The following is a 115343-nucleotide window of genomic DNA, read 5'->3' as shown; positions in this document are numbered from 1 at the left end:
TCCGTACGGAATCCCCGCCTTGTCAAGCGTCCGCATGGAGTGATCGGCGTTTTTCCACTGTTTCATCACCATTGAATCATCGACAATATCACCGGTATGAAAGACATATTTAATATTGTGCTTTTCCTTATTTTCTTTGATCCACTCCGTCATTTTGTCAAAAATGTGCGGGTGCCCTTGTGCGTAATACTGTGTATCCGACATCCAGACAAACGTGTAATTGCCTTTCGCCGGTATTTGATCCTGCACGATGACATTCATTTTTGAGTTCTTCACCACATCCGCTGCGGAAACGGCGGCTTTTAATGTAAACGGCTTTTTATCTTTGGCAAGGACGCTGTCCGCCTCCTGCCAGCGGCTTGTCCGGTAATTCCAAATATACATGGTTACCTTTCGGCCGGGCAGAGAGCTTCCTTTCCAGACCGCCTCGGCCAGATCCGTTTCGTCGATAGACGGGTCAACGGAGACTTCGAACCGGTGATAAGGAAAACGCTCCATACTTTCCGCCGAAACGGTTTTTCCGTCATTTGCCGAGATACGGTTCATTTCCGGCAGGGTAAACGGCATTTCATTTTCTTTTATGCCCTTCGGCGGTTCCGTTAATGAGGCGTGTTTATACACTTTCACGCTGCCCGGATTCCGCGCGGTATAACGGAAGCCGCGATAAAATGATACATTCATGTCATCCTTCGTCGGGTCTTTTACCCGGACGGACAGCTTTGCTTTGCGGGCGCCGATTTTTTGACCGGCAAGCTCCGGCTGGTTCGGCTCCTCCCGTTTGATATGGAAGGTGCGGACGGACGTTGTTTCATTTCCGGCAAGGTCTGCCGCAATGATAGTAAGGGTGTGCTTTCCGGGCTTGAGATCGGCTGATGACGTGTGATGCGGGAGCGTAATGCTTTCTCCGTCCAAAAACGCTTTCACCTCTTCCACTTTGCTCCATTTATCACGGATGTCCGCATTCAGCTCAACATTACCTTTCAGCGCCGCTCCTTCTTTAATACCCGGGACAATCTTCGGCCCCGAATTGTCCACCCTCACAGATTGGCTCAGCTGCTCCTCACCGTCACTGACAAAAATATGGTGATAGCCTTCCGAAAGCTTCGCCGTGTTCCACAGCAGCAGCCGTGACGTAAACAAATGATCCGGCAGGCTGAATGAGAAGGTCTTCTGCTGATTCGCCCGCTTGCCGTCACCGATAAACAGCTGCTCGGACGGGTCCGTCTTCCCGTCTTTGATCACCGTTCCGTCCGAAAGCACCAGACGGGCATGTTTCACGACAAAATCATCCCGATTCTCTCCCGTGTCATACGGAGAAACCTTTGAGCCCGAACGGATGGATACTTTCTGTGTTTTGCCCCCTTTTAGCAGCAGACGTTCCGGAAGCAGAACCGAGTGCGTTCTGTAGCGGTGAGACGGATCGTCAAAAATGTGCAGCACCTCGTTTTCCATCATGACGGTGTTTTGAAAATAAAGATTCGTTTTCCGGGCATCGAAGGCGAAATAGACCTCTTTTTCCAGCGCCGGCCGGGTCTCCTGCCGCTTGCCGTCAATCCACAGCTTGATCTCATCGGCGCTGACGTCGGAAGTCGCTTTGAGCAGATAGGTGCCGGATATCGTATCTTCCGGTTCAACATTCATTCTGAGTCCGTGTGATTTGCTCGTCTGTTCAATGTCAATCATCTTGACGGGCGTTTTTGCTTCATTTTCTCCATCACTGGCTGCGATATAATACTCAAGCTGATCCTGGCCGAGCAGTTCCGGGGAATAAAGAATGTGATGGTATAAGCTGTCGTTGCGGTCTTTTTCGGCCAGAATTCGTTTGAATGGTTTTTTCTCATTGGTCCGGTAATAAAACGCGGCTGTTTTGACAAGGTTTTTGTCTTTTATGTCAGCCTTTAATTCAATGCTTTCAGCGGGCCGGACGGGCTTTCTGTCTGTAAGGTCTTCGATGACCGGTTTTTCCTTGTCCGGTTTGATCACCCTTTTCTGCTGCGGAATCTGCGCCTGAAAAACGGAGCCCGGTGACGGCTTATGCTCGCTCGTGGAGATCTTCAGCAATTCTCCCGTTCCGTTCAGCGGATATTTGTACAGCAAAGAAGTCAGCCGGCGGAAAGCGTGTTTCCGGTATTGCGCTGAGGCGATATCCTTGCCGGTATTTGCCGACAGCACGACCGTACGCGGGCGGCCGTTGGACATTCCGTCTGTCCCTTCGATGACGGAGAGATGTTCTCCTTCCTTCAGACGTGTCCCGTAATAGCGGTTGAAATCATCTATCGTCAGTTCTGATGCGGCGCGTCTCAGCCAAAACACGTAAGTCCCGCCTGACGGAATGACGGTATCTTCTTTCGGCCTCCATATCATATCTGATTCCGGCCCTTCCTTCGGATAGCGGTAGCGGATATGATAGTCTTTAAAATGAATGGGCCTGTCCGTCGTGTTATACACCTCGATAAATTCATAGGCATCAGCGCCGTCTTCATTTTTCGTATCAACCGCAAGCTCCGTAATCATCAGCTCGGGAATATGATTCAAATCGGCTTGATAGCCGTCCAGCTTCAGCCGCTTTTTCTCCGATTCCGCCCGCTGTCTGCCGTTGGTGAAAACGAGGTAATATTCCAATTCTCCATTCCAGATATCCCGTTTTGAAACCTGGGCCGTAAAAAGCCGGATTGCGCCTGGCGCGGGCTCCATCGGCACCATCTTAAACCCCAGCTCATTGCTTTGTTTATAAAAAAGAAACGCCGAAAACGCTTGATAGTCAGCATTCCGTACATGAGCCTGTATGAACAGGTTTCTTTTCATTTCCGCCTTTACTTCGATTTGGGGAGGATTCTCCAGAAGCGGTATGTAATGAGGCGGCTGTCCGAATTCCTGCTGATTCACGGGGATCGCCGATTCTTTGCGCGCCGCATCCGCAGAAGGACTCACACAAAGCAAACCAATCAGAAAAAAGAGCGTCATCACAAGTTTCATCTCATTACCTCCCTATGCATTATGTTGCGTCAGGAGGCTGCCGCTTATGTAAACCGCACATAAAAAAGCTGCCCTCTCGGGACAGCTTGTTTTTTATCCTTTTCTAAGCGGCTCCAATATGCCTTTTTGGATCAGCAAGTGGAAAACGGACAGCACGACGGATGCCCAAATGGCGGTGCCGAACCCGTCAATCTGAAAGCTGTCTCCCATCAAGGCTGCGGTCATCATTAACGTAATAGCGTTGATGACAAACAGAAAGAGGCCGAGGGTCACAACCGTGACAGGCAATGTCAATATGACGATGATCGGTTTGATCAGCACATTTAACACAGAAAGAATCACACTGGCGATGACAGCCGCTCCGATACTGCTGATATGGACGGAATCAAAATATCCCGCGATAACGATTAATAATAAAGCATTTACTAAAATGCTGACTGCCCATTTGATCATTTATTTCAAATCTCCTTCTAAAGGTACAACAAAACACCAGATAATATATACAATCGGCACGATTCCGCTCGTGACAAGCGCTAATACAACGGTGATAATGCGCAAAAGCGACGCATCCATATTGATGTACTCCGCCAAACCGCCGACGACGCCGGCGATTTTACGGTTTTTTTCTGAACGGTAAAGTCTTTTCATCCAATCACCTCTGAGTATGCTTGAGCTTAATGGCTCCTGTTAACGATTCTGAGAAAATCGAGAGATGCTGATCATGGCCTTGATTTGATGCCAGCATCAGTTCTTTTTGAATGGTATCATTCTTTTCCTTTAAAATTTCCGCATCAATCAGCTCATGGCTGAGAGAGCCGAGATTGCTTTTGAGCTCCGCTTTCACCGCCGAATCATCAGGCAGGGCTATCTCCACGTTTCCGGTCGTCGTTTTCGTGTAGATGGAGCGGCAGTGCGGCGCTGTCACGGTAAGCATGATATTGCCGTTAAAGCTTTGAACGTCAATGGATTCACTCGATCCGCGCAAATCAATCAAGCCGTTGATCGTTTCCGCTTCAATCGCGCCGCATTGATGTCCGGCCAGCTTGATTTGTCCGTTAGCCGTTTCCGCCGACGCTTTCTCAGCCGTCAAATGAGAGAATGACAGAACGCCGTTTGTTGTTTTCGCCGAGAATTCTTTTACATGTAAATGTTCCCCTCTGATCGGTCCGTTAAACAGCTTCACTCTTATCTTATCGTACTCTTTCTGGGGAACATAAAGCGTAACATTGGTTTTCATCGTTTTCTTTTCCGTGCGGACAAAAAACTTATTGCCCTTCACTTCACACTCAATATGCTGAAGAAATGCGGTGCGCGCCGCCTCCTGACTGTCCGCCCGGTACACTTTCGCCTGGCACTCCGCTCTGATATCTTCATCCGCCCACGGCACGATATTGACGCTGCCGTTTGCAATCTGCATATCAATGGCCGAGAATTCACTGTCTTTAAATTGAAAAATATGCTGCACTTCGTGTGCGTGGCCGAAATTCAGATCAAGATCCGCTTCCTTCACTTTTTTGACGGCAGAATCAATCCAGTCGAACAGCTTCGCCCCGAGCGACGGCTTTTGGCTTCCTTTTGCACCGCTTTCGAAATCTTCCGCAGGTTCCTGAACCTCCGCAGATAACGCGGTGATCTGATCTTCTTTTTCTTTATATTCATGATCCAGTTTTTCAATGAGCGTCAGTGCTTCCTGCGCCGTCAGCATGCCGTCTTCCACAAGCTTTAAAATCCGTTCTTTCTCCTGTTTCATACAAAACTCCTCCCCCGACTTTTCTTACACCTGGCGTAACACCTTAATTCCCTGCACGATATTCCAAATGACCATTCCGATGAGGATCAGAAAATAAACAGCTGCTCCTGTTATCATAACAAAAACGGGCACCATACTCTCCCCCTGGGCCGTAATCAATCCGCCGACAACACCGGCGGTCACAATCAGCAAGCCCGCAAACGGAATGATATGGGAAATCAGAGCACGCATGGCATGCCGCTTCGTCTCTTTTTCATCGACGACAAAGTAAGCCACAATCGGAAGAATGAGCGGCGCGAGAAACACGCTGAAATAACAGATTGATGCGATAATCGCTTGATTTCGGTTCAATAAAAACACTCCCTGTGCCGTGATATAAAAAACCATTCCTTATACATACGTATGACGAATGAGCGGGTTTCATTTTCATGCTAAGGACATGCTTCGTTATACGTAATTTTTGGTTTCAGAGATTTCACTATAGAATCTTTTCCCCGAACCGATTACAATATGTAACAAAGCCTGACCGTATGCAAGGAGGACATACAAATGGAGAAAGATCCCGAAAACGCCCAAGTAACGGAAGAGAGTCTTCGAAATTTAATTCGCGAACAGAAAAGAATGAACAGCGAAATGCTGGCTGAATTAGAACAGATCAAAGCAGCCCCTCTTCCCATTTCCCATGATATCCAATATATAAAAGTGCTGCTGGACAGCAGCAGCACCCATATTCTGCAGGACTTAATGCATTTAAGCAGACAGCTTCCCCAACAGAAAAAAAGCCTGTAACAACAACAGCCCAAAACCGATGAGTTTTGGGCTGTTGTTATTGATCTATTACGTGGCTGCCGTTTCTTTTTCGGCCAGCAATGTTTTCATCCGTTTTTTATCGCGTTCCATTACCGGTTTCAGATAGCGGCCCGTATATGATTCTTTCACTTCCACAACTTCTTCAGGCGTTCCGGAGGCTACGATCGTGCCGCCGCCCGCACCGCCTTCAGGTCCCAGATCGACGATGTAGTCCGCCGTTTTAATGATATCGAGATTGTGTTCAATGACCAAAACGGTATCACCGTTATCGACGAGTCTTTGAAGCACAACCAAAAGCCTTGCGATATCATCAACGTGGAGGCCTGTTGTCGGTTCGTCCAGAATATACAGCGTCCGGCCGGTGGAACGCTTATGCAGCTCGGAAGCGAGCTTGACGCGCTGCGCTTCTCCGCCTGACAGCGTCGTCGCCGGCTGGCCGAGCGTCACATACCCAAGTCCGACATCAGCAAGCGTTTGAAGCTTGCGTTTGATTTTCGGGATATTTTCAAAGAAAGACAGAGCATCTTCCACCGTCATATCCAGAACGTCGGAAATGCTTTTTCCTTTGTATGTGACCTCAAGCGTCTCCCGGTTGTAACGTTTGCCGTGGCACACTTCACACGGAACGTACACGTCAGGAAGGAAGTGCATCTCAATTTTGATGATGCCGTCGCCGCGGCAGGCCTCACAGCGCCCGCCTTTTACATTAAAACTGAACCGGCCTTTTTTATAGCCGCGCACCTTTGCTTCATTTGTCTGCGCGAATACATCGCGGATATCATCAAACACACCCGTGTAAGTTGCCGGATTTGATCTCGGTGTCCGGCCGATCGGCGCCTGGTCGATGTCGATCACCTTATCAAGATGGTCAAGGCCTTTGATTTCTTTATGGCTTCCCGGTTTCGCTTTGGCTTTATGAAGCTTTTGCGCAAGCGCCTTATGCAGAATTTCATTCACAAGCGTGCTTTTTCCCGAACCGGACACACCTGTCACCGCCGTAAAAGTGCCGAGCGGGAATTTGGCGTTCGCTTTTTTCAGGTTGTTTTCTGAAGCGCCTTTGATTTCAATGAACCGGCCGTCAGGCTTTCTTCTCTCCGGAGGCATCGGGATGAATTGAGCCCCTGACAAATAACGTCCGGTCAGAGAATCCGCATCATTCATCACTTCTTCAGGCGTCCCCGCCGATATGACGCGGCCGCCGTGAATGCCGGCGCCCGGACCGATATCTATCAAATAATCGGCAGCCATCATCGTATCTTCATCATGCTCCACGACAATCAGTGTGTTGCCGAGATCCCTCATGTTTTTCAGCGCGCTGATCAGACGGTCATTGTCACGCTGGTGAAGGCCGATGGACGGCTCATCAAGAATGTACAGGACGCCTGACAAACGGGAGCCGATCTGCGTCGCAAGCCTGATACGCTGGGCTTCTCCGCCTGACAGCGTTCCCGCCGCCCTGCTCAGCGTCAGGTAATCAAGACCGACTTTATCTAAAAAGCTGAGACGCTCCACAATCTCTCTTAAAATTAAATCGGCAATCTGCATATCTTTCTCAGACAGCGTCAGGTTTTTGAAAAATTCCAGCGCATCGCCGACGGAAAGCTCGGTAATGGTGCCGATGTGGCGCCCGTTGACCAAAACGGCAAGCGCTTCTTTCTTCAGCCGGTAGCCTTTGCACGTCGGGCACGGCTTCTGTGACATGTACTGCTCCATCTGTTCACGGATATAATCGGAGCTTGTCTCTTTATACCGTCTCTCAATATTGCGCAGCACACCTTCAAATTCAATTTCATTTTCGCGCACTTGTCCGAAATCATTCTCGTATTTAAAGTAGATCCGTTCATTGCCGCTGCCGTACAGCACTTTATCAAGCTGATGCTTCGGCAGGTCTTTGACCGGAGTCTCCATATCAATGCCGTAATGGCGGCAGACCGCCTGAAGCAGCTGCGGATAATATTGTGAACTGATCGGCGTCCACGGCGCGATGGCGTGTTCCTTTAATGACAGTTCAGGATTGGGAATGACAAGCTCAGGGTCCACTTCCAGCTTCAAACCGAGACCGTCACAAGTCGGGCAGGCACCGAACGGGCTGTTAAACGAAAACAGCCGGGGTTCAAGCTCCCCGATAGAAAAACCGCACAGCGGACAGGCGTGATGCTCGCTGAACATCAGCTCTTCCTGACCGATGACATCTATCATGACACGGCCTTCCCCTAAGCGGAGCGCGGTTTCCAGTGAGTCGGAAAGCCGGGCGGCAACCCCTTCCTTGACGACAATCCGGTCAATGACCACTTCAATGGAATGCTTTTTGTTTTTTTCAAGTTCAATATCGTCGGAAAGCTCGGCCATTTCTCCGTCAATCCGCACCCTTACGTAACCTTGCTTTCTGATTTGGTCAAGCACTTTGACATGGGCGCCTTTTCTGCCTGAGATGATCGGCGCAAGCACTTGAAGCTTCGTCCGCTCCGGATATTCAAGAATCCGGTCAACCATCTGTTCGATCGTTTGCGACGTAATTTCAATGCCGTGCTCCGGGCAGTGCGGCTTCCCGACTCTCGCGTATAAGAGCCGGAGATAATCATAAATCTCCGTTACTGTTCCGACGGTTGACCGCGGATTGCGGCTCGTCGTTTTCTGATCAATGCTGATCGCCGGAGAAAGCCCTTCGATCGCATCAACGTCCGGCTTATCCATCTGCCCTAAAAATTGGCGCGCATAGGCAGAAAGCGATTCAACATACCGCCTCTGTCCTTCCGCGTAAATGGTGTCAAAGGCAAGGGATGATTTTCCCGATCCGGACAGCCCCGTCACGACGACGAGCTGATCCCGGGGAATCGTTACATCAATGTTTTTTAAATTGTGCGCCCTTGCGCCTTTCACCTCGATCCGGTCAATTGCCATGTGTTCATCATCCTTCCGCTTTAAGCTCTAACAGTAAATCACGAAGCTCTGCCGCCCGCTCGAAATCAAGCGCTCTGGCCGCTTCTTTCATTTCGTGCTCCATTTGCTCAACGACTTTCTGGCGTTCTTTCTTCGTCATCTTCGCCAGTTTAGGCGCGGCTTTTGTTTTATATTCTTCTTTATCCTCAGCGGCCTGCGTCGCGCGGATCACATCGCGGATTTCCTTATTGATCGTTTGCGGCGTAATGCCGTGAATCTCGTTAAAGCGCTCCTGCTGTTCCCGGCGGCGCTTCGTTTCATTAATCGCGATCTCCATCGAATTCGTGATTTTATCGGCATACATGATGACGCGGCCTTCCGCGTTTCGTGCCGCCCGTCCGATCGTCTGAATCAGCGAACGTTCAGAACGGAGGAAGCCTTCTTTATCCGCATCGAGAATGGCGACAAGTGACACTTCCGGAATATCAAGCCCTTCCCTCAGCAGGTTGATGCCGATTAACACATCATGTTTTCCGAGGCGGAGGTCACGGATGATTTCAATCCGTTCAAGCGTCTTAATCTCGGAATGCAGATAATTGACCTTGATGCCGATTTCCTTGAGATAATCGGTCAGATCCTCTGACATTTTTTTCGTTAAAGTCGTCACGAGAACGCGTTCATTCCGTTCAATCCTCGCCTGAATCTCGCCGATCAAATCATCAATCTGTCCTTCGATCGGACGGACGTCAATGAGGGGATCGAGGAGTCCCGTCGGTCTGATGATCTGCTCGATCATTTCCGGCGTATGCTCAATTTCATACGGTCCCGGAGTCGCCGACACGTACACGATATTGTGCATATGCTTTTCAAATTCCTCGAATCGGAGCGGACGGTTGTCAAGCGCTGACGGCAGGCGGAACCCGTGATCGACAAGCACCTGTTTTCTCGCCTGGTCACCGTTGAACATGCCGCGCACCTGCGGAATCGTCACATGTGATTCATCAACGACAATCATAAAATCGTCCGGAAAATAATCAAGCAGCGTATACGGCGTAGAGCCCGGCGGACGGAGCGTCAAATGTCTTGAATAGTTCTCGATCCCTGAGCAAAAACCCATTTCCCGCATCATTTCAAGATCATACCTCGTCCGCTGCTCAAGCCGCTGCGCTTCAAGGAGCTTGCCGTTTTCGTGCATCACTTTCAAGCGCTCCTCAAGCTCCTGTTCAATATTCAGAATCGCTTTTTCCATCTTTTCCGCCCGGGTGACGAAGTGGGAAGCCGGGAAAATCGCGACATGGTCACGGTCGCCGAGTATTTCTCCGGTCAAAGCGTCGACCTCCCTGATCCGCTCAATTTCGTCTCCGAAAAATTCCACTCTGATACAATGTTCGTCACGGGAAGCCGGAAAGATTTCCACAACGTCTCCGCGCACGCGGAACGTCCCGCGCTGAAAGTCGATATCATTGCGGGCATACTGGATATCCACAAGCTTTCTCAGCAGCTCGTTCCGCTCAATCTCCATTTCCGGTCTGAGCGACACGACCATTTCCCGGTATTCTTCAGGCGAACCGAGGCCGTATATGCATGACACACTCGCGATAATGATGACATCTCTCCGTTCAAACAGAGAGGATGTCGCGGAGTGTCTCAGTTTATCAATTTCATCATTAATGCTTGCGTCTTTCTCTATAAAAGTATCCGTTTGAGGCACGTACGCCTCCGGCTGATAGTAATCGTAATAGCTGACAAAATACTCGACAGCGTTGTTCGGGAAAAACTCCTTAAACTCGCTGTACAGCTGTCCGGCAAGGGTTTTGTTATGGGCAATGACCAGTGTCGGTTTATTCACTTCTTTAATCAGATTGGACACGGTAAAGGTTTTGCCCGTCCCTGTCGCACCCAGGAGAGTCTGGTGTTTTCTGCCTTCCTGTATGCCTTTGACAAGCTTCTCAATCGCTTGCGGCTGATCTCCCTGGGGCTGATATTTCGAGACTAACTCAAAACGATCTTTCACAAAAAAGCCTCCGTTTCTTTACGAAATCTTCCTATTGATATAGTAACACAATGACGGGCAAAATCACTAAAAATACGAACTAAAGTTCGATGGTTTATTTTTACCAAGTCAATTTTTGTATAAAAAACCTGCTTTTATGGCGTAAAAGCAGGCATTCTATTTCATATTCACCATGTCAGGCATTGTCTTTCTTTTTGTCTGCTTCTTTTTTGGCCATGTACAGCCCTCCGGCCACCAGCGATACGACATCCAATCCAACGATAAAATACGTTTCGGTGTAACCCTTTAAATAGGATGCGAAAAGCAGTGCGGCTGTGAGAGCGATCGCCACATAGTGGTTAAACGTGACGCGCGTAAAAAGGACGACCAGCATAAAAGGGAAACATAATGCAAAAACGGCTTTTGTAATCACAAAAACCCTCCTCGGGAATTCTTCATCTCATCTGATTATAGTAAAAAATGAAGAATCGGACAATCGTTCCCCTGCTATCACAATACCCTTTTTCGGCAGTCTTCAATCATCTGTCAAAGAAAATGTGAATATAAATCCATTGAACCATTAACCAGATGAATCGAATTACCTTTCTTCAGCCGAAAGGATGAGAAGGTTTAGGTCTTTGTATCTTTGACAGTTTCTTCCTCCCTCTTTACAATGTAATGATAGTGTTTACTATCATTTTCTTGGATGAAGAAAAAAAGGGGGTCATACCGCATGTATTCAGTGCGATTTCAAAAAGCGGAAGAATCGAGCCGCTCTGCAGGAGCAAAAGGAATGAACCTGATTAAACTGACGAAAAACGGGCTGCCCGTTCCCGGCGGTTTTATCATTCAGACGAATGCCCTGACACGTTTTATGGAAGACAACGGGCTTCAAGCAGATCAGGAACAGCTGGAGCGCGCCATTATGAACGGCACGTTTTCAAAAGAGCTTCGGGAGGAACTGACCGCATCGTTTTATGAATTGAGAGAATCATACGCCTCTGTCGCCGTACGTTCCTCCTCCGCGTCCGAAGATCTTGAAGGCTCTTCTTTCGCGGGACAGTACGAAACCTATTTAAATATCAAAACTGAAGAAGAGTTTCTCGGAAAAGTGAAAGAGTGCTGGGCTTCCTTCTTCTCGGCGCGGGTCAGCGGTTATAAAGAGAAAATGAACAATGACACCGCAGAACCGTTAATGGGCGTTGTCGTGCAAGGTCTGATCAATTCCGAGGTTTCAGGGGTCATTTTCAGCCGCAACCCCGTCACACATGATGACGGAGAACTGATGATCAGCGCGAGCTACGGCCTCGGAGAAGCAATCGTCTCCGGCAGCGTGACGCCCGACACATTTATCGTCAATAAAGACACATTTCAGGTTGAAAAAGAAATCGGCTTAAAAGAAATGTATATCGTCTCTAAAGACGAAGGCGTGACGGAAAAAGAGACGTCCGCTGACATGAGAAACCGCTTCTGCCTTGATGACGAGAGCGTCAAAGAGCTTGCCATGCTGACAATAAAGACGGAGGAACTGTACGGTTATCCCGTGGATCTCGAATTCGGATTTGCCGAAAATAGGCTCTATCTGCTTCAGGCCAGACCGATTACAACGATCGCGCAGGATCAGAAAGCGGCAGACGAAGAACGGGAATTTATCATGACGCCCCGGGATCAGAAAGATTTTTGGCTCAATATGGAGTCCAATATAGAAGGTCCCGTCAGCCCGTTATTCGCTTCACTCATTGTGCCGGCTTTGGAATACGGCCTCAAAGAGAGCACGAAGACCTTCCCTGTGATGGGCATCGAGATTGAGCGTGTCAAATTTCATCAGGGTCATGTTTTTTCCAGACAGCATAAGACGGACGACAAGCTGCCCGCAGAACAGTTAGAAGCGCTTTTCCCCGTCTTGGCTGACCGCATGTACGATATTATTCAGGAAACCTTTCTGCCTTTTTATCAAAAGCTGGACAAACTGGCGCATACAGACCATACGCCGGAGACTGCCATTGATGCGTTCCGAAACCTGCAAGACTTCTATTTAAAAGGATACGCAGAACATTTCAATATTGTCTTTCCGCAGGTTGCGTTAAACATGATACTGGAATCTATGTACGGACAGGTTGAGAAAGAAAACACCTCCCTTCTGTATGAAATGCTGGCCGGCGTCATGAATAAGTCATTGGAGACCGACAGACAGCTCTGGCTGCTTTCCGGACAAGTAAAAGACAGCCCTGAGCTGCGGCGCGTCTTTACGGTTTCTCATGCCGATGAGCTGCATCAGACGCTTCTGCAATCAAATGAGGGAAAACGCTTTCTCGAACAAGTCGGCGAATTTTTACAGGAATACGGCTGGAGATCCGTGAAAAGTCATGATCTCATTGAAGAAACTTGGGCGGAAAACCCTTATTTCGCTTTGGCCAACATTCAGAACTATGTCCGGAACGGATACGATTTTGACAGTGAGTTTCATAAAACGATAGAAAAACGAAAACAGCTCTACGCCGACTTTATGGATAGAATTGAAGATGACGGCTTCCGGGAGACGTTTGACCGCTATTATCAGTGGACATTGTCTTCATCCGTCATCAAAGATGATCACCATTTTTATATTGATGCGATGCTGGACGCCAAAGCGCGCCTTTGCCTTCTGAAAATCGGCGAGCTGCTTCAAAAACAAGGCGTAATCGATGATCGGGAGGATATGTGGTACTTATACAGCGATGAAGTCGAGAAAGCGCTGGCGTCGCCGGTTCCGATGCAGGAAAAAGCCGCTGAACGAAAACGGCTCTTCCAGCAATATCAATTGCTTGAAGCCCCCGCTTATCTCGGGACTCCGACTTCGGAACAGCTGAAAACGGCTGAACAGATTACCGGCTCCATCACAGAAGATGAAAAAAACACTGAACATCAAATTTACGGACTTGCAGCGTCAAGCGGAATCGCAAGCGGACCGGTGAAAGTCATTCGTGACGCAAGTGAATTTTCCCGTTTTTCAACAGGAGACGTGCTTGTCTGCAAAATGACGACACCGCTTTGGACCAGTCTGTTCCAGGATGCAAAGGCCGTCATTACGGACACGGGCGGCATCCTGTCACATGCGGCGATCATCGCGAGAGAATACGGGCTCCCGGCCGTTCTCGGCACACGTGCCGCGACTGACAGGCTGAACGACGGAGATATCGTCACGGTAGACGGGACAAACGGCAAGATTACGATTGTCAAACGCGCTTCATGCTAGGTTTCCCTCTTTATTGACGGGCAGGGCGGGTGTATACTTGTCCTGCCAGTATTTACGCGAGGTGAAACATGTTGAGAACGACGAACAAGAGAATTATTGACGCCGCGATGAATCTGATCATCCAAAAAGGATACCGCGCAGCGACAACAAAGGAAATCGCAGAAAAAGCAAAAGTAAGCGAAGCAACGATTTTCCGTAATTTTAAAAACAAACAAGGATTAATGAAAGCCATGATTGAACAGCAGGCGCCGGTTCCGGAAAGCATGATCACCAAGGCGGAAGGCGATCTGTATGAGGATCTTCTTCATTTCGCCGCGACCCTTCTGCAGCAATTGGAACAAAAAAAAGAAGTGTTCCGCATCTGCCTGCGCGAACCGGAACTATTCGAAGACGTCCTGCAGGATATTGTCGTATATCCGCAATCCGTGAAAAAGCATTTAATCGTTTACTTTAAGGAGCTGACAAAGAAAAATATGATAAGCCCCGGCAGCGAAGAAGCTAATGCAGACGTCTTTATGACGATGATTTTCGGTTATTTTATACACCGGCTGCAGCTGGGGAAAAGAGTCATTACTCTCTCTGAGGAAACGATGCTGAAACACAGCACTGAGATTTTCATGAAAGGCATTACCGGCCGGTCATTTTCCGGCTCCAAGGAGGATGAAGGATGGGTTCAAAGAAAGAATGGGCGCTGATCGTTTCGCTTTTGCTGGGAGCCATACTCGTTCCCATCAATTCTACGATGATCGCAGTCGCCCTTTCGTCCATTTCCCGCTCATTCAGCGAATCAATTGCCAGCATCACATGGGTAGTGACCGTGTATTTAATCGTGATGGCCGTGACACAGCCCATTGCCGGCAAACTCGGTGATATGTACGGAAACAAAAAAATGTATTTATGGGGCGTCGGCCTTTTTCTCATCGCATCATTGGGGTGCGCCCTCTCGCCAAGTCTTTTCTTATTGATTTTCTTCCGGGCGCTTCAGGCTGCCGGCGGCGCTTTGCTTACGCCAAACAGCATCGCCATCATCCGCCATGTCGTGTCTGAAAAACGGCTTCCGAAAGTATTCGGCTTTTTCGGCCTCGGTGCCGGGCTGGGCGCGGCTCTCGGTCCGTTTATCGGCTCTCTTTTAATTGAGAGCTTCAGCTGGCATTCGATCTTTTGGGTCAACATTCCGTTTCTTGCGATCGCACTCGTGACGGCATTAGTGATGTTTCCTAAATATAAAGAAGAAACGTCTGACGCTCCGCTTGATATCATCGGGTCCGTTTTGCTTGCCGGAAGCATTGTATCTATTATTCTTCTGACGAAAAATGAAAGCTCTTTGGGCTATTGGGTGTACGCGCTGCTCATTCTCGTATTGGTTCCGCTATTTTTCAGACGGGAGCTGCGCACGAAACATCCGATTATTGATTTTGACCTATTTAAAAACACGACCTTTACGAGCGCCAATCTGTCGGTTCTGTTAAGTAATTTAATGATGTACGCCGTGTTATTGATTATGCCGCTCTTTATGACAGGCCACTTCAGCATGAACACGTCGCACAGCGGCATGGCGCTGTCAGTCTTTTCTGTTTTCATGTCCGCCAGCAACTGGGGCGGAGCTCAGCTGCATCAGAAATGGGGCGCGCGAAGAATGATTTTTCTGTCCTTCGGGCTGATGGCCGCAGCCAATCTCTTATTTCTGCTTTTGGTTTATTCCCATTCCGTTCCGTTTCTTATGGCATCGCTTATTGTAGGAGGCATCGCGTCAGGTGCGGGGCTGACGAGCATGCAGGTATCTTCTCTTGCGACGGTAGAACCGGGCATGTCCGGCATCGCATCCGGGATTTTCTCCACCTTCCGTTATTTCGGAAGCATTATTTCTTCAGCACTGATCGGTTTAATCTCCGGGTTTCATATTCTGTTTATCATATTGATCGGAGTTTCTGTGATCGGCTTGTTCGTATCGCTTGGAATTAAGTCCGGGGAAACCGTTCAGACGAAAAAAAGCCATTCGGCATAACGAAAAAGGTTCCGTAAGCATCAGCTTTCCGGAACCTTTTCTAGTTTTCCTTCTTCATTTTCTCTCTCAAAGTGTCACCGCACTCCCCCGATGCATAGAGTATCGCAATGCGGTTTTGCTCTATGAGACCCAATAGTAGGGAATTCCGATAATAGCAACATATCATCATCAAATTCAAAACCATATGTTTTTTCGATCGCTACAATAATTTTAATAAAAGTAATAGATTCTAAAATATCTGTTACTTCACTTTCAAATGTATTTTTTTGTTTTAACAATACTTTCAATTTGTCTTAATAATTGTTCTTCCATTACTATATCCTCCGTGCACCGTTGGCACTACGTTTGCGTCCTCATTGATCTATTCAATCGAGAGATCATTGGCCGTAGTGCAGGTTCACATAAGGACGCTGCTCTGGTTTCACGCGCCTTTGCTACGGTAGAAGGCGACCTGAGCCAAATCAAGTGGTTTCATACGGATCGTGGTAGTGAGTTTAAAAACCAGAAGATGGACGAGCTTCTGGAAACCTTTGAGATCGGTACTCGTTAAGCGCGAAGGGGTGTCCTTATGACAACGCTGTGGCGGAGGCTACGTACAAGGTCATGAAAACGGAGTTTATCCATCAGATGGAGTTCCAGAACCTTGATCACCTGCAGTTGGAATTATACGACTACGTCAACTGGTTTAACAAGCATCGAATTCATGGATCTCTGGGATACATGACGCCTGTTCAGTATCGCCAAGCAACCCTTAAAAAAGCTGTCTAATTTAATGTTGACAATCCATTCCTTCCCGGTAACCTTCGCCACAGATTACAGGCTGAAATAGCGGCGTGAAACCGTCCACTCATCTGTTGTTCCATCAGGATTGCTCCTAATAGGCGAATGGCAGACTCACGGCTTCTTCACGCTCACCCGTTTCCCGAATGCCAATGGCTACAACCCATGCCATGCCGTATACTCTGCCACCTTCCCGTACTTTGGGAAACGTAGCGTCAAACCAAACATCGGGTACCACCCTCCAAAGGGCGATTTTTGAATGCCAATACGGTCTCATCTAGCTCCTTGCAGATCCGGGAGACCTTGCTTTTGCTAATCCCTTTCATCCCCAGTGCCTCGGCCAAATCATCCACTTTGCGTGTGCTAACGCCATGCTCATACGCTTCCTGGACCACAGCCAACAATCCCTCTCTTGCTCGTTTACGGGGTTCCAACAAGGATGAGAAGTAACTGCCTTTACGAAGCTTAGGAATTTTCAAATCCAGTGTCCCCACCCGTGTATCCCACCGGCGTTCGCGGTATGCATTACGCTGATTCACACGTTCTGTATTCCGCTCATAGCGTTCTGCCCCAATGTCTTGGACTACTTCCGCCTTCATCTGGGGTTGCACCAGCACTTGCATTGCTTCTCTTAAAAAATCGACATTGCCTTCATTTCCGCTCTTGCGTAACAGCTCCAAAAGTGAGATTCTATCTATAGAAGCCACGGTTTTGATCCTCCTTCTAAAGTTGAGTCGCGTCACTTTAGTAGAATCATACCGTGGCTTCCCTTGTCAAAAGGCACAGTTCTTTTTTAGACCACTACTTGAGACTTTAACGTTTCTCTCATTTGAATTAATTCAAAATAGAATTAATGGGGGAGATTACCCCCGTATTTCCAGGCGATCCAGGTGGGTGGCCTGGAAAATATTTTGAGTCTCTGTATCTTTAACAATAGTATTTACAATATCATTAGGATACCGATTCAAAAAAAAATGTTCTCCTTTAAACTTATGAAATTTCACGTTTCCTTCAACAACTTCACTCCATTTATGCATTTCATTGATATGAGTCGAAAAATCGCTATCCGCATAAAAAACGCTTACTCCACAACTTATTTTTTCTGCTTTGAGCTGAAACTTATAATTGTCCAAAATTATAAAATCTGCTCGCAAAATCGGAAGAAACATATCCATAATCTCTTTTGTATAAAACTCCTCTGGTATTCCCCCATATTGTTCCACCTTTGTCAAGAAAGTTTCATTAGTCATATTTTCAATGTCTTCTCTCTTTTCAAAAATATGTGGAGCATCTCGCCCAGAAAAAAACAGATGCCTTGGTTCCTTAGTTCCCATTTGCTTAAGTTTATAATATACTCATAAGTCAATAAGGCTCCCATGCTGTGTCCAAATATAACATATTCATCGTCATATTCTAATTGTTCACTTATTCTTTTGGCGATATCTTCACTTGCTTCACCAACAGACTGGTAACAAGACTCTGTGAATCGAGTTCCTCTTCCAGCCAATTCACATATACACAATTCATATCTATCCGGCAGTAGTTTTTTCCATTCATAATATGCATTTACCGACGCTCCAGCATATGGAATAGGAAATACTTTTATTTTATTTATTTCACTCACTCCTATGTTCAACTTGAGCCCACTATCATTACTATATAAACCTATAAGTATTCAAGATACATTTAATTGTACTTCTCTATCTCGCTGCTCTGCCAGCAACAAATTCACCATATCACTATAGCTATTCAAACCGTCTGTCTGATTATTTGCCTTCAGATATACATCATTTACATTTCTTGAAATACTTGAAATAACACCCTCATACTTATCCCGGTACTGCTCATTTTGTTCTATATCATGCTGCACCGCCTTGGACAGACTGGACATTATATCAGACGCCTGATCTGGATCCACTTTCTTTAGCTCAGATATAGAATAAACAAATGCTAGAAAAAAACCACTGTAAAGTATCATTGGATCATCCTGCTGCTTACATGCCAGATATGCTATAAAATTTGCCTCATCCTCATGCATGAAACCACTCTGATGTGCCAATTCATGTGCCATAGTAGCAGGCACCAAGAAAACGGGCACATTAACATTGATATTGGATTCATAAGTAAAAGGGACAAAGATGCCATTTATCCCTGCATGCGACATTAGCTTTGACATCACAACTGGTTTTGGTGTTGAGTATAAAGAATGCTCCAAAATAGGATATTCCTTTGATAACATTTGCATCGAGAACACTGCGTGTTGTGCATAATAATCAAAAACCTCTGGTACTTGAGCCAAAAGATCAGTGTCCGCTAACTTTTCCCTTGCCAATTCCATTTCAACGGCAAGCGACTTACTCAATTTGACCAGTTCCTCCTTGCTGTAGTTCTCTTCTTTATATTCGGTATAAGACAAAAAAGAATATCTGTAATAGTTTATTCCACCCAAAATAGTATAACAAAAATATATCACGCTACAGATCGTAACGATTCCTAGAGCACCACGATAAACTACCATCCTACGTACACCTTTACTCATGATAACCTTGCGCACATAATAAACGATATAAAATAGAAAAAGTAACACAACCAACACGACGAGCCATTCACTAACAGAAAACTTGACCCAAGAAGGTACAAATCCTACTATTTTTGACAATAACGGATATACAGACCTACTGTATTTTTCCGCCCAATCCTGATGGTTCTGCGCGTATTTTGTCAGTATGTAAGCTATAACTCCAAGTGAAATCAACGGTAATCTCTTAAGTAAAAGCTTTTTTATAATGTACTCCCCCTATCCAACATAACCATTATAATCAGTTATTCTTAATATATATCCCGCTAAAGATTCATCTTCTAAAGGTTTTGGAGTTAGCAATAACCTTTCCAATAAGCCATACCTCTCCTTCATTTATTTTTTTATTATTTCAAAATAAAACAGCTAAGAAAATATAATTTTCTTAGCTGTTTTACTTTCTAACTGATTTTGAAATCTAGTTTAGGAGTTCTTGAAACTATTCCGAATAATTATGAAAAATCACATTATAATGCTGTCATTTCTTCGTGCTCGTGTTCATCCTGCACGAATAAAATACCTAATTCATGATGTTCGCCTTCATAGGACGCGCGCTGATCAAAACGGATCTCACCGTTCAGGCCGATGATCTCCATTTTTACAAATGCGCGGTTTTTTTGAAGTGCTTCATAAAAATCCGATACATGTTTCACGGGGATGCCGTTTACTTTCGTAATAATCTCACCGATCTTCAGCTCAAGATCGTCCGCGGGTGTATTCGGAATGATGCCGAGCACCATTAAGCCCTGATCCCGCTTAGAGAAATAAAACGGAGCCGCGTTATCGTTCAGCCGCTGTCTTAATGATAAAAACAGGCGTCCGAGCACCGCAATACAAGCGGCAGCTCCGGCAAGCGGAGTCCACCAAAGGGCAGCTGCCCCGAATGCGGTCACGATAACCCCGAGAATCATGACGCGTTTCGCCGTTATCCTTATGCTGACTTCCGGAAGTGACCCCTGCACACGCTGTCCGAAGCCGGCGATATAAGGAATCCAGATCAAATGGAAAGAGCCGCCCGGTACGGTAAAGACAGGCCACCAAGAAAGGTGTGACTCAAGCCCGCTGCCCGGCACCAATAAGAAAAGCGGAAGCAGCCATGCGCGATTCGCCAATTGTCGGCCGATGGGCAGGCCTCTGCTGCTGACGACAAGCGCCGGAGATGTTTTCAGATGCGCTGAACGGCAGGCAGCCGCTCCCTCCGTGATAATCAAAAGGCCCATAAACACGGCCGCCGATGCCCAATTCACGCCGAATGCCTGCGGAAACCGATCCGCAAACGGCACTGTGTGGGTATACTGAAGGATAAACGCAATGAACATGCCGGCGCTGACAATATAAGCTGAGGACAGCCAATTCATACGGAACGTCAGCGAAGCCAAAGCCGTCACGGCCGCGATTATGCCGAGAAGACCGAATGGAATCGAAATTCCCAGTCCAAAAAATAATATGGAGAGAAGAATACCCGGTATAAGTCCTTTTATGTATGTAAAGATAAGCTCGTCATACATATCCGCGATCTTTGTATGAAACGTATGGCGTTCACGTTTGATCCGCAAATATCCGCATGCGAGACTTATGATGATAAAAAACCAGAACATCGGGTGCAAAAAAAACAGACCGATACTTTTCAGAAGTTCAATTCCCCATTGAACAGACACTGCTTTCACCGCCTCAAGCCAAACATTTTAATTCTATTCTACCAAATAATCATTGGCTTGAATATCTCAAACGTCTATCTCTCTTCCGTCATCCACAGCGTTACATTTGAGAGAGAGAAATCTTTCAGATAGTGGTCAACCTCCACCTCGATCACGCCGCTGATCAGAAGCATGGACCGCTTAATATCCGTCAGATTGATTCCTAAACGTTTATGGTTTTTCATTAAGTAAGTGAAATAATGCTTCGCACACTCTTCATTGATTTCGTGAACGCATTCAACATTTGTGTAATTGACCAGGTATCTGCTGAACAGCATAAGAAGACTTAGTGCTTTTGTTGATGAAAATGTGACGTCTTTTGTTCTGTCTTTTAGTTGTTCCACTAATTCATAATATTTTTTTTCACGCACAATACTTGCCCTCTTCAATTGTGAACCCCCATTTTTTTATCCAGATAAGCACGGGTGATTACAGCTGCCGTGCTGAAGCGCCGCAAACACTTCTGCTTTCGATACTGAAATGCAGCTGCCAAACTAAAACTGTTCTCTATTAGAACCTTCTTTTATTGTAAGAACTAAAACTGACTGAGGCAACTTTCAAAAGTTTCATTTTGAATACATATTAAATCGGCATAAAGTCTCTCTTCTCTATAAATATCGGGTAATGTTTGTCCTTTATAAATGTTTAAATGTGAAAATTTTTTTAATATCTTGTCAAAACCGTCATAATTATATGTCTTTTGGTTCACTTTTTATGAATGACAAAGGAAACAGGAGACGCAAAAAACGCCTCCTTTTCATTTATTTTACAAATAATGATTTTAACGCCATTTGCAGCTGCAAATCATTTTTTTCGTCAGATTTCTTTTCATTCATCAGCTGATTCATTTTTTCCGCTGTCTTTTTATCAATGACCGCTGTTTTATCAAGCTTGTACCGGTCTTGAAACGCCAGAACGGCTTTTTTCATTGTTTTGCTGAAATAGCCGTCCGCTCTGCCCGGGTCGAAGCCTAGGCCTTTCAGCAGGATTTGGGCGTGCTTGACATCCGCGCTGTTCATATCAGGCTGAAGCGGCTGTTTCAGCTGAAGCGGTCCCGCCGCAAAATAATCCGGCTGGCTCACAGCGATTGTCGGAGCAATGCCTTTTTTGTGAATCCAATTGCCCTTCGGTGTCAGCCATTTGTAAAGCGTCAATTTAATGTTGCTCCCGTCTCCCATAGGCACGGCCTGCTGAACCGTTCCTTTACCGAAAGAAGTGTCGCCGACAACGTCATAATGTCCCGCTTCTTTTAACGCGCCCGCAAGAATTTCTGAAGCGGAGGCGCTTCCTTTATCTGTTATAACATTGACGGGATACGGCTTCTTATGTTTTAAGGTTGAGAAATATTGTTTTTTATCGCCGTTACGCTCCGCAATTTGGATATACGGCATGTCTTTTGTGATGAAATGCTTTAAAATTTGTTCGACGCTTTGAAGGTAGCCGCCGGGATTCCCCCTTACATCAAGGACGAGACCGTCAATCCCTTGTTTTTCAAGCTTTTTCAGCGCCGCGGCGAAGTCCTCGGCGGTATGCTCGGAAAATGTCGATATGCCGATGTAGCCGACATGATGACCGCCTGATTCTTTGCGGGAAGCAAATACGGTTTCAAGCGGGATTTCCGCTCTTTTAATCCGGAATGACAGCTGTTTTTCAGTACCCGGACGCTGTATTTTAATAGAAACCTTCGATCCTTTTTTTCCTCTGATTTTCAGCACGGCTTCGTTTAAATCTTTCCCGTTCATTGACACGCCGTTTATACTGATGATTTCATCATTCGGCTTGAGGCCCGCTTTTTCTGCCGGAGATTGCTTAAACGGTGATACGATAATGATTTTATTGTCTTTCATACCGACTTCAGCTCCGATCCCTTCGAAAGAAGAATCAAGAGAATCGGAAAATTGCTTAGCGGTCTGCTTGTCCATATAAACGGAATAAGGGTCGTTTAATGTAGACAGCATCCCCTGAATCGCTCCTTCAAGAAGCTTTTCTTTATCTACATTTTCCACGTATTCGTTCGAGATCAGCTCATATGCTTTTTCGATTTTTTCCATTGCCCGGGTTCTTTCTGCGTCTGATGAATTCGGCTGTGCCGCCCCGGCAATATGGGCTCCGCCGCACATCATGCTTAGGGCCGCTATCACTGCGATCATTTTCTGCTTCATCGTTTACCTCCTCTTAGTCCTTTTACGAAAACCTGGAGATAGTATGTGTAAATTGCAAAGAATTCATGTAACGGCAACAAAAAAATGAAAATGCGAGATTGTTTCATATATATGGGTAACGTATAATATTTTGTATGCAATTCATTAAATATACAGGAGAATGCGATATGAAAATAAAATTATCGATTTTATCCGCGGCGGTTCTGGCCGCAGGCATTACCGCCTTTGTCTGGCCAAAAACAGAGGCCAATGAGAAAGCGCAGACGGACGCCTTGTATGTTTCTCCCGCAGGCAGCGACCAAAATGAAGGAACGAAAGAAAAGCCGTTCCGCACATTAAAACATGCGGCTGAAAAGGCAGAGGCCGGGACAACCGTATTGATTCGGGAAGGGACATATGATGAAACGTTTGAAGTAAAGCACAGCGGCACGGCCGAAAAGCCGATTACATTTCGGAACTATCAGAATGAGCATGTCTCAATCAGCGGCAAATCTGCGCCAAAAAGCGATTCTGAAACTCCGTTAATCCAAATCCGCAATAAACAGTACATTACCATTCACGGCGTTACGCTTGAGAATCTCTCCGTATCATCAGAAGATGCGACGGCCATGGGGATCTGCGTCACCGGATCAAGCAGTCATATCAACATTGACGGCAACCATATCCGGAACATTAAAACCACGGCTGATGAAGGAAATGCACACGGCATCGCATTTTACGGCACAGGTGCCATGAAGGATGTCAGCATTACAAATAATACGGTTGAAAAACTGACGCTCGGCGCAAGCGAAGCGGTCGTGCTGAACGGGAATGTCGACGGATTTAAGATTGCCGGCAATACCATCCGGGACAATAACAATATCGGGATTGACGTGATCGGATACGAAGGAACGTCCAAGCAAAACGACTATGCGCGAAACGGCGTCATTGAAAACAATACGGTGAGCCATAACTCTTCTTACGGAAATCCCGCTTACGGAGATGAATATTCAGCGGGCGGTATTTACGTTGACGGCGCAGAACATGTGGACATTAAGAAAAACACCGTTTACAACAATGACCTTGGGATTGAAGCCACCTCTGAGCATAAAGGGAAATACGCACGAGATATCCGGATTACGGATAACAAGGTGTACGGCAATGCATACACCGGTATTTCAATCGGAGGCTATGACACGAAACGCGGCGGCACCATCAATTCGGTGATCGCTCACAACATCATGTACCGAAATGACACGAAGGACCTTGACGGCGGCCAGCTGCTCCTGCAGTACGGCACAAAAGGGAACACGATCGAAAAAAACATCATGACGGCAAGCGATTCACGGATTTTTATCGCAAATGATTTTACGAAAAACGAAGAAAATACCGTTAATCATAACGTCTATCACAAAGAAGCGGGAAAAGACGGCATCTGGAATTGGAAGAACAGAGAATATGATTCATTCACAGCGTACCGAAAAGGAACGGCAAACGATTCGGATTCCATTTATGCGGACCCGATGTACCGTGACGAATCGTCTTATGACTTTACATTAAAGCCCGGATCACCGGCCCTGCCCGTCATTCAGTAACGAAACCATTAAAAAAAGCCAGTCTGTATCAGACTGGCTTTTTTTTATACACGAAGGAATTTCCGGATGGAAGTCAGACTTCCCCATACTCCGATCACCGCGCCGATCAGAATGAGCACAAGTGATACTTGAAACACAAACGGACTGTACGGCAGAAGTGAAACAAATGATCCCTGAACTTTCGGGGCCACCCAAGCGACCATCGACTGGTACGTACTCAGTACGAGAGCGATCGGTATGACAGAACCGAATACCCCCAGCAGCAGCCCTTCCAGGAAGAACGGCCAGCGGATAAACCAGTTTGTCGCGCCGACAAGCTTCATGATTTCAATCTCTTTTCTTCTGGCGAAAATCGTGATTTTAATCGTATTCGAAATTAAGAACATCGCCGTGAACAGAAGGCCGATGATTAACGCAACCCCGATGTTGCGTGACACCCCGACGATCTTAAACAGACGGCTGACTTCTTCTTTCCCGTATGTCACTTTATACACATGATCAAGCTTCTCAATTTTTTTCGCAACTTTCGGCGTATCATGCGGATCTGTCGTTTTGACGATAAACGCGTTGTTCAGCGGGTTTTCCTGATCTTGCATTTTCATGGCCTTTCCGCTGTCGCCGAAGCTTTTGACCAATTGATCAAGCTCTTTATCTTTAGATGAAAACTCTACGCTTTGGATTCCTGAAATGTCTTTTATCTCATTCTGCAGCGTATCCTGCGTTTTCTTATTTGACGTCAGATCGATTAATACTTTAATTTCCACTTCTTTTTCAGCATTTTTAGCCATGTTGTTTAAATTCAGCATAATGACTAAAAACACGCCGACCAAAATCAATGTAACGGTAACGGCACTGATGGATGCAAATGTCATCCACGTGTTTCTTCCGAGAGATTTAAAACTCTCACGCAAATGGCGCCCGAGAATTTTAATCATAAGAACCATACTCCCCTCTTGACTCATCACGCACAATAATTCCGTCTTCGATCGCGATGACCCGTTTCTTCATGGTGTTTACTATTTCTTTATTGTGTGTCGCCATCACGACGGTCGTTCCGCGGTTATTAATCTCTTCCAGCGTCTTCATCACTTCCCATGATGTTACCGGATCAAGGTTGCCCGTCGGTTCGTCAGCTATCACGACGTCAGGATTGTTGACGATGGATCTTGCGATGGAAACACGCTGCTGTTCTCCTCCGGAAAGCTGGTCGGGAAACTGCCGCGCTTTATGCTTCAGCTGCACAAGATCGAGCACTTCGAGCACGCGTTTTTTAATGACCGACTGCTGCTCTCCGATAACCTCAAGCGCAAACGCTACGTTTTCAAATACCGTCAATTTCGGAAGGAGTTTGAAATCCTGGAAAACAACACCTATTTTACGCCGCACGAAAGGAATCTCTTTTTCTTTCACAGCCGCGAGATCTTTATGATTAATCAATATTTGCCCTTTTGTCGGTTTTTCTTCTCTGTAAATCATTTTAATAAAAGTAGATTTACCGGCTCCGCTCGGTCCTACGACATATACAAATTCCCCGGGATGAATCATGACTGACAGCCCGTTAATCGCTTTTACACCGTTCGGATAGGATTTATATACTTCTTTCATCTCTATCATGAAATCACCTAATCTTTTATTTATGTCTTGCAGCCATAGAGTTCGCAAACATACAGCGGTTTATGGCCGATTCGTCAGGAAACAGATGAAAAATCTGAAAGTTCCTTTTCCTCAGTACACTTCATTATACGTCAAATTTAGACATATTACTATTACAGTTTCTTTTCATTCCCAGACCGAGAAAAAACCTTGCCCCTATAACAGGCAAGGTTTTTCTGTTATTTTTTCTGTGACAGCCATTTTGCGATCTTCGCGGCTTCCTCATCATTTACAAGATGGCTCGGCATATTGCCGCGTCCGTTTTTAATGATGCTTTCAATTTTAGCTTCATCATACTTCCCGCCGACTTCCTGTAAATTCGGACCTCCGCCGCCTTCTAGGTCTTTACCGTGACAGCCGATACAGCTTTGCTGATAAAGTTCTTCACCCGCTGACGCAGATGCTTTTGATCCGCCTGAGCTGTCAGAGCTTTCTTTTTTCGATTCATTGGATCCGCCGCATGCCGCCAGCAGGACGGACATGGTCAGAACCAGCGCCAGCAGCGCCCATTTTGATTTCATATGTAAGATGCACCCCTTCGCTATTATAACCTCGTTTACGCGCGTTTGAAACCCTCGCCGAGCACCTCGCTTGCGTCTGCGACAATGACAAAGGCTGACTCATCAATTTGTTTGACGATTTGTTTCAGTTTTGTGAATTCGGTCTGACCGACGACACACATTAAGATCGGCCGGTCATGTTCCGTATACCCGCCGACTGCGGAAATCTTCGTCACACCCCTGTCGATTTCTTTAAACACAGCTGATCTGACGGCTTCTTCATGCTGCGTAATGATTAAAGCCATTTTGGAGCGGTTGAACCCGACCTGCACGACATCAATCGTTTTGCTTGAAATAAATACCCCGAGCATCGCATACAGTCCCTGCTCCACTCCGAAAACGAGCATCGCGCTCAGCACAATTAATCCATCCATGATGGCAAGGCACGTTCCCAGCGACAGCCCCGTGTATTTGTGAATGATCTGCGCCGCCAGAGCCGTTCCCCCCGTGGAGCCTTTGCCGAGATACACGATGCCGATTCCCGTTCCGATCCCGACGCCTCCGAAAATCGCCGCCAGCAGTTCATGGGTCGTCGCGGCAGGCAAATCTCTTGTTAAAAAGACGGCAAGCGGCAGAACGATGGAACCGACCAGTGTCTTCATTCCGAACTTCCCGCCGAGAATGATCACTCCGGCGATAAACAAAGGGATGTTAATAATCCACTGCACATAAGCCGGTTCAAAACCAAACGTTTCTAAAATGGTGCTGATCCCGCTTACTCCCCCCGCTGCTATACGGTTCGGCAGCAAAAATACGTTAAACACGACCCCCGTAATCGCCGCGCCGATCATGATATATATGTAATCTTTGATCAGACGGAGCGGCTTATTGTGATTCACATCCATGCAAAATCCTCCGTTCTCCGATTTTCTCTCGATAGCATTTTAAGTCTTCCCGGCTTAGAAGTAAATAACAGCCAAATACCGTATTAATTTGCTAAAGCGCTGTTGTGAAAAATGGAAAAAGAGAACGGATAAAAAAACACACCTTGCCAAAGGCAGGTGTGTTCCCGGATTACGACAGTTTAGAACGTAAATAGGCGTCAATGAAGATATCGATATCTCCGTCCATAACCGCCTGCACGTTCCCCATTTCCGTATTGGTGCGGTGGTCTTTCACCATGGAGTACGGATGGAAGACGTACGAGCGGATTTGGCTGCCCCAGCCGATTTCTTTCTGTTCGCCGCGGATTTCGTCAAGCTCCGCCTGCTGTTCTTCAATTCTGCGCTGATACAGCTTCGCTTTGAGCATTTTCATCGCCCGGTCGCGGTTTTTGATTTGGGAGCGTTCCGTCTGGCATGTGACGACTACATTTGTCGGCAGGTGGGTGATCCGAACGGCTGAATCAGTCGTATTGACGTGCTGTCCGCCGGCACCGCTCGCCCGGTACGTATCAACTTTAATATCTTCGGTACGAATATCAATGTCGATTTCTTCATTGAATTCAGGCATGACTTCACATGACACGAATGACGTGTGACGGCGGCCTGATGAATCAAATGGAGAAATCCGCACGAGGCGGTGTACGCCTTTTTCCGCTTTTAAATAGCCGTATGCATTGTGGCCTTTAATAAGCAGTGTGACTGACTTAATTCCTGCTTCATCTCCCGGGAGATAATCAAGCGTTTCAACTTTGAAGCCGCGTCTTTCCGCCCAGCGGGTATACATTCTGAGCAGCATGGAACCCCAATCCTGGGATTCCGTACCGCCGGCGCCCGGGTGAAGTTCTAAAATCGCGTTATTTTTGTCATATGGTTCACTGAGCAGCAGCTGAAGCTCAAATTCATTCAATTCCTTCGTTAATGACTTCAGCTCTTTTTCAAGCTCTTGCTGAAGGTCCTGGTCAGGTTCTTCTTTTAAAAGATCATGTGTCATTTGCAGCTCTTCGTGAGACTCGCTCAGCTGATGATAGGAGTTCACGTATTCCTTCAGACCGTTCGCTTCGTTGATGACGGTTTGGGCCTTCTGCTGGTCATTCCAGAATTCCGGTTCCGCCATCTTTTCATCTAATTCTGCAATGCGGGCTTCCTTTGATTCGAGGTCAAAGAGACCCCCTGAAGTCCGCTAAACGAGAAGCCATATTTTCGAGCTCTGCCCTGATTTCTGATAATTCCATTCCATTCACCTCATTAAAAGATCCGGGGCGCCATAAGACGCAGACCCGGTCATGTTCGCTTCATACAGTCGAGACTATTCTGTCCGGCCGCAGCAATTTTTATATTTTTTTCCGCTTCCGCAATGGCAAGGCGCGTTGCGTCCGATATCCACAACTTTGCGGACCGGCGCTTTTTTCGCTTGTTTGGCCTCATCGCCGTCCTGCGGCTGATGAGCCGTCGTTTGGCCCTGAACAACTTCTTCGCGTTCCAGATTGCTTTCAATCTCGGCCTTCATGACGAATTTCGCAACTTCGTCCTCAATGGACTCAATCATGTGCTCAAACATTGCGAAGCCTTCCATTTGATATTCACGCAGCGGATTTGTCTGCGCATAAGCGCGAAGGTGAATCCCTTGACGCAGCTGATCCATCGCATCAATATGATCCATCCATTTTGAATCAACGGCACGCAATACGATGACTTTTTCAAATTCACGCATCTGCTCTGTACCGAAATTCTCTTCTTTTTCATTATATTTTGTCATGATGCGGTCCATGATCATCTCATGCATTTCATCCGGTTCTTTTCCGAAGATATCGCTCTTTTCAAGCGCGCCTTCATCAAGATACGTTGAATTCACCAGCTCCACGAGGCCGTCAAGATTCCATTCTTCCGGAAGCTCCTCTTTCGGCGTATAAGCTGCAATCGCACGCTCCAGAGAAGACTTGATCATGCCTTCCACAATGTCGCGCAGGTTTTCAGAGTCAATGACTTCAAAACGCTGCTTGTAAATGACTTCGCGCTGCTGACGGAGCACGTCGTCATATTGAAGAAGCTGTTTACGTGAATCGAAGTTGTTTCCTTCGACACGTTTTTGAGATGATTCCACGGCGCGTGACACCATTTTGCTCTGAATCGGCGTGGAGTCATCCATACCGAACCGGTCAAGCATCGCCATCGTCCGTTCAGCTCCGAAACGGCGCATCAATTCATCTTCCATTGAAAGATAAAATTGTGTGATGCCCGGGTCTCCCTGACGTCCTGAACGTCCGCGGAGCTGATTGTCAATCCGGCGGGATTCGTGGCGTTCCGTACCGACGACCGCAAGACCGCCAAGCTCTTTTACGCCTTCGCCGAGTTTAATGTCGGTTCCGCGTCCCGCCATGTTGGTCGCAATCGTGACAGCGCCTTTTTGTCCCGCTTCTTCAATAATCTGAGCTTCACGCTCATGGTTTTTGGCATTCAGTACCTGGTGCGGAATCCCTTTATTCTTCAGAAGTTTAGAAATCAATTCAGACGTTTCAACGGCAACCGTACCGACAAGAACCGGCTGTCCGGTCATGTAGCGCTGGGCGACATCCTCCGCCACCGCCTTGAATTTCCCTTCCATTGAGCGGTAGATCAAGTCCGGACGGTCGTCACGGATGACCGGCTGGTTGGTCGGGATGGATACAACCTGCATGTTATAAATATTGCGGAATTCTTCCTCTTCCGTTTTTGCGGTACCGGTCATACCGGCCAGCTTCTCGTACATACGGAAATAGTTTTGGAACGTAATCGTCGCCAATGTCATGCTTTCATTTTGAATCTCCAGGCCCTCTTTCGCCTCAATCGCCTGGTGAAGACCTTCGCTGTAGCGGCGTCCTTTCATCAGACGGCCGGTGAAGGAATCAACGATGACGACCTGGCCGTCCTCAACAACATAATCCACGTCTTTCTGCATCGCCGCATGGGCTTTTAAAGCCTGGTTGATATGGTGGTTCAAGGCCACGTTTTTGACGTCAAACAGGTTGTCGATGCCGAACGTTTTTTCAGCCTTCGTCATTCCTTCTTCCGTCAGCTGAACGCCTTTCGTTTTGACGTCATACGTATAATCCTGATCTTTCTTGAGCGTGCGGACAAACGCATTTGCCTGCACGTACAGTTTTGTGGACTTCTGAGCTTGTCCGGAAATAATCAATGGCGTTCTCGCTTCATCGACTAAAATTGAATCGACTTCATCAATAACGGCAAAATGAAGCGGGCGCTGCACCATTTGTTCTTTATAGAGCACCATGTTGTCACGCAAATAATCAAAGCCGAGTTCATTGTTCGTTGAATACGTGATATCGGCTGCGTAAGCTTCGCGTTTTTCGTCTTTTGACATTGAATTCAGGTTCAGGCCGACTGTAAGCCCGAGAAACGCAAAGATTTCTCCCATTTGCTGGGCATCACGGCTTGCCAGATATTCGTTGACCGTTACGACGTGAACGCCTTTTCCCGTCAAGGCATTTAAATACACGGGAAGCGTAGACGTCAGCGTTTTCCCTTCCCCTGTTTTCATTTCGGAAATGTTCCCCTCATGAAGGGCGATGCCCCCCATCAGCTGCACTTTAAACGGGAACATGCCGGTTACGCGGCGGGAAGCTTCACGAACGACGGCAAACGCTTCGACAAGAAGGTCATCCGTCGTTTCTCCTTTTTCAAGCCGCTCTTTAAATTCTGCCGTTTTATTTTTAAGCGCCTCGTCAGAAAGATTTTCATAATCTCCTCTTACGGCATCAATGTCATTTGCTATTTTTTCGTATTTGTTCAGCGCACGTTTGGTCGGATCAAACATTTTATTTAAAATCCCAAGCATCTATAACGCTCCTCTATGTTCACATGCAGATTTTGCATGGAATAAATGATAATTTTCTGTCCATGTATACCTCTCATTATCATAACATACCTTTTGCTATTTCCAAAGAATTTGCAGATAAAGATAGAGAAAAACCTTCCGCGCGTTCACGGAAGGCTGGGTGGGTTTATTCAGTCGGTTCAATTAATCCGTATTTGCCGTCATTTCTGCGGTAAACGACATTTGTGAGATTCGTCTCCGCGTTGGTGAATACGAAGAAATTATGTCCGAGCATATTCATTTGGAGAATCGCTTCTTCATTATCCATCGGTTTTAAATTAAAACGCTTTTGACGGACAATTTCCGGGCTGTCATCTTCAATTTCGTCCTGAACCGCTACGCCCGTATCAGCAGCGCTGCCGTTCTCGAAATAATGTTTCGGAAGACCCTGCTCGCGGAATTTTCGGTTGACTTTTGTTTTATGCTTTCGGATTTGACGTTCCAGCTTGTTTGTTGCGAGATCAATTGCATTGTACATATCCTCGTTATGCACTTCAGAACGAAGCGCCAGATCAGTCATCGGAATGGTGACTTCAACTTTGGATTCCTTATCGTTATAGAATTTTAAGTTGACGTTCACATCGGCATTGACGCTCTGCTCGAAATATCGTTCCAGCTTGCCGATTTTTCTCTCCACATGATCCTTTAACGCAGGTGTAACCTCAATGTTTTCTCCTCTGATATTGTAGTTCATCAAAGAACGCCTCCCTTTATCTAAGGATATGTAACTATTTCTCTTTTACCCCTTCTGATCCCTGCTGAAACGTTAAAATAATGTGTAAATTCGGTGAACGATGACGAATGGTGTCGGTTTTATCCGGCAGCTTCCGGCAGGATTATAAGTATATGCAAAGGACGCAGGCAAAAGACCTGCCGCTTGCAGCAGGTCTAGTGAAGAACATACGGTTTGATACAGTCGTGCGTCTGCTCCATCCATAGCTTATAATGCGGCAGAAATATGGTTTTTAAAAACTCCTGAAAAGGGGCGGACGGGAAATCATAATCATTTAACATGCTGAAATCCTGAAAGATCTCGTCAAATGAGCGGATCGCCGTCTCCACGCATCGGCACTCAATGATAGACAGCAGAAGCGCATGAGAGGAATCGAGATGAAAAAAAGCCTGAATCAAATCGTTGTAAATCCGCTCGCCCTCCGTCTTAAAAAAATCATCCTGTGTGTCCAACAGGTAGCAAAGCCCCTCATCAATCGTAAAAAGAAGCTGGTAATAGGCTGACACCAAATGGTAATCGTTCAAACTTCTCAAAACACTCACCTATTTGCGTTTGTCGTAATAACGGCCGTCACTTGTCGTTTGCTGATACGGATTGAAATACGTATTATGGTAGATTCGTTTTTTCTTAAGCGTTTTTATTTCATTTCGGATACCATCCTGAATCCGTTTCACTTCGCCGGTAATCAGACGGTCCATCGCGGCCACCTGCCGAAGCAGCGTTTTTTCTTCTTCGGAAAAAGGCGGCTTTATGCCCGCAAGCATCTCCTCCCTTTTCTCCGTAAATGCCGTAACGCTGCTGATAAGACCGTCGCTTTCCGGGGCGTCCTTCAGTGCGGCGTACATGTTCTTCGTTTCGTTATACAAAGAAAAGACATTTCTGTTCATCAGGCAAGGCCGCCCGCGCCATGGCTGTTTTTCCGTTCACTCTGCATGGCCTGCTTCCACGTGTCGCGAAATTCAGTAACGAGCTTTTCCGCTTCATCTAAAAACTCTCCGTTATTCTGCACGTTCGCGTCGATCAGCCGGCGGCGGATGTAATCATAAATGGATGACATCTGCTCGGAAATCTCAATCTCCCGGTTTAACGTGATGCTGAGCTCTTGAATGATGTTTTGCGCCTTTACAATATTTTCATTTTTGGCTTCAAGGTTGTTTTGCTTCATCGCCTGCCTGGCCAGCTTAATGAATCGCAGGCAGCCGTTATAAAGCATAAGGGTCAGCTCTTCCGGAGCGGCTGTAAAGACGGATGTCTGCTGGTAAGCAGCAAAAGGATTATTTATTGCCATTTTTATAAAACCTCCAAGGTTATGATGTTGAAGATCCTAACATTGACGTGAGATATGAAGATTGGCTGTTCAATTTCTCCAATGCCGTATCCAGTGCGCTGAACTTTTTATAATATCTCGTCTCGATGTCATCCAGCTTCGTTTTCATATTGGAAATATTTGTTTCTATTTCATCCAAGCTTTTTCCAATGGCAAAGCTGGTTGATACCGAGCTTTCCGTACCCGCCTGTTTTGAAATTTGAATCTGCATTTTGTTTAATGTGTCTTTTAATCTCCGGGCAATCCCCTGTTCCTCCGGGTTTTTGGTTTTCGCTGTATCAGGGCTGTCTGCATTAAACAGTTTAGCCACGAGAGCAGGATTCTCGGTAATTTTCTGTTTCAGTTTCGCTTCGTCTTTAATGACAAGCTTTCCTTGATCCGTATAACTATCAGACGTCTCAATTCCGAAATCGGCAAGCTGATATTTTTTCCCGTCAATCGTAACCGTTGAGTACAGATCAAGCCGCATCTCCGCCAAACCGTTCTGCAGCGTGCTGTCGCTCCGTAATAAACCGCTTTTGGCCTTTGCTTCCCACTGCTCAATCTGCTTATCGGTCATCGCTTCTCTTTGTTCATCGGTTAGCGGCTTATAATCACGGTATTTTGATTCTGTCACCTTCTCATTTGCGCTTTTAATTAACGTATTGTATTTATCAACGAAATCTTTAATGTTGTTAAAAATGCCGTCCGTATCAGTCGTGCTGTTAATCGTAACCGTTTTGTTGCTGTCCGTCACGCTGTTCAGCGTGTATTTGATGCCGTTGATCGTAAAGTTATTTGACGTTTTTGTCATTTCAAGCCCGTTGAACGTAAACTTCGCGTTTTTCCCTTCGGCATTGGCCGTCAGTTCATTTGTTGCATCATCAACGGCAAAACCGAGCTGATCTTTCAGAAAGCTTTTGGTCGCGTCATCACCTGCTGAAAGGGTAAACCCTTCCCCCGTTTTATTGGAAGTGAACGCAATCGTGTCCACATAATCCGAGCCGTTAGAGATTTTCTCTTTTAAAGCCGTCACTCCGAGACCCGAGCTGTTCAGTTTAGAAATGACATCGTCAATCGTATCGGTTGCGGCGATCGTGACGTTTACCTCAGTCGGCTTCGTTTCCCCCGGATTTGTGACATTGAATTTCAATGTTTGGCTTTGACCCGAAGTGAAATTGATGGCCCCTGAGGATTTATAAGTCGTCGGCGTAGCCAGCTGCTGTACAGACATGCTCGTTGAAATATTCTGTTCGGCACTGACGGCCACCGCGCTGACACTGGAATCCGAACTTGTTACTGTTTTTTTATTCCAGTTTGTGGACATCAGCATATTATTAAATGTAGTAGAATACATGTCGGCAATCTGGGTATTCATTTCCCGATAAGCATCGCGCTTCCATTCAAGCGTCTGCTTTTGCTGGTTTAATTTATTAAGCGGCTGCTTTTCGGCATCCATCATTTTTTTCACCAGAGAATCTACATCAAGACCGGAATTAAGGCCTGTGATTCTTGTGACCATATGTACCCTCTCCTTTTCGGCGTTTAGTCGTAGACGGCTCTATGACAACAGTGAGTTTCCGACTGTTTATCATATCACAGCTCCATAAATGTATGATCTTATTCTTATATCGGTCATATTAAAAGGTTTTCAATAATTTAACTGCAAAATATAATGTTTCATTTTGTCAATAGGGTTCTTTGGCTTGCTGAAGGAGGAGTTAGCTGAAGAAATAAAAAAAAGACCCTGGAGAACCAGGATCTTTCCGTCATTAACCTTTAAGCAATTGAAGAACTTGCTGAGGCTGTTGGTTAGCTTGCGCAAGCATAGCTTGAGAAGCCTGAGTAAGGATGTTGTTTTTCGTGTACTCCATCATCTCAGAAGCCATGTCTACGTCACGGATACGTGATTCAGCAGAAGTCAGGTTCTCAGAAGAAGTACCAAGGTTGTTGATTGTGTGCTCTAAACGGTTTTGAACCGCACCAAGTTTAGCGCGCTCGCTAGATACTGTGTCGATAGCTGTTTTGATTGTTGTAAGAGCTGAAGATGCAGCTTTAGCTGAAGAAGAGATGTCGATACCTTTTGTTACTTTTGTATCTTTAGCTAATGCACTGTCAGCTTGATAAACTAATTTATCAGCATCGTCATAGTAGCCATTCGGCCCTTTAGAACCGTCAGTGACAAGTGTTGCTTCTTTTCCATCTGCAGTTACAAGCTTAGAACCGTCATCATTTGCTGTGTAAGTCGTACCTACTTTCAGGCTTTCAGAGTCCATTTTATTGATAGACAGGCTCATTGTTTGGCCTTCGTTAGCTCCGATTTGGAACGTCAGGTTTTGCGCAGTTCCGTCAAGAAGTTTCTTCGTGTTGAACTCAGTGTCAGTAGAGATTCTTGTTACTTCAGACGCTAATTGGTCCATCTCTTTTTGAAGCTCAGAACGGTCAGAATCTGTGTTTGTATCGTTAGCTGCTTGTGTAGCAAGCTCGCTCATACGCTGAAGAATGCTGTGAGTTTCGTTCAATGCACCCTCAGATGTTTGGATAAGAGAGATTCCGTCTTGAGCGTTTTTAGACGCCATGTCTAAACCGCGGATTTGAGAACGCATTTTTTCAGAGATCGCAAGACCCGCAGCGTCATCACCAGCGCGGTTGATGCGAAGACCTGAAGATAATTTTTCCATGTTTTTAGAAGCAGCGTTTGAACCTGCATTCAGCTGACGGCTAGTGTTAAGAGCCGCGATATTGTGGTTGATTCTCATTTTGTATTTCCTCCCTGAATTGTTTTTCGCACGTCCTTGTGCATTTGCGCAGCGTCATTTCTGAAGAAAATTTTTCCTCTCATTGGCTACAATATATATATCGGACGGCCGCTTCCATTGTTTATATTGAAAATAAAAAAATCCTCACTTTTTTTGTGAGGATAAGTTAAGTAATAAATCAGTATTAAAAGATACGGCTCTGTTGTTCTCTTCCAGGATCGACAAGTAGATTTCTTTCCGGTGAATATCTACGTGCTGAGGCGCTTCAATTCCCAGCTTCACTTGTTCTCCTTCGATGGCGATCACCTTTATTTCAATATCCGGCCCGATCTGAATGGACTCATTCACTTTTCTTGAGAGAACTAGCATGATCCTCCTCCTATCAGATGTTTTGTTTCATAGGAAGCATCATGTAAAATGATTTGTTTCGCCTTCATTTCCTTTTTATTGACGATAATCGGCGCTTTTAAATTGGCGGTCGTGTTTTCAAAAGGCTCTTCCAGCGTTAAAATCGCCATCACTTCGACGTCCTCTATATCTTCAATATGCAAAAGCTCAAGCGTCGCTTGGTCAATGTCAAATTCGTACCCTTTAAAGAAAATAAACGGGCTGGCGACAATAAAGGCGATGTGCTCCTGTTTCACAGACTGCAGCGCCAAAAACGGTGAATCTTCCGACAAAGGAAGAACAACAAATTGAGTCTCGTCATTAAATCCCGGCAGGCCGTTTTCAAATGAGATAATCTGCCCTTCATCTATTCTGATTTCTCCGTGATATTTTGTTTTAATTATCATGCTTCACAATCCTTTACCACTTTCATCTTTTATTCTGCGTTGCCATCATCAACCGAAATCGTCACCTTAGGGTCTTGCATCATATCAATCTGAACTTTCCCCGGCGTATAATTCCATACAGGTTTATTGACGGCTGCTTCAATTGAAGGTTTGCGGGCTTCAATATCAATCGTAAGCTTTGAAGGAATGCAGTCAATGTCGACGAGAAACTGCGCAGGCAGAAAATCGCTGAATTCGCCGAATGGATCGGGCGGCCTGACATCTGCTGCCTGCCGGGCCATCACATTGCCCGTTTTCTTTTCGATAGCCGCCATTTCCTTCCCTTCCCTGACTGTTTTTGCGATAAACTCGCTGCAGGCTTCCGCACCTTTTTGAGCGGCTTCAGCGTTCAGCTTTTCAAATGATTTGAGATTCAAGTTCTCCCACGCCCTCGTCTGGTCAATCGTCAGTTTGGCCGGCGTGCTTTCAATGTTCAGCTCTGCCGGCGGCTGCTCGATTTCCAGGTCAGCGGGCGGCTGTTCCATCTCGATTTCTTCCTTTTGAAAGGTTATACCGATTTTAGCAGGCACACTGTCAATAATCAATCTCGGCATCTGCACAGAGATCCCTCCTGTTTATAGTATTTTAGTAAAAAAAGCGATCTCCCTGTTGTGAGTCGCTTTTTTTATATATTGAAGACGATAGTTATATTATTTCAGGAAGTCGATCAGTGACGGCTGAATGATATTCGCATTCACTGACAGCGCTGCTCTATGAACCGTCTGTTGAGATAAATAATCAACAATTACATCTTCCATTTCTACATCCTCATTATCCGACAATACTTTTTCAGCGGTTGCCGCTTGTGATTCCAATCTTGTCTGAATGAGTTCCAACCGGTTTGTGCGTGCGCCGATATTGGATTTTTCAGCATTCATTTTGTCAGTAAAACCGTCGATATCTGACAGAATTTGATTTGAATCTGCTTCGGACAGCGTGCCTTTGCTTAAAGAAGCTTCTAAGGAGTTGAGAAATTCAAATACATTATCTCCATTTTGTGCGACGCCTCCGAAAGCTGAGTTTGGATCAGAATTCACTTTCAGCACTGCTCCGTTTGAGATGTTGATGTTAACATCCGAAGCACCGGTATAATTCTCATAGTTGTACGTATATGTGCCGTCGGCATTTTCAGTGATCGGCGGGACATCTGAATTCGTTCCGTTAAACAGATAACGTCCGTTTACCTGAGTATTCGCGACAGAAACGAGCTGCTTTTTCAGCTGGCCGATTTCTGTACCGATTGCTTTCAATTCTGTTTCACCGTTCGAATCACTTTTCGCCTGAACCATCAAGTCCCGGATTTTCCCCATAATATCCGTTTCCGAGTTTACGCTTGATTCCGAGTTTTCCAGCCATGTAAAACCTTGCGAAACATTCCGTTGGTACTGGTTTACCTGCGCAAGCTGAGTACGGTACTGCATTCCCTTCATTGCGACGACCGGATCATCAGAAGCTTTCGTGATTTTTTTCCCCGTAGACACTTGCTGCTGAAGCCGATCGAGCTTGTCATAACTTGAGCCGATAAATCGAAGAGAATTTTTTGCGATCATCCCTTGAGTTACTCTCATTTACTTATCTCCTATCTTCCTCCGGTGCCCATACCGTTAATAATTTTATCGAATATTTCATCCTGCATCGTTATGATCCGCGCAGCCGCATTATAAGCGTGCTGAAACTGAATCATATTTGTCATTTCTTCATCTAAAGACACTGCACTGACTGATTGTCTCCGTTCATCGGCTGAAAGGGTGTTGCTTTCAGAGTTGTTCATAAGATTGGCCGCTTTTTGTGAATTAACGCCCAGCTTTCCGATAAGGGATTCATAAAAGTCATTAATTGTAGTGGTTTCACCGTTAATAGTCAGCTTGCTGTTCTGTACGGCTGCAAGATTTGTCGCGTTTGTGCCGTCACTTTTTTCTCCGTTTAACGACGCTGCGATATTATCAGTAGACGCAAGGATTTTGTCACTGACTTTTATTTTCGCTGCCGCACCTTTTGCCGGCACCGCTTCATCACCGCTGAAATCAAAAAATGCTGCACCCTGTTCGCCTGTATAGGTCTTCCCTTTTTCATGAACTGCATTAAACGCGTCAGCAAAGGATAGCGCCATATTGTCAAGAGCCGTCAGCATTTCAGGATAAAGCCCTTTTTCTTCTCCGTTTGACATATAGCCGTATGATTCAATAAGACCTAAAAGTGAGCCTTTTCCGGTAAATGCATCCGCATTGACCGTACTGCTGCCGACTGACACACTCGACACGAGTCCGCTGTCCTTGTCGTAGTTGATTTTCATTTCTGAAACTGTTTTTGTGTTACCGTCGAGCAGCGTTCCGAGAGAATTGTTGTTCCCGTTCAGCAATTCGACGTTAACCGTGCCCTCAGCAGTCGCCAAGGCATGTCCGCCCGACTTATTATATGAAACTTTTATATTTGCCATAGAAGATAATTGATCAATCAATCTGTCTCTTTGGTCATACAAATCATTAGGGAGCATACCGCTCGGCTCAACTGCCGCTATTTGATTGTTAAGGTCATTCAGCTGATTGAGAATGGAATTGACCTGATCAGCTGTGTTATCCAGGTTCTTTTTAATATCACCCTGAATGTTAGTCAAAGAGGTAGATATATAGTTAAAACTTTCGGCAAGAGATTTCCCCTGCTCCTGCAAAACTGAGCGCGCTCCCGTATTTTCCGGATTCGTCGCCAGATCCTGAAGGGCATTCCAAAATGAACTGAGCGATCCGTTTAATCCGTTATTGTCAAGCTCTTTCATGACGCCTTCCATTTGCGACAATGAATTGGAACGGGCTGTATAGTACCCTAATTTTGTATTTTCCGTTCTGTACTGATAGTCTAAAAAACTGTCTCTGACGCGCTCAACTGAACCGGCTTTTACTCCTGTTCCGATTTGGCCGGCCGTCAGATCACTGTTTTTTGATACCGCGGGATAAGGGCTCGTCGATTGTAATGTGACGCGCTGCCTCGTATATCCTTCTGTATTTGCATTTGCAACGTTATTTGAAACTGTGCTCAATGCAGTCTGCTGCGCACTCAATGCACGCCTTGCTGTTTCGAGCCCCATAAAAGTCGATGGCATTGAAAATCCTCCGTTCTAAGCTTTTGAATCGAATAATGTCAAACGGCTGACAGGCTTGCGCGCCGCTTGCGGCTCTTTATAATTCATATTCTCTTTTTCACCCGGCATGATCATATCGAATGCCCCGGAGATGAATTGTAAAGCCTGAATCGTGAGCTGTTTGTTCATCTCATTCACTTCTTTCAGACGGTCAAGAAGCGCAGACAGAGAGTGAAATAACCCTTCAAGCTCCTGTTTTTCACTGCCTGAAGTTCTGGAGATGCATGCAGCAATTGTATTGTCCTCACCGCGGCTGAGAAACTGAGAAGTTAACCTGATTCGTTCTTCCTCAGTCTGCCCGATTGCCTGAATATACTTTTGCTCTTTAGTCAATATGTTGGAGAGCTCTTTTGTTTTACCTGCTTTCAGCGCTTCCGTTTTCTCCTCAGACAGCGTGAGCAGATGTTCATGCAGTGCGCAAAGTCGCTTCAGTTGATCAATAATTGGCTTTGCAGACATTGACTTTCTCCTTTTTATTGCTTTTTATAAAAATTCACTATGTTTTCAGCGATGCTGTTTGAATCTATTTTATATGTTCCGCTCTCTATATCCGCTTTAAGCTGAGCGATTTTTTCCTGACGTGTTTTAGTGACCGCATCTGACGCATTTTGAAGCTCTTTTGCATGAGAAGAAATTTCCACTTTGTCCTTCGGCTTTGCAGCCTCTTTTTGTACGGCTTGCTTTTCGTAATTTTTTTGGTATGGATTAACGGATTGTGTTCCGTACTGATTGATTTTCATAGGATTCCTCTCGCTTTCTGTTCGCAGTCTAATTCTTTTATCGACTGCGTTATCAGTTAGTTTAGGGAATCAGGTGTTTTTGGTATTATAGGCATAGTATGTGTCTTTTGTACTGTTTTTTTCTTTGAATTCAGCGGCTGTTTTTTGGTTCATATGGTCTAATTGTGACTCAATATCTGTCTGACAGGACTTGCAAAATTTTCCCGTCCTGATCGGATTTCCGCACCTTTCGCAAGGATATGCCAAATTCGGAAGCTGGCTGATCTGAATCCTTTTTTGTTTGATAAACTTGAGGATCAGCTCTTCATCCACACCTGTTTCCTCAGTGATCTGCTGCATCGTCGACTGTCTGTTGATCTGCTTTCTCAAAAATTTATAGACGGTTTCAAATGCTTTTTCTTCTTCTTTAATACATGCCTGGCACACGGTCTGCAGGTTCGTTTTAAAAAATAAAGCATTGCATTTTGGACAATTCGCCAATTCACCCATCGTATTAACTCCTATTCCTTCTTTAATCTGCCTTATATTTCTATCAATTATATCGGCAGAAAAAAAGAATGATTTAGCTCCTGATTAAAGTAAAAGAGGAGACCGATGACGCTTTACCCGCTGTCAGCAGGACTTCGGCGGCTTGATGCAGTGTGGCGCCCGTCGTATAAATATCGTCTATTAAGATGACGTTCATACCTTCGGCCGAGTTTTCGGCTGCTGAAAACTTTTTTTCTGCGGACAGCCTTTCTGTTTTGCTCTTTTTGGATTGTTTTTCATTGTTCAGTCGGATGAGGGGGAAAATGACGGGCATTCCGAGCAGAGAGGCCAGCAGCTCGGATTGATTGAATCCGCGTTCCGCCAGCCGTTCGCCGCTCAGCGGAATAGGGATGAGAGTATGTGTATTTGATGGATATGCCGATTTAAAGCCGGCAGCAAAGTCACGTCCAAATGCTTGAATGATTTTCGCATCACCCCTGAATTTAAACCGGGCTAATGAGTCCTTCATCGCATCATTATACAAATATACCGAACGGTTTTGCCGCAGCAAAAAGCGCTTTTCCGTTTTTGATTCCCGGGCCGCACAATCAGCGCATTTTTCATTTGACTCCTGAGGCCTCCCGCATATACTGCATACGGAGCCTTCAATTTTTTCGAATCGGCTGCTGCATATGGTGCATACCTCTTGCTCGGGCGCCAGAGAAAACAGAGATCTCCAAGTCAATGAACTTGAAATTGGTGAGTCACACAATAAACAATTCAGAGATATTACGCTCCTTCCCGAGTTTCACAGAACTCGCTTGGATTAACCGAAACAATCGCCGCTGATTCAGCCAGAATGACAAGCAGCGCCGTATTTTTCTGTTTATCAACTATCTCTGCTTTTGCATAAGCAACTTTCTTTTTATCTGTAACATATGCCGGCTCAGCCCGGTTTAATGAAAGTGCCAGTACATCATTTTTGCATACCCGGCATGTGCATTTCATATGAAGCTTAGGCATATGGCGGTCGAGAAGTTCCTTTAATATGATTTCTTTAGAATTGACAAGCATGCTGACAGCTCCTCATAGGAAAGTATGAGTATACTGTATCATGTTTTCTGAAATTAACTAGTCCAACAATTTACTTTTTTGTGCCAATTTGTTCATATGTTCTATATGTTTTTTTGCTTTTTTCATTCCGACTGTAATTCCGAAATGAAACAGGACGACATCACCGCTGAAATGTTTATAATGCCTTCCCGTTCTGCCCGCGATCTGTACGAGCGCGCTCTCAGTAAAGATAGGTGCTTCTGCGCCGAGGACACATGTCTGAACTTTAGGCACGGTAACCCCTCTTTCTAAAATCGTAGTCGTTACCAGCAGATCAAGCCGGCCGTCTCTGAACCGTTTCACTTTATCCTTTCTGAATGTGTCTTCCGCATGTACGCCTTCTGCCCGTATGTTTAATTTCTGAAAATAATCCGTTGTCTTTTTCAATACGTGTACAGACGGAACGAATAAGAAAACCGGCAGCTGTGATTGAAGTTCTTGGCGGACCCAATCCGTTACAGAGCGCGGCAGTTTTCCTTTCTGAAGCTTCTTCTTCCAATTGCCGCACCACAAAAAACGCGGCTCCGGGAGGGGTTTCCGATGATATCTGGCCGGTATGCGAACGCTTTTCAGCAAACCGGCTTCAGCATTCTTTTTTAATGTGTCTGAAGGAGTTGCCGTTACATAAACAAGGGCGCTGTTTTTCTTCCTCGCTTTATCAACAGCGAACCTTAATGTCTCATCGGCTGAAAAAGGAAACGCATCTACTTCATCTATTATCATGACATCAAAAATGTCTCGGTAGCGCATCAGCTGGTGAGCGGTTGAAATCATCAGCGGAGTCAAGCGGCCTTTGTCCTCGCTGCCGCCGTACAAAGCAGAAACGTCGACTTTCTCAAATGCTTTTTTCAGTCTCGGCAGCAGTTCAAGTACGACATCTGTGCGCGGAGTCGCGACACAGACGCGCAAACCTTGATTCAGGGCAAACTCGATACCAGGAAACAGCATCTCTGTTTTCCCCGATCCGCAAACCGCCCATACTAACAGCTCTTGTCTCTCTTTTATCGCATCTGTAAGCGCGGCGGCGGCCTGCTTCTGTCCGTCTGTCAGTGTTCCTTCCCAAGAAAGCTTTACAGGCTTCCATCTGTTTTCAGGGGCTTGATTCCAAGAATATAATAATGTCAGTTCATCAGCCCTTCCCATCATGACACAGGCACGGCAATAGGTAATCTGCCTTTTGGCAGAGGGCGCCCAAAATGCCGCAAAGCAGGCTTGATCAGACTGACCGCATCGTTGGCAGACGTAACGGTTTTTCCGGCGGATGATTGACGGCTCGGCCGTTATATATTCTTTTTCTATAAAACGCTTGATGCAATGATCTGAAAACGGTATCTCAGATCTCAATAAATGCCGGCCGTAAAAGAAATCCCGCACCTCTGAAAATTCTGAAGCACCTTCGGCCATCTCCCTGCCTCCTTTCTGCTCAAAGTATGCCTGCCGAGAATTTTTTTGTCGAATCACGAAAATTTAATAATAAAAAAATCTCCGCCCTTGAAAACGGAGATTTTCACTTAGTTTTTAAAGCACCAGCCGATTCCGATGGCGCCTTCGCCCAAATGGGTTCCGATCACGGCACCGAAATAGCTGTTATAGAATTCGACATGAGGATATTTACCGCTTAACTCCTGTATAATATCCGCCGCTTCTTCTTCCCTGTTTGCATGGATGACAGCGGCCCGCATCGGGATTCCTTTACTTGCATCCTCCCCAAACAGTTCAAAAATTCTCGAAATCGCTTTTTTGCGTGTCCGAATCTTTTCAAAAGGAACAATTACCTTATTGTCAAAATGAAGAATAGGCTTTACCTTTAACAGACCGCCGATAAAAGCCTGAGCACTGCTTAGACGCCCGCCCCGCTGGAGGTGTGATAAATCATCCACCATAAAATACGCACGGACTGTTTTTTTCATTTCTTCCAGCTCTTTAATAATCTCTTCCGGTGAGTCAACACCGTCTTTAATGAGCTGTGCTGCCTTTAATGCATAAAAACCTTGCGCCAAACAGCTGATCTCTGAATCAAAGGGATAAACTTTAATATGATCAACCATAGTGTTTGCCGAGGCGGCGCTGTTATAAGTTCCGCTGATTCCGCTGGACAAATGTATGCTTATGACTGCGTCATATGTTTTGCCCAGTTCTTCGTACAATGCGATTAATTCACCGAAAGAAGGCTGGGACGTAGTCGGCAGCTCATCATGATTTTTTACTTCTTTATAAAAACTTCTCCAGTCGAGTTCTGTTTCTTCGCGGAATGTTTTTTCACCGAAAACCACTTGAAGAGGGATCATATGAATATGATGTTCTTCTCTCATCTCTTTCGGAATATATGCTGTACTGTCTGTTACAACTGCAATCTTCATCACTTTACCTGCCTTATTAAGTACTTAATAAGTATTTTAATAGATATGAAGCTGTAAAAAAAGACTTGCCTATTATGGCAAGTCTTCTCATACATGACTAACGCATCTCTACCCAGCCGTTTTTAATGGCTACGACAACGGCTTGTGTCCGGTCATTAACGTTCATTTTCTGCAAAATATTACTCACGTGGTTTTTCACTGTTTTCTCACTGATAAACAATGATTCACCGATTCCGCGGTTGCTTTTTCCGTCTGCAAGCATTTGCAGCACTTCACATTCCCGTCTCGTTAATATATGTAATGGTCTCCGGATTTCCGGATAAACCTCATGCTGAGGATGAGCAGAAACTCCGCTTGTCGCAAGACGGCGGAATTCGTTGACAAGATTGTGGGTTACTTTCGGGTGAAGGTAAGAACCGCCCTCGGCTACCACTTTCACTGCTTCGATTAAAGTATCTGCGTCCATCTCTTTCAGGAGATAGCCTCTTGCACCTGTTTTTAAAGCATGAGTCACATAGTTTTCATCATCATGGATGGAGAGGATAATCACCTTAGATTCAGGGTACAGCTCAACAAGCTGTTTAGTAGCCTCTACTCCATTTACATTCGGCATATTGATGTCCATTATGACAACATCGGGATGATAATGCTCGACGATTCGAGCCGCCTCATCTCCATCGTCACCTTCTGCTACCACTTCAAAGGTAGGTTCAAAATCCAATATTCTTTTTACACCCTCACGGAATAGTTGATGGTCGTCGATAATAACAATATTTACTTTAGTCACACGCTACGCCTCCTTATCCTATTGTTCTATATACGCCGCTGTTCGGTCAATATGTCTTTTGGCTCTATTTAACAAATTATAGGCCGAGAGATAACGGAACCTTAATCATGATAAATGTCCCAAGACCTATTTTAGAGTCTATCGTTATCGTTCCTTCAAGCAGATCTACTCTTTCTTTCATTCCCAGCAAGCCGAATGACTTGTTTTTCTTTTGTTTAGCATCCTTAATATCAAAGCCTTTTCCGTTGTCCTTAATGATAAGAACGACAAAATCAGCGGTTACTTCCACTTTTACTGTTATTTCCTCTGACTCTGAATGTTTGAGTGCATTTGTGACGGCTTCCTGAGCGAGACGGAAAAGCGCCACTTCAAATTGCGGGGCAAGCCTTTTGTTCTCCGTGTCTCCGATACACTGAAAATGTATTTTCACCTTTCCGTTGTATTCTTCAGTTGTATAAAGATATTTTCTCAGTGTCGGAATCAGCCCGAGATCGTCCAATGCCATCGGTCTTAAATCATATATAATCCGTCTGACTTCGTAAAGGGCATTCCGCACATTCTGCCGAAGATTTCTGATTTCCTGAAATCCGTCCTCCGTGCCGCGGTCGCGGAAGATCCGTTCAATTAATTCCGATCTCATCATGACATTTGCCAGCATCTGCGCGGGACCGTCATGAATTTCTCTGGAAACTCTTTTTCTTTCTTCCTCTTGGGCTTCAATGATTCTTAAGCCGAAATCTTGTTTAGCCTGCGCATCGGCAAGAAGAAGCCCTACTTGGCGAAGGTCTTGATTCAGGTAATTCAGAACGACGGTTATTTGGCTGACCAATGATTCTGACCGTTCAATGATTTCCTGAAGCCCCAAAAGCCGGCGTTCTAAATCATCTCTGCGCTCCCGCAGCTGCTTTTCACGCTGCTGGATCATCGTCAGTTCCACTTGAAGTTTGTGCGCCTTTTCATAGGCGTTGCGAATTTCTTCTTCGCTGAACTTATGGAAATTTCTGCTTACTTCAGACAAGCGGTTTCGTGCGTGCCGCGTATGAACTTCAAGTTTGTCGCCCAGCTCAATGACTTCGTACACCTGCTGTTTGATCTGTTTGAGTTCTTCAACCAGCTGCTCATATTGCTGGCGCGACTGCTCTCCGATTTGAAAAACCTCGTCCTTGCTCCCGTCCACGGTTTTCAGCATTTTCATAAGTATAGAATCCAAAACTTTGGAGTCCATCTTCGATTTATTCATCTGTCTCCCTCCGTAACGGTGTTGTTATGTATTTTTATTATAAATGTAATTGAACTGCAATTTATGTCGAATTATAATGAAAGAATGCGTATATTCTAGAAAAAAACATTTTTATATAGTATCTTACTCTTTCATGATACCAAAATATGCGCAAAAATTCTAAAGTCTGTTCGAATTTGTAGAAACAAGTCTTTTAATGCTTGTCAGGAGGGTCCAGCAATCATGCTGCACAGCTATTTAACTGTTAAAGAAACGGGTGAACATGAGATTGTGATTGAAAAATCACGTTTTATCTGTCACCTGAGCCGTGCTGCTTCTGAAGAGGAAGCGCAGGAATTTATACAAAAGATAAAAAAACAGCACTGGAATGCGACTCATAACTGCTCAGCTTATCTGATCGGCGAAACCGACCATATACAAAAGGCCAATGATGACGGAGAGCCAAGCGGCACAGCCGGCGTCCCCATGCTGGAAGTGCTGAAAAAACGCGGTCTGAAAGATACCTGCGCGGTGGTTACCCGGTATTTCGGCGGAATAAAGCTCGGTGCAGGCGGATTGATTCGTGCATATGGGAAGTCAGTGTCTGAAGGCTTAAATCATATAGGAGTTACGGAGCGGAAGCTGATGCGGATTATGCATACATCAGCGGATTATACGTGGCTCGGCAAGATAGAGAACGAACTGAGAGAATCAGTTTTTTTACTGAAAGATATCCATTATGCGGATCATGTCGAATTTGAAACGTACGTTGAAGAAAAAGACAAAGAAGCGTTTCTAAAATGGATGACAGAACTGACGAACGGCAAGAGTAAGAATACAGAGGGAGAACTGACGTATTTAGAAACAGACGTCAGCCCTAAAGGAGACTAATGTAATGGCTGAACGTGTAAGAGTGCGTGTTCGAAAGAAAAAGAAAAGCAAACGAAAGATCATATTCAAACGGATTTTGCTGCTGCTTACCCTCGTTTTGTTAGTTGCTGCCGGATTTGGCGGATACAAAGTATACAAAACGATCAATGCGGCAGATAATGCATATGATGCCCTTTCCCGCGGAGACAAATCAAAATTGCGGGATAAAGTCATCAATATGAAGAAAAAACCGTTCTCCATTTTGTTTATGGGGATCGAAAATTATGCCACCAGCGGAAAAGGCGGACGATCAGATTCTCTTATTGTCGTTACCCTTGATCCGAGAAATAAAACAATGAAAATGATGAGTATTCCGCGTGATACGCGGGTGACGCTTGCCGGCGACACAACCGGCAACAAAACAAAAATCAATGCGGCTTTTGCTAAGGGCGGAGCGGATGAAACCGTCTCAACCGTCGAAGACTTATTAGGCATACCGATTGATAAGTATGTCACTGTCGACTTCAATGGCTTTAAGGATGTTATTGATGAAGTAGGCGGGGTCGATGTAAAAGTGCCGTTTGACTTCGACGAGATGAGTGACGTCAGTAAAAAGAAACGGATCTATTTCAAGAAAGGAAACATGCATTTGAACGGTGAGCAGGCTTTGGCTTACGCGCGGATGAGAAAGCAGGATAAGCGCGGAGACTTCGGCCGGAATGACCGCCAAAAGCAAATTTTAAACGCACTGATCGACCAAATGTCCAGAGCTGGAAATATTGCTAAAATCGATAAAATCGCTGAAACAGCGAGCAATAATGTCCAAACGAATATCCGAATCACTGAAGGACTCGCTCTTCAGCAGATTTACAGCGGCTTTACCAGCAAAAAGATTGATACACTGACCATAACAGGATCAGATTTATATTTAGGCGGAACCGCAACTACGCGCGGAACATATTATTTCCAGCCGGATCCAACCAATCTCGAGAAAGTACGGCAGGAATTGCAGAAGCACCTGGATTACCCGTCCGGAAACAGCACGGCATCCGATCCCGCTTCTGACAGCACCGGAACGGACAGTACGACTGATTCAACTTCCGACAGCACGGGAACAGGCGGTACGGCTGATTCGACTTCCGGGAGCACAGGAACAAGCGGCACAACCGATTCAACCAACGGTACTGCAGGTGCAAACGGTACGGACAGCACACAGTCCGGCGGCACAACAGGCTATTAAGAGTAAACCCGATCCTTTGAGCAGGATCGGGTTTTTCTATATAATAAGAGAATAGCAAAAAAGCAGACCATTCGCATGATCTGCTCTTTTTAATTTTTCTTTACCAATCTTTTGTAAAACTTGGTAAATGGTTTAAATTGTTCATTTACTAACCCTGTGACCTCTGCTATGATTTGCATAAATACAATCAATACAAAAATAATAAACAGCGAAAGCCAAATGGTCGCGCTTTTCAGCAGGATGGCACTGACGCTGAAAATAAAGCCGATTAAATAAATGATAATGACAGCCGTGCGGTGTGACAGCCCGAAGGCCATCAGCCGGTGGTGTATATGTGACTTATCAGGCGCTGAGATCGGCTGTTTGTTTAAAATCCGCCTGATGACGGCGAATGTCGTATCAAAAATCGGCACGCCCAAAATGATGATCGGAATGATGATACTGAATAAAGTAACACTTTTATAAAGACCTAATAATGAGAGTACTGAGATGACGTATCCGAGAAAGAGCGATCCGGTATCTCCCATAAATATCTTTGCCGGGTGAAAATTATAAAATAAAAATCCGAGTGTGCTTCCTATCACGACAAGTGAAAGTGACAGAATAAGGATTTTCCCTCCGGACAACGCCATAACGGCGATAGTGGAGAGTCCGATGACCGACAGGCCGGCAGCGAGTCCGTCCAAACCGTCAATCAGGTTCATCGCATTCGTAATACCGACGATCCATAACACTGTCAGCGGGTAAGCGACCCATCCCAATTCTAAACGTTCCGTTAAAAACGGTACGGAGAAAAAGTCCATTTTCAGTCCCGTGCTCACAATCATAATGGCCACGGCCAGCTGGACGAAAAACTTTACCTTTGCGCTTAATTGGTATTTATCATCAAGGATTCCTAAAATAACAATAATAAACGCACCCACCGTAATGGCGGTCATTTTCGTTTCATTATATATGCCGGCCGCGAGCACACCCGCCGCTACGCCGATAAAGATGGCCAAGCCGCCCATACGGGGCATTATTTTATCATGTACTTTTCGGTTGCTGGGCTGGTCAACTGCACCTATTTTGATCGCAATTTTTTTTACGATAGGAGTTAGGATTAAAACCGTTAGCAGAGAGACAAAAAACGCAACAACTATGCGAAACATGCGTTCGTCAAGCATAAAGAAGTCTCCTTTGGAATTATATGAAGTCTTTTCTGATATTGAACCGTTCCTTCCATTATAATTCTTACTAGTTATTATAACAAGCATCATCAAAAAGAAACACGCAAATCAAAAAATGCGCTTTCCCTTTTAATGGGATTGCGCATTTTTCAATATACCCGTGCATTCGAGCATTCGGCCGAATAAAACATTCCAATCCCGTCCCCGGGCCAATTCACGGCGCAAAGCCTCGTATGATCCGCGGCGGTCCGCTGCCAGAAGCGCGTCGCAGGCCGCGATGAAATCTGCGGGGTCGCTCCCTTCAACATATTCATAAACGTAAGGCCTTTTGATTTTTGATGTAGAAGAAAGGTTGCAGCCGACAACCGGTTTCCCGGCGGCTAAAAATTCAAAAAGCTTAAGCGGAAATACCGCGTCATTATAAGGTGAATTTTTATACGGCATGATGCCGATGTCGACAAGCTGCATATAGGACGGCACTTCATTCGGCGCGGCAGGTCCCGTCCAGATGACATTCGGGCGTTCCAGAAGCGACTCGAAATCCGGATCGTCCTGAGCCGTGTTCGGGCCCACCAATAAAATCGTCCAGTCAGGCCGCAAATCTGCCGTTTCCGCCATAAGCGCAAAATCGAGCTTCGGTTTGATTCCGCCGATAAAACCGAGAACCGTTCCGTTTCTTCCCCGTAAAATGTCTTCATCCGGCTGTTTATTTTCCCGTGAAAACAGGTCATATTCCACTCCGTTTTCAATGGTAAACACTTTCTGGTGCGGGTTCTCAAGCTTTTTCCCGACCTCCCGGTGCAGACAGTCAGATGTGCAGGTGATGGAATCGGCACGCTGAATAATTCTCATTTCCGCCTGTTTAATGATGTTTCTTCTTACATTTGACAGCACACCGGCCCGGCCGCTGATCGGAGCGGCCCACAGATCACTGCAATCGTAAATCACTTCATCCCAAGGAAACAGATCTGCCAGAAGCGGAAAACCGGGGAAGGTGTACCATAAGCAGCAGCGGGCCCCTTCTCCTTCTTCCTTCAGCATGTGCAACAATGGTGAAAGTTTATGCCTGTAACACATGTCTGTATACCTGCCGAAACGGAATGCTTTTTGCTGCATGAGATCCTTTACAGTGAACTGCCGGATTCCCTCGGCGATCCCGGCCATCTGATCATCATTGGCTCGCGGGGACGGGCATACCCAAATGACGCTTTTCGTTTCTTTTTGCCGGGCAAGAAATTCAGCCAGCCGATGCCGTCTGTATCTCAGCCGGTCATGCCCCCATTCCGCCGCTCCGACGATTACGTGAATAATCGGTTCCACCTTCATCACCCAGCTCCTCTGACGCCTACAGTCTTTTCAAGACCGCGTTTTTCGCATATTGCATAAAACACCACGAAGCCTTGATAAAATGCAGGCGCTCAATTTCTCTATAAACAAACCACGTTTTTTTTGCGGCTTTCCACTTGTTGCTTGAAATCGAATTCTGCACAAGCCTGTATTCTGAAAGGCACTCATTCAGGCCGTAAGCCGTAAATCCCCTTTTCAGCAGGGAAAGCCATGTCGCTAAATCCTGCCGCGTTCTGATATCAGGCATTTGAATCTGCCCCGTCTGCTCTCTGTCAATCATGACCGTTAAACATCCGATAATCGTGTTTTTTAAAGCTTCATCATATGACAGGCTTTCAGGGGCTTGAATCGTTTTGTCCGTCGGCGTTCCGTCCTGCTCCATGACGCTGTAGCCCGTAAATGAAAAAGCGCAGGACCGCTCTGCCATAAACGCAAGCTGTTTTTGAAGCTTTTCCTTTTTCCATCTGTCATCGCTGTCCAGAAATGCGACATAACGGCCCTTGGCATGTTTAAGGGCTGTATTTCTGGCAGCTGCGGCTCCCCCGTTTTTATCTAAATAAACGACGCGGATCCGCTCATCTTTTTGTTCATATTGCCGTAAAATATCTCTCGTTCCGTCCGTTGAACAATCATCCGCGATAATCATTTCCCAATGCGGGTGGCTTTGATGTAAAACGGACTGAATCGTATCTTCGATATATTCACTTGCGTTATAAGACGGTGTAATGACAGATACGAAAGGTTTCCAGTTTGTCATGGTCACATCTCCATCGCAGATTTTTACAAGGACTCTCTAAAAAACTCAGGAATGACAATGAACATAAAGGCAACTGCAATGCCGATTAAAACGCCCAGAACCGCTTTCTTTTTCGGCGGCATGCCTTGACCAGCCGTTTCATTCATCGGCTCTGAATTGATGACGCCGGCCGCTTTCAGGTTCAGCTGCGTATTTTTCAATTCGTATAAAAATCGTTCCTTATCCACTTTGGCGTCCGCGCTGACGGTTTCTCCTTCAAGCGCAGCAATACTCTGCCGCACTACTTTTGCCCGTTTTTCAAACAGGTCCTGATCATTCTTCAGAAAAGTTGTTATGACGGCTTGAAACACCGATTCGGTTTCCTGTTTGTTTTGGCCGCTGTAGCTGACCGTGATCAATGAATCTGATTGTGTTTCGACAGTCAGTTTACTTTTCACGGCCGCTCTTTCTTCGTCTGTTTTATCAGGCAGAGCCTGCTTTAAAAAGGCATCGCTCGTCAAAAGGAGCGGGATTTCTTTTGTATTGTTATAAAGCGGATGATCATAATTTCCCGCGGCGATCGCGGCTTCTGATGTAAAACTGCTGTTTCCGCTGATTTTTGACGGCAATACATATCCCGCCGCCCCTAACACAACGGGCAGCGCAATGATCCAAATGATATTCTTTTTGATACGCCGGGTTATTCTTGTCAACATATCCTTCATCTCGCATCTCCCTGTTTTTCATAGTACGCCGTGACGGCAGGCTCCTTTTGTAAACGCCTCAATATATTGACCGCCGCGATCACGAGCGAGAGAAATACCCAGTGGAAAAATAAATTTGATACGGAGCTTGGGCTGATGCTGCTTACCAAAAAACCGGCCATCGCCGTGATAAGTCCTTCTGTGATCAGTCTTGACTGATTTTCCGATTTTCTTTCATGACATTTATAAAGTGTCCAAAAAAGGAACAAATAGACTGTCAGGTAACCGAGCATCGTAAGCACGCCGAAGTTCGCCATAATCTCGACGAGCCAGTTGTGCACCTCAACTACGCCGCCCGTATCATAAACGGGCTCCGCTTTTAAATAGTAAGAGACGTTTCCGGCACCCACTCCGAACCCCCAGGAATCAATTACATAGTGAAAGGCGTTCTTTAAAAGATTCGCCCTCGCGAGGTTGGAAGGAAGCGGCTGCTGTCCCGGCATCGCCTGCGGAGCTGAAAACAGATTCAAGACGGCATTGGTGATACGGCCCGCAAATAAAACCGCAAACAGCGCAGCACCCGCTCCCGCAGCGTACAGCGCGAATTTTTTCAACAGATAAGGCAGCAGGATGAAGACGTATACAGCCGCCCCCGCGCATATGCCCAGCAGACTCGCGCGCGAACCGGTCAAAATGATTAAATACAAAGCGCAGATCGCTAAGAGCAGGCTGACGGCCTTCACATAGCCGTTTTTCAAATTTTTCACCGCCGCCGCATACAGAAAGAAACTGATACACAAAAACGTCGCGAAATCATTTTGATTAAAGAAAACGGACGTCGGATAATGCTGTTTGTACTGCGGGCCGTTATAAAGCGTGGAGCTCGGCAGATGGTTGTGTGTAAAATGGTTGTAAAAGCCGATCGCCATCACAAAAATGGTCATCACAAGCCATATGCCGTAAAAAACCATCAGCTGATCAAAGCGCTGAATGAACATGACAATAAGATAAATCAAAAACATGCCCATTCCCATTAAAGCTAAATATTTAATCCCGTACGTCACGGATTTTGCCCACAATAACGATAGGAGACCGTATGTAAACCATAAGGCGAAAAACATCAGAACCCCTTTTACATTCACCCGATTCCATCTGTCAATATGATGACGGTTTGTCAGGATGCCGGCGATGTGTAGGGCGCCCGCTCCGATTAATAACAGCCGGTATATAAATAAGCTGAAAAATCCGAGATGAACCGCAAAGAAGGCCTGGTTTAAAAATGTACACGCGATCAGTATATAAATGAGCCCCATAAACATCTGACCGTTTGTTGTAAAGGCGGATAGCAAAGCAAGTCCGGCAATGCCGATCATGGCGGCAAGCAGCAGCACGGTGATTTTTCCGAGGCCGGCATCCGCCCTGACCGCCTCCAGCATGATGAATCCTCCTGTAATGACAGCGGCAAGCAGCACAAGAACATGTGCCGCTGAACGTTTGATACTCACATGGCAAACCCCTTTCCAAAACCGGCAGCCGAGCCGGGCTGCCGAGAGCCTGAAGACAAATCTTTTTCTATCTTGCCAGTTCTTTTATTTGCCGATCGGCATGAACCGCCGGACGTCCGACGGAATGATAAGTGAATCCTGAAACCCTCATATACTCCAACGGAAACATATTTCTGCCGTCAATGATGACCGGCTGTTTGAGCAGCTGCTTCACTCTCTGAAGATCCATCTCCTTGACTTCCGGCCAATCTGTTGTAATCAGGCATGCGTCCGCGTTTTTGATGGCACTGTACATCTCTGCGTGATATTCAATGCCGCCTTCTCCTAATATCGCTGCCGCTTCGGGAATCGCGATCGGATCATACGCTTTCACGTGAGCGCCCTGCTCTTTAAGACTTGTGATGATATCAAGAGCCGGGGCGGAGCGGACGTCATTTGTATGCGGTTTAAAGGCCAGCCCCAGTACGGCCACGGTTTTCCCTTTTAAGGGACCGATGGCGCGGTTCAATTTTTCCGTAATACGGACCCTTTGCTTCTGATTGGTTTCAATGACGGCTTCCATCATTTCAAACGGATAGCCGGCGGCGTTTGCGATATGCAATAAAGCCGTTGTATCCTTCGGAAAGCAGGATCCGCCGAATCCGATGCCCGCCTGCAGAAATTTATTCCCGATCCGGCTGTCAAGACCGACGCCTTCTGACACGTGAGAAATGTCCGCCCCGACACGTTCGCAAATATTGGCGATATCGTTAATAAAAGATATTTTGGCGGCTAAAAAAGCATTTGCGGCATACTTAATCATTTCCGCGCTTTCAAGATTGGTCTTTACGATCTTCGTACGGAACGGCTTATGAAGCTCTTCAATGACCGAAGCGGCATGTTCGCTTGTGGCGCCGATAACCGCCCGCTCCATCTGCATCGTATCCCGCACCGCCGAACCTTCGCGGAGGAATTCAGGATTTGACGCGACATCAAACGGATATGTTCCCTTTGACGCTTCGCTGACGATTTGGTAAACGAGCTTTCCCGTCCCGACCGGAACAGTGCTTTTGGTGACAATGATTTTGTATCCGTTCAGCTGTTCTCCGATTGTTTGCGCCGCTGCCTTAATGTAGGTCAGATCGGCTTCACCCGTCTTTGACATCGGCGTACCGACGGCGATATAGACGATATCAGCGGCTTTCACAGCAGGCTCAATATCGGCCGTAAAGGATAACCGCCCGGCACTGACATTTTTTTCGGCTAATTCCTCAAGCCCCGGTTCATATATCGGGATGACTCCGTTTTGCAAGCTTCTGATTTTCGCTTCATTGATGTCACAGCAAGTCACATGATGGCCGATTTCCGCAAAACAAGTTCCAGATACAAGACCTACATACCCTGTTCCTAATACAGCGATTTTTTTCACAGCTTCATCCCTCTTTCGAAAGGTTCTCCTCTTGCCCGAGCCGGTTCATGACGGACCGGTATTTCTCTTTCAGCGTTTTCGCGTTTTGGCTTGCGTCAAAATACGTGCGGACGGTTTGATAAAGTTCCTCGGCTGTTTGCGGCGTCCAAGCCTCTCCTTCGTCATATAGCAGAATGGATTCTGCCAGCGTGCCAGGTGAACCCGGCTTGATCAGCAAACCTCTATATTTCCCAAATAAAGAAGCCAATCCTCCGACATCGGTACAGATCACCGGCACCTTCAGAGCGAGCGCCTCAATGACCACAGTCGGCATGCCTTCGCTGTAGGACGGCAGCGCCATTATATCTGAGGCCAGCAGATAGTCCTGTACCTTGTCGTTCGGCACTTGCCCCGTGACGATATGAGCGGCTTCACGTAATGAAGATGCGGCTGGACCGTCACCGACAAAGACAGCTTCATATCTTTCATCCAATGACTGAACGGCTTTTGATAAGTCGAAAACACCTTTCTCTTTGACAAGCCTGCCGATGAACACGATCAGTTTTTTATCCGGAGGAAGGCCGAGCCGTTTTCTGACGGCTTCTTTCGTCTCGTTCCTTTTTCGGAAGGCGTCAAGCGTGATGCCGATCGGAAGCACGCTGCACTCCGCTTCGATGAGCTTTTTCATTTGTTCCCGCAGACTGCCGCTCACAGCGTAAATATCGGCTGCTTCCCGCACCGCAAATGTAAATGCGCGATGAGCACTTTTGCTGTAATGCGGATAGACATTGACATCACTGCCATGCAAGGTCAGCACATACGGGATGCCTAAAGCCTTTGACACAATGGCGGCCGCTCCGCCTGACGGCATGGCGAAATGCGCGTGAATCAGATCGGGCTTCAGGCCATGATTTTTAATTTCGGAAAGAACCGATGACGCCATTCTTTTATGCGGCTGCGCCCATTTCAGCTGCCCGGGAACCGCCTGATAAAACGGCCGGTGGACGGACACGCCTTTCCGCCATTCATGCGCCGGCCTTATATCCTTTTGCCGATACGTCTTTTTCAGCACCCGGAATGGCGCGGCGAGTTTCGGCCGGGGACAAATGACAGTCATCTCCGCGCCAAGCTTTCTCAGTTCTTGGGCCTGCGTCTCATGAAAAACGCCTTCTCCCGGCTTCTCACTGCTCGGATATACACTTGTCATCCACAATACCTTCATAGCAAACGTCCTTTTCTTAATTTACTTTTCATATGCGGATAAGCTTTTCCTAACAGGAACAAATAACACAACGCTCCGCAGGATACGGAGATCGCCAGCCGCAGCTTGACATCAAGGCTGATCCGCTCCGTCCCGAAGCTGGCTGTAAAGGCGATGACACCCATTGCCGCCGTAAGCAGAAACGGTTTGGCCACGGCTTTGAAGTAAGCCGACAGCCGCAGCTTAATGACATATGCCAGCAGCCAGCGCCCGATCAGGAAATTCAGGATGCTGATGAAAGCGTACGTCCAGGCTACCGTCAAGAGATTTCCGGACAGCACGGCGGCGTACAAAGATGCACCATACAGCAGCATCACCCCGGCGTCCCAATAAAATGCCAGATCGGCCCGCCCTTTTGCCAGCAGCACAGATCCGTTCGGATTCATCAGAACCCTTAAAATCCCGACGATGGCGAGAACGTTTAAAACCGGGACAGCCGCCAGCCATTTTTCTCCGAAAACCGAAGCCACGAATGCATCCGATACTGAAACCAAACCGAGCAAAAGCGGAAAGGATATCAGCGCGAGTATTTTGGTCATATTGAGAAAACCTTCTCTGATCACGCTGTTTTCATGCTTGTTTTTCGCAAAGACGGGAAACGCGACTCTCGTAATGATCGGATTGATTTTTAATACCGGAAGCGTGACAATCTGGTAGGCCAGATTGTAAATGCCGAGCGCCTCGGCGCCGATAAAACTGCCGATCAGAATCATATCAATATTCGCCCCGAGCCGGTTCACAAGCCGGGAAGACAGCTGAAAGGCTCCGAAAGAAAAGAAGCCTTTCATTCCCTTCAGATCAAAAACGAACGCCGGTCTCCATGTTTTTCTGCAGGACACCCAGTACAGAATACCTTTTGACGATTGCAGCAGCACCTGGGAAATCACATAGGCGAGAATCGGGTCCGTATAAAAAACCGCAGCCGCCAAGTAAACGAAGGACAGCACATTTGAAAAGATTTCAATCTTGCTTAGCGTGTTAAATGCCAGCGCTTTTTGCAGCATATATTGATATTGCTGACCGATCGGCGCGATTAAAAACATGACGGCCAGCACGCGGATTAAATAGACAAGCTCCTCCCGCCGATAAAAATCGGCAATGAGCGGACTGCTGAAGAACAGCAGCGCAAACAGCGCAAGCCCCGTTATGATATTCAGCCAGTACAAGGAAGACATCTGTTTATCAGTCACATGATCTTTTTGAATGAGCGCGGCGCCAAAACCCATATCAAGCGCAATTTGGGCAAACACCACTACCGTTGTGATCATGCCGACAAGGCCGAATTCAGCCAGTGACATGACCCGCCCGAGCAGGGCGAATTGGACGATTTGAATGACCGTAATACACGCTGTCGAAATACTTGTCCATTTGGCGCCGCTCAAAATTTGATTTGTAATACTAGGCATCGTTTTCCCTACTTTTTTGTCTGCTGACCAGAATTTTTATCGCGCCCCGTCACCGGTCCAGATCACTTTGCACGTTTTGAGCATAATCTTCAGTTCCAATGAAAAGGTCAGGTTGCGGATATAATATAAGTCAAACATCAGTTTTTCCCTCGGTGTCATGTCATATCCCCCGTTGACCTGCGCCCAGCCGCTTAATCCCGGCTTAACGGCCAGCCGCTCCGTAAACCCCGGAATCTCAGCCTGAAACTGTTCCGTAAACACGGGACGCTCGGGACGCGGGCCGATCAGGCTCATTTCTCCCCGAAGGACATTTACCAGCTGCGGCAGCTCATCAATACGGGTCCTTCTGATAAAAGCGCCGACCTTTGTCACGCGGGGATCCTTTTTCAGCGCCCAGACCGCCCCCGATTTTTCAGCATCTATTTTCATAGAGCGGAGCTTATACAAATAAAACGGCTTCCCGTCTTTGCCTACCCGCTCCTGCTTGTAAAAAGCCGGGCCGGGCGACTCCAAACGAATCAGTATGGAGAACAGGCCCATCACCGGGAGCGCCGCCAAAAGCCCCGCAAGCGCAAACACAATGTCCATGAATCGCTTAAAAGCCAAATAACGGGCCGTTCTTTCCGTAACGGCAGCGGAAGTCCCCTGCCGCACTGCATAGTTATTATTTACATTCATGCTTTTCTCTGCTCCCACTGACACACACCTCACGATTTGTTGGGATGTTTGATGACCTATGCCGTGAGTTTAGCAGATGGATGTTAATTGGAAGTAAAGGAAACGTTAATGTTTATTAGAATGTTTCGATTATTGTTTTTTTATTGTAAATCTATTCATATCCATATTTGAGACAAAGCATAATGAAAAAATAAAAAAACAGACCGGTATGAACCGGTCTGTTTCCATGAAAAAAATTATCTGAAATAGGAGGAAACGCCTTGGGTGATCCCCGCCGCGAGTCTGTCCTTTTTCGTTGATTGTTTTAGAATATTGGCATCAATCGGGCTTGTGACAAAACCGGTTTCTAACAAGACACTCGGCATTTTAGAATACTTAATGACGTAAAATCCGGCAGTTTTCACACTGCGGTCACGCGTGCCGAGAGCAGAAACCATTCTCGGCTGAATATTTTGGGCAAGCCTCAGACTGTTTGCCGATTGGTAGGTTTTATCATAATACGTCTCCGTACCGTTTGCACTGCTGTTATCATTCGCATTTGCATGGACGCTGATGAAAATATCGGCGTTCGCCTTCGCCCCTTTGTTCACTCTCTCCTCAAGCGAATCAAAGGTGTCGCCCTTTCTTGACATTACAGTAAGCGCGCCCGCGCCGTATAATTGATTGTTAAGACGCGTAGCGATATCAAGGTTTACATTTTTCTCAAGCAAGCCGTTTCCGGTTGCACCTGAATCCTGATAGCCGTGTCCCGGATCAATAAAGACCGTTTTGCCGACAACGGGATTTTTAAGCTGCGACGCGGCATTGTTGCTTAAAGATGAAGCACTTCCTATGACGGTGAAGCTGGTGATGTTTTTACTTCCGATATACGTCCGGACGTCTTTTGACAGACTGTCTCCATTCGTCAGCAGGTGAACTCTTCCCTGTTTGGCGCTCAGCACGCCTCCGACGATGGTATCCGCCTCTTTAAAGCCATTGGTAACAAACGTATAGCCTGTGCTTAAGCCTGTCTTTTTTGCAAGATTCACAGACAGGTTATAGCGGTTTTTGCCGCTGATTCTCGAAGGGTTCGGCAGCTTATTATAAAGTGAGCTGCTGATGCTGCTTGTCCCGCCGATGACAATCGTGTTTTTAATCCCTAAGCTTTTGATCGCATTGGACGCAGAACCATTTAACGTTGAATCATTAGTGAATAAAATCGGATATTTTTTAGCGGACGCATAAGAAATCGCAGCCATTCCATCCGCATCAACAAACCCGTTGACCACAAGGGCTGTAGAAGATCTTGTCATTTCACCCGCCACTTTTGCGGCTGTGGCATATCTCGTGCTCCCTGATAACCGTTTGACACTGATGCCTAATTTAGCAATTTGATTTGCGGTATTTTTCGAAACGGCAGGTGTGCCGCCTACGATAATCACATTTTTCGTTTTTAAATCAATTAATCCCTTTTTTGTGCCGGCAGACAGCTGATCTTTATTTGTAAACAGCAGCGGCGCATTTTTTTGATATGCAAGCGGCGCAGCGGCAATTGCATCGGCATATGAAGTTCCGCCGGTGATAATTACCGTTTTCGCTTCACCCCATGATTGTTTTGCCGCCAGTACAGCCGTATCATACCGGGTGCTTCCGCCGATCCTTTTAACCGTGTTGTCAGCCAAAGCGGAAGGGACAAATAGAATGACCCCGAGAATAAAGACGGGGAGACATTTTATGATGAATTTCAATCCGATCTCCTCCACAGAAGTTTAGTAGTTTGTAAGTGCTGTATTAGGATAATAGAACGCAAGAATAGAAGTATACGGCTCTCCGGCCTCCGCTCTTTCTTTTGCTCCGTATTGACTCATTCCTACGCCGTGACCGTATCCCTTTCCTGATATCGTGATTTGCGAAGAATTACCGGACGCACTGGCGTATGTGCTTTTAAAAGATGAAGCTCCGATCATCGTCCTAAGTTCAGACGCTTTCACCTCAACAGATGCAGTCTTGTTCATGACATAGCCCTTCGACTTGTCATTCACATGGTACGTGACCTTCACCGCGGCGTCTTCCGCGCGCTGGCCTTTTGTTTTTCCGGTGAGCGAGAGATCAGAGATACTTGCAATTTTTATGGAACTTGCATTGGTTTCTTTATTTTTCATCAGCCAATTTTTTATTCCGTTGAGCTGCGCAGCATTTGCTTCGTTTGTTTTAGACCACCAGGATGCGGGATTTTTCATATCCAGACCCGCTGGCAGCTGCTGCTTCTGCAATGTTAAAGACCAGCTGATTTCCGGATCTTTTGTGTCCTTTTTGGCTACTAAATACGGCACTTTCGATCCCCACACTTCATCGCCGGCTTCCATGTAACCGCCATTGCTTGATGAGTAAGTGGCATCTATCAATCTGCCGGAATAAGTGAGCACTTTCCCTTTTGTTCCGTTAACGGCTGCGGTGGCGTTTGGATACCAGCTGTATCCCCCGTAAACCTGAAAGGCCGTTGTATCCGCGACTGTTTGTCCCATCTTGCCGATAGAGTAGGTGCGGGCGGCAACAGCCTGGGCTTTCAGCGCTTCTGTCGGCCAGCTTCCCGGCATTTCATTCGGCAGGACACCTTTCAGATAATCCTCAAAAGGAATGTTTTCATTAACGGGTCTTACATATTTGCCGGATTCAGCAGTGAAACTCATATTCCCCAGATATGGCTTCCCGTCAATGCTGATTGTGTTTGCTGTTGAATATTTTTCAGGAACCGCCTTGAAAGACGTTTTTCCGCTGTTAATGCCTGCAACGCCTAATTTGCCGCCGGACGTTTCAATACGGTACGTCTTTCCGTTTACGAGATAAAACTCTTTTGCGTAAGCAGCCTTAACTGAATCGGCAATTGAATTCGCGCTGCCTATTAATGTATAAGAATAGGTGCCTTTCGTTTTAAAAAGGCCGGCCTCGTCGGCGGGTGTTTCGCTTTTTTTGATGTATACAAGCGGCATGTGATTTGCGGCGGCAATATTTGATCCGACTACGATGTCCGCTAATTTAGTCCCGTTGGCAGCCACCGTTTTGCTTGCATCCATGCCAAGCGAAGTGACTGCGTTTGCTGATATTTGATATCTGTTTGATCCGGTAATTCGTTTGGTGACCGAGGCCTTCTTTTTAATTTGATTCTCCACATCTTTGCTGACGCTTGAAGTGCCTCCCATGATGATCACTTTTTTAGGCAGATTGTAGCTCGGAAGGGAGTCTTTTTTCGTCAGAAGGATCGGATAGCCGTTTTGCGCGGCATATGGCGCGATTGCCAGCGCATCCGTATATACATCCCCCGTTACTACGACCGCCTGGTCATAGCTGCCCATTTCGGCCGCAATATTTTTGGACAGATCATATCTGTTTTTTCCGCTGATCCGTTTCGTACGGCCGTATTTCTTCAATGTCTTTTCCGCGGCTGACGAAATACTGTTCGTCCCGCCGATGATTAAAATATTATCCGGATTGAATTTCTTGATTTGCGCTTCTGTGCTGCTGCTCAGTTTTTTCGCTTCAGTCAGCAGAACAGGCGCTTTCAGTTTATTCGCTAAAGGAATGACGGAAAGCGTGTCCGCAAAATAAGCGTCCGTATTCACGACGACTACGTTGGACGGGTTTTTCCAATACTTAGATGTCGCGGCGTTAGCTGTATCATATTTGGACGCGCCTCCCAATCTGACAACGGAGGACACATCGCTTCCCGTCAGTTTATAAGTTCCTGAAGGTTCGATATTCAGAGTCGATTTATTACCAATATAATTCGTCAGTTTTACTGAGATATCAGAACTGGCCGCAAAAGTGCTTTCCGGTAATAAAGCCAGGCTGAATATCACAGAAAAACAGACAGCCCATATTGTTTTCTTCAATTTTTATCCCGCCTTTTGCTGATCATGGTGTATTATTTTGCTTTCTCGATTTCCTTGATCTCTTTTTGGCCTTTATCATTTGTGAAATAAGTAATGCTGACTTTGTCATTTTCGCTGAATTTATTCAGAACATCAGAGAAGTCATCAGAAAATTCAAAGCTGACGGGCTGATCATCCACTTTTACTTCAATTGTGTGCGTATCCGCCATACCGACATAATATGCCGTTTCTTTTTGAGCCTGGTTCTCCGAAGAACCGCTTCCCTTCTTTGATTGTTCCGCCGTTCCGCACGCTGCCAATACAACAGAAAAAAGCAGTATTAAGAACGAAGCTGCAATAGTTTTTTTCATTTTTTTCACCTCATCTTTATGTATCGTCTTATACTAACTTTTTTTTAAGGTAATTTTAAGGTCTTTTTGTAACCTTTTTTTTAAGAATTTCGTCTATTACATGGTTATAAGTAAAAATATGACTGGGTTTATAAAGATTAGTAAATTGCATCATGAAAGTTAATAGAAAAGGTGATGACAAATGAGAGCTGAACGAAAAAGAAAGAAGAAAAAGGTTCTTCTGACAATCGTAACAATCATCGGGCTGTTAGTTTTATCATCAGGAGGCTACGTCTACTACTTGTGGCACAAAGCGGCTTCAACGGTGGCAAGCATTCAGGAAGACTTAAAAAAATCGGACAAACGTGACACGGATATAGATCTCGGAAAGAAGGATCCGATTTCTGTTTTAATCATGGGAGTCGATGAGCGGAAAAATGACAAAGGGCGCGCGGACACGATGATTTATATGACCGTCAATCCTAAAACGAATACAACGGAAATGGTCAGCATCCCGCGCGATACGTATACGAAAATCTCCGGCAAAGGTACGATGGATAAAATCAACCACTCCTATGCCTTCGGCGGAACCCAAATGGCCGCGGATACCGTCGAGGACCTGCTCGACGTGCCGGTAGATTATTTTGTGAAAGTAAACATGGAGAGCTTCAAAGATACCGTGGATACACTCGGCGGGATTACGGTGAACAGCACGTTCGCCTTCAACTACGACGGGCATTCTTTCGGAACGGGGAACATCAGCCTGAACGGCGAAGAAGCACTTGCCTACACCCGCATGAGAAAAGAAGACCCCCGGGGGGATTTCGGCAGACAGCAGCGGCAGCGCCAAGTGATTGAAGGGATTATTTCTAAGGGGGCAAACATCTCGTCTGTCACGAAATTCGGAGATATGTTTAAGGTCATTGAAAACAATATGAAAACAAACATGTCATTCGATGATATGTGGACGGTTATGACTGACTATAAAAATGCCCGCAGCAAAGTCACTCAGCATGAACTGAAGGGAACGGGAACGAGAATCAACAATATCTATTATTACAAATTAGATGAAGCAAGCCTCGCTTCAGTCAAAAAAGAATTAAAAGAAAGCCTGAAATAATAAAAAACTCTGCATATGATGCAGAGTTTTTTTTATTCTGTAAAAGGCTGCGGACGGGTTTTTCTATAGCCGTACCGATAAAGCAGTTCTTCCGCAATCCGTTTTGAGGCCGATCCGTCACCATAAGGGTTTGACGCCTTTGACATCCGTTCATACTCGGCCTGATCGGTTAAGAGCTGTTTTGTCAGCTGATACACCGTTTCTTCATCTGTACCCGCCAGCTTCAATGTCCCGGCTTTCACTCCTTCGGGGCGCTCGGTTGTGTCCCGAAGCACCAAGACCGGCTTTCCGAGAGAAGGCGCTTCCTCCTGAACCCCGCCTGAGTCGGTCAAAATGAAATTTGCTTTCGCAGCGAAGTTATGGAAATCCACGACCTCCAGAGGTTCTATTAAATGCACCCTGTCCGAATCAGCAAAATGGGCTTCTGCGGCCTCACGAACTGCGGGATTCAAATGAACGGGATAAACGACTTGTACGTCCTCAAACTCTTCAACGATTCTTCTGACGGCCTTAAACATCTGTTCCATCGGCCTGCCTAAATTTTCACGTCTGTGCGCTGTCAAAAGAATCATCCTGCTTCCTTCCAGCTTGTCAAAAATCGGATGAGAATAGTCTTCCCGCACTGTCGTTTGAAGCGCGTCTATCGCCGTATTTCCCGTGATAAATATAGAATCCGGCTTTTTATTTTCAGCAAGCAGATTCTGTTCTGCCTGGCTTGTCGGCGCAAAATTCACATCAGCGATCACGCCCGTCATCTGCCGGTTGATTTCTTCAGGGAAAGGAGAGTATTTATTTTGCGTACGCAGACCGGCTTCCACATGGCCGACGGCGATTTGATGATAAAAGGCGGCAAGGCTTCCGGCGAACGTTGTCGTCGTATCTCCGTGGACCAAAACGATATCTGGTTTTACTTCTTGAAACAGCTTGTCCAGTTTCAGCAAAGCATGAGATGTAATTTCTGAAAGCGTTTGACGCTCTTTCATAATATTCAAATCAAAATCAGGCGTGATGCTGAATGCTTCAAGCACTTGATCCAGCATCTGTCTGTGCTGTGCGGTTACAGTCACCAGCGAATCAATTTCCTGATATTTTTCAAGCTCTAATACGAGCGGAGCCATTTTAATTGCTTCAGGTCTTGTACCGAATACGGTCATTACTTTTAGTTTTTTCAACGGTTTGTCTGCACCTCGTTTTATATGTCGGATATCCCTTCATGTTAACATATTTATGCCGTTTCTTAGATATTGTAAAGCTTAATGGCAAACAAAGCAAAAACCGTTACAAGACTCTTTGAAAGCGGATTAAAAGGTGTGAATTTTAATCAATTGTGGTAAAGTGGAAAAAGACTAGGTTATAGTTCTGAAAAAAAGATTTTGCAGAAACAAGGATGGTGTTATTCAGTGAAGAAAGTACGCAAAGCCATTATTCCGGCAGCAGGTTTAGGCACTCGTTTTTTGCCGGCCACAAAAGCAATGCCTAAAGAAATGCTTCCAATCGTTGATAAGCCGACAATTCAGTATATTATCGAAGAAGCTGTCGAATCCGGCATCGAAGATATTATTATCGTAACCGGAAAAGGAAAAAGAGCAATAGAAGACCATTTCGACAATGCCCCTGAACTGGAACGCAATTTAGAAGAAAAAGGGAAAATCGAACTGCTTCAAAAAGTGAAAAAATCGTCAAATATTGCGGATATCCACTATATTCGCCAAAAAGAGCCAAAAGGACTCGGTCATGCCGTTTGGTGCGCACGCAACTTCATCGGCGATGAACCTTTCGCCGTTCTTCTCGGCGATGATATTGTCCAGGCTGAAAAACCGGGACTTCGTCAGCTGATGGATGAATACGAAAAAACATTGTCTTCCATCATCGGTGTTCAGCAAGTTCCTGAAAGCGACACACACCGCTACGGAATTATCGATCCGTTAACAAATGAAGGCCGCCGTTACCAGGTCAAAAATTTTGTAGAGAAGCCTGAACCGGGCACAGCTCCTTCCAACTTGGCTATTTTAGGAAGATACGTTTTCACTCCTGAAATTTTCATGTACCTTGAACAGCAGGAAGTCGGTGCAGGAGGAGAAATTCAATTAACGGACGCCATCCAAAAGCTCAATGACATTCAGCGTGTCTTCGCTTATGATTTCGAAGGAAAACGTTACGATGTCGGTGAAAAACTTGGATTTATCGAGACGACGCTTGAATTTGCCTTACAGGATCAGGATATCCGCCATAAATTAATTCCGTTCATGAAGGATCTTCTTGAAAAAGAAGAAGCTGACGAATAGAAAAAGCTGCCGAATCCGGCAGCTTTTTTTATGTGATCTTTACGTTTTAGACGTTACCGTCAGTGTCTTATCAGCATTGTTCACAGAAAAAGTATATTCCTGGTTTTTAAGCATGAGCAAATTCTGATTGATTTTGCTGCCGCCTTTTTCACTTAAAGCTGAGATGTCTGCAGGACGCGATAAATGAAAAACCACTTCGGAGACTGTATCATTGTCAATCACTACATCCGTTTTTGCATCGGATGCTTTTAATACGTTCCGTCCGTCAGCCGTTTGTCCCGCAGCTGGATTTTTCAATTTACGCTGCACATCGTCCCGGCTTTTATTGAGATATGAGAGAAACTCTTCTGCTGTTTGGCTTGATAAACTGCCGCTGAAATCATTCAGCTGAACATCCGTCTTTTTTAAAGCGTTCACTTTATATAGATCAGTCTTTTTCATAAAGTACTCTTTATCGTTTAATTTCACTTTAGCCGCCTGGTTATTCTCGGCTTCTATCTGCACCTTCGTACCGAAACTTACACTTGCGGAGGCTTTTCCTTTTATATCTTTTTCAGTGTAAAGGTCCGCCTTTTCAGCTTTTACCAAAGCAGGTTTATTCACAGACTCATAAAGGCCGGCATCGCTCTGTTTGACGTCACCGAAAGATGTGATCGCACGCAGAGGCTTGTCTGAAAACATCGAAGCGCCTGCGCCGACAGCCAGCAATGCAAGCAGCGTAATCTGTATCGTATTGGCAATGAATTTAGGCTTCGCTTTCTTTTGCTGCGCCTGAGTGATTTTCTGTTCCTCGGCTGCCCGCGTTCTGCCTTCAATCTGCTCGTTTTGATATTTCTTTTTTTCTTTCTTTGAAAGCTTGTTGAACCAATCCACAAAAGCTTTATATTCTTTTACAACGGCTTTCGTTTCGTCGAACATACGCATTTCGCCGTAATGCATCCAAGCCACCCGGTCACACATTTTCTCAATCTGTCCGATGGAATGACTGACGAAAAAGATCGTTTTGCCGCGTTCTTTAAATTCCGTAATGCGGTCCACACATTTCTGATAGAAAGTCTGGTCCCCTACTGAGAGCGCCTCATCAATAATAAGGATGTCAGGGTCCATGTGCGCCGATATGGCAAAACCGAGACGGGATTTCATACCGCTTGAATAGCTTTTAACAGGCTGATCTATAAAGTCGCCGATATCCGCGAATTCAACGATTTTTTCATAAAGCTCGTCTATCTGCCGATTGTTGAGACCCATCATCAAGCACTTTAAACGGATGTTGTCCTTGCCGCTTAATTGATTGTTTAATCCGGCAGAAATCGCGATTAAAGACGGCTGCCCGTTCATATCAATCTCACCGCTTGTCGGCGGAATGATCTTTGCAAGCAGATTGGACATCGTTGATTTTCCCGAGCCGTTGATACCTACGAATCCGATCGTTTCCCCTTCATAGACGTCAAAAGAAACATTTCGGACAGCGAAAAAACCTTTTTGATTTCTGTTTGGGAAAAACAATCCTTTAATTTTGTCAGACTGTTTTTTATATAGAAAATACTGTTTTGAAACATTTCTGAACGAAACTTTTAGTTTCATCGTATAATCTCCTTACTATATTAAAGAAAGTCAACAAACTTATCTCTGAATTTCATATGAAGAAGTGAACCGACTGTTAACAGCAGCAGTGTGACGAACCAGAAATACAGCGTGTATTTCACATCGTGGAAAAACCACTGCCCTTCCATAAAGCTGTCTCTGAAGCCCTCGATAATATAGAAAAGAGGGTTTAACTTCAAGATGGTCAAAACTTCAGGTCTGTTTCCAAATTTCTCCGCAATGTCCCAGAAAATCGGCAGAAGAAAAAAGAGAAGCCTTGTGACGGCTTGAAGCAAAAACTGATAGTCCCTGATTAATACGCTGATGGTTGAATTAAACAGGCCGAAAGCAAACATAAAACTGATCATGCAAAACAAGTAATAAATATATTGCAGCCAGTGAAGCGTCGGAAACAGTCCGTTGCTCAGCAGCACAATAATATAAATCGCCATCATCACAAAGTAACTGAATAAATTCGATGCTATCACTACAGAAGGCAGTGAACTGATCGGAAAGTTCATTTTCGACACTAAATTTATCCGTTTAAAAACGCTGTTAGATGCATCCAGTATCGTCGGACTGATAAAGAACCAAGGAATTAAGCCGGCCAGCATCCAGACGATGAACGGTACGCTGTCTCCATTTCCAAGCACCATATCATGTCCGCCGCGAATCCCGAGACCAAATACGAACCAGTAAGCCAGCATTTGAATCATAGGGTTGAGAAACTGCCACAATATACCCAAATAGTTCACTTGATACTTTGATTTCGTTTCGTACACTGCAAGCCGCATAATCAGCGGAAATGAGTTGAATTGCTCTTTCAGAATTTTTACCAATGCATTCATTCTAATCTTCCTTAGTCGTAAGTTTTAGGTAATAGCTTTGACTTACAAAAGCACCGCTCATAATTGTAACAGATTACGATGTATTTTTCACTTCATAACAAGCCTGAGTCCCATGAGCGCAACATGCCGTCACTTAAGCAAAAAAGCATAATTAACATGGTTAAATTATGCTTTTTTGCACTTATTTACTTGTTCCCGAAAATCACTTTTACGGCTTTTTCAGACGATTCTCCGGTTTCTAAATAACAGAACTTCTCGTAAAAAGGCCCGAACGAATCCGGAAGCTTATAATCATCTGATTCCGTTTCATTGACCCATTTGATAACGTCACCTGTTTCTTTGACAAGCGGGCCGGGCGCTTCTTTTTCAAAGTCAAAGTAAAACCCTCTGAGTTTATCCCGGTACGTTTCGATATCAGGCACATAAAACAGCATCGGTCTTTTCAGATTCGCATAGTCAAAAAAGACAGAGGAATAGTCCGTTATGAGTAAATCAGAGACCATATACAGCTCACGGATATCTTCGTAGCTGGAGAAATCATACGCAAATCCTTCATACGGTCCGAGATCAAAGTTTTCCGCCACGAGATAATGCATCCGTAAAATAATGACATAACGGTCGCCGATCGCTTCTCTCAATTGGTGAAGGTCTAAATCAAGGTCAAACTTGTATTTTCCCTTTTTATAAAATTGGTCATCCCGCCATGTCGGTGCGTAGATAATCACTTTTTTATCTTGCGGAAGATTCATTTTTTCTTTCAGCGCTTTAATGACAGAAGGGCTGTTATCCGTCTGAAGGAAGTCATTCCGCGGATATCCCGATTCAATCATGGTTTTATTAAACTGAAACGCCCGGGCGAATATTTCGGTTGAATATGCGTTCGGTGAAATCAGGTAATCCCACTTTGAAGCCTCTGTCGTAAAGTTGCGCTTGTATTTTTCAGTGTTTGTTCCGGGCATATGCACTTCATCCATATCTACGGCAAGGCGCTTTAAAGGCGTGCCGTGCCATGTCTGGACATATGTCGTATGCTCAGGTTTCGGAATCCACAGCGGCATACGGCTGTTGACAACCCAGTACTCGGCTCTTGCCATGGCAAACAGCCATTTGAACGTGAAGCGTTCGATATAAGGAATCCCTTTATCTTTAAATGTCTGTGAGTAAGCGGGGTTTACACTCCAGCAGAGACGGTATTCCGGCATCTCTTTGCTCATGTATTCATAAATCGCCCGCGGGTTGCAGCTGTACTGTTTTCCGGCAAAGCTTTCAAACATGACAAGTTTCTGTTTGACAGGCAGTTTTCCTGCAAATCTGAATCCTGCTTTGTAAGTGTTCTGTATTCTTTTCTCAATGAACTTTTTCAGCTTATTCTTTCTCTTGCGTACAAAGGAAGCGCCCCGTTTCAGCTTTCCTTTCACAAAATACTCCACGCGGGTGCTGAAGCTGTAATCGTTCATTCTCAGGTGGAGATTTTTCGTTTTCTTTTTCGTGAAAACGTGAAATCTGGCAGGCCCTTTTTCCGTTTTCAGAACCGTGAATTGGTTAGGGTTTACATGTTCAGATTTCAGAACCTTTAACGGTTTGCTGTTGGTGATAATCTCTTCACCTGTCCCGGCATCTTCAAAAATGAATTGAATATGGAATTGAAAGATGAGCTGCTGATTCAATTCTTTATAAACGGCATTCAAATCAATTTTTGTATCAAAGCCTATCGTGTCAAGCATCGTTGTGTCCTGAACATATTCATCAAGGTCGTGTCTCGGCACGTCGTGAAGCGGATACTTCAGAATGAGAGGCTCCTCTTCTTTTCCTTTTTTCATTTTCAGAATCAGGTTTTTTTCTTTTATCTTTAAGGTTTCTGCCGCATTCAGCCGGAATGCAAAACCTTTCAGATGTAAGCTGCCGTTAGATTCGAGCTCCATTTCATCAATCCGCGTGACGAACTTTTTCTGCAGCAGCTTTAAGGAGAAATTCCCTTTCTTCGTCGTGTAAGGGAAAAAGTACATATGATGAGCCTCATCTTTATAAGAAGACAGTTCAATAGGTTCAAGGCTGGATTTTAACCGTTTTTTACTGATATCACTGTCATCATTGATAAAGGAGACATAGAAATCCAGACATCCTTTGCCGTCCGTATGGTCAGAAAGCAGATCCGTGCTCATGACAGCATGGTACTCTCCGCCCTCTCCGGCCAACCGTTTCAGAGGGACGGAAAGTTCCGCTTTTGTTTTACGATTTATAATCTGAAGAGAAGGCTCTTCCCCTGCAGTGACATTTTCACAGGATATCGTAATGCTGAATGTCTCTTCCTTTATGTTAAGATGTTTTAACTTGTATCTGACAGGATTTTCTATACCCATAAAATAAGTCTACTCCTCTGTTTCAATTAAACATATCCAATCACAATCATCATTTTGTTACTTTCAGTGAAAGGTTCTCCTTCACCGTCCGGTAGAATTGATATTGCAGTCCGTTCGCTTCTGCCGTCACCTTTTCACCGTCTTCTCTGTTTAACATGACACGTTCATAATCGTTATAAATGACATACATAATATAACCGCCAAGTCCGACTTTTTCAATGTCACTTAACGGGATTTCAAGGACGTACCGCCCGTCTCCCAGTGACTGAACCGGAAACTGGTGGTGTACTTTCATGTTATCTCTGTGCTGAAACTGAATATATTGGGCATTATTTCTGTCCTGTCCGAACAAGCGGAACGTAACGGTGAATTTATGATCGGCGAACACCGCGCTTTCCGTTTCTCCGTGCATGCGAAGTTCGACCAGTTTATTTTCTTCATCCGTCAGCGGGCTTTCTAAATAAGCCAGTCCGTCTTTCGTCACGATGTTTTTATCGGGCTCTTTTTTGGACCAGCGGAACAGCTTTTCGACCTCATCATACCGTTTTTGAGTCAGCAGACGGTAGGCTGTTTTATGAATCGGATGAAAAAATGTCTCGGAAATATCGTATTTCGTCTTCTTTAACACATTCAGAATTTCATTGAATTTATTGTAGTAGGCTTCTTTGTTTTCGCTTTTCAGGAAGTGCATCCGATCGAAAAGCCGCGTAATGGAATCGAATTCAATCAGGCGGTTCATCGCCATCTTCTCTTTTTCAGTATCTAATTTTTTGTTCAGAATATACTTCATTACGGCTATGTTCGTGTCGGTTTTTTCCATTATATTGGTCTGCTTTGTCAGCGACTCATTATTGTCCATTCTGTTCAGATAATAGACCGGTTCGGTTGACGTTGAAATATCTCCGCACGCCAAAAGAACATCCATAAAAAATTGCTTATCTTCAGCAAATTTCATTTCCGGATATCTGATATCGTTATCTTTTAGAAATTGTAAGTTCATCATTCTTGCCCGCGGGCCCAGATGATAGAAAATATGCCGGATTGAAAAAGGCGATACCTTCGCTCTGTTCAGCGAAGACTCATGTTTCCCGATCGTTTTTTGACCGTTCACCTGCATTTCGATCGTTTTTCCGACCGCATAATTTACATGATCTCTTTCAAGCATGTCGAATAAGATTTTAACCCCGTTCGGCGCAAACCAATCATCCGCATCCAAAAATGTAATGTACTTCGCATTTGCCAGCTCAATTCCCAAGTTTCTCGGATAAGCCGGAGTTCCCGTGTTGTCTTTCAAAAAGACGACTGTAATATTTTCATACAATTCGGCGTACTCAGTCAGGATGTTTCTGGAATCATCGGTAGAGCAATCATCTACCAGAATTAAAGAAATATGCTGAAAGCCGATGTTTTGAAGGATCACAGAATCAACTGTTTTCCTTACATATTCTTCTGCATTATAAACAGGAACGACTACCGCTACCTTCTTCTCTTCCGCCAATGCTTCTTTGTTTAAAATGGTATATTCGCGTTCTTCTATGGACGGCTTGGACTCTTTTTTATTCAACTTAAAAAAGTTACTAAGATTCATCTTTAAATTCTCCTCTTATTGTCTAGCTTTTTTTCAAAAGCGCATAACAAATATAGCGAAAATAACCTTATATTACAAGAAGTACTCCCTATCCGGAGGGAGTACTTCTTTATCATCTGTATATCCGAATGTTTCAATTACACCCCGGCAATTTCTTTTTTAATCTGTGTGGTGGAAATGCCTTCGGTTCTAGGGAGATAGATGACTTCGCATTGATCTTTAAGGAAATCGAATTTGCCTTCCCAATCGTCTCCCATTACGAACACGTCGATGTTGTGATCCGCTACGTCACGTACTTTTTGATCCCAGCTGTTTTCCGGAATGACTTCGTCGACATAACGGATCGTTTCCAGAATCAGCTTTCTGTGTTCATAGCTGTGGTAGGCCTTTTTTTGTTTTTGCAGGTTGAACTCGTCTGTTGAGATGGCAACAACTAGGTAATCTCCAAGCTGCTTTGCGCGCTCAAGCAGTTTAATATGACCCCAATGCAGTAAATCAAACGTTCCGTAAGTAATGACCTTCTTCATGAAACAAAAGCTCCTTTCTATCATCATACGTATAACAAGCAACTGCCCTGAAATGCTGCGCAGCTGTATCCTTAATCACTAAAGTGCCAATTTCGTACTCATGGAACCTCATTATATCACATAGCCCTGAAAAGGTTAAGCTAATGTAAAACGAAGTTAAATTCCACTTATTAACAAATGTTATTGCAATAGGAGTTTAGCAGGGTTTTTGCGCGGTTGATTAAAGAAATTGTTATCTTATTTATATTTTTGTAAAACTATTGTTAAGTTTATCTGAAGGTATTATGTTAAAATAAAGCTTAGCTTAAGTCACGAAAAAATGAAAGAAAATCCCGTACAAAAAGGAGGACGGCAGATGCAGACTGAAATGGTGCACAACCTTTCTTATGTTAATGGAAATTTACAGGAGTTTATTTCATATTTAGACACTTATTATATCGCACAAAAGCAAGGAGCCGTCATTGCGACGGTCAACCCTGAGATCGGATACGCTGCGGCGAAAGACAAAGGTTATCATCAAGTCATTTCTTCCGCGGATTTCGTCCTGCCGGATGGTATCGGCGTCGTGTTAATGTCACGTTTGACGCAGCACCCGCTGAAATCAAGAATTGCGGGATTCGATGTGTTTCTGTCGCTGCTCGGTCTCGCAAACCGGCAGTCTAAAAAAATATTTTTATACGGAGCTAAGCAAGACGTGCTTGACGCCGTTTTGAACCGGATCGGCAAAGAGTATCCGAATATTGAGGTTGTCGGAGCCAGCAACGGTTATGAAGCGGATAAACGCTTCGTCGCCAAACAGATTTCCCGGGCGAAACCCGATCTCGTGTTTGTCGCCTTAGGATATCCCCATCAGGAACAATTTATTTATGAATACAAACATCTTTTCCCTCAGGCTGTATCGATCGGTTTGGGCGGAAGCTTTGATGTGTTCAGCGGAACGGTGAAACGCGCCCCTGAATGGATGATCAAAACGAATCTGGAATGGCTGTACAGACTGGTGACGAATCCGTGGAGATGGAAAAGGATGCTGAACATTCCGAAGTATGCTTTTACCGTTTTGAGAAATAATAAATCAAATAAAAGCCTGTATTCCGAGCAGGCAGAAGATCAAACGAAACAGCTTTAAACAAATAAAACAGCAAAAGAGATTGGTAATCTATGAACTTGCGATCTTTATTCGCCGCTTTTTATTCTATATATCTGTCTGTTCTGGGCGTTTTGTTCAAGCCTGTAAAGCCCAAGAACCATCTGACCCTGCTGGTATCTTTCGAAGAGAATGCACAGGCTCTCATCCGTTCTTACAAAGCGCACGCTGAATCGCTTTCTTATGAAGTGACGGTTTTGTATACGAGACACGCCGTCAGTCTGAAAAAAGAGCTGGAAGGACTCGGCTCTTTTTATCTGAACGAAAAACATCCGCTGCATCTTTTGAAGGCGGTTTTGATCCTTTTTAAGAGCAAAGCGGTGATAACAGATAACTATTTCCTTATGACAAGCGTCTTAAACCGCCGGCCGCAAACGACATGTATTCAAGTGTGGCATGCGAACGGCTCTTTGAAAAAGTTCGGCCTTGAGGATGTGACGAATCAAAACCGTCCGGCATCAGATATCAGCCGTTTTAAAAAAGTGTACCGCTCGTTTGACTTTGTCACCGTCGGTTCAGACGCGATGGCTGACGTTTTTAAAAAGTCGTTCGGCATACGGGACGGCCAGCTGTTAAAAACGGGTGTCCCCCTGACTGACGTCTATTATGAAGAACACAAGCCCGAACCGAAGCACAAATGGCCGAAAAAAATCATCCTGTACGCACCGACATTCAGGGATTATGATATGCAGTCCTTTCGGCTGCCATTCACCGAAGAACAGCTCACAAACGCGTTAAACGGAGAGTATATGCTGCTTGTAAAGCTTCATCCTGCCGTTTTGCATCATATTTCGGCTTCGTTTGAAAGCGAATTGATCAAGAACGTGTCTGACATGCGTCTTCATGATCTCTTGAAAGCGGCTGATATTTTAATTACGGATTACTCTTCCGTGCCTTTTGAATTCGCGCTCTTAAATAAACCGATTTTCTTTTTCACGTATGATCTGGAGGAATATGATCGACAACGCGGTTTAATCGACAATTATACTTCCGTCATTCCCGGAAAGGCTTGTCATGACAGCGAAGCTCTTTTGGAGGAAATGACGAAAAAGCCATTTGATGCAGAAGAAATGAAGCGGTTCTCGGACAAATGGAATATGTATTCAGATGGGAATTCGAGTGAAGCGTTATTGAAATTTGCGGAAACAAAAATGAAAAATTGTGCTGAAGCACCTGCCTGAATCTGAGGCGGGTGTTTTTTGCATGAAGAAAGGGCTGAAGCATACACTTCAGCCCTTTTTTTATACTTTCATATACACGGGAACATCATAGTAAAGCGTATAGTCATCCAGCAGTGAGTATAAGCTGTACATGCGGTTTACCTGCTTATACGCCCAGCCGATGTCTGTCGCATACTGATGAGCCGCGGCTGGAGACCATCTCATTTTATACAGCGTATCCTGCTCGTATGAAGGATTGTGAATATAAGACGCACCGATAAATTGGGCTCCGCCGATAATCGCGGCTTCCGGAGTAAACCAGCCTTGCTTATACGCGTATTGTGCGCCGTAGTAATTCGGGTTGCTGTCATAAGCCCCGATGCCGTACATGTTGTAAACCTTTTTACCATTATACATAATGCCGTTCGCAAGCTCTGACGTGCCATTGCCCGTTTCAAGCAAAGCATGCGAAATCAAATACACTTCATTAATGCTGTATTTGCCGGCGGCTGTAATAAAGGCCTGGCCTTTCCCTGTCAGTATTCCTTTATTGACCAGCACTTTTTGATTCAGTTCCGATGCGTTCAGTCCGGCTGTCTGAGAGAGCTTCAGAAATTGAAAGTAATACTTGCTGTCTTGTGCGAAGTGAGCCGGATTGACGTACTGCCCGACTTCGTCACTGCTGGCGTTTCTCCAGCCCATGCTGAGTTTGGCCCAGCCGTTTGTCTGGCCTGTGATGCTGACTTTATCGCCTTTTTTCAACTGCCCGATAATATTGCCGGAGCTGACTTCCGGGGTTGACCGGACGTTCAGGACGTCGGCTGTGACCGTTCCGGAAGCCGTATTGATGTACGTAAGCGATGCATAAGCCGCGGCATCAGTCTGCGGGCTGACCGTCATTTGTTTTTTGACCATATCTGCCAGCGAGATGTTGTAATTGGTGTTCATGATTTGCGGTCCGTTTTTTATTTTCAGAATAGCCATCGTCCATCCGTACAGCTTTTTCAGCTTTTGGGAGGCGGCGTCCGCTGACTGCGCTCCCGTGAATTGATTGCGAATGCGGAGTTCATAAACCGGATGGCTTTCACTCGTATAGCCGGCCTGTAATTGTTTGGCGCTGAAAAAGCTCATGCTTTTATTTAAAACGGTTTTACTGCTGAATTTTTCGGTTTTGATGACGTATTGTGCAGAGCCGGTTTTCCCCGTCTCCTTCACAGTGCCGGCCGCTTTGTTTTGCTTGAAAAAAGCAGTCACGCGGTCAATGTCTTCCTTCTTAAGCAGCGGTGCCGTTTCAATTCTGAATTGTGTATACGCCGCTTCACCTGTTTTCTGTGCGGAGGCGGATACTTTTTTCCCTTTGAAAAAATCCAGCGATTGATTGATCTTTGCCGTATCAAGCAATGATTCGGTTGTGACTTGGTACGTTGTGTCCGTCTGCTTGGATATCGTTTTTGAAATGGCAGTCAGTTTATATCCCGCCAGCAGATTCAATCCTTTTTTTATCTTCGACTGGTCTGCCGTCTGCTGAGAAAGCAGCTGATATTCATTTTCTGCTGTTTTTCCCTCCGCTGTTCTTGCCGTCTTTACATGCTGCTGGCGGAAAAACGCCTCCGTTTGTTCTGCCTTGGCAGCGGTAAGCTGCCCTGCCGTGATCCGGTAAACGGACACTGATGCTGTCTTTTTGACAGGCGATGCGTCGCAATGCCATTTTTTCTTTTTAAAGAAAGCTTGCACGCTTTGCAGCTGTTTAGCCGTCAGTCCGCTCATCGCGACCGTGTAATTATTCTTCTTGCTGGCTTTTTGATAGCTTCCGCTGACACCCGTATTCTTCTTGATTTGGGTGATAGCATTTTGTACGGCGCTTACTCCGTTAAAATATCCTGACTGCACGTTATACACGGTTGCTGTTTTGCTTTGGGCATACTTTTGAACGTTCCCTTTGACGCCTGTTTTCTGCTGCAGCTGTTTCGCTAAACCTGCCGCATCAGTTGCATTTGAAATGCCAGAGGCTGTCACGGTGATATTCGGACTGGCCTTTGCCGTGACTTTCAGCGACGACTGCAATCCTGTTTCCTTTTGAAAATCAGTTTGAATTTGAGCGGCTTTTTGATCGCCGGAGATTGTTCCCGATTGGATCTGAAACCGGGCTGTTTCCCGTTTGATCTGACGGTATGACGCTTTCACGCCCGTCTGCTTCGTCAACGCTTGCGAGAGTGCTTTTGCATCCGCATCGGCCGCCATCTCAGAAGTCACGACCTGCTTATACGGCTGTTTTGTCCCCGCCGGCTTGACGGCGCCGGTCACGCCCGTTTTTTTCGTCAGTCCGGCAAGAAGATTTTTCGTCTGCCGCTCGTCTGATAGAACGCCTGATGTGACGGTCACGTACGGCTGTTTGCTTCCGCTTGCGCTGTAAGTGCCCGCCACGCCCGTCTGCTTCGTAAAATCTTTCAGCACGGTTTTAGCATCCGTTTCATCGTGTAAGCCTGAAGCTGAGATTTGATAAGTGAGCGGCGCATTTCCGGCTTTCTTTGCGTCAGCCTGCCACCCCGTATCCTTTTTCAATTTCGCTGCCGCTTGAAGCGCCTCGTTCTCAGAAGCAAATTGCTGCTTCGTTTCCAGCTCGTAAACGGAGTAGTCGCTGTATGCGGCCTCGGCGTGCTGTGTAACGGTGCTAAAGACAAGGAAAACGGCGGACAATAACATAGGTGCAACGAATCTCTTTTTCATTCCTTCTCCTCTTTCTGATTCAATTGGTTTCTATCAAACTAGTTTATTTATCGGCCCGCTTTCTTCATTTTTACAGAGAGAAATCATCCAATTATCCAAATAAAAAAAACTTAATCCCAGAGCTGGGATTAAGTTTGGTTTTATATATGAGAAACGATGATCGTGCAATCTCCGTTTATCGTAAAGTCAGGCATCTGATCCGGCAGTATGAAATGCGCGCCTTTTTCAAGCTTGGCGGACTTGCCTTCAAAGATGATGGAGCCGCTTCCTTCTGTGACGCTGCATAACATAAACGGAGCGTCCTGGGTCATTTCCGCCGTCCCGCTGATATCCCATTTGTATACAGAAAAATATTCTCCCTGCACAAAGGTTTTAATGGTGATGCCTTTTCTCGTTTCAGTTGATTCATCCAAAAATCCGTCCACATGAGGAACGGTGGCGGCGTTGACGGCATCGCGGATATGCAGCTCACGCGCCCCGCCGTTTTGATCTGTACGCCCGTAATCATATATCCGGTAGGCGGCGTCTGAATTCTGCTGTATTTCCAGCACGAGCGCTCCGGCGCAAATGGCATGGATGGTTCCGCTCGGCACATAATAAAAATCGCCGGGTTTGATCTTCACGCGGCGCAGCAGGCCTTCCCAGTCACCGCTGTTAATCATGGTGACAAGTTCCGCTTTCGAACGGGCCGTATGACCATATATGATTTCCGCATTTTCTTTACAGTCAATAATGTACCAGCACTCAGATTTCCCCGTTTCGCCCTGTCCATGCTCCTCGGCGTCATAATCGTCAGGATGGACTTTAACGGACAGATGATGTTTGGCGTCCAGTATTTTCGTCAGCAGCGGAAACCGGTCCCCTTCCGTTCCGCCAAATAACTCTCTATGCTGATCCCACAGGTCCATCAAGGTTTTCCCTTGATACGGACCGCTTTTGACCGTGCTCATTCCGTGCGGATGGGCTGATATCGCCCAGCATTCGCCGGTTGTTTCTGAAGGTATGTCATATCCGAATCGTTCGCGTAATAACGTGCCGCCCCATATTTTTTCTTTACATACAGGCTGTAGAAAAATCGGCTCTTGCGTCATGTTCGTTCCCCTCCCCTTAAAAAGCGGCTCATATCCCATTCCCCCTGTGTCTTTTTTAAAACACGGAGGGAGCCGCGGTTAAAAACAATATGTATAAAATGGCTGACCTGCTCATTATACCATTCGGATGGGGCGGAATGCTCAGTCATTTCCTATTCCAGAATAAAATGCCTTGTTTGTCGCAAATTAAAATAACTGATGGAAAGGGGGGAACATTATGACGATACATGCGGAGCTCGGCAAAAACCTTGAAGCGCTGAAAAAACGGATCGGCCAAAGCGATGACATGATGTTTTATTCGTTTACGTACGGAAACGGCAAATGTGACGCCTGTCTTATATATATAGACGGACTGACCGAGAATCAATTGCTTGCGGAATATATTATTTCGCCCGTGCAGGCGGCCGCCCGGCATCAAGAGGAACCGGCTGAAATACCGCCGTCATCCATCTCTTTCGGCTATCGTCACACCCGGCTTTCTTCACTTAAGGACGCGGAGGCAGACATTTTTTCCGGCAAATCGGTTTTGCTGGCGGAGGGATGGGAGGAAGCCCTTTCGTTTGAGACGGAAACATTTAAAATGCGTGATATTGAAGAACCGGCTTCAGAAGTGCTTGAACGGGGGCCGAGAATAGGTTTTGTCGAAAAGCTCCGAACGAACACGGCGCTTTTGCGCGAGCAGTCCGGTGATCCCAACCTCCAGATCAAAGAGATCACACTCGGCGAACGGACAAAAAAGCGGATCGCCGTTGCCTACATTCGGGATATTGCGCCTGATGATGTTGTAAAAGAAGTGATGAAAAGACTGGATTCGATCACCATTGATGACATTCCGGAATCAGGAACGATCGAGCAGCTTATTGAAGATAACACGTATTCCATTTTCCCGACCGTCTTGACGACCGAACGGCCCGACCGGGTTATGGGCGCTCTTTTGGAAGGAAGGGTCTCCATTCTTGTAGACGGAACGCCTTTTACCCTTTTGGTGCCGGCTACCATTGATGAATTTATCCACTCACCTGACGATTATAATCAGCGGTGGGTTCCGGTTAACTTTCTCAGGCTGCTTCGGTATACATGCATTTTAATCACGATTTATTTACCCGGCCTTTACATATCGCTCGTTACGTTTCACACGGGGCTTTTGCCGACGAGAATGGCGGTGACGATTGCCGGAAGCAGATTGAATGTTCCGTTTCCCCCTTTTGTTGAAGCGTTTATTATGATTTTTACGATTGAGATGATCAGAGAAGCCGGACTCAGGCTGCCGAAGCCGATCGGACAGACGATCGGCCTGATCGGGGGCGTGGTGATCGGGCAGGCCGCCGTTCAGGCGAACATCGTCAGCGCGATGATGGTCATTATCGTATCCGTTACGGCATTGGCTTCTTTTACGGCGCCCTCCTATGCGTTCAATTTTCCGCTGAGACTCATCCGTATTTTTTCGATGATTTTGTCGGCGATATTAGGTTTATACGGACTGATCATGTGTTATCTGCTTGTCGTCGGCCATCTGATGCGCCTGAAAAGCTTCGGCCAGGACTATCTTATTCCGATCATGGCGCAGCCGGGACAGGACTTAAAAGATACGATCGTCAGACTGCCGACGCCTCTTTTGAAAAAACGGCCGACCAGAAAAGAGACGAAAGATAAAATCAAGCAAAGGTGATCACCATGAAAAAACCGGAAGACAAGCTGTCGTTTATGCAGACACTTCTCATGGTAAGCGGAACAATGATCGGAGCGGGCGTGTTAACACTGCCGCGCTCCGCCGCAGCAGCGGACAGTCCGAGCGGATGGATCATTATTCTTGTGCAGAGTCTCGTGTTTATCGGCATCGTCCTGCTCTTTATGCCATTTTTGCAGAAAAACAGCGGGGAAACCATTTATGAGCTGAATCAAAGCATTATGGGACGCGCCATCGGTTCTCTTCTGAATTTATTCATCAGCTGTTATTTTGTCGTCACCGTCTGTTTTCAAGCCCGTTTTCTCGGTGAGGTCATCAATTACTTTTTACTGAAAAATACGCCGATGGGTGTCGTCATATTCATCTTTCTGGCGGTCGGCATCTACCATGTGACCGGCGGGGTGTATCCCATTTCAAAACTCTATGCTTATCTCTTTCCGATTGCGATCGTCATTCTGATTACGCTGCTCATATTCAGCCTGAGACTGTTTAAACTGGATTTCATCCGCCCGGTCATGGAAGGAGGCTACAAAAGCTTTTTTGAGCTGTTTCCGCGTACCCTTCTGTATTTTTCAGGACTTGAGGTGATTCTTTATCTGGTGCCGTTTATGAAAAATCCGAAGCAGGCGAAAAAGGCTGCCGTCTTCGGCATCGCATGCGCAGGCTTATTTTACAGCTTTACGCTGCTTGTCGTAATCGGCTGTATGTCGATCGCTGAAGCCAAAACGGTGACATATCCGACCATTTCCCTGATTCACGCCTTGGAAATCCGCGGTATTTTCATCGAAAGGTTTGATATCTTTCTTTTAATTACGTGGACTTGCCAGCAGTTCACCTGTATGCTCGGTTCTTTTAAAGGAGCGCATCTCGGATTAAACACCATTTTCAGACTGAAAAATAAAAACAATGCCTGGCTGCTGGGGGGCTTATTGGCAGTGACATTCGGCCTTTCAATGTACCCCGATGATATCAACAGTGTGTTTGCATTCGCGAATATTCTCGGATATGCGTTTTTTGCCGTCATTATGATTCCTTTTCTCATCTGGTTTGTCAGCTGGATGAAAAAAATAGCCGGGAGGAAACAGACGTCATGACACATTTCGTAAAATGGGCGGCGGCGCTTTTCATACTGATGACGCTTTCAGGGTGCTGGGATGCGAAGGAAGTCGAAAAGCTATCTTTCGCCCGGGGGCTGGCGATAGACGAGACGAGTGACCGCCGATATAAATTAACCTATCAAAATCTGCTGCCCCAAAGTGAAAACAGCCAGGCTTCCGGCCGGCCCGTGTTTGTCAATGTGACGTCGCGGGGGGATACCATTCTTGAAGCCGTCAGTGAAGTCGCTTTAAAAGATCCGCCCGTTTACAGCGATCATTTAAAAGTGCTGATATTCAGCGACAAATTGCTGGCCGACCAAAATATACTGCAGATGATGAACCATTTTATCCGTGATGATGAATTAAGGCGGAGCAGCTATCTCTTCGCGGCAAGAGGCAAAGCGTCCGATATTCTGACAGAGCCGACGCCGAATCAGCAGCAGCCCATGCCCGCGGAAAAGCTGATCGACCTTACGAACAACGGCGGCTACAACGGGAAGATTTTAAAACCGCTCCGAATCGGGAGAGCTTCGATTTACTGCCATAATAAACTCAGTTTTCTCATTCAGGCCGTCAGCAATCAAAAAGGAAAAACGGTGTATGACGGAGCGGCCATTATCAAAAACGGAAAACAAAACAGATTGGCAGGCTTTCTGTCATCATACGAAGTACAAAGCCTAAATTGGCTGACGGGGACGATACAGGGCGGCGTGCTGCCCGCTTTGGATAAAGGAGGGCACCCGATTACCTTCGAGATCAAAAAATCAACATCCTCCATCACCCCCCTGCTGAAAAACGGGAAGCTGTCATTTCACGTAGCGGTGAAAACAAAAGGACTTTTGTCAGAGGATCAATATGCCGGAGAAGATTCATTCGATCAGCACTATTTAAACGGGCTGGAAAAGATTTTCGAAAAAAAACTGAAAAGCGATATGAAAGAAGTCATCGATAAGCTGCAGAATCAATATGAAACGGACCCTGTCTTCTTTTCTGACAGAGTCCGCATTCAATATCCCGACTATTGGAAGAAAGTGAAGCATCACTGGGATGAAACCTTCTCCGAAGCGGCCTTTGACTATGATGTTTCCATTCAGATTACCAACTTCGGAACGATGGGGCGGTAGCCTTCAGCGTGTTTTTTCGACACGAAGGAGAATCTGATAAATCCGGCTTTGTTCGGGCAGCTGTGTCACCGGAAATTGCATCGATTGCGCCATTCGTGTGATTTCCTGTAAAAACAGCTGCACCCGCTCATCCACGTGAACATACGTATAGGACTGCTTTTTCACGTCAAATGTCTCTTCCGGAAAGAGCGTGCGCACCGTCTGCGGCGTAAAAAACCGCAAGTGGGTGCGGTCGAGAATCCCGGCGTCTCTGTATGTCCAGTCCCCGAGCAGAAGCGGGAACAGCGCTTCGGCGTGGGAAATATTCGGAATGCTGCAAACGATTGATCCGGCAGGCGACAAATAGGATGAGTACGTTTCAATGACGCGCCACGGGTCTTTTAAGTGCTCAAGGATGTCCGCGAAAATGATGCAATCAAAAAAGCCTTCCGGATAAGGCAGCTTCACTTTTTCGACATCTTCCTGCAGCACCGCTTCATAATGTCCTTTTGCCGCTTGCGCCGCCAGCGGGTGCAGTTCTATTCCGTACAGTTCGCAAGGCTGTCTGTTTTGAAGTTCCAGCCCCGTAGCTCCCGCACCGCAGCCGACATCAAGTATCCGTTTCGCCTCCCGGGGAACGAGCTCCGCAATTTCCGGTCTCGGATGAGTAAAGTACGTAAAATCAGTGCCCCATTTTTCCGTAAAACGCTGGCGGTTCTCCGAATATAACTGATTGATATTGATATCCTGATTAGCCGTAAACGTCGCATGCCCGTGGTGATGCACAAAGGCATCGAGAGCGATGTGCAGGCTGTATCCTTTTTGCAGGGCGCGCAGACATAGGTCATCATCTTCAAAAGAACCGTATCCGAATTGCTCATCAAACGGGCCGATGTCTTCAATGACGCTTTTTTTCACCAGAAGACAGAAGCCGACAAGGCGCAGCACCCGCTTTGTTTGATGCTTTTCCCGTGCACAATACGCCTCCGCGAATGACTCCAGCTCATCAAGCGATTGATACGCGTCATGGATCATTTGCGCGCCGCTGACATAGTTGCTGACGGGCCCGACCATACCGGTTTTTTCAGATTGATACAGCACCCTCAGCATGGAGGTGAGCCAATTTTTCGTGACCATCGTATCGTTGTTCAGAAACAGCAGATTTTCTCCCCCTGCCGCTTCGATTCCCTGGTTGCACCCCTTGGCGAACCCGAGGTTTTTTTCATTAAGGATGACTTTGACGTCAGGCAGATTTGATATGTATTCTCTCGTTCCGTCTGAGGAACCGTTGTCAACTATAATCAGTTCAATCTTATCTTTGTCGGTGTATCGTTTAATGCTGGCCAGACATTTTTTCGTCAGCTCAAGTTCATTATATGTAAGGATAATAATACTCGTTTTCACCGGCATCCCCGCCTTTATCGTGACTTTATACAACGTATGACATATCCCCGTCATTTATGTGACCGTGCGGGCGCCCGCACGCATCCGTTTTGAGGGGCCGGTGATTAACCGCCCCCCTAAAACTGAATATTACGGATGAACTGTCCGCCGATTTGATTCTGATCCCGAGCCTCCGTTACGGCTTTTCAGATCCTGCTCAATTTCTTCAAGGCTTTTCCCCTTCGTCTCGGTCACTTTAAACCGGACGAACAGGAATGCCATTATTCCGATAGCGGCATAAATGAGAAATAAATAGCTGATGCCGACTGCTTCCATTAGCATCGGATAGGTTAATGAGACAATCAATGTTCCGGCATGCAGCATCAAAGTGGAGACACCCGTCCCGATACCCCGGACATGCAGCGGGAATAATTCAGGAAGCATGACCCACACGGCAGGCCCCCAGCTGACCGCAAACACAATGATAAACAGGCCTAAACAAATCACTGTTGTCCATGATGCGGCTGCTGAATGTTCAAAGAAAAGATTGACCGCGGCCAATACGAGCAGACTGATGACCATGCCCGCATTTCCGGCCAGCAGCAGCGGCTTCCGGCCGATCTTATCAATGACTTTAATAGCCGCAAGCGTCATGATGACATTGACGGCGCCGATTCCGACCGTTCCCAATATAGACGCGGAATTGCCGAACCCGACACTGGTAAATGTTTTCGGTGCGTAATAAATAATTGTATTTGTCCCGATGAATTGCTGCAAAAAGGCAAGTCCGAGGCCGGCAATCAGCGCGGGTCTCACCCACGGCTCAAACAATTCTTTCAAGCCGCCTTCGTTTTCCTTTTCCGCTTCTTTCATCTGATCAATCTCATCATCAATATTCTTCGTTCCCCGCAATGATGAAAGGATTTCTCTTGCTTTCTCTTCTTTGCCGATCGTAAACAGCCAGCGCGGGCTTTCCGGCATAAATAAGATTCCGATCAGCAGAATGACTGACGGCACAACCGCAAGTCCAAGCATCCAGCGCCAAGCGCCTGCATCGGCAAATATATAGTTCACGATATAAGAAACGAGGATTCCGACCGTAATCATCAGCTGATTCAGCGAAGAAAGCGCCCCCCGTTTATGCTTCGGAGCCAGCTCCGATAAATAGAGCGGGACGATCGTTGTCGATGTTCCGACAGCCAGTCCGAGAATGATCCGGAAAAGAACCATCACCTCTGTATTCGGGGCAAAAGCGACTCCTAATCCGCCTATACAAAACAGCAGCGCCGCTCCCATGATGGCCTTCCGCCTGCCGAACCGGTCGGTCAGTTTGCCGGCGAATCCCGATCCGAGAATCGCCCCCGCCAATAACGAACTGACGACGAGGCCTTCTGTAAAGGCGTTCAGTCCCAGTTCTTTTTTCATAAATAAAATAGCTCCGGAAATGACTCCGGTATCATATCCGTATAACGCGCCCCCGAGAGCGCCGAAAAAATAGAGCCATTTATTCGAGTGTATGCTTTTCATGTTATATAGACTCCCTTCATCCAACGCTGTATCCGCGCGGAATTGTTCTACTGCTTCTTTTGCCTGTTTCCGATCGTTTCAAACCTTCCGCACCGTTAATATCCATTATTTTACTGATTATTTTTCACAAAGCGACGAAACATTTCCCGCTTCCTGCCGTCCAATATAATGTGAACCTGATGCAAAAATAACAGTAGATGTTGTCGAAATAGAGAGAAAGATTTAGAATTTTCTCATTTGCAGAGTTGCTCCGAGTCAACAATTATGGTACGCTTCACAAAGAATAGAAACGAGAGGTAATGATATGGAAGAACGATCTCAACGCAGAAAAAAGAAAAGACGCCTCAGAAAATGGGTGAAATTTGTACTGGTATTCGCCGCTTTCTTATTGGTGATCGCCGGTTCCGTCGGCACCTACGCATTTGTGAAATTGAATAATGCGACCAAAGAAGCGCACGTCAGCCTTGACCGCGGCGACCAGTCCGTAAAACGGATCAAAGAATTTGACCCGAAGAAGGATTCTTTCACCGTATTGCTTTTAGGAATAGACGCCCGTGACAATAAGGGTGAATCAGTAGATGACGCAAGAAGTGACGCCAACGTGCTCGTCACCTTCAACCGGAAAAAGAAAACAGCGACGATGCTCAGCATTCCGCGGGATTCCTATGTCAACATCCCGGGACACGGCTATGACAAATTCGCGCACGCACATGCTTACGGCGGTTATAATTTAACTTATAAAACAGTAGAAAACATGTTTGATATTCCGGTAGATTATGTGGTTGAGAGCAACTTCGACGCGTTCCGCGATGTCGTCAATGAGTTGAACGGCGTTACGGTAAATGTGAAAAGCCAGAAAATTGCCGATCGCATTAAAGTCGATACTAAAGGAAAAGTCGTGCTGAAGCCGGGCGTCCAGACGCTTGACGGTGAGCAGGCACTGGCTTATGTAAGAACACGCAAAGCGGACACCGATCTGATGCGCGGACAAAGACAGATGGAAGTGCTGAGCGCCATTATTAAAAAATCTAAATCGTTAAGCTCGATCCCATCTTATGACGATATCGTCGACAGCTTAGGGAAAAACTTGAAAATGAACTTATCTCTTAATGACGCCATCGGTCTGTTCCCGTTTATCACATCGCTGAAATCGGTGAATTCTTTGCAGCTGACAGGTTCAGACAGCTACATTTACACTCCTCAGTACGGCAAAAATATTTATTACTTCAAGCTGAATGAGGAAAACCTTCAAGAAGTAAAAACGAAATTAAAAAATGATTTAGACGCGTAAGATGTCACGGCGGGATTAGCAAATCCCGCCGTTTTTCTGTTGAAAAAAAGGACATGAAGGTATAGCCTTTTAACTGACGGCTTTCTGCTGATTTCGCACAAAGCTGAACATACTACATGAAGCAGCTTTATTTTTAAGGAGGGCATCCATACATATGAAATTGATAGCCATTGACTTAGACGGCACATTACTGAATTCGGACAGTGTGATTTCTCCGGAAAACAGAGCGGCTTTACAAAGAGCGGATGAAGCGGGCATTCTCGTGGCCATCTGCACGGGCAGAGCTACGTTTGATGTAAAAGCGCTCTTGAAGGATTTGGATATTCCGATCATTGCGGCAAACGGCGGGACAGTCCATGACAAAGGATACCGCCTCGTCAGCCGGCTCTTAATGGATCAGCAGGCCGGGAAGGATATCGCCGCTTATTTAACGGACAAAGACATTTACTTTGAGGTCTATACAGATGATCATCTGCTGTCCCCGTTTGACGGCGAGTCCAAACTGCAGGCAGAACTGGACATTCTGAAAAGCGCCAATCCTAAGGAAGATATTCAGACATTATGGGAGGGCGCAAAGACGCAGTTCAAACAATTCGGCATTAAACCCGTACAGGATATACAGGCGATTTTTAACGGAGACGAACATGTTTACAAGCTTCTTTGTTTCTCTTTTGATATGGAAAAACTGAGAAACGCCAAAGAAGAAATTACACATCATCGGAAATTATCCCAGACATCTTCCGGAAAACACATTATCGAAATCCTCCCTGCCGGTTCCGGAAAGGGACGTGCTCTGACGGAGCTTGCCTCACTGTACGGAATTGAAAAACAGGATATTTACGCCATCGGCGACAGCCCGAATGATTTCTCCATGTTTGAAGCGGCGGGAAACCGCATCGCTATGGGCAATGCGATTGATGAACTGAAAGAAAAAAGCACCTATATTACAAAAAGCAACGATGAAAACGGCGTCGCATATTTCATCAACCGGCTTCTCGACAATGGGCAATAAAAGGTAAAAGTCAGGTCTTTCACGGCCTGGCTTTTTCATGTTTTCTAAAAAAGGAATTTCCAAAATTGAAAATAAATTGTAAGATAAAGAAAAAAGGAGTTTCATGATGTCGAATGCAATCGCTATTATAGGATTTTTAGCTTTTCTCTGCGCAGTCGGATACGGAATTTTTCATCTCATATGCAAAGCGGCAAAAAAAGAAAAACATTTTTCAAAAAAGCTGTTTTGGCCTCTTCTCATCGGCGGATTTATCCTGCTTCTGACCAGTGCATCCCTCGCAGAGCCGGACGCCTCGGCCGTGAAGGCAGAGGAGAAATACAGCACCCTTGATACGGCTTATCAAAAATTGACGAAGGAACACCAGGCGCTTGAGAAAAAATATGAAAGCATCAGTGCCGCAGCCGAAAAGGAGAAATCCGAAGCTGAAGCCGGCAATGAAGAAAAACTCAGCAAACTCAGCCAAGAGATAAGCGAGCTGAAAAAAACAAACAAATCACTCAAACAAGACAATGAGAAATTAAAAAATTCACAAAAGAAGCTCGAAAAGACCGCTGAAACGCTTCAGTCAGAAAATAAAACTTTAAAGCGGCAGAAAGCAGAAACAAAAACATCCGAAAATGCGGAAACGGCGCAAAACAACGCCTCTTCCTCCGGAGGACATGCCGAAACGAAAGCAGCCGGCACCTCACAGGGATGCGACATTAAAGGCAGCCGGAACGGCATTTATCACACGCCGGGAAGTACATACTACGACCGGACGACAGATCCCGTGGAAATGTTCTGTTCTGTAGAGGATGCGGTAGCGGCCGGATACAGAGCGCCGAAACGGTAAAAGAAAAAGACGTCAGAGACACTCTCTGACGTCTTTTTTTACGGAAGCCGGATGCCGCCCGCATATTTGTCCTTCCAATAAGCGCTTGTGTTCATATTTGTTATGGTAACACCTGCGGACACGGTGACATGAATCACTTGTCCGTTCCCGATATAAATGGCCGGATTCAGGCTTTCCGCTTTAAAGAAGACCAGATCGCCGGGCTTCAGATCTTGTTTATCGACCGGAACGCCCGCCTGCATCTGCTTGTCGGCATAACGCGGCAGGCTGATTCCTTTCGCTTTTTGATAGATGTATTGAACAAATCCCGCCGTATCAAAGCCGGTTTCCGGTGAAGCGCCGCCTTTCAGATAAGAAATTCCGATATGATCGGCCGCTGTGGACACAACGGGATTGTCTTTAGAAATGGCTAAATTGCTGAATCGGCGCACCCCTGTGAAATGTTTTTTCCAATAATCTTCCGCCAAGTAAGAAATGGTGACTTTTTCGGAGCGGCTTGCTTGGATGAACCTTCCCTCTCCCGCATAAATGCCCGTATGGGAAATTCCTTTTTTATACGTATCGCTGAAATAAATCACGTCCCCGGGCTTTATGTCGCTCAGTTTGATTTTCTCACCGACCAGCCACTGCTGTTCCGCAGATCTCGGCAGGTAAATGTGAAGCTTGTTTTCAAAAACATATTGGACCAGCCCCGAACAGTCGAATCCCGCCTCAGGCGTGCTTCCGCCGAATACATACGGAATGTCGAGGTAACGGGCTGCCTCCTGAACGATCGGATCATCAGCCAGTTCCGGATCTTTTGTCATCCGCTTTGCGCCAAGATATAAATTCATCCAATAACTGCTTTTTTGAAAGCGTGTGACGGTTACGCCTTCTGACGGAGAACTGTGTATCATCTCTCCGTTTCCGATATACAGACCGTCATGGACGGCCGCGTTTTGTGTTGAATCTGACTTTTTGAAAAACACAAGATCTCCCGGTAAAAGGTCATTTTCTTTGACGGCGGCTCCGACTTTCCATTGATCACTGACCGTTCTCGGCAGATGGATGTTCTGCCTGCTGAAAAGATAATGCATCAATCCGGACGGGTCAAAACCGTCCTCAGGCTCTTCGCCTCCGTAAACATATTTATTTCCGACAAGTTTTTGCGCGTCTGAAACGATCAGGACAGAAACTTGAGAATCCGCTTCGGCAATTTCCGTTCTCGTTACTGCAGGTGCCACAAGACAAATCATAAGGCCGGCAAGGATGTACTTCCTCCAGCTTGTGAGCATGTTTTCTATTCACTCTCCTCATTTTTAGTAGTTTTTACATCGGTAACTTTTAACAAATGTTTAGGAGAGCACACAAAAAAAGAATGCCCGATATGGGCATTCTTTACTGGATTCGGAACAAACAATATGCCGGCAAGCGGAATCATGCGCTTATTTTGCGCCCGCTGTGTCCTCTTGCTGAATTTTTTGCATTTCCGTGTCAATTTTTTGTTTTTCCTGATCTGTGAGCTGATCATTGTATTTAAACGCAGACATAAACATAAATACCATAATGATCGCGGCAAACGGCCATCCCGCTTTAATGATTTTCATTTGTTTTTCACTCCGCTTTCTTTTTTAAGATATCGCTGTGATCCACATCAAACGTTAATTTTCCATCCTTGACGCTCCACTTGAAATTCGATTCTTTCGTCAGTTCACGTACGATCGTTTTATGATTGATGCTGCCTTTTTTAACCGGTGCAGGCGTTGCTTCATGAATGTTCATCGGCGTGACTTCAAAGCGTCCCGTGCCGTTTTTCTGGAGATGATATTGAACAAGCGCCGTGTCTCTCGTTCTTGTCCACCCCTGGTCGAATACGAAGTTGCCCAGGCTGTAGAAAATAACGGTGCCGTGGTACATTTCGATCGGTTCCAGCACGTGCGGATGGTGTCCCACGATAATATCCGCTCCGGCATCGGACATTGCTCTTGCCAATTGGCGCTGTCTGTCATTCGGATCATTATCGTATTCCTGTCCCCAGTGTGTTTGAACAATGACAAGATCGGCTTTCTTTTTGGCTTTAGAAATCATCGGAATAAACAGCTCTGGATCGGCCGGAAGCACACCCGGCGCATTTCGTTTAGCTGCAAAACCTTTTCCGGAAACATCAGTGAAACCCAGTGTTGCGATTTTGATTCCGTTTACATCTTGATAAGAAATGTTCTGCTCGGCTTCCTTCAGCGTGAGGCCTGCTCCGACAAGTTCAAGATTTTGCTTTGAAAACTCTTCAACCGTATCCCGCATTCCTTGAGGGCCGTAATCCATCGCATGGTTGTTGGCTGCCGTGAGAACTGTGAAATTCATGTCCTTCAATACTTTTACGGCATCTTTGTTTGACTGAAGGTGGATATTTTTTTCTGCTTCTTTGTAGTTCTTTTTATATGTAACCGGGTTTTCAAAGTTCCCTGACACATAGTCGGATGATTCGAAGAATGGCTTTGCATAACGGAAGACACTCTCCGTGCCTTTATGCTTTGTCACTTTCTCGACATTCCGGCCCATCATAATATCTCCGACGAACGAGGCTGATACAAGGTCATCGGCATTTCTTTTCACACTCGGCGTTTCCGCCTTCCCTGTCAGGATGCAGACGAACATCAGGCAAAAGACGATCGGCAGCGCGATAAAAACGTGAAGATTGGTCTTCTTTTTCTGCTGTTTGGTCAGCTTCAGCAGTTTTTCTTGAAAGCTTAATTGTTTTTTCATCGTTTGACACACCTTACATTAGATTAAGTAGTAAGCAAACATAATGGCAAAAGTTGCGCCGCTTAAGAACAGCGTGCTGGCGAAAGTAATCGTTAATCCCTGTTTCTGAATGGTATTGGCGATCAGACCCGGTACGATGATACCGATTCCGCGGAATTCTGATATCTCAAACGGTACGATCGGGTAAAGAAAATCAAGGGCGATTTTTAAGCAGATTCCCGTTATCAGCATAGCTGCGAATTTTCTGCGTCCGTACAATATCATAAATCTGGATAAACCGTATTTGACGATCACGTATGTAAGAAGACTCACCAGCAGTACGAGTAAAATAAAGACCGGCTGGTTAAAAACGAGCCCTAAATAACCCGGCACAACTAAACCGGCAGGTACGATACCTGTTTTTTCCGCGAAAATTAAACTGATTAACACGCCTAAAATAAGTGAAATGTATAAATCTGATCCGAACATTTATCCTTTTCCTCCTAGCTAACGAGCTGTTTCACCTTATACTCTTGGATTTTTTCAATTAATGGTTCCGCTGAACCGTGGATATTGCCGACGCCATATATGACACGGTTTTGCATTCTTGTTTTCAGCACGTCCATGATTTCGTCTGTTGATTTATATTCCAGATCGTGCAGTGTATCGGCAGGAATCTTGCCTTCTTCATAAGCTCTGACGATCGGTTCTGTCGTCTCACCGATGAGTATGAGTTCCTTCGTTTTAATGTACGGAAGCACGTCGTTTGCGAACTGAATCGTTCTGTCCACACGGTCGGCGCGGCAGTTCATGATGACGATCGGTTCATCTGTCGGGTAGCCGATTTCCTTTACACGTTTCCATATATTTAAAGTAGAAGATGCATCATTTGCGGCAAAGCCGTTTACGAAATGACCGGGCTCCTTCGTGCTGAGCAGCGGCAGGATTCTCATGGCGCCAGGATCAGGCGGCGCATTCAGCATTCCTTTAAACGCCGTTTCTTCATCTATCCCAAGAGCCTGGGCAACGCCGAGCGCCAGGGAAGCGTTATCAGGAAAGACCATATATTCAAATTTTCGAAGGTATTCATCTGTAATTTTAGAGTTATCCGCAATAATGACCTCGGTATTCCGCTCTGCGGCTTTTTCTTTAAAGAAGTCTGTGTATTCACTGTCTGTAATGACAAGGTGACCGTTATACGGTATCGTCGCGGTAAAAGCTTCAGCAATCTCATCAAGCGTCGGCCCCATGACATCCATATGGTCTTCAAGCACATTCACGATGACGCCGATGTTGGCTTGAAGGAGTTCTTCCTGAAAGATAATCTGATAATCCGGGTTTACCGCCATACATTCACTGACAATGGCATTGGCGCCCCGTTCTACGGTTTCCTTCATTACTTCTTTTTGCTCGCCGATATTCGGGCCCTGCGGTTTCCGTTTGATCGGTTTCTCCTCAGGTGTATCCCAATAGATCATCCTTGCATCTGTTCCCGTCGTTTTTCCGACTGTTTTGTAGCCCGCCTCCATCAGTATTCCGGTCGTCAGCCTCGTTACGGTTGACTTTCCGCGGATACCATTAATATTGACGCGTACTGGCAGAGCATCGATATTCTTCTGATGCCGCCTTTTTTCAATGATTCCGATGATTAGTACGGCAGCACAGGCTATAATGAGTAACCACATTGATTTTTGACATCTCCTTCTGTATTGATAAATTCATTCATCAGTATATAGCTTCACTATGAATTCTCAATCGGCATTATGTAACATAATCTTCCCGCTTTCACTGAGCCAAACTTCTCTATTAGTGACGCTATTCTTCCTATTATCGAATTGCTTTTTTTGGGAATAGGCAGGACTTAAACCTTACTTCAATTTTTCAAAAGAAAAATGTATGCGTTTACATTTCCACACAGAAATTCATTTGGACCAATGGGACTATACGCGTTCCGGAAGAAAAAGATGTAATGATAATCCATCTTTTACAGCCTGTTATATCAGCGTTTTCCGCACTGCGCATACGTTTCGGGACTCTATGTCCGCTGTGTGCAGACTGCCTGTTTTGTTAAGGATAAGGTCTTAAAGTCATTCATTTTTCCCCCGTATCCTGCTTTCAGTCCCATTCCAAAATAACTAGCGGAATGACTGGTACGTGACAGAAAAAGACGGGTCCGGAGTGTTTACAAGAAATACACATTTTATATGCGGAAAGCCTATCTCCTTTTAAAGCATTTACAGGACATTTATCACTCTTTTGAAATAATTTTAATAAATCTTTATATTCGTTCAAGAAATATTCATCCATAATTGTGAAGTTCTTGGTAAAACGTCGAGAAACTCCTCTATTTTATAAAATGCATAAAAAAGGAATACCCGCTGAAAACTACAAATAACCGGGAAAGGAGGCGGTCTGATGTCTGCGGATAAACAAAACAAACGGATTTCCGGCGATTTTGAATCGGCTGTACGGGAAATGCAGGAGCTGATGTGTGTTTGCGGTGATTTTAAAATACGAAGGATCAAACTGCAGGACCGTCATACCGCTTTCTTTTATATTGAACAAATGATAGAAGAACAGAAGCTGAATGAGTTTCTGTTAAGCGACACCCTGCAGAACGGTCCGCTTGAGGAAACGATGAATGCCGTCAGCAGTGCGGAAACGGATGAAACCAGAAAACTCATTGACGCGATTTTGGCAGGCCAGGTTGTTTTTCTCAGCGATGCATCAAGGAAAGCGAAGCTGTTTTCCGTCGGGCAGAATCCGCTGCGTTCCATTATGGAGCCCGAATCTGAAAGTATCGTCCGCGGCGCCCATGACGGGTTTGTGGAAAGTTTGGAAACGAACATTCATCAGCTGCGGTTTCACATACAGGACCGCCATCTCTCCGTTCATTATATGGATATCGGGGAAAGAGCCAAATCAAAGGTTGCGGTTATCTTTGTTGAGAATATCGCCAATCCGGAGATTGTGGAGGAAGTGAAGCGGCGCCTGTCATACCTGCGTATAGACAGCGTGCTTGCGCCCGGAATTATCGAGGAGTCGATAGAAGATAATTCGTTTTCCATTTTTCCGCAGATCGTTCATACGGAACGGCCGGATAAAGCAAAAGCATGCGTGATGGAAGGCTGTGTGCTGATCATGATGGATGGCAGCCCGTCGGCCTTGATTGCGCCGATCACGTTCTTTTCCTTTTTTCAATCGCCGGATGACTACAGCACGAGGTGGATTTCCGCCAGTTTTTTGAGAGTGCTGAGATTTTTCGCCTTTATGATCGCGATTACACTGCCCGCTTTTTATATCGCGCTGATTGCGTTTCATTTTGAAGTCATTCCCAACGATTTGATTATCACCATGAAAAATTCGATTGTTGATATTCCCTTCCCTCCGCTGATAGAGGCCATGATTATGGAGATTACGATTGAGCTGATCCGCGAAGCCGGTATCAGGCTGCCGAAACCGATCAGTCAGACGATCGGCATTGTCGGCGGTCTCGTGATCGGTGACGCAGTCGTTCAGGCGGGACTCATTTCTAATATGATGATTATCGTCGTGGCCGTTACGGCCGTTTCTTCTTTTGTGCTTCCTTCATATGAAATGAGCACGTCCATTCGAACGCTCAGATTTCCGCTTATGTTTCTGGCATCCTCGTTCGGTTTTATCGGCATCGCATTCGGCTTCGGACTTATTCTGATGAACCTGTGCAAGCTTGAATCCCTCGGCGTTCCGTATTTATCATCTCTGACGCCGTTTCATTTCAGTGACTTAAAGGATGCATTTATCCGGCTGCCGGCCTGGTTTATTAAAAGAAGGCCTTTTTATTTGAGACCGCAAGATTCAAAGCAGATAAAACATGTTCGGGGGTGGAGAAAAGATGAAGCCTAAAAAAATCAGCCGGCTTCAAGGCGTGTTTTTCATTAATCAGACGCAGATCAGCATCGGCATTTTGGCGCTGCCCCATTTACTGATGATGAAATCGGGAAGCAGCGGATGGATTTCCATTCTGCTTACCGGATTGCTCGTCCAGCTTACCTTCAGCCTGTATATGATATTATTTCACCGGTTTCCGAAGCTGAACCTGTATGAAATGCTGGAGGAGGTGTTCGGAACACTTGCCGGCAAAGGGGTGCAGGTGCTGTATATTTTATATTTCGCGTTTCTCTGCACGCTCATTCTTTCTGTATTTACACGGTTATTGGATATCTGGGTGCTCCCTCAGACTCCGAATTGGGTGATCAGCTTAATGCTGATCCTCGGTTCTGTCTATATCGCCCAAGCCCCGCTGAATGCGATCGCGAGGTTCAGCTTTATTTTAACGCCGTTTTTGCTGCTGATCTCTCTGCCGCTTTTATACACGCTGGGAAAAGCCGATATCACATACATTATGCCGATTTTTCACGGAACCGCAAAAGACATGCTTACCGGGGTGCAGCAAACACTTGTCAGCATTACCGGCTTTCAGGCGGCGCTTGTGATCGGGCCCCTTATCAACTGCACCGTCAGCCAGCGCTACAAAATACTGACGATTTCAAACATCTTGATTATCCTTTATTACCTGTATATCACTCTTACTTGCTTTGTCACCATCAGCCCCGAAGAAATAAAAATGATCCCGGAGCCTGTGCTGTACCTGTTAAAAACCGTTTCATTCAGAATTATCGAACGGACGGATCTGCTCTTTTTGACGTTTTGGTTCGTGACCGTCTTTTCAACGCTGGCCAACGTGTTTTACTTGGCAAGCACCGGCATCGCCAAGCTGTTCAATCAAAAAGATCACAGCCGGTTTGTTTATCCGCCGGCCCTGCTCGTCTTCCTTCTGTCTATTTGGGCCACAAGCACAGATAAAACGATACAGCAGCTGGATCAGTTTTTCCGCATTTCCGATATTGTGTTTGTGTATTTGTTTCCGTTGTTTATGGTATTGATTGTCCTTGTACGCAAAAAGGGTGTCCGCCATGCGCATTAAAAAAGCGGTTCTTATCAGTCTCATGTGCGCAAGCCTGACACTTGCCGGCTGCTGGGATCAAAATTTGTTGAAAGATATTTCTCTCGTGCTGACCGCAAGCCTTGATGTTGATCATGACGGTAAAAATAAAATCGGCATTACCTATCGGAAGGTTCAGTCCTCCCAGGCGGAACAGGAAACGGGCGGCTCATTCATTACGACGGTGCTCAGCGCTTCCGGGCACACCATCCGTGAAGCGCGGTTTCAATTGGATAAGCTTGTCGACCAGCGCATTGACACGTCCAAGCAAAGAGTCTTATTAATCGGTGAGAAAATGGCGGAAAAACCGCTTTTTCCTTATCTCGATGTCTTTTACAGAGATCCGAAAAGTCCGCTTCTCGCTCATCCGGCGGTTGTAAAAGACGGCGAGGCGATTGAAGTGCTGAAGCTGATCGTCCGGCAGAAATTGATCGTCAGCAAGTATTTAACGAATTTATTAACAAGCGCTAATGCGGAATCAAATATCAGCATGGAAAATTTGCAATCCATCCGTTCAAGCATGCTGACGGCTGATAAGGATTTCGCCCTTCCTTATTTATCGATTAACGGACAGACGATAAAGGTAGAGGGTTCTGCCCTGTTCAGCGGCCAGCGGAAAGTGACTGAGGTGCTCGGTCAGGATTCGACCCTCCTGACCCTTTTAAGCGGGCAATTTAATAAATCGGCTAATATTAATCTGAAGCTGTGGGACAAATACAAAATGGATATTGAAAATTATCTTTCTCTCGGCATCACGGATGCCACGCGAAAGATTGTATTTATAGATACAGATCCGCAGCATATAAAAGTGAAAATCCGTTTAAAGCTGAACGCACGCGTCTTGGAATATCCGAAGGACAAACTGAATTCTTATACGGCAATCGACCAAATGAACAAACAAGCATCAGCAAATTTGAACAGCCAGGCCAGATCGGTGATCAGCCATATTCAGGAGCACAACTCGGATATCCTCGGCATCGGCCGGAAATATCAAACCCATTATTATGAGCGGGGCAAGCGGCTCAATTGGCGTGAGGTCTATCCTTCTATCGAGATAATCCCTGATATCAAAGTGAATATCTCGCAAATCGGCATCGTGAACTAAAAGAGACCCCGGTCTCTTTTTTTGTTGCCAACCGAAATGATTCGTGGTACTCTTTCTGTGTAAACGGTTACATAAATGAAGGGGGAGTGTTTGTTGGCAACGATTAAAGATGTCGCAGGCGCTGCCGGCGTCTCTGTTGCCACGGTCTCGCGTGTCCTCAATGACAACGGCTACGTCCATGAAGATACACGAACGAAGGTCATGCTTGCCATGGAGAAGCTGAATTATTATCCGAATGAAGTTGCCCGCTCTCTTTATAAAAGAGAATCCAGACTGGTCGGGCTTTTGCTTCCGGATATTACGAACCCCTTTTTCCCGCAGCTTGCCCGCGGCGCTGAAGACGAGCTGCAGCGGGAAGGATACCGGCTGATCATCGGCAACAGCGATGAAGAATTGGAAAAAGAACTAGACTACCTGCAAACATTTAAACAAAATCAAGTTGCCGGTATTTTGGCGGCCACCCATTACCCCGACCTTCCCGAATACAGCGGCAGCCTTTACCCGGTCGTATTTCTGGACCGGACAAAAGAAGGCGCCCCATCCGTATTCAGTGACGGGCGGGCAGGCGGAAAACGGGCGGCTGAGGAAATGCTTCGCGGCAAAAGCACAAGCATCACGCTTGTCAAAGGCCCAGGCCACCTTCCGACCGCTCAGGAACGTTTTAACGGCGCACTTGATGTGCTGTATAAAGCGGGCGCGCAGTTCAATGTCATCTCCGCCGCTTCATTTTCTATCAAGGATGCCGCCGTTTTAGCAGAAAAATTGTTTGCAGCATACCCCGAAACCGACGGAGTCATTGCCAGCAACGATATTGCGGCGGCTGCCGTCCTCCATGAGGCGCTGCGGCTCGGCAAAAAAGTTCCGGAGGAGATTCAGATCATCGGATACGACGATATTCCGCAGAGCAGGCTTTTGTTTCCGCCGCTTTCAACCATCCGCCAGCCTGCATATGAGATGGGAAAACAAGCGGCAAACCTGCTGCTGCAATTGATAAAGAAAGAGCCGCCGAAAGAGACGGCCATTCAAATGCCCGTGACTTATATAAAAAGACAAACGACGAGAAAGGATGATCACCATGAGTGAAATTTGTGTTATCGGAAGCTGTTCTATGGATCTGGTCGTCACATCCGAACGGCGTCCGAAAGCCGGAGAAACCGTACTGGGCACAGACTTTCAAACCGTGCCCGGGGGAAAAGGCGCAAACCAGGCCGTAGCCGCTTCCCGCCTTGGCGCGAACGTATATATGGTAGGAAAAGCTGGCAGTGACAGCTACGGAAAAGCGATTATTGAAAACCTGAAGGCAAACGGTGTCAATACGGACTATATGGAAACGGTTACACATAAAAAAAGCGGAACGGCTCATATTGTGCTCGCAGAAGGAGACAACAGCATCGTCGTCGTAAAAGGCGCAAACGATGACATCTCACCCGATTATGCCAAAAGTGCGCTGGAAAAACTTCCCGGCATTGATATCGTGCTGATCCAGCAGGAGATTCCTGAAGAAACTGTTGAAGAAGTGTGCAGCTACTGCCGCGCGCACCAAATTCCGGTTATCCTGAATCCCGCGCCGGCCCGCCCGCTGAAACAATCGACGATTGAGAATGCCGCATATCTTACGCCGAACGAACATGAAGCATCCATTTTATTTCCTGACCGGACGAAAGAAGAAGCGCTCGCCGGCTATCCCGGCAAACTGTTCATTACCGAAGGAAAACAAGGCGTACGCTACTCAGACGGCACCGCGGAACGGCTTGTTCCCGGCTTCCCTGCAGAAGCGGTCGACACGACGGGTGCCGGCGATACCTTTAATGCGGCACTTGCCGTCGCGCTCGCGGAAGGACGGAACATCGAGCAAGCGCTCCTGTTCGCCAACCGCGCCGCCTCCCTGTCCGTGCAGCACTTCGGCGCCCAAGGCGGGATGCCGGTCAGAAAAGAAGTTGAGGAGCTGCTGTCATGAAAAAACACGGAATGTTAAACAGCCACATTGCCAAAGTATTAGCCGATCTCGGGCATACAGACCTCATCGCGATCGCCGATGCGGGTCTCCCCGTCCCTGACGGCGTCCCTAAAATTGATTTGTCCTTAACGGCGGGCATTCCCGCCTTTCGGGATGTGACCAGCCTGGTAGCCCGGGAGATGGCCGTCGAAAAGGTGATGGCCGCCTCCGAGATCAAAGACGAAAATCCTGAGAATGCAAGTTTCATAGAAAGCCATTTCTCAGCGCAGACGATCGAGTACATGTCCCACTCGGAATTCAAACGGCTCACACAGAAAGCAAAAGCCGTCATCCGGACGGGTGAAATGACACCATACGCCAACTGCATCCTGCAGGCGGGTGTGATTTTCTAGAAAGAAGGGATCCAGCATGCACATCGGCATGACAGACATTCATAAAGCATTCGGCAAAAACCAAGTGCTATCCGGCGTCTCATTTGAGCTTCTGCCGGGAGAAATCCACGCTTTAATGGGAGAAAACGGAGCGGGCAAATCGACGTTAATGAATCTGCTCACCGGGCTCTACCGGCTCGACAAGGGAAACATTACGATAAACGGAACAAATATGAATTTCTCCAATCCAAAGGAAGCCGAAAAGCACGGAATCGCCTTTATCCATCAGGAACTGAATATATGGCCGGACATGACGGTGCTTGAAAATCTTTTTATCGGCAAAGAGCTGACGACGGCGTTCGGCGTTTTGGAAACGAAGAAAATGAAAGCGCTAGCAAAATCACAGCTTGAAAAACTGGGAGTCTCTCTTCCTCTTGACCGGGAAGCCGGACAATGTTCCGTCGGCCAGCAGCAAATGATTGAGATTGCCAAAGCGCTGATGACAAACGCTGAAGTCATTATTATGGACGAACCGACCGCGGCGCTGACCGAACGGGAAATCAGCAAACTGTTTGACGTGATGACGGCGTTAAAGCGGGACGGCGTATCCATTGTCTATATTTCGCACCGAATGGAAGAGATATTTTCAATTTGCGACCGGATCACCATTATGCGGGACGGCCTCACTGTCGATACGGCGCATATGAAAGATACTCATTTTGATGAAGTGGTCAAAAAAATGGTCGGGCGGGAGCTGACCGATCGGTATCCGACCCGCACGCCGTCACTCGGCGATAAGGTCCTCGAAGTGAAAAACGCCTCAAAAAAAGGAAGCTTTTCACAGATCAGTTTCCATGTGAGCGCCGGAGAAATCCTCGGCGTTTCCGGCTTAATGGGTGCCGGACGGACAGAAATCATGAGGGCGCTGTTCGGAATTGACCGGCTCGATTCCGGAGAGGTCTGGATTTCCGGCCGAAAAACCGGCATTCGGGGTCCGTACGATGCCATCCGCAAGGGACTCGGCCTGATTACGGAGAACCGCAAAGATGAAGGGCTGCTGCTGGATACGTCCATTCGTGAAAATATCTCATTGCCGAACCTGACCAGCTTCTCTCCGAAAGGCATCATTGACCGAAAACGCGAGGCGGAGTTCGTTGAGCTGCTCATCAAGCGTCTGACCATTAAGACTGCATCTCCGGAAACCGCCGCCCGGCATTTATCAGGAGGAAATCAGCAAAAAGTCGTCATCGCCAAATGGATCGGAATCGGCCCGAAAGTTCTCATCCTTGATGAACCGACAAGAGGCGTCGACGTAGGCGCGAAAAGGGAAATCTATTCATTAATGAATGAACTGACCGATCGCGGAGTCGCCATCATCATGGTTTCTTCCGAGCTGCCGGAAATTCTCGGCATGAGTGACAGAATCATCGTCGTCCACGAAGGGCGCATCAGCGGAGAAATCAATGCGGCAGATGCAACACAAGAACACATCATGACACTTGCCACGGGAGGGCAGCAGTATGAAAACTGAACCAATAACATCAACTGAACAAAAGCGATTTTCCATTCATACCTTCACGCAAAAACTCGGTCCGTTTCTCGGCTTACTGATTCTTGTGCTGATCGTTTCCGTTTTAAACCCGAGTTTTCTTGAACCTCTCAATATTCTCAATCTTCTTCGGCAGGTTGCGATTAACGCTCTGATTGCCTTCGGAATGACGTTTGTCATTTTAACGGGAGGCATTGATCTCTCTGTCGGAGCCATCCTCGCCTTATCGAGCGCATTGGTCGCAGGTATGATGGTATCAGGCATCGATCCGATCTTAGCCGTCATCATCGGCTGCGTGATCGGCGCCGTACTCGGCATGATAAACGGATTATTAATCACAAAAGGAAAAATGGCGCCGTTCATCGCCACTTTGGCGACAATGACCGTCTTTCGCGGACTGACCCTCGTCTATACGGACGGAAATCCGATTACGGGGCTCGGTTCAAATTACGCATTTCAATTATTCGGGCGCGGTTATTTTCTCGGCATCCCCGTACCTGCCATTACGATGCTGATTGCATTTGCGGCCCTGTGGGTTCTTCTGCACAAAACACCGTTCGGCCGCCGGACATACGCCATCGGCGGCAATGAGAAAGCGGCGCTGATATCGGGAATCAAAGTGCCCCGCATCAAGATCATGATCTATTCTCTGACAGGTTTATTATCGGCGCTGGCGGGAGCGATTCTGACATCACGCTTAAATTCCGCACAGCCGACGGCCGGAGAATCATACGAGCTGGACGCCATCGCAGCGGTCGTTCTCGGCGGAACGAGCCTGTCCGGCGGTCGAGGGCGCATCATCGGTACGCTGATCGGGGTTTTGATTATCGGTACGCTGAACAACGGCTTGAACCTTCTCGGCGTATCATCGTTTTATCAGCTTGTCGTCAAAGGAATCGTCATTTTAATCGCGGTGCTGCTGGACCGCAAAAAATCGGCATAGTAGGAGGACCATTATGAAGAAAGCCATCATCACGATCGCGGCATTATCACTGTTTTTGCTGTCCGCCTGTTCACTTGAACCGCCGCAATGGGCAAAACCGTCAAACACAAAACATAAAAAAGAATTCACTATCGGGCTCTCCGTCTCCACATTAAACAATCCGTTCTTCGTTTCATTAAAAGAAGGCGTTGTAAAGGAAGCCAAAAAACGGGGCATGAAGGTCATTATTGTCGATGCCCAAAATGATTCATCTAAACAGTCAAATGACGTAGAAGATTTGATCCAGCAGGGAGTCGATGCGCTGCTGATCAATCCGACCGATTCATCAGCGATTTCAACAGCCGTCGAATCGGCAAATTCCCTCGGCATTCCCGTCATTGCGCTGGATCGTTCAGCCGAACACGGCAAAGTCGAAACGCTTGTCGCCTCTGACAATGTCAAAGGAGGAGAAATGGCGGCTGACTACCTCGCCGATCAGCTCGGAAAAGGCGCCAAAGTGGCTGAATTGCAAGGGGTGCCGGGCGCATCCGCGACACGGGAACGCGGAACGGGCTTTCATCATATTGCCGACAAAAAGCTGGATGTCGTAACACAGCAAGCGGCAGATTTTGACCGTACAAAAGGATTGACCGTCATGGAAAACCTGCTGCAGGGACATCCGGATATCAAAGCCGTGTTCGCCCATAATGATGAAATGGCACTCGGGGCGCTCGAAGCGATTAACAGCTCGGGCAAACACATTTTGGTCGTCGGTTTCGACGGAAATAAAGATGCGATTTCTTCCATTAATAATGGGAAGCTGACAGCCACGGTCGCCCAGCAGCCGGAGCTGATCGGAAAACTGGCGGCCGAAGCGGCGGAGCAGGTGCTCAAAGGAAAAAAAGTCAAAAAAACCATTTCCGCTCCATTGAAACTTCAAACGCAAAAATAACCGGCCGATGTTTAGACTTCCGGTAAAACGTGAAAGGATGAAGTAAAAGGAGAGATACAGATGAAGAAAACAGCCAAAGCGGCATCCATCCTGACCCTTGCAGCGGGAATATCAGCGGCTTCAGCTGCCGGAATAACGCCTCTTCCCGAGACACACGCGCAAGAAGCGGTCAAAATTAACGATCTGTACAGCTACCCGCTTGACTCTTATCTTGTTTCCGCGGAAGCATTGAACGTGAGAACAAAAGCATCAGCAGCCAGTCCGAGAGCTGATACCCTTCATTTAGGCGACAGCTTAAAGATCGTTTCATTCCAGAACGCTGACTGGGCAAAAGTACATTATAAAAACGGAAAAACAGGATTTGTATCTACTCATTATATTGTTAAAGAAGCAACAACCGTAAAAACGACGGCAAAAACAAAAGTATATACAGACAAACAAGCGGTCAAAGCTTCCCTTGCCAAAAACACGAGCGTTTCTTTCCTCGGATGGAAAAAGACAGCCGGCGGCGGCATTGATTTCGGCTGGGCGCTTGTCGATTACGGGGGCGCAACGGGATATATCAGCACAAAAGATCTGCAAAAACTGACATAATATCAAAACGGAATTCGCAAATTCAGCGCGAAATCCGTTTTTTCTTTCTTGAGCAGTCCCAGAAACGTCTAAGGTTCGAAATATTTCTCAGGAAATATTGTCGGATGAAGATGAATGCATACGACTCTAAAATGGCTTCTTTATGTAATCCGCCAGGCGTTTGGCGTTGTCACGGATAGCCGCAGCATCGGCGCTGCTAACCCCGTACATCGCGAAAGCCGGCAAATAGGTCATTCCCGTAAAATTAGCCATTGCCTGAAACGGCCTTAAGAGCTCGCTCAGTGAAAAATGGTTGGACCCGCCTGCCTGATATGCATCCTCTCCGGCACCTACAGAAACAGCCAGCAGCAATTCTTTGCCGTGCAGCGCCTTTCCTTTGGAACCGTAAGCCCAGCCATACGCCAGCACATGATCCATCCATGTTTTTAAAAGCGGAGGCGCACTGTACCAGTACAGCGGGAATTGAAATACGATCCGGTCATACTGTTCACACAGCTGCCGTTCCTTTTCCCCATCTATTTTCCCGTCCGGATATTCTTTATAAAGCTCACGGACCGTGATGTCATCATGATTTTTTAATTCTTCTGTCCACGCCTTATTGACCGCTGAGTTGTCCATGTCAGGATGAACCGCTAATACCAATACTTTCACAGCTACCACACCTTTCCCTTTTGACTGTATTTTACCTAATCTTTGCCGGTTCAGCCAAATAAAAAGAAAGCCCCCGAGAAAAATGAGGCTTTCTTTTTTATTTTATTCCGGGCTTCCTTCGGTTGTTTCAATATCCTTCGCAAAATTCGGATTATCTAAATTTGCGTTGAAAAAGTCCGCCGTATTCGGAAGCTTGAGGTTCATATTCATTTTTTGAGAAATGGTCACTTTACAATCTTTAATGACATAGTCAAACACGTGTCCCCCGGAATTGCGTCCTTCATCAATGAAGTGCAGGTGATATCCGGAAACAGCGATGCCGTTTGCGTAACCCGGCGTCCAGAAGCCGGCGATTGTACCCTGAATGTCGTCAAAGTTGAACACAGGCTGTGTTTTCACCGCTTCAATCATCGGAACGTACGGTTTCTCCTGGCGTTCTACCGTTCTTGTCTGCACCTTTTTAAATACGCCGTCTAAACGGATCGCATAAAATAAGTTTTTACTAGGCAGAAGGCTGGCGATTTCCTGCTCGAATTCTTCACGGGTCATTTCGCCGTCGATCGTATGCGTCATGTCCGGCGTGAAAAATGTGAATGAGCAGAATGGTGACAGGTCTCCGCCTTTAACAGGCGTAGCCGTTCCGTCGCCGCGCAGACGGTAAAATTCGCCGTCAAATCCGATTAATTCGCCGTCCAGTTTATTGAACGTGCCGATCCCGAAATCACCGAACTTCGGAATGTCAGCCATATCAAAATCTCCGTCATACACTCCGTCCAGCAGAGATGTCATGGTGGATACTTGATAGATTTGATCCTCAGGTGAGCCTTTTTCTCCGCGGCTCATCATATGGATGTCGCTTGCATTTTTCATATTCCCTTCACTCCTTTTAAATTGGGCTGTTTTAGAAAACAGGTCATGGTGCGCAGAGTGCTAGAGAGCTTTTGCTTTCATTTTTTCTTTGAATTGCTTCGGAAGCATGTCGCTTGATAAATGGACATTGTCACTGTAATCGACAGGAATGTCAATGATGACAGGGCCTTCTGTGTTCAAGCCTTTTTGCAGCACGTCTGCCAGCTGTTCCGGTGACTCAACGCGCAAGCCGGTGGCGCCGAAGCTTTCTGCATATTTTACGATGTCAATGTTTCCGAAATCTACGCATGATGTACGGTTATATTTTTTCATTTGCTGGAATGCGACCATATCATATGTGCTGTCATTCCATACAAGGTGAACGATCGGCGCTTTTAAGCGGACTGCCGTTTCCAATTCCATTGCAGAGAACAGGAATCCTCCGTCTCCTGAAACGGATACGACTTTTTCACCCGGATTCACCAATGTGGCGGCAATCGCCCAAGGAAGCGCTACGCCCAATGTCTGCATGCCGTTGCTGATCAACAGTTTCAGCGGCTCATAAGCGCGGAAGTAGCGGGACATCCAGATCGCGTGAGAACCGATATCGCAAGTGACGGTTACGTCGTCATCAATTGCATTGCGCAGTTCTTGGACGATTTGCAGAGGATGCACTCTGTCGGATTTATGATCGCTTGGCGCCTTCTCGCTGTCTGTGAGCATCTGTTTTAACTCGCTCAGCACTTCTTTTTCACGGCTGCCCATATCAAATGTCACAGCGTCGTGTTCAATTTGTTTAACCGTAGCGGCGATATCGCCTAATAATTCTAATTCCGGCTGATAGGCATGATCGATATCGGCCTGGATTTCGTCAAGATGGATAATAGCACGGTCACCGTTTACGTTCCAGAACTTCGGATCGTATTCAATCGGATCATAACCGATCGTTAATACGACATCCGCCTGTTCAAGCAGAAGATCGCCCGGCTGGTTGCGGAACAGTCCGATCCGGCCGAAATATTGGTCTTCCAGCTCTCTGGACAATGTGCCGGCCCCTTGGTACGTTTCTACGAAAGGCAGTTTTGTTTTGGCAAGCAGTTTGCGGATTTGTTTTACCGCTTCCGGTCTTCCGCCTTTCATGCCGACTAACAGAACGGGAAGTTTCGCCGTCTGGATTTTCGCGATAGCCGCGCTGACCGCCTCTTCCGGTGCAGGGCCTTGTTTCGGCGCCGGCACGCTGCGTACGTTTTTCACATTTGTGATTTCATTCACAACATCCTGCGGAAAGCTCACAAAAGCCGCGCCTGCCTGACCTGCTGACGCTGCCCTGAAGGCGTTTGTTACCGCTTCTGGTATATTCCCTGTTTCCTGTACTTCTACACTGTATTTTGTAATCGGCTGAAATAGCGCCGCATTGTCCAATGATTGGTGTGTCCGTTTTAACCGGTCTGCGCGAATTACGTTACCCGCCAGCGCCACTACCGGATCACCTTCTGTATTAGCCGTTAACAAGCCGGTCGCCAAGTTGGATGCCCCCGGGCCTGAAGTAACGAGACAAACGCCTGGTTTTCCAGTCAGTCTTCCGACAGCCGCAGCCATAAATGCAGCGTTCTGTTCGTGACGGCATAAAACCAGTTCAGGTCCTTTATCTTTTAACGCATCAAATACTGCATCAATTTTTGCACCCGGAATGCCAAAAACATGTGTGACACCTTGCTCCACTAAGCAATCAACAACAAGCTCCGCCCCCCGATTTTTTTCAGAGGTTTTTAGTTCATTTGTTGCTTTTGCCAACACCCTCACTCCTTATTATGCATATTAAATATAAAATTTTAAGTAATTTGTGATATTATTCACTATACACTCTTTGGAAATTGACCTCCAATATCAATTCGCCGTATGATTAATATGTTTCACGAATAATTAACAAAGAGAAAGGAATGGATAAGGATGGAGCTTCGCCATCTTCAATACTTTATTGCCGTTGCCGAAGAACTTCATTTCGGCAAAGCGGCGCTTCGGTTAAATATGACACAGCCGCCTCTCAGCCAGCAGATCAAACAGCTTGAGAAGGAAGTCGGCGTGACCTTATTAAAGCGCACGAAACGGGTTGTAGAGCTTTCAGCTGCCGGAGAAAGTTTTTTAAAACACAGCAGAAACGCGATCGAAGAAATAGACAAAGCGATTGAAATGGCGCAGAGAACGGCGCGGGGAGAGCTCGGCCGCCTTGTCGTCGGTTTTGTCGGCTCGGCCACATATGAATTTCTGCCGCCGATCATTCGGGAATTCCGCGAAAAATTCCCCTCCGTCAAGCTTGATCTGCGTGAAATTTCTTCTTTCAGACAGCAGGAAGAACTTCTGAAGGGGAACATTGATATCGGCATCCTTCATCCGCCTTTACAACATTCCGCGTTACATATGGAAAAGGTGCAGAGCAGCCCGTGCATTCTGGCTTTGCCGAAGCAGCACCCGCTTACCGCTAAACAGACAATCGACATTCAGGATTTAAAAAATGAACCGATTATCACACTGTCGAAAGAAACATGGCCGACTTTATACCTGGAGTTTGTAAACTACTGCGAGCAGGCGGGCTTCAAACCGAAAATCGTTCAGGAAGCGACGGAGTATCAAATGGTGATCGGATTGGTTAGTGCCGGTATCGGTGTAACCTTCGTGCCTTCTTCTGCTAAAAAGCTGTTTAATCTCGAAGTCGCCTACCGCGGCATTAATCAGGCGCAGCTCACTGCCGAATGGGTCATTGCCTACCGCAAGGATAATCAAAATCCGATCCTGAAACATTTTCTGGATATTATGAATAAGCGCCAGGCTTTATTGCAGGCGGATAAGGAAAATGCATAAAAAAGAGGGCCGCCGAAAGCAGCCTCTTTTTTTTGTGCTTTTATGGATTTTTACTAAATTGGTAGAAACGCTCAGTACACCTTACGACCTGTACCCGTATACATACAGTACAACTGATCAGGAGGGATAAAAATAACGGGGCGGCAATGACCCATCGAAAAGGAGGCAGAACACATTACACATATTACCGTCATTTTGACCCTGATTTCTTTCTTTGTGACCATTATTTTTATATTTTGGAGACCCGGGGGATTAAATGAAGCCGTTCCGGCGTCGCTGGGCGCCATTCTCGTTTTGTTATGCGGAACCGTTTCCTTTCATGATTTGGGGGATATAGGGTCAAAAGTCACCGGAGCATCAATAACCATTATCTCCACAATGATAATGGCGATCGCGCTGGAAAGCTTCGGTTTTTTTAACTGGGCGGCGGCCAAACTGCTTCACCGCGCCAAGGGATCAGGCATCCGGCTTTTTTGGCTGACCAACCTGCTCTGTTTTTCAATGACGCTCTTTCTGAATAATGACGGCAGCGTCTTAATCACCACTCCTATTTTACTATTGGTCTTACAATATCTCGGACTTAAAAGACATCAGAAAACACCGTATTTAATAAGCGGCGTATTAATTGCGACGGCGGCAAGCACCCCGATCGGCGTCAGTAATATCGTCAATTTAATTTCTCTCAAAATGATAGGCATGGACCTTTATTTGTACACCAATATGATGTTTATCCCCGGCACGCTGGGACTGGTGTTTATGGCCTTTCTGCTGTTTGCCGTTTTCTACCGCCGTTTGCCGAAACAGCTCCCCGATATTCCGGTTCATTTTGAATCGCTGGAACACAAACGATATCATCCGCTTCAGCCTCCGCCAGACTTGTCCCAAAAAAACAGCCGTACGAACATCATGTTTTGTGTTTTGGTATTTGTATTGTTTGTCCGGATCAGTCTGTTTGCAGCTTCTTACAACGGCATATCCGTTTCGCTCGTGGCTGTCATCAGTTCAGTCATCCTGCTTTGCTGGAGATGGTTTTATTTAAAAATCGGACCGGCGGACTTATTAAGGAAAGCGCCTTGGCATATCTTTATTTTTGCCTTCACGATGTACATTATCATTTACGGACTGCATAATATCGGACTGACGGCATTGCTTGTTCAGTCTATTGAGCCTTATGTCTCACAAAGCATTGCCCACGCTGCATCTATTATGGGCATTGCTACATCCGTCCTCTCTAATTTGTTCAATAACCATCCCGCCTTAATGATCAGCACTTTGACATTAACTGAAATGTCCATCGACCCATTAACCGTAAAAATCATTTATCTGGCTAATATTATCGGCAGTGATATCGGATCATTGCTTCTGCCGATCGGGACATTAGCCACACTGATCTGGATGCATATCATCAGACAGCACGGCGAAAAAGTTTCTTGGTCAGAATATATCAAAACGACCATTGTCGTTGTCCCTCTCACCGTCGTGTTTACCATTACCGTTTTATATGTTTGGATCAGCTGGATTTACCTTTAGCTATGAAAAAAACTGCCTGCTGTATAAGAGAGGCAGTTTTATCATTTATGGCAGGTGCATGGTTTTTAAATGATTCAATTTCCAAAAGACAGTATCCCCGTCTGCATTGGTCAATTCAAGAATATTATCTGAGACGTCCTGTAACAGCCCCACTTTATTCGGTATATCTCCTAAATCCAGAATAATCAGCTTCCCGACATATCTTTTTAATTGCTCCTCAAAATTCCGGACAAGGGGCACATTAGCGGGAACAACCGGCAGCTCTGAACTGTTTAATGTATACGGCGTCTGCTCATCGGAATAGGGTGTCAGCCATTTCAAATGATGCATCGAGATGAAAAGAGTCTTATAAACCGGAGAGAAGAAAACAAAATAATCATTTAAAACACTTGTCACATACCCATGAATGGAACGGTCTCCCGTAACGAAAATTTCTGTAAATCTGCCTTTTATATGCTGGAGGGTATTCCGGTAAGAAAAGGAATGTTCCTGTTTTTCGGGATGCGGACTTTTTTTTCTTGCGTACGGTTCTTTATTCTCTTCGTCCGGGAGCGTCAATGTCATCCGCTGAAGATGCAGCAGCGGAATATAAAGAAACGTCCGGCCGTCATGAATCACAATGATATCCTGACCGATATCCAAAAGAGTTCCTGAAAATGTCGTATTCCCCGATATCTCAATATCGACTTGTTTATCAAGAAATCTGCTTAATCCAGCCATTTCATTCCCCCCTCTCCCGCGTTTACGGACAATCTTTCCAATCATTTACGGCCGTGTTTCCACCTATAATCTATTGTCCTTAATACAGTGGCGTAGCTATAAGAGTTCTCTTCCTCCCGTTTTGAGGATCGAACGGATCTTGACGATCTTTTCGACTTTTTAGAGGAAGTACGCTGCTCTTCGCATGATTCTTCTTCATGTGACTTTTCTTCTTCGGCGCTCTCTTTCCCGCCTTTATTCTCGTCGTCTTTATTCTCCTCTTTTTTGGCTGCTCCTTTTGCCCCTTCGCTGATGCTCTTGATATGAAAAGGATAGATCCGCAGCACTTCTTTATCTTTCACAAGAGTGTAGTGGCCGTCGGAATTATCCACAAGTATACCTTCAACGGCTTCAGGACCTCCGCGGTTGATGGATACCCATTTGTGGATCAGGCGTTTAAATATGCCGTGAAAATCATCAGCCATTTCAAATTCCGGGCGCTCCTCCTCCTGGCCGTCCTCTTCTTGTTCCGCGCTGATGCTTTTGACATGATCGGCGTTAAAATATACGATTCCGTCATCTTCCGTTTCCAGCACGAGAAAATCATCCCCTGTTTCGTGAAGCTTTCCTCTTTTCGATTCCGGACCTCCCTGATTCAATTGCACCGTGCGATTGGTCATCCGGCTGATCAGATCTTGAAAATCATCAGCTTTTTCACATTCTGCCGCTTCGGCCGGCGTTACGGTTTCACTCGTATTTTCCGTCACACTCTTCACGTGTTTCCATTGATAATAAACGATTTTATTATCAACTTGAAGAGCGATATAATCCGATTGAATGTCTGCTAATCTCCCTGTCTTGGACTCCGGGCCTCCCCGGTAGACAGTAATTACTTTTCCTTCCATCGCATGCAAAAAGTTGTCATCAGACCGATGCCGCTTCGTATTGCGTTTCATCTATTGTCCTCCTAGTCATTTTTCTCATAATGTAAAAAGCATAATGCATATATACGTATCACGATTATTTTCGGGAACTGATTCACCAGCCTATTTGTAAAAAATCTTTCTTCATTTCCAAATCAGATATTCCACCGCTCTAACTCACTGCTGATGAAGGCGGACCGCTCCTTAATGTATTCGCAAATCACATCAGGCTCCCGGTCAAAGCAATCAATCTCCTCTTTCTTATAAGGATCCTTCGCGACATGCGGCCTGATCTGCTCATACAGTGACATGACCTTCGGCTTCATATGTTCAATGGTAAACCGGGTCTGAAGCGTTTCTTCCAAAAGCTGTTTGTACGCTTTGCGGAAATACGGTTCATCCAGAAGCCTTGCAGTCAAGGTATTAAACCCTTGTATTCTGACATAATCGGCGTCCATCCGATCACCGTGAATGTCTCTTCCCCACGTCGCATCGTAATCCCACGGAATGACTTCAAAAAGTCCCGTTTCATGATTCCGGTACAAAGCGTAATTATGAACAAATCCATCGTAGTTTGAGGTAAACACGATGCCCGCAAGCCACCGCAAATACTTATCGGCGTCCAAGTGTTTGACGATCTCCCCCTTGAACTCTGACTTCGGAACGGTATTAATTTTATAGATCATGTCCTGCAAGTATAAATCGTCTTCTTTCGTTCCCGTTTTCTTTTCATAACCAAGTTCGAGCGATGTTTTCGTATCCCGCTCCAGATCACTGACGAGGGAGAAATTGGCGTCGTCATCAACCGCGTAAAAAACAGCCCCGTCCGCCAAATTCCGTTTCGCCAGAAAATATTCATCCACTGACTCCAGCTCAAGATACACCCCCTCATGTCTGCCATTGATTTGCAGGGTTACGAAATTCGCCTTTGGTGACAGCGTCCCAAGCTCCGCGAAGAAATCGAGAGACAGCTTATTCCGCATCATCGACGGATCTTTGTATTCAGCGTTTAAATGTATCTCTTTCGCCCTGCGAAATGTTTTCGGCGAATAAAAAGCGATGTGATACGATTTTTTCTTAAAATCTCTTATATGAGAGCCGCGGTACGCCAGATCAATGTCAAGCCGTTTTTGATTCACTCTCAGCACCGCGGGCACCGGATCATCATCCCAAATGTCTTTTTTCAGCTCCATTAAGTCTTTCGGGTGAATAAACAGCTGGTATAGAGGCAATGTTGATTGGTCTTTCATCAGTAACCCTCCCTGTATTAATTTAGGCTGTGCTATTTATATAAAACTCAGCGAATCACACATACACTTTTTTCATTCATGCGTACTATGTGGTAGTAAGGATCGCATCCTTAAAACATATATCATGAGGAGGTTTCAAAATGGGCCACTATTCCCATTCTGATATCGAAGAAGCAGTAAAGTCCGCAAGCACCGAGGGATTGGAAGATTATTTGTACCAAGAACCAAAAAGCAGTAAGAAGAGAAAATCTCGCAGCCATAAAAAATCCCGTTCTCACAAAAAATCTCGCAGTCATAAAAAATCGTGCCGCTCTCACAAAAAATCTCGCAGCCATAAAAAATCGTGCCGCTCTCACAAAAAATCTCGCAGCCATAAAAAATCCCGTTCTCACAAAAAATCTCGCAGTCATAAAAAATCCCGTTCTCACAAAAAATCTCGCAGCCATAAAAAATCGCGACGCTCTCACAAAAAATCTCGCAGCCGTAAAAAATCTTGCCGTTCTCACAAAAAATCTCGCAGCCACAAAAAATCTTGCCGCCGCAAGAAAAAACGCACGCAGAAAAAACCTTACCGTCCTCATAAAAAAGACCCTTGCAAAAAAGACGATTACTGCAGCAAAACAGAGTACTGGAAAGACGGGAACATCTGGGTTGTAAAGAAAAACTACAAGTAACGCCATTTGTAAATAGGCTGCCGGCTAAACGGAAGCCTTTTTCCTCAATCAGATATATGCCACGTGATAAGATATGCAGCCGGTTTTCTTTTGTTGTGTTTCCGAATTTTCTTTCTGTATAATCAGGTCATACGATAAAGAAAGGCGGCCGAAATCATGCATATCTTACGAGCAGACGAACTGAACGCAAAAGACACCTACAAATTGCTTTCGGGCACAGTCGTTCCCCGGCCGATCGCATTTGTCACGACGCGGTCATCCATCAATGGCGCCGTAAACGCGGCGCCCTTCAGTTTCTATAACGTTGTCTCCGCAGAACCGCCGCTTCTGGCCATCTCTGTCAGCCGCGCGGACGGACGGCAGAAAGACACCGCGAGAAACGCAATCGCTCATCGGGAATTCGTGGTGCACGTCAGTGATGAGTCCATTATTGAAGACATTAACAAAACGGCGGCAAGGCTTGATCCTGATGTCAGTGAACTTGGCATGACAGACCTTTCTGTGACAGACAGCGCCTGCATCAGCGTTCCCGGTATAAAAGAAGCAAAAGTCAGGTTTGAATGTATACTCGAACGCCATCTTCCGTTTCAAAATGACAGCGGAGAAACGACGACAGACCTCATCATCGGCAGAGTCGTTTGTTTTCATTTGAATGACCAAGTATATGACGCCGATAAAGGCTACATACGGACAGATGAGCTGAAGCCTGCGGCAAGGCTCGCGGGGAATGAATACGTCAGACTCGGGAAGACATATACACTTGTCCGCCCGACCTGAAGCAGGAACCATTATAATAGAAGAAACTAGTCAAAAAGACCCCTTTCGAAAGGGGTCTTTTTTGAATCTTTTACCATTAAACTCAGCCTAATGTCTTATAGAATGCTGAAACTTACAAGGCCCTCACCCGTATGAAACGAGTGACACATTTTTAGGAGGAGACGATGGATTTCATTCAGTTACTGATTTTTTCAGCCGTATTTATTTTGCTCAGCCTTATGTTTCAAGTATTTGCCGTCAAAGTTCT

Annotated in this window: 105 protein-coding genes and 3 pseudogenes (2 of these 108 only partly in view); 33 read left to right on the top strand and 75 right to left on the bottom strand. The window is 46.0% G+C overall.

Annotated features, from left to right (window positions below):
• The 5 genes from C5I45_RS02935 to C5I45_RS02915 all read right to left on the bottom strand — a co-directional run.
• A protein-coding gene (locus C5I45_RS02935; protein ID WP_107994216.1) for a metallophosphoesterase crosses the window boundary here: on the bottom strand, positions 1–2976 show its 5' portion. The gene continues 894 nt to the left of window position 1, outside the view; only the first 2976 of its 3870 coding nucleotides appear in the window; it begins with the start codon at positions 2974–2976; its stop codon lies beyond the left edge, outside the window.
• 93 nt (positions 2977–3069) lie between these two features.
• On the bottom strand, positions 3070–3429 hold the full coding sequence (locus C5I45_RS02930) for a phage holin family protein (RefSeq protein ID WP_014418984.1): 360 nt from the start codon (positions 3427–3429) through the stop codon (positions 3070–3072).
• Positions 3430–3624 carry a PspC domain-containing protein gene (locus tag C5I45_RS02925; RefSeq protein WP_003151448.1) on the bottom strand — a complete coding sequence of 65 codons (195 nt, stop codon included), beginning with the start codon at positions 3622–3624 and terminating at the stop codon, positions 3430–3432. It abuts the gene before it with no gap.
• Positions 3625–3628: 4 nt separating this feature from the next.
• The gene (locus C5I45_RS02920) at positions 3629–4726 is read right to left on the bottom strand and encodes a DUF4097 family beta strand repeat-containing protein (protein WP_003151446.1); all 1098 of its coding nucleotides are present in this window, start codon (positions 4724–4726) and stop codon (positions 3629–3631) included.
• A 24-nt stretch (positions 4727–4750) separates the two neighbouring features.
• Positions 4751–5077, bottom strand: coding sequence for a hypothetical protein (locus tag C5I45_RS02915; protein ID WP_003151444.1), 327 nt, complete (start codon positions 5075–5077; stop codon positions 4751–4753).
• 198 nt (positions 5078–5275) lie between these two features.
• On the opposite strand from C5I45_RS02915, the gene C5I45_RS02910 reads away from it, so the two are divergent.
• Positions 5276–5515, top strand: coding sequence for a hypothetical protein (locus tag C5I45_RS02910; protein ID WP_003151443.1), 240 nt, complete (start codon positions 5276–5278; stop codon positions 5513–5515).
• Between the two features lie 48 nt (positions 5516–5563).
• On the opposite strand, the gene uvrA is transcribed toward C5I45_RS02910, so the two are convergent.
• From uvrA to C5I45_RS02895, 3 genes are all read right to left on the bottom strand, one after another.
• Positions 5564–8437 carry an excinuclease ABC subunit UvrA gene (gene uvrA, locus C5I45_RS02905; protein ID WP_003151441.1) on the bottom strand — a complete coding sequence of 958 codons (2874 nt, stop codon included), beginning with the start codon at positions 8435–8437 and terminating at the stop codon, positions 5564–5566.
• A 7-nt stretch (positions 8438–8444) separates the two neighbouring features.
• Positions 8445–10430, bottom strand: coding sequence for an excinuclease ABC subunit UvrB (gene uvrB, locus C5I45_RS02900; RefSeq protein WP_003151439.1), 1986 nt, complete (start codon positions 10428–10430; stop codon positions 8445–8447).
• Between the two features lie 175 nt (positions 10431–10605).
• Positions 10606–10842, bottom strand: coding sequence for a CsbA family protein (locus tag C5I45_RS02895; RefSeq protein ID WP_003151438.1), 237 nt, complete (start codon positions 10840–10842; stop codon positions 10606–10608).
• Between the two features lie 300 nt (positions 10843–11142).
• Here C5I45_RS02895 and C5I45_RS02890 point away from each other — a divergent pair, with 300 nt between their 5' ends.
• The 3 genes from C5I45_RS02890 to C5I45_RS02880 all read left to right on the top strand — a co-directional run bounded on the left by C5I45_RS02890 (position 11143) and on the right by C5I45_RS02880 (position 15649).
• On the top strand, positions 11143–13644 hold the full coding sequence (locus tag C5I45_RS02890; RefSeq protein ID WP_107994215.1) for a PEP/pyruvate-binding domain-containing protein: 2502 nt from the start codon (positions 11143–11145) through the stop codon (positions 13642–13644).
• A 71-nt stretch (positions 13645–13715) separates the two neighbouring features.
• On the top strand, positions 13716–14339 hold the full coding sequence (locus C5I45_RS02885) for a TetR/AcrR family transcriptional regulator (protein ID WP_003151436.1): 624 nt from the start codon (positions 13716–13718) through the stop codon (positions 14337–14339).
• Positions 14312–15649 carry an MFS transporter gene (locus C5I45_RS02880; RefSeq protein ID WP_015387637.1) on the top strand — a complete coding sequence of 446 codons (1338 nt, stop codon included), beginning with the start codon at positions 14312–14314 and terminating at the stop codon, positions 15647–15649. The genes C5I45_RS02885 and C5I45_RS02880 overlap by 28 nt, the downstream gene beginning before the upstream one ends.
• A 74-nt stretch (positions 15650–15723) precedes the next feature.
• On the opposite strand, the gene C5I45_RS20190 is transcribed toward C5I45_RS02880, so the two are convergent.
• Positions 15724–15927, bottom strand: coding sequence for an acyl carrier protein (locus tag C5I45_RS20190; RefSeq protein WP_157662610.1), 204 nt, complete (start codon positions 15925–15927; stop codon positions 15724–15726).
• 50 nt (positions 15928–15977) lie between these two features.
• Between C5I45_RS20190 and C5I45_RS19855 the strand changes: the two are divergent.
• Positions 15978–16417, top strand: a pseudogene (locus C5I45_RS19855) (transposase); the annotation flags it as partial.
• Between the two features lie 136 nt (positions 16418–16553).
• Here the strand turns inward: C5I45_RS19855 and C5I45_RS02860 are convergent.
• The 7 genes and pseudogenes from C5I45_RS02860 to ctpB form a co-directional block, all read right to left on the bottom strand.
• Positions 16554–17136: pseudogene (locus C5I45_RS02860) on the bottom strand (transposase); the annotation flags it as partial.
• Positions 17137–17292: 156 nt separating this feature from the next.
• Positions 17293–17763 carry a thioesterase II family protein gene (locus C5I45_RS20060; RefSeq protein WP_250636953.1) on the bottom strand — a complete coding sequence of 157 codons (471 nt, stop codon included), beginning with the start codon at positions 17761–17763 and terminating at the stop codon, positions 17293–17295.
• A complete protein-coding gene (locus C5I45_RS20055) occupies positions 17676–18065 on the bottom strand; it encodes a thioesterase II family protein (protein ID WP_021734092.1) in 390 nt (129 codons plus the stop codon). Before C5I45_RS20055 ends, C5I45_RS20060 begins: the two co-directional genes overlap by 88 nt.
• A 50-nt stretch (positions 18066–18115) precedes the next feature.
• Positions 18116–19184 (bottom strand): annotated as a pseudogene (locus tag C5I45_RS02850) (DUF3810 domain-containing protein).
• Positions 19185–19474: 290 nt separating this feature from the next.
• Positions 19475–20665 (bottom strand): cell division topological determinant MinJ, encoded by a 1191-nt coding sequence (locus C5I45_RS02845; RefSeq protein WP_039063710.1) that lies wholly within the window; start codon positions 20663–20665, stop codon positions 19475–19477.
• 74 nt (positions 20666–20739) lie between these two features.
• Entirely contained in the window at positions 20740–21093 is a 354-nt protein-coding gene (swrA, locus tag C5I45_RS02840) for a swarming motility protein SwrAA (RefSeq protein WP_014305920.1), read from the bottom strand.
• 372 nt (positions 21094–21465) lie between these two features.
• Positions 21466–22827 carry a carboxy-terminal processing protease CtpB gene (gene ctpB, locus C5I45_RS02835; RefSeq protein WP_370880548.1) on the bottom strand — a complete coding sequence of 454 codons (1362 nt, stop codon included), beginning with the start codon at positions 22825–22827 and terminating at the stop codon, positions 21466–21468.
• A gap of 206 nt (positions 22828–23033) precedes the next feature.
• Here ctpB and C5I45_RS02830 point away from each other — a divergent pair, with 206 nt between their 5' ends.
• A complete protein-coding gene (locus C5I45_RS02830) occupies positions 23034–24440 on the top strand; it encodes a right-handed parallel beta-helix repeat-containing protein (protein WP_060387190.1) in 1407 nt (468 codons plus the stop codon).
• Between the two features lie 44 nt (positions 24441–24484).
• Here C5I45_RS02830 and ftsX read toward each other — a convergent pair whose 3' ends face one another.
• From ftsX to degS, 26 genes are all read right to left on the bottom strand, one after another.
• Positions 24485–25375 (bottom strand): permease-like cell division protein FtsX, encoded by an 891-nt coding sequence (gene ftsX / locus C5I45_RS02825; RefSeq protein ID WP_058906714.1) that lies wholly within the window; start codon positions 25373–25375, stop codon positions 24485–24487.
• Entirely contained in the window at positions 25368–26054 is a 687-nt protein-coding gene (ftsE, locus tag C5I45_RS02820; RefSeq protein WP_003151418.1) for a cell division ATP-binding protein FtsE, read from the bottom strand. Before ftsE ends, ftsX begins: the two co-directional genes overlap by 8 nt.
• Positions 26055–26272: 218 nt before the next feature.
• Positions 26273–26614 carry a cytochrome c551 gene (gene cccB / locus C5I45_RS02815; protein WP_003151417.1) on the bottom strand — a complete coding sequence of 114 codons (342 nt, stop codon included), beginning with the start codon at positions 26612–26614 and terminating at the stop codon, positions 26273–26275.
• Between the two features lie 35 nt (positions 26615–26649).
• Positions 26650–27498, bottom strand: coding sequence for a YitT family protein (locus C5I45_RS02810; protein ID WP_058906389.1), 849 nt, complete (start codon positions 27496–27498; stop codon positions 26650–26652).
• Between the two features lie 169 nt (positions 27499–27667).
• A protein-coding gene (gene prfB, locus C5I45_RS02805; protein ID WP_096034905.1) for a peptide chain release factor 2 occupies positions 27668–28769 on the bottom strand; the annotation gives its coding sequence in 2 pieces (ribosomal slippage) (positions 27668–28696 and positions 28698–28769; 1101 coding nt in all).
• A 74-nt stretch (positions 28770–28843) separates the two neighbouring features.
• Entirely contained in the window at positions 28844–31369 is a 2526-nt protein-coding gene (gene secA / locus C5I45_RS02800) for a preprotein translocase subunit SecA (protein ID WP_003151414.1), read from the bottom strand.
• A gap of 166 nt (positions 31370–31535) precedes the next feature.
• Positions 31536–32102: a ribosome hibernation-promoting factor, HPF/YfiA family gene (hpf, locus tag C5I45_RS02795; RefSeq protein WP_003151413.1), complete on the bottom strand. Its 567-nt coding sequence runs from the start codon at positions 32100–32102 to the stop codon at positions 31536–31538.
• Between the two features lie 194 nt (positions 32103–32296).
• Complete coding sequence (locus C5I45_RS02790; RefSeq protein WP_003151412.1) at positions 32297–32674, bottom strand: DUF8042 domain-containing protein; 378 nt, start codon at positions 32672–32674, stop codon at positions 32297–32299.
• A gap of 9 nt (positions 32675–32683) precedes the next feature.
• Positions 32684–33028: a flagella biosynthesis regulatory protein FliT gene (gene fliT / locus C5I45_RS02785; protein WP_107994214.1), complete on the bottom strand. Its 345-nt coding sequence runs from the start codon at positions 33026–33028 to the stop codon at positions 32684–32686.
• Positions 33028–33429, bottom strand: coding sequence for a flagellar export chaperone FliS (gene fliS / locus C5I45_RS02780; protein WP_003151407.1), 402 nt, complete (start codon positions 33427–33429; stop codon positions 33028–33030). The genes fliT and fliS overlap by 1 nt, the downstream gene beginning before the upstream one ends.
• A gap of 19 nt (positions 33430–33448) precedes the next feature.
• Positions 33449–34969 carry a flagellar hook-associated protein 2 gene (locus C5I45_RS02775; protein WP_015387632.1) on the bottom strand — a complete coding sequence of 507 codons (1521 nt, stop codon included), beginning with the start codon at positions 34967–34969 and terminating at the stop codon, positions 33449–33451.
• Positions 34970–35219: 250 nt separating this feature from the next.
• Complete coding sequence (locus C5I45_RS02770) at positions 35220–36206, bottom strand: flagellin N-terminal helical domain-containing protein (protein ID WP_015387631.1); 987 nt, start codon at positions 36204–36206, stop codon at positions 35220–35222.
• 144 nt (positions 36207–36350) lie between these two features.
• Positions 36351–36575, bottom strand: a complete 225-nt coding sequence (gene csrA, locus C5I45_RS02765) for a carbon storage regulator CsrA (protein ID WP_003151402.1) — start codon at positions 36573–36575, stop codon at positions 36351–36353.
• Positions 36569–37000 carry a flagellar assembly protein FliW gene (gene fliW / locus C5I45_RS02760; RefSeq protein ID WP_003151399.1) on the bottom strand — a complete coding sequence of 144 codons (432 nt, stop codon included), beginning with the start codon at positions 36998–37000 and terminating at the stop codon, positions 36569–36571. The genes csrA and fliW overlap by 7 nt, the downstream gene beginning before the upstream one ends.
• A gap of 29 nt (positions 37001–37029) precedes the next feature.
• Entirely contained in the window at positions 37030–37599 is a 570-nt protein-coding gene (locus C5I45_RS02755; RefSeq protein WP_007407476.1) for a DUF6470 family protein, read from the bottom strand.
• Positions 37600–37689: 90 nt separating this feature from the next.
• Positions 37690–38607: a flagellar hook-associated protein FlgL gene (gene flgL / locus C5I45_RS02750; protein ID WP_003151396.1), complete on the bottom strand. Its 918-nt coding sequence runs from the start codon at positions 38605–38607 to the stop codon at positions 37690–37692.
• 11 nt (positions 38608–38618) lie between these two features.
• Positions 38619–40136, bottom strand: coding sequence for a flagellar hook-associated protein FlgK (gene flgK, locus C5I45_RS02745; RefSeq protein ID WP_003151395.1), 1518 nt, complete (start codon positions 40134–40136; stop codon positions 38619–38621).
• A 15-nt stretch (positions 40137–40151) separates the two neighbouring features.
• Positions 40152–40634 carry a flagellar protein FlgN gene (locus tag C5I45_RS02740; RefSeq protein WP_003151394.1) on the bottom strand — a complete coding sequence of 161 codons (483 nt, stop codon included), beginning with the start codon at positions 40632–40634 and terminating at the stop codon, positions 40152–40154.
• Positions 40635–40648: 14 nt separating this feature from the next.
• Entirely contained in the window at positions 40649–40915 is a 267-nt protein-coding gene (flgM, locus tag C5I45_RS02735; protein WP_003151393.1) for a flagellar biosynthesis anti-sigma factor FlgM, read from the bottom strand.
• 69 nt (positions 40916–40984) lie between these two features.
• The gene (locus C5I45_RS02730) at positions 40985–41404 is read right to left on the bottom strand and encodes a TIGR03826 family flagellar region protein (protein WP_003151392.1); all 420 of its coding nucleotides are present in this window, start codon (positions 41402–41404) and stop codon (positions 40985–40987) included.
• Positions 41405–41477: 73 nt separating this feature from the next.
• A complete protein-coding gene (locus tag C5I45_RS02725; protein WP_196769287.1) occupies positions 41478–42167 on the bottom strand; it encodes a phosphoribosyltransferase family protein in 690 nt (229 codons plus the stop codon).
• 5 nt (positions 42168–42172) lie between these two features.
• On the bottom strand, positions 42173–42457 hold the full coding sequence (locus tag C5I45_RS02720) for a late competence protein ComFB (protein WP_003151389.1): 285 nt from the start codon (positions 42455–42457) through the stop codon (positions 42173–42175).
• 57 nt (positions 42458–42514) lie between these two features.
• A complete protein-coding gene (locus tag C5I45_RS02715; protein ID WP_043867470.1) occupies positions 42515–43900 on the bottom strand; it encodes an ATP-dependent helicase ComFA in 1386 nt (461 codons plus the stop codon).
• 107 nt (positions 43901–44007) lie between these two features.
• Positions 44008–44856: a DegV family protein gene (locus tag C5I45_RS02710; protein WP_003151387.1), complete on the bottom strand. Its 849-nt coding sequence runs from the start codon at positions 44854–44856 to the stop codon at positions 44008–44010.
• Positions 44857–44953: 97 nt separating this feature from the next.
• Positions 44954–45643, bottom strand: a complete 690-nt coding sequence (gene degU, locus C5I45_RS02705; protein ID WP_003219701.1) for a two-component system response regulator DegU — start codon at positions 45641–45643, stop codon at positions 44954–44956.
• Positions 45644–45719: 76 nt separating this feature from the next.
• Positions 45720–46883, bottom strand: coding sequence for a two-component sensor histidine kinase DegS (gene degS / locus C5I45_RS02700; protein ID WP_003151385.1), 1164 nt, complete (start codon positions 46881–46883; stop codon positions 45720–45722).
• Between the two features lie 222 nt (positions 46884–47105).
• Here degS and C5I45_RS02695 point away from each other — a divergent pair, with 222 nt between their 5' ends.
• The gene (locus C5I45_RS02695) at positions 47106–47753 is read left to right on the top strand and encodes a YigZ family protein (RefSeq protein ID WP_003151384.1); all 648 of its coding nucleotides are present in this window, start codon (positions 47106–47108) and stop codon (positions 47751–47753) included.
• Positions 47754–47757: 4 nt separating this feature from the next.
• Positions 47758–48972 (top strand): LCP family protein, encoded by a 1215-nt coding sequence (locus C5I45_RS02690; RefSeq protein ID WP_107994213.1) that lies wholly within the window; start codon positions 47758–47760, stop codon positions 48970–48972.
• A gap of 89 nt (positions 48973–49061) precedes the next feature.
• Here C5I45_RS02690 and C5I45_RS02685 read toward each other — a convergent pair whose 3' ends face one another.
• From C5I45_RS02685 to C5I45_RS02630, 12 genes are all read right to left on the bottom strand, one after another.
• Entirely contained in the window at positions 49062–50138 is a 1077-nt protein-coding gene (locus tag C5I45_RS02685) for a glycosyltransferase family 4 protein (protein ID WP_003151382.1), read from the bottom strand.
• A 132-nt stretch (positions 50139–50270) separates the two neighbouring features.
• Positions 50271–51467: a teichuronic acid biosynthesis protein TuaH gene (gene tuaH, locus C5I45_RS02680; RefSeq protein ID WP_003151381.1), complete on the bottom strand. Its 1197-nt coding sequence runs from the start codon at positions 51465–51467 to the stop codon at positions 50271–50273.
• A 19-nt stretch (positions 51468–51486) separates the two neighbouring features.
• Positions 51487–52245: a teichuronic acid biosynthesis protein TuaG gene (gene tuaG / locus C5I45_RS02675; RefSeq protein ID WP_003151380.1), complete on the bottom strand. Its 759-nt coding sequence runs from the start codon at positions 52243–52245 to the stop codon at positions 51487–51489.
• Between the two features lie 23 nt (positions 52246–52268).
• Positions 52269–52949 (bottom strand): teichuronic acid biosynthesis protein TuaF, encoded by a 681-nt coding sequence (gene tuaF, locus C5I45_RS02670; RefSeq protein WP_015387623.1) that lies wholly within the window; start codon positions 52947–52949, stop codon positions 52269–52271.
• Positions 52946–54433 (bottom strand): teichuronic acid biosynthesis protein TuaE, encoded by a 1488-nt coding sequence (tuaE, locus tag C5I45_RS02665; protein WP_024085871.1) that lies wholly within the window; start codon positions 54431–54433, stop codon positions 52946–52948. The genes tuaF and tuaE overlap by 4 nt, the downstream gene beginning before the upstream one ends.
• 67 nt (positions 54434–54500) lie before the next feature.
• Complete coding sequence (gene tuaD, locus C5I45_RS02660; protein ID WP_032857564.1) at positions 54501–55841, bottom strand: UDP-glucose 6-dehydrogenase TuaD; 1341 nt, start codon at positions 55839–55841, stop codon at positions 54501–54503.
• Positions 55842–55845: 4 nt separating this feature from the next.
• Positions 55846–57042: a teichuronic acid biosynthesis protein TuaC gene (tuaC, locus tag C5I45_RS02655; protein ID WP_107994212.1), complete on the bottom strand. Its 1197-nt coding sequence runs from the start codon at positions 57040–57042 to the stop codon at positions 55846–55848.
• Positions 57039–58487, bottom strand: coding sequence for a teichuronic acid biosynthesis protein TuaB (gene tuaB / locus C5I45_RS02650; RefSeq protein WP_014305935.1), 1449 nt, complete (start codon positions 58485–58487; stop codon positions 57039–57041). Before tuaB ends, tuaC begins: the two co-directional genes overlap by 4 nt.
• A gap of 36 nt (positions 58488–58523) precedes the next feature.
• Positions 58524–59183: an exopolysaccharide biosynthesis polyprenyl glycosylphosphotransferase gene (locus C5I45_RS02645; protein ID WP_003151373.1), complete on the bottom strand. Its 660-nt coding sequence runs from the start codon at positions 59181–59183 to the stop codon at positions 58524–58526.
• A 218-nt stretch (positions 59184–59401) separates the two neighbouring features.
• Positions 59402–60892 (bottom strand): N-acetylmuramoyl-L-alanine amidase, encoded by a 1491-nt coding sequence (locus tag C5I45_RS02640; protein WP_015387619.1) that lies wholly within the window; start codon positions 60890–60892, stop codon positions 59402–59404.
• 21 nt (positions 60893–60913) lie between these two features.
• Positions 60914–63034 (bottom strand): SpoIID/LytB domain-containing protein, encoded by a 2121-nt coding sequence (locus C5I45_RS02635; RefSeq protein WP_003151371.1) that lies wholly within the window; start codon positions 63032–63034, stop codon positions 60914–60916.
• Positions 63035–63066: 32 nt separating this feature from the next.
• Positions 63067–63384, bottom strand: a complete 318-nt coding sequence (locus C5I45_RS02630) for a hypothetical protein (protein WP_003151370.1) — start codon at positions 63382–63384, stop codon at positions 63067–63069.
• Between the two features lie 181 nt (positions 63385–63565).
• On the opposite strand from C5I45_RS02630, the gene tagU reads away from it, so the two are divergent.
• On the top strand, positions 63566–64483 hold the full coding sequence (tagU, locus tag C5I45_RS02625) for a polyisoprenyl-teichoic acid--peptidoglycan teichoic acid transferase TagU (RefSeq protein WP_003151369.1): 918 nt from the start codon (positions 63566–63568) through the stop codon (positions 64481–64483).
• 32 nt (positions 64484–64515) lie between these two features.
• On the opposite strand, the gene wecB is transcribed toward tagU, so the two are convergent.
• Positions 64516–65655: a non-hydrolyzing UDP-N-acetylglucosamine 2-epimerase gene (wecB, locus tag C5I45_RS02620; RefSeq protein WP_003151368.1), complete on the bottom strand. Its 1140-nt coding sequence runs from the start codon at positions 65653–65655 to the stop codon at positions 64516–64518.
• A 228-nt stretch (positions 65656–65883) separates the two neighbouring features.
• Here wecB and galU point away from each other — a divergent pair, with 228 nt between their 5' ends.
• Positions 65884–66768, top strand: coding sequence for a UTP--glucose-1-phosphate uridylyltransferase GalU (gene galU / locus C5I45_RS02615; protein ID WP_003151367.1), 885 nt, complete (start codon positions 65884–65886; stop codon positions 66766–66768).
• A 39-nt stretch (positions 66769–66807) separates the two neighbouring features.
• On the opposite strand, the gene tagH is transcribed toward galU, so the two are convergent.
• The 5 genes from tagH to tagD form a co-directional block, all read right to left on the bottom strand.
• Entirely contained in the window at positions 66808–68352 is a 1545-nt protein-coding gene (gene tagH / locus C5I45_RS02610) for a teichoic acids export ABC transporter ATP-binding subunit TagH (RefSeq protein WP_094247448.1), read from the bottom strand.
• A 20-nt stretch (positions 68353–68372) separates the two neighbouring features.
• On the bottom strand, positions 68373–69200 hold the full coding sequence (locus C5I45_RS02605; RefSeq protein ID WP_003151365.1) for an ABC transporter permease: 828 nt from the start codon (positions 69198–69200) through the stop codon (positions 68373–68375).
• Between the two features lie 185 nt (positions 69201–69385).
• A complete protein-coding gene (locus C5I45_RS02600) occupies positions 69386–71560 on the bottom strand; it encodes a CDP-glycerol glycerophosphotransferase family protein (protein WP_107994211.1) in 2175 nt (724 codons plus the stop codon).
• Between the two features lie 49 nt (positions 71561–71609).
• Positions 71610–73148 (bottom strand): glycosyltransferase family 2 protein, encoded by a 1539-nt coding sequence (locus C5I45_RS02595; protein WP_014305939.1) that lies wholly within the window; start codon positions 73146–73148, stop codon positions 71610–71612.
• 137 nt (positions 73149–73285) lie between these two features.
• The gene (gene tagD, locus C5I45_RS02590) at positions 73286–73675 is read right to left on the bottom strand and encodes a glycerol-3-phosphate cytidylyltransferase (protein ID WP_003151361.1); all 390 of its coding nucleotides are present in this window, start codon (positions 73673–73675) and stop codon (positions 73286–73288) included.
• A 355-nt stretch (positions 73676–74030) separates the two neighbouring features.
• Here tagD and C5I45_RS02585 point away from each other — a divergent pair, with 355 nt between their 5' ends.
• Both C5I45_RS02585 and C5I45_RS02580 read left to right on the top strand, forming a co-directional pair.
• The gene (locus C5I45_RS02585) at positions 74031–74801 is read left to right on the top strand and encodes a WecB/TagA/CpsF family glycosyltransferase (protein ID WP_003151360.1); all 771 of its coding nucleotides are present in this window, start codon (positions 74031–74033) and stop codon (positions 74799–74801) included.
• A 32-nt stretch (positions 74802–74833) separates the two neighbouring features.
• Positions 74834–76000: a CDP-glycerol--glycerophosphate glycerophosphotransferase gene (locus C5I45_RS02580; protein ID WP_024085877.1), complete on the top strand. Its 1167-nt coding sequence runs from the start codon at positions 74834–74836 to the stop codon at positions 75998–76000.
• 60 nt (positions 76001–76060) lie between these two features.
• Here the strand turns inward: C5I45_RS02580 and C5I45_RS02575 are convergent, their stop codons facing one another.
• Both C5I45_RS02575 and manA read right to left on the bottom strand, forming a co-directional pair.
• A complete protein-coding gene (locus C5I45_RS02575; protein ID WP_107994210.1) occupies positions 76061–78706 on the bottom strand; it encodes an N-acetylglucosaminidase in 2646 nt (881 codons plus the stop codon).
• 140 nt (positions 78707–78846) lie between these two features.
• Complete coding sequence (gene manA / locus C5I45_RS02570) at positions 78847–79797, bottom strand: mannose-6-phosphate isomerase, class I (RefSeq protein ID WP_003151356.1); 951 nt, start codon at positions 79795–79797, stop codon at positions 78847–78849.
• A gap of 217 nt (positions 79798–80014) precedes the next feature.
• Here manA and C5I45_RS02565 point away from each other — a divergent pair, with 217 nt between their 5' ends.
• The 3 genes from C5I45_RS02565 to C5I45_RS02555 are packed head-to-tail and all read left to right on the top strand — an operon-like array spanning position 80015 to position 83705.
• Entirely contained in the window at positions 80015–81466 is a 1452-nt protein-coding gene (locus tag C5I45_RS02565) for a spore germination protein GerBA (RefSeq protein ID WP_032857571.1), read from the top strand.
• Between the two features lie 5 nt (positions 81467–81471).
• Positions 81472–82578 carry a GerAB/ArcD/ProY family transporter gene (locus C5I45_RS02560; RefSeq protein WP_014305943.1) on the top strand — a complete coding sequence of 369 codons (1107 nt, stop codon included), beginning with the start codon at positions 81472–81474 and terminating at the stop codon, positions 82576–82578.
• Positions 82575–83705: a Ger(x)C family spore germination protein gene (locus C5I45_RS02555; protein WP_044052847.1), complete on the top strand. Its 1131-nt coding sequence runs from the start codon at positions 82575–82577 to the stop codon at positions 83703–83705. Before C5I45_RS02560 ends, C5I45_RS02555 begins: the two co-directional genes overlap by 4 nt.
• Positions 83706–83708: 3 nt before the next feature.
• Here C5I45_RS02555 and C5I45_RS02550 read toward each other — a convergent pair whose 3' ends face one another.
• Together C5I45_RS02550 and C5I45_RS02545 are read right to left on the bottom strand one after the other, a co-directional pair.
• Positions 83709–85121, bottom strand: a complete 1413-nt coding sequence (locus C5I45_RS02550; protein ID WP_003151350.1) for a bifunctional glycosyltransferase family 2 protein/class I SAM-dependent methyltransferase — start codon at positions 85119–85121, stop codon at positions 83709–83711.
• Positions 85122–85217: 96 nt separating this feature from the next.
• Complete coding sequence (locus tag C5I45_RS02545) at positions 85218–86594, bottom strand: sugar porter family MFS transporter (protein WP_014305946.1); 1377 nt, start codon at positions 86592–86594, stop codon at positions 85218–85220.
• A 304-nt stretch (positions 86595–86898) separates the two neighbouring features.
• On the opposite strand from C5I45_RS02545, the gene C5I45_RS02540 reads away from it, so the two are divergent.
• The 3 genes from C5I45_RS02540 (at position 86899) to C5I45_RS02530 (ending at position 89729) form a co-directional block, all read left to right on the top strand.
• Complete coding sequence (locus tag C5I45_RS02540; RefSeq protein ID WP_003151348.1) at positions 86899–87885, top strand: LCP family protein; 987 nt, start codon at positions 86899–86901, stop codon at positions 87883–87885.
• 154 nt (positions 87886–88039) lie between these two features.
• On the top strand, positions 88040–88897 hold the full coding sequence (locus C5I45_RS02535; protein WP_003151347.1) for a Cof-type HAD-IIB family hydrolase: 858 nt from the start codon (positions 88040–88042) through the stop codon (positions 88895–88897).
• Positions 88898–89003: 106 nt separating this feature from the next.
• Entirely contained in the window at positions 89004–89729 is a 726-nt protein-coding gene (locus C5I45_RS02530; protein WP_043867479.1) for a sunset domain-containing protein, read from the top strand.
• Positions 89730–89767: 38 nt separating this feature from the next.
• Here the strand turns inward: C5I45_RS02530 and C5I45_RS02525 are convergent, their stop codons facing one another.
• The 5 genes from C5I45_RS02525 to pgsB all read right to left on the bottom strand — a co-directional run bounded on the left by C5I45_RS02525 (position 89768) and on the right by pgsB (position 94135).
• A complete protein-coding gene (locus C5I45_RS02525; protein ID WP_107994209.1) occupies positions 89768–91003 on the bottom strand; it encodes a C40 family peptidase in 1236 nt (411 codons plus the stop codon).
• 150 nt (positions 91004–91153) lie between these two features.
• Positions 91154–91315, bottom strand: a complete 162-nt coding sequence (locus C5I45_RS02520; protein ID WP_003151344.1) for an extrachromosomal elements maintenance protein EdmS — start codon at positions 91313–91315, stop codon at positions 91154–91156.
• 7 nt (positions 91316–91322) lie between these two features.
• Positions 91323–92471: a CapA family protein gene (locus C5I45_RS02515; RefSeq protein ID WP_003151341.1), complete on the bottom strand. Its 1149-nt coding sequence runs from the start codon at positions 92469–92471 to the stop codon at positions 91323–91325.
• Positions 92472–92489: 18 nt separating this feature from the next.
• Entirely contained in the window at positions 92490–92939 is a 450-nt protein-coding gene (gene pgsC, locus C5I45_RS02510; protein WP_003151340.1) for a poly-gamma-glutamate biosynthesis protein PgsC, read from the bottom strand.
• 14 nt (positions 92940–92953) lie between these two features.
• Positions 92954–94135 carry a poly-gamma-glutamate synthase PgsB gene (pgsB, locus tag C5I45_RS02505; RefSeq protein WP_003151337.1) on the bottom strand — a complete coding sequence of 394 codons (1182 nt, stop codon included), beginning with the start codon at positions 94133–94135 and terminating at the stop codon, positions 92954–92956.
• A 730-nt stretch (positions 94136–94865) separates the two neighbouring features.
• On the opposite strand from pgsB, the gene C5I45_RS02495 reads away from it, so the two are divergent.
• From C5I45_RS02495 to C5I45_RS02450, 10 genes are all read left to right on the top strand, one after another.
• Positions 94866–96335: a spore germination protein gene (locus tag C5I45_RS02495; protein WP_015387608.1), complete on the top strand. Its 1470-nt coding sequence runs from the start codon at positions 94866–94868 to the stop codon at positions 96333–96335.
• Entirely contained in the window at positions 96325–97416 is a 1092-nt protein-coding gene (locus C5I45_RS02490; protein WP_058906405.1) for a GerAB/ArcD/ProY family transporter, read from the top strand. Before C5I45_RS02495 ends, C5I45_RS02490 begins: the two co-directional genes overlap by 11 nt.
• Positions 97406–98539: a Ger(x)C family spore germination protein gene (locus C5I45_RS02485; protein ID WP_014305952.1), complete on the top strand. Its 1134-nt coding sequence runs from the start codon at positions 97406–97408 to the stop codon at positions 98537–98539. Before C5I45_RS02490 ends, C5I45_RS02485 begins: the two co-directional genes overlap by 11 nt.
• 93 nt (positions 98540–98632) lie before the next feature.
• Positions 98633–99622, top strand: a complete 990-nt coding sequence (locus tag C5I45_RS02480) for a LacI family DNA-binding transcriptional regulator (RefSeq protein WP_032857578.1) — start codon at positions 98633–98635, stop codon at positions 99620–99622.
• Complete coding sequence (rbsK, locus tag C5I45_RS02475; RefSeq protein WP_025853564.1) at positions 99615–100496, top strand: ribokinase; 882 nt, start codon at positions 99615–99617, stop codon at positions 100494–100496. Before C5I45_RS02480 ends, rbsK begins: the two co-directional genes overlap by 8 nt.
• Positions 100493–100888 (top strand): D-ribose pyranase, encoded by a 396-nt coding sequence (gene rbsD / locus C5I45_RS02470; protein ID WP_025853565.1) that lies wholly within the window; start codon positions 100493–100495, stop codon positions 100886–100888. The genes rbsK and rbsD overlap by 4 nt, the downstream gene beginning before the upstream one ends.
• A 16-nt stretch (positions 100889–100904) precedes the next feature.
• Positions 100905–102398, top strand: a complete 1494-nt coding sequence (locus C5I45_RS02465; RefSeq protein ID WP_014305956.1) for a sugar ABC transporter ATP-binding protein — start codon at positions 100905–100907, stop codon at positions 102396–102398.
• Positions 102388–103359, top strand: a complete 972-nt coding sequence (gene rbsC / locus C5I45_RS02460; protein WP_007614200.1) for a ribose ABC transporter permease RbsC — start codon at positions 102388–102390, stop codon at positions 103357–103359. Before C5I45_RS02465 ends, rbsC begins: the two co-directional genes overlap by 11 nt.
• Positions 103360–103372: 13 nt before the next feature.
• On the top strand, positions 103373–104290 hold the full coding sequence (gene rbsB, locus C5I45_RS02455) for a ribose ABC transporter substrate-binding protein RbsB (protein WP_107994208.1): 918 nt from the start codon (positions 103373–103375) through the stop codon (positions 104288–104290).
• A gap of 60 nt (positions 104291–104350) precedes the next feature.
• Entirely contained in the window at positions 104351–104884 is a 534-nt protein-coding gene (locus tag C5I45_RS02450) for an SH3 domain-containing protein (protein ID WP_107994207.1), read from the top strand.
• Positions 104885–105010: 126 nt separating this feature from the next.
• Here the strand turns inward: C5I45_RS02450 and C5I45_RS02445 are convergent, their stop codons facing one another.
• The 3 genes from C5I45_RS02445 to alsS form a co-directional block, all read right to left on the bottom strand.
• Entirely contained in the window at positions 105011–105535 is a 525-nt protein-coding gene (locus tag C5I45_RS02445) for an NAD(P)H-dependent oxidoreductase (RefSeq protein ID WP_003151320.1), read from the bottom strand.
• A gap of 102 nt (positions 105536–105637) precedes the next feature.
• Positions 105638–106405: an acetolactate decarboxylase gene (budA, locus tag C5I45_RS02440; protein ID WP_003151318.1), complete on the bottom strand. Its 768-nt coding sequence runs from the start codon at positions 106403–106405 to the stop codon at positions 105638–105640.
• 60 nt (positions 106406–106465) lie between these two features.
• Complete coding sequence (gene alsS, locus C5I45_RS02435) at positions 106466–108178, bottom strand: acetolactate synthase AlsS (RefSeq protein ID WP_032857584.1); 1713 nt, start codon at positions 108176–108178, stop codon at positions 106466–106468.
• 156 nt (positions 108179–108334) lie between these two features.
• On the opposite strand from alsS, the gene alsR reads away from it, so the two are divergent.
• A complete protein-coding gene (gene alsR / locus C5I45_RS02430; RefSeq protein WP_003151316.1) occupies positions 108335–109243 on the top strand; it encodes an acetoin biosynthesis transcriptional regulator AlsR in 909 nt (302 codons plus the stop codon).
• A gap of 195 nt (positions 109244–109438) precedes the next feature.
• Positions 109439–110773 carry an arsenic transporter gene (locus C5I45_RS02425; RefSeq protein WP_014305962.1) on the top strand — a complete coding sequence of 445 codons (1335 nt, stop codon included), beginning with the start codon at positions 109439–109441 and terminating at the stop codon, positions 110771–110773.
• A gap of 45 nt (positions 110774–110818) precedes the next feature.
• Here C5I45_RS02425 and C5I45_RS02420 read toward each other — a convergent pair whose 3' ends face one another.
• The 3 genes from C5I45_RS02420 to C5I45_RS02410 all read right to left on the bottom strand — a co-directional run bounded on the left by C5I45_RS02420 (position 110819) and on the right by C5I45_RS02410 (position 113645).
• A complete protein-coding gene (locus C5I45_RS02420) occupies positions 110819–111493 on the bottom strand; it encodes a hypothetical protein (RefSeq protein ID WP_014305963.1) in 675 nt (224 codons plus the stop codon).
• A gap of 41 nt (positions 111494–111534) precedes the next feature.
• Positions 111535–112428: a hypothetical protein gene (locus C5I45_RS02415; protein WP_063174491.1), complete on the bottom strand. Its 894-nt coding sequence runs from the start codon at positions 112426–112428 to the stop codon at positions 111535–111537.
• 122 nt (positions 112429–112550) lie between these two features.
• Positions 112551–113645: a CotH kinase family protein gene (locus C5I45_RS02410; RefSeq protein WP_024085889.1), complete on the bottom strand. Its 1095-nt coding sequence runs from the start codon at positions 113643–113645 to the stop codon at positions 112551–112553.
• Between the two features lie 140 nt (positions 113646–113785).
• On the opposite strand from C5I45_RS02410, the gene cotG reads away from it, so the two are divergent.
• The 3 genes from cotG to C5I45_RS02395 all read left to right on the top strand — a co-directional run.
• Entirely contained in the window at positions 113786–114319 is a 534-nt protein-coding gene (cotG, locus tag C5I45_RS02405) for a CotG/ExsB N-terminal domain-containing protein (RefSeq protein ID WP_003151306.1), read from the top strand.
• A gap of 156 nt (positions 114320–114475) precedes the next feature.
• Complete coding sequence (locus tag C5I45_RS02400; RefSeq protein ID WP_003151304.1) at positions 114476–115096, top strand: flavin reductase family protein; 621 nt, start codon at positions 114476–114478, stop codon at positions 115094–115096.
• 164 nt (positions 115097–115260) lie between these two features.
• Positions 115261–115343, top strand: the 5' portion of a protein-coding gene (locus C5I45_RS02395; protein ID WP_014305966.1) for a DUF4181 domain-containing protein. It continues 262 nt past the right edge of the window; 83 of the gene's 345 nt are visible here — the first part of the coding sequence; the start codon lies at positions 115261–115263; its stop codon lies beyond the right edge, outside the window.

This window comes from Bacillus sp. ZY-1-1 (genome assembly GCF_003047165.1).
In the GTDB taxonomy this organism is placed as follows: Bacteria; Bacillota; Bacilli; order Bacillales; family Bacillaceae; genus Bacillus; species Bacillus velezensis.
This window is presented reverse-complemented; position numbering and strand designations above follow the sequence as displayed.

Bases quoted from the DNA above. Each gene is read 5' to 3' on its own strand.
- C5I45_RS02930 (WP_014418984.1), bottom strand. From the start codon at position 3,429: ATGATCAAATGGGCAGTCAGCATTTTAGTAAATGCTTTATTATTAATC.
- C5I45_RS02925 (WP_003151448.1), bottom strand. From the start codon at position 3,624: ATGAAAAGACTTTACCGTTCAGAAAAAAACCGTAAAATCGCCGGCGTC.
- C5I45_RS02920 (WP_003151446.1), bottom strand. From the start codon at position 4,726: ATGAAACAGGAGAAAGAACGGATTTTAAAGCTTGTGGAAGACGGCATG.
- C5I45_RS02910 (WP_003151443.1), top strand. From the start codon at position 5,276: ATGGAGAAAGATCCCGAAAACGCCCAAGTAACGGAAGAGAGTCTTCGA.
- uvrA (WP_003151441.1), bottom strand. From the start codon at position 8,437: ATGGCAATTGACCGGATCGAGGTGAAAGGCGCAAGGGCGCACAATTTA.
- C5I45_RS02890 (WP_107994215.1), top strand. From the start codon at position 11,143: ATGTATTCAGTGCGATTTCAAAAAGCGGAAGAATCGAGCCGCTCTGCA.
- C5I45_RS02880 (WP_015387637.1), top strand. From the start codon at position 14,312: ATGGGTTCAAAGAAAGAATGGGCGCTGATCGTTTCGCTTTTGCTGGGA.
- C5I45_RS20060 (WP_250636953.1), bottom strand. From the start codon at position 17,763: ATGGGAACTAAGGAACCAAGGCATCTGTTTTTTTCTGGGCGAGATGCT.
- ctpB (WP_370880548.1), bottom strand. From the start codon at position 22,827: ATGATGTGCGGCGGAGCCCATATTGCCGGGGCGGCACAGCCGAATTCA.
- C5I45_RS02830 (WP_060387190.1), top strand. From the start codon at position 23,034: ATGAAAATAAAATTATCGATTTTATCCGCGGCGGTTCTGGCCGCAGGC.
- ftsX (WP_058906714.1), bottom strand. From the start codon at position 25,375: ATGATTAAAATTCTCGGGCGCCATTTGCGTGAGAGTTTTAAATCTCTC.
- ftsE (WP_003151418.1), bottom strand. From the start codon at position 26,054: ATGATAGAGATGAAAGAAGTATATAAATCCTATCCGAACGGTGTAAAA.
- cccB (WP_003151417.1), bottom strand. From the start codon at position 26,614: ATGAAATCAAAATGGGCGCTGCTGGCGCTGGTTCTGACCATGTCCGTC.
- C5I45_RS02810 (WP_058906389.1), bottom strand. From the start codon at position 27,498: ATGGATGTGAATCACAATAAGCCGCTCCGTCTGATCAAAGATTACATA.
- secA (WP_003151414.1), bottom strand. From the start codon at position 31,369: ATGCTTGGGATTTTAAATAAAATGTTTGATCCGACCAAACGTGCGCTG.
- hpf (WP_003151413.1), bottom strand. From the start codon at position 32,102: ATGAACTACAATATCAGAGGAGAAAACATTGAGGTTACACCTGCGTTA.
- fliT (WP_107994214.1), bottom strand. From the start codon at position 33,028: ATGAACAGAAATGTCTTTTCTTTGTATAACGAAACGAAGAACATGTAC.
- fliS (WP_003151407.1), bottom strand. From the start codon at position 33,429: ATGGCAATAAATAATCCTTTTGCTGCTTACCAGCAGACATCCGTCTTT.
- C5I45_RS02775 (WP_015387632.1), bottom strand. From the start codon at position 34,969: ATGGTCACAAGAATCACAGGCCTTAATTCCGGTCTTGATGTAGATTCT.
- C5I45_RS02770 (WP_015387631.1), bottom strand. From the start codon at position 36,206: ATGAGAATCAACCACAATATCGCGGCTCTTAACACTAGCCGTCAGCTG.
- csrA (WP_003151402.1), bottom strand. From the start codon at position 36,575: ATGCTAGTTCTCTCAAGAAAAGTGAATGAGTCCATTCAGATCGGGCCG.
- fliW (WP_003151399.1), bottom strand. From the start codon at position 37,000: ATGATAATTAAAACAAAATATCACGGAGAAATCAGAATAGATGAAGGG.
- flgL (WP_003151396.1), bottom strand. From the start codon at position 38,607: ATGAGAGTAACTCAAGGGATGATCGCAAAAAATTCTCTTCGATTTATC.
- flgK (WP_003151395.1), bottom strand. From the start codon at position 40,136: ATGCCATCGACTTTTATGGGGCTCGAAACAGCAAGGCGTGCATTGAGT.
- C5I45_RS02740 (WP_003151394.1), bottom strand. From the start codon at position 40,634: ATGTCTGCAAAGCCAATTATTGATCAACTGAAGCGACTTTGCGCACTG.
- flgM (WP_003151393.1), bottom strand. From the start codon at position 40,915: ATGAAAATCAATCAGTACGGAACACAATCCGTTAATCCATACCAAAAA.
- C5I45_RS02730 (WP_003151392.1), bottom strand. From the start codon at position 41,404: ATGGGTGAATTGGCGAATTGTCCAAAATGCAATGCTTTATTTTTTAAA.
- C5I45_RS02720 (WP_003151389.1), bottom strand. From the start codon at position 42,457: ATGCTTGTCAATTCTAAAGAAATCATATTAAAGGAACTTCTCGACCGC.
- C5I45_RS02715 (WP_043867470.1), bottom strand. From the start codon at position 43,900: ATGGCCGAAGGTGCTTCAGAATTTTCAGAGGTGCGGGATTTCTTTTAC.
- C5I45_RS02710 (WP_003151387.1), bottom strand. From the start codon at position 44,856: ATGAAGATTGCAGTTGTAACAGACAGTACAGCATATATTCCGAAAGAG.
- degS (WP_003151385.1), bottom strand. From the start codon at position 46,883: ATGAATAAATCGAAGATGGACTCCAAAGTTTTGGATTCTATACTTATG.
- C5I45_RS02695 (WP_003151384.1), top strand. From the start codon at position 47,106: ATGCTGCACAGCTATTTAACTGTTAAAGAAACGGGTGAACATGAGATT.
- C5I45_RS02690 (WP_107994213.1), top strand. From the start codon at position 47,758: ATGGCTGAACGTGTAAGAGTGCGTGTTCGAAAGAAAAAGAAAAGCAAA.
- C5I45_RS02685 (WP_003151382.1), bottom strand. From the start codon at position 50,138: ATGCTTGACGAACGCATGTTTCGCATAGTTGTTGCGTTTTTTGTCTCT.
- tuaH (WP_003151381.1), bottom strand. From the start codon at position 51,467: ATGAAGGTGGAACCGATTATTCACGTAATCGTCGGAGCGGCGGAATGG.
- tuaG (WP_003151380.1), bottom strand. From the start codon at position 52,245: ATGACAAACTGGAAACCTTTCGTATCTGTCATTACACCGTCTTATAAC.
- tuaF (WP_015387623.1), bottom strand. From the start codon at position 52,949: ATGAAGGATATGTTGACAAGAATAACCCGGCGTATCAAAAAGAATATC.
- tuaC (WP_107994212.1), bottom strand. From the start codon at position 57,042: ATGAAGGTATTGTGGATGACAAGTGTATATCCGAGCAGTGAGAAGCCG.
- tuaB (WP_014305935.1), bottom strand. From the start codon at position 58,487: ATGCCTAGTATTACAAATCAAATTTTGAGCGGCGCCAAATGGACAAGT.
- C5I45_RS02630 (WP_003151370.1), bottom strand. From the start codon at position 63,384: ATGAAAAAAACTATTGCAGCTTCGTTCTTAATACTGCTTTTTTCTGTT.
- tagU (WP_003151369.1), top strand. From the start codon at position 63,566: ATGAGAGCTGAACGAAAAAGAAAGAAGAAAAAGGTTCTTCTGACAATC.
- tagH (WP_094247448.1), bottom strand. From the start codon at position 68,352: ATGAAACTAAAAGTTTCGTTCAGAAATGTTTCAAAACAGTATTTTCTA.
- C5I45_RS02605 (WP_003151365.1), bottom strand. From the start codon at position 69,200: ATGAATGCATTGGTAAAAATTCTGAAAGAGCAATTCAACTCATTTCCG.
- C5I45_RS02600 (WP_107994211.1), bottom strand. From the start codon at position 71,560: ATGGGTATAGAAAATCCTGTCAGATACAAGTTAAAACATCTTAACATA.
- C5I45_RS02595 (WP_014305939.1), bottom strand. From the start codon at position 73,148: ATGAATCTTAGTAACTTTTTTAAGTTGAATAAAAAAGAGTCCAAGCCG.
- tagD (WP_003151361.1), bottom strand. From the start codon at position 73,675: ATGAAGAAGGTCATTACTTACGGAACGTTTGATTTACTGCATTGGGGT.
- C5I45_RS02585 (WP_003151360.1), top strand. From the start codon at position 74,031: ATGCAGACTGAAATGGTGCACAACCTTTCTTATGTTAATGGAAATTTA.
- C5I45_RS02580 (WP_024085877.1), top strand. From the start codon at position 74,834: ATGAACTTGCGATCTTTATTCGCCGCTTTTTATTCTATATATCTGTCT.
- C5I45_RS02575 (WP_107994210.1), bottom strand. From the start codon at position 78,706: ATGAAAAAGAGATTCGTTGCACCTATGTTATTGTCCGCCGTTTTCCTT.
- manA (WP_003151356.1), bottom strand. From the start codon at position 79,797: ATGACGCAAGAGCCGATTTTTCTACAGCCTGTATGTAAAGAAAAAATA.
- C5I45_RS02565 (WP_032857571.1), top strand. From the start codon at position 80,015: ATGACGATACATGCGGAGCTCGGCAAAAACCTTGAAGCGCTGAAAAAA.
- C5I45_RS02560 (WP_014305943.1), top strand. From the start codon at position 81,472: ATGAAAAAACCGGAAGACAAGCTGTCGTTTATGCAGACACTTCTCATG.
- C5I45_RS02555 (WP_044052847.1), top strand. From the start codon at position 82,575: ATGACACATTTCGTAAAATGGGCGGCGGCGCTTTTCATACTGATGACG.
- C5I45_RS02545 (WP_014305946.1), bottom strand. From the start codon at position 86,594: ATGAAAAGCATACACTCGAATAAATGGCTCTATTTTTTCGGCGCTCTC.
- C5I45_RS02540 (WP_003151348.1), top strand. From the start codon at position 86,899: ATGGAAGAACGATCTCAACGCAGAAAAAAGAAAAGACGCCTCAGAAAA.
- C5I45_RS02535 (WP_003151347.1), top strand. From the start codon at position 88,040: ATGAAATTGATAGCCATTGACTTAGACGGCACATTACTGAATTCGGAC.
- C5I45_RS02530 (WP_043867479.1), top strand. From the start codon at position 89,004: ATGTCGAATGCAATCGCTATTATAGGATTTTTAGCTTTTCTCTGCGCA.
- C5I45_RS02525 (WP_107994209.1), bottom strand. From the start codon at position 91,003: ATGCTCACAAGCTGGAGGAAGTACATCCTTGCCGGCCTTATGATTTGT.
- C5I45_RS02520 (WP_003151344.1), bottom strand. From the start codon at position 91,315: ATGAAAATCATTAAAGCGGGATGGCCGTTTGCCGCGATCATTATGGTA.
- C5I45_RS02515 (WP_003151341.1), bottom strand. From the start codon at position 92,471: ATGAAAAAACAATTAAGCTTTCAAGAAAAACTGCTGAAGCTGACCAAA.
- pgsC (WP_003151340.1), bottom strand. From the start codon at position 92,939: ATGTTCGGATCAGATTTATACATTTCACTTATTTTAGGCGTGTTAATC.
- pgsB (WP_003151337.1), bottom strand. From the start codon at position 94,135: ATGTGGTTACTCATTATAGCCTGTGCTGCCGTACTAATCATCGGAATC.
- C5I45_RS02495 (WP_015387608.1), top strand. From the start codon at position 94,866: ATGTCTGCGGATAAACAAAACAAACGGATTTCCGGCGATTTTGAATCG.
- C5I45_RS02490 (WP_058906405.1), top strand. From the start codon at position 96,325: ATGAAGCCTAAAAAAATCAGCCGGCTTCAAGGCGTGTTTTTCATTAAT.
- C5I45_RS02485 (WP_014305952.1), top strand. From the start codon at position 97,406: ATGCGCATTAAAAAAGCGGTTCTTATCAGTCTCATGTGCGCAAGCCTG.
- rbsK (WP_025853564.1), top strand. From the start codon at position 99,615: ATGAGTGAAATTTGTGTTATCGGAAGCTGTTCTATGGATCTGGTCGTC.
- rbsD (WP_025853565.1), top strand. From the start codon at position 100,493: ATGAAAAAACACGGAATGTTAAACAGCCACATTGCCAAAGTATTAGCC.
- C5I45_RS02465 (WP_014305956.1), top strand. From the start codon at position 100,905: ATGCACATCGGCATGACAGACATTCATAAAGCATTCGGCAAAAACCAA.
- rbsC (WP_007614200.1), top strand. From the start codon at position 102,388: ATGAAAACTGAACCAATAACATCAACTGAACAAAAGCGATTTTCCATT.
- rbsB (WP_107994208.1), top strand. From the start codon at position 103,373: ATGAAGAAAGCCATCATCACGATCGCGGCATTATCACTGTTTTTGCTG.
- C5I45_RS02450 (WP_107994207.1), top strand. From the start codon at position 104,351: ATGAAGAAAACAGCCAAAGCGGCATCCATCCTGACCCTTGCAGCGGGA.
- budA (WP_003151318.1), bottom strand. From the start codon at position 106,405: ATGAAAAATGCAAGCGACATCCATATGATGAGCCGCGGAGAAAAAGGC.
- alsR (WP_003151316.1), top strand. From the start codon at position 108,335: ATGGAGCTTCGCCATCTTCAATACTTTATTGCCGTTGCCGAAGAACTT.
- C5I45_RS02420 (WP_014305963.1), bottom strand. From the start codon at position 111,493: ATGGCTGGATTAAGCAGATTTCTTGATAAACAAGTCGATATTGAGATA.
- C5I45_RS02415 (WP_063174491.1), bottom strand. From the start codon at position 112,428: ATGAAACGCAATACGAAGCGGCATCGGTCTGATGACAACTTTTTGCAT.
- C5I45_RS02410 (WP_024085889.1), bottom strand. From the start codon at position 113,645: ATGAAAGACCAATCAACATTGCCTCTATACCAGCTGTTTATTCACCCG.
- cotG (WP_003151306.1), top strand. From the start codon at position 113,786: ATGGGCCACTATTCCCATTCTGATATCGAAGAAGCAGTAAAGTCCGCA.
- C5I45_RS02400 (WP_003151304.1), top strand. From the start codon at position 114,476: ATGCATATCTTACGAGCAGACGAACTGAACGCAAAAGACACCTACAAA.